This is a genomic window from Fibrobacter sp. UWB12 (assembly GCF_900142485.1).
Taxonomy (GTDB): Bacteria; Fibrobacterota; Fibrobacteria; order Fibrobacterales; family Fibrobacteraceae; genus Fibrobacter.
Map to the genome: position 1 here is coordinate 346,028 of NZ_FRAZ01000003.1, position 115,343 is coordinate 461,370.

Consider the following 115,343-nt stretch of genomic DNA (forward strand, 5'->3'; position numbering starts at 1 on the left):
GTACTGCATTCTCGCCGCCCTCTTGATTAAGAGCTTTAAGAAATACGCAAAGCGTGCTTAATCGAAAAAAGATTTTCTCTCTCCAATCAAACTGAACGCGATGCCACGGATTTCCCGTGGCTTTGCCTGTTTTATGGGGGTTGCGGAACAGTTGCTGGGGTGTCTAGGGGTGTCCATGATTCCGCTATGGACGATTTATCTAAAAAGTCGCGGAAATATATACTAAAATCCCTTGACGTGGTAGTAAAAATTTGTTAATATTGGCGCCGTCAAAAACAAGGAGTCTAAAACAATGTATTGCATTCTCGCCGCCCTCTTGATCAAAAGCTTTAAGAAGTACGCTAAGCGCGCATAACTTTTTGAAAAAAGATTAGGAATAAGAATTGGTCTCGGGTTTCCGAGCCTTTTTTTATTTGCAAATAATTTGAAAGATTCTTTTAAAAATTTGGAGTTATATTTGAAGCATGCGATATGGTGATTTAACTTCTTTCCAAACCGGCGTAGCCGTTCCTCTTTTCAGTCTTCACAGCAAACACAGCATTGGCGTTGGCGAATTTTTGGATTTGATTCCTTTTGCCCAATGGTCCAAATTTTGCGGATTTAATATCATTCAACTTTTGCCTGTAAACGATACGGGTTCTGAACCGAGTCCTTATAGCGCTCGCAGTGCGTTTGCGTTGAACCCGGTATTCATCAATGTGCAGTCTGTCGAAGGTGCTTCTGCTTTTGAACACGAAATCGAAAAGGCCCGCGCCCAGTTTGCTGGTATTGAACGTGTAGACTACTACCGCATTACCACTTGGAAGCGCTCCATTCTCCGCAAAATTTATGATTCCCGTTACGATGTCCTCAAGTCTTCGAAGAAACTGCTTGCTTGGATTGATCAAAATTCCTGGGTTAAATCGTATTGCGTTTACTGCACGCTCAAGGCGCAGAACAACGAAGCCAGTTGGAAGGATTGGAAAAAGTTCCAGAATCCCTCTGCTGCCGATGTCGACAAACTTTGGATGAAAAATTACAGGGACGTGCTGTTCCAGGCCTGGATGCAGTACACCGCCGAAGGCCAGTTTACCGCTGCCGTGAACGAAGTTTCCAAGCTCGGGCTCCGCTTGAAGGGCGATGTTCCTATCCTCATCAACGAAGACAGTGCCGATGTCTGGTTTGACCGTAAGTATTTCTCGCTTGCGGACCGCGCCGGTGCACCTCCTGACATGTTCAGCTACGGTGGCCAGAACTGGGGCTTCCCGACATACCGCTGGGACGTTCTCGAAGCCGATGACTTCGGCTGGTGGCGTCGCCGTTTAGCACAGGCAAGCAAGTTCTATCACGCCTACCGCATTGACCACGTGCTCGGATTCTTCCGCATTTGGGCCATTCCTGAATCTGAATCGACGGGTATCTTGGGCCGTTTCCAGCCGTCTATCCCGCTCACGTGGGATGTGTTGCGCAATGCGGGATTCTGCCGTGAAACGCTTGAATATTTGCGCCGTCCGAATTTCGGTGTGGACCAGTTGCGCGAATTCCTCGGCAATGAAACGGACAGGCTTATATCTCTGTATTTTGAAAATTTGCCGGGCAAGTTCGACCGCTTTGTCGTCAAGCCGGAATACTTGTCGGAACGCGCAATTCTTTCGCTTGACGAACCGCAAGAAGTCAAGGATTCCATGCTCCGCGTTTACTGGGACCGCGTGTTCATCCCGACAGGTGACGAAAATACGTACTATCCGTATTGGTACTGGTACAACCAGCCGGTGCTCTTTACACTTCCGCAGAACGAACAAGATAAGCTTCGTGAATTGATTGGGCAGAATGAACAGGCTCAGAATGCACTCTGGGAACAGAATGCAATGAAACTTTTGTCTGTACTTGCTGGCGAAACGGATATGCTTGTTTGTGCCGAAGACCTTGGTGCTGTGCCGCCTTGCGTGCCGACTGTATTGAAAAAACTCGATATCATGTCGCTCCGCATTGAACGCTGGGCACGCGATTGGAACGTGCCGTATTCTCCGTATTACAGCATGGAAGATTATCCGCGTCTCTCCGTTTGCACAACGAGCTGCCACGATACTTCGACGCTCCGCGGCTTGTGGGAAGAACCTGATTTTGACAAGGGTTTCTACTGGTCTCACGCCGGCTTGCCGGGTGTTGCTCCTGAAAAGCTCACGCCGCCTGTGGTGCACGACATTCTTTCGCATGTGTTTACTGCAAATAGTTTGTTCTGCATTCCGCCTATCCAGGACTACTTTGCGCTTTCGGCTTCGCTTTCTGATTGCGACCCGAAGGAAGAGCGTGTCAACATTCCGGGAACGGTCGGTGGCAAGAACTGGACGTATCGTACGCCGTGCAGTGTCGAGGACCTGCTCGCCAATGCGGGCTTGATTTCGGAGATTAGCAAACTTGTCGAAGAACGTAAGTCCCGTGCCCTCTGGAAGATTTAGCGCTCCCGCCTGGGTCAAGGACGCTGTTTTCTATCAGATTTTTCCGGACCGCTTTTGCCGTAGTGCAAAGTACAAGGCGGTCGGGAAGTTTGTGGATTGGGATACGCTCCCGACCCGTGAAAACATGTTCGGCGGAAACCTCGCAGGCATTTGCGAAAAGCTGAAGTACATTGCGTCTCTTGGCGTAAATGCAATTTACCTTTGCCCGATATTCAAGAGCAATTCCAACCATCGCTACCATACGGTCGATTACTTTGAAATAGACCCTGTTTTGGGGACGCTCAAGGATTTCGATAAATTGGTCAAAAGCGCGCACAAGCTTGGGCTTCGTGTGATTCTGGACGGCGTGTTCAACCATTGCTCGCGTGGTTTTTTCCAGTTCAACAGCTTGATGGAACTCGGCAAGAATTCCCCGTACGTGGATTGGTTCCATGTGCACGGCTGGCCGCTCCACGCGTATTCGGGCAAGCCCAATTACGATTGCTGGTGGGGTTACCCCGCGCTCCCGAAGTTTAATACTGATAATCCCGACGTCCGCGATTACCTATTCTCGGTGGGCGAGTACTGGATGAAGCGCGGCATTGACGGCTGGCGCCTCGATGTTCCGAACGAAATTGACGATGATAGCTTCTGGCAGGAATTCCGTCGCCGCATCAAGGCGATTAACCCGGATGCGTATATTGTCGGTGAAATTTGGGATGAGCCTTCGCGCTGGCTGCAGGGCGACCAGTTCGATGGCGTGATGAATTATCCGTTGCGCAGGGCGGTTTTGGCTTATCTTTTCGAGGAAAAGGCTATAGAACTTGACGAGTTTGCGAAACGCTTGCAAGAGGCGTTCCCTAAGAATCGTTTTGGCGTACCGATGAACTTGCTCGGAAGCCACGATACGATTCGACTTGCTTCGCTTCCATGCTCAAATTTGCAGCGGGTAAAACTTGCGCTTGCACTTTTGTTCTTTTTGCCGGGGGCTCCCTGTATATATTATGGTGACGAAATCGGTATGGTCGGAGGGAAGGATCCCGATAATCGCAGGACGTTCCCGTGGAATGCTTTTGCTGAAGGGTGCCGTAAGCCTATTTATAGTTATATAAGGGAATTGATAGAACTCCGTAACGGTTCGCCGGTTTTGCGCGATGGAACGCTCGAAATCACGTATGCTTCCGGGTGTATGAATGTTGTTCGTACCCTAGGCAAGAAGAAGATGACGCTTTCGATTTCGGCCGCCAAGCCCGATCCCATGTTTGAAATGAAGTAAACCGCGCGTTACGGGCATACAAAAACACCCGACTCTATTTTAAAGCGTAGATTGCTTCGTCATTTCATTCCTCGCAATGACGTTTTTCGGGACTTTCCAATCGTTTTTATCACTATTTTCCCTTGCAGCTTCCATCTTCCTACTTCTTACTTTTCTATCTTTGTCCCGCAACTAGTATGTTTAATGCCTTTTAAGGGATTACAAATGAATAAACATAAATTCGGTCTTCGAGAACTTGTAATTCTCGCAGTCATCATTATTTCAGCCATTTCTGTATGGCCTTCTATCCAGGTTCACACCAAGAAGGGTGAAGAACAAAAGACGTTCCTCAAGGAAAATCCGAAGATGGGCGCAAAGTCCATCAACTTCGGTTTGGATCTTGCCGGTGGTACAAGCATTACTCTTCAGATTGACCAGTCTGGCCTCAAGGATGGCGAAGATATCAAGGATATTCAGGCTCAGTCTCTCGAAATCATCCGTAACCGTGTTGACCAGTACGGTCTTTCTGAACCGCAGATTTCTCCGACCGGCGACGACCGTATTGTCGTTGAACTGGCTGGTGTGGATGACTCTACGGCAAAGTCGCTCGTGGGTTCTACGGCAAAACTTGAATTCAAGATTCTTGCTGAATCCGAAAAGTTTACGCAGGTTGTTGGCCTTATCGACCAGTACCTCACCCGTCAGACGACCGACATTATCGCTGATTCTACGGTAAGCGATTCCGCGAAGGTTGATTCTGCCAAGAAGGCTCCGGAAGCTAAGGAACAGGCTTTGTCTGACGAAGAACTTCTTGCTGGTGGCGTTGCCGCCAAGACCGAAGAAAAGAAGGATTCTGCTGCTGCTGAAGAAGCCGCTCCGGCAGACGTGGTCGGACAGTCCCTTTCTTCCTTCTTCCTCTCTTTCGGCAATGGCGGTTTCATTGCTGAAGAAAGCATCGAAAAGGTTAAGAAGCTCCTCGCCACTGAAGGTGTCCAGAAGCTCATTCCGCGCGATGTCGCATTCGCTTTCGGTAGCGGTCTCGAAAAGCTCCGCCGTGATTCCAACATCAAGGCCAAGCGTCTTTACCTCCTCAAGCGCCGTGCAGAAATGGGCGGTGACGATATCACGGATGCTCGTCCGTACCGCGTAAGCGATGGTATGAGTGCCGGTGAAGTTGCCGTGAACCTCAAGTTCGGTGGCATTGGTCCTAAGAAGTTCTCCGCTGTAACGGCCGCCAACGTTGGCAAGCAGATGGCTATCGTTCTTGATAACCAGGTCATTAGCGCTCCGGTTATCCGTGACCGTATCCCGAACGGCGAAGCTCAGATTACAGGTCTCGAAGACATGGCTGAAGCAAACCGTCTCGCTGTTGTGTTGAAGGCTGGTGCTCTCAAGGCTCCGATGCAGATCATCGAAAGCCGCAGCGTCGGTGCTACCCTCGGTGAAGAAAACATCGTCCAGGGCTTCGGTTCCGGTGCAATCGGCCTCTTGCTCTGCTTGGTGTTCATGGTTGCTTACTACCGCCTCGGTGGTTTCATCGCAAGTATCGGCGTGATGGTCAACGCTCTCGTGACTGCCGCTGTGATGTCCGTGTTCAACGCAACGCTTACTCTCCCGGGTATTGCTGGTTTCATCCTCGTTGTCGGTATGTCTCTCGACGCGAACGTGATTATTTTCGAACGTATCCGTGAAGAACTCAAGAACGGCCTCACCGCTCGTGCCGCTGTTGCTAAGGGTTACGAACGTGCATTCAGCGCCATCTTGGACTCCAACTTGACGACTGTTTTGACGGGTCTTATTTTGTACAAAATCGGTACGGGCTCGGTCAAGGGTTTCGGTCTTACGCTTACGATCGGTATCCTCACTTCTCTCTTCTGCGCTATCACGATTTCCCGTGCAATTCTCGACTGGAGACTTGCTAAGCGCGACAGAACGACGCTCTCTATTGGTTCTGGCTTCAAGGCTTTGAACAATGCTAACCTTCAGATTATGAAGAACCGTGGCAAGTTCAAGGTTCTTTCCTGGATTCTCATTATTGCAAGTATCGCATGCATCGCTGTGAAGGGCTTTGACTTTAGCATTGACTTCACGGGTGGTCAGGTCTATACAATCCAGTATCAGGATGATGCCAAGCACGAAACCGACTTGAACAAGGCTTTGAGCAAGGCTGGCATCCAGGGTGCTCGCGTTCGTTCTCTCGGTGGTACTTCTGCTAACTCTTACCAGATTAGCGTTCGCGGTGATGACACTAGCTTCGAACTTGCTATGGCTAAGGCTTTCGAAGCCGCTAACCAGAAGTGTGAAATCGTGGCTAAGGACACTGTGGGTCCGACCATCGGCAAGGAACTCCGCTTCAACGCTATCTTGTCTGTGATTCTCGCATGGCTCGGCATCGCTCTCTACGTGTGGTTCCGATTTGGTAAGCTCGGCCTTGGCTTCGGTGTTGCTGCAGTGCTCGGCCTTATTCACGATACCATCATTACGCTTGGCTTTATCTCCGCATTCAGCCTTTCCTTCGATGGTGCTTTGATCGCTTCGCTCCTCACGATGATTGGTTACTCTGTCAACGATACCATCGTGAACTTCGACCGTATCCGTGAAAATACCGCTCTCTTCGGTTCTGCTAAGTATGAACAGACCGTCAATAGCTCTTTGAACCAGTGCTTCAGCCGTACGGTGATTACCTCTCTCACGACTCTCTTCGTTTGCGTGGTCCTCGCTGTTAAGGGTGGTTCCTCCATCCGCGACTTCGGTCTCGTTCAGTGCTTCGGTATCCTTATCGGTACTTACTCTTCTGTGTGCGTCTGCTCTCCGATCGTTCTTTGGTGGAGCAAGAAGTTCAAGAAGGGTGTGTAATTTACACATGTGATATTCTGAGCCCCGGCTTAGTGCCGGGGCTTTTCTATTAATTCTTTAGGATGAAGACGATGCGAAGCATCGTCTTTAACAACCACCCGCATGCGGGTGAGATTGATGCTTCAGCACTAACGAATGGATGAAAAAGGATGTCCCCAAAATTGATAATGTTTAGTTGTTCAAGCCTACACTATCAACAGGAGACATCCCAAAATGGCAGAAAGCCTGGCGCACACGAAATACGTGTGCAAATATCATATAGTATTTACTCCTAAATATCGTCGCAAGATAATCTATCATCAATTGCGGGCCGATATACGCGAAATTATAAAAGATTTGTGCAAATGGAAAGGAGTAACTATCATAGAAGGTCATTTAATGAGTGACCACGTCCATCTTCTTCTTTCGATACCGCCTAAATATGCCGTATCAAACATTATGGGCTACTTAAAAGGCCGGTCATCGATGATGATTTTTGAACGGCATGCAAATCTGAAGTACAAGTTCGGTAACAAACACTTTTGGGCCACGGGGTACTATGTCAGTACGGTCGGATTAAATTCAGCGACTGTAGAAAAGTATATCCGTGATCAGGAGAAAGCTGACCAGATTGAAGATCGTTTAACAACCAAGGAATACGCTGACCCTTTTAAGGGTGGCCGGTAATCAGTCCACATGGCTTGAACGAAGTGAAAGCAAGCGTCCTTTAGGCGCTCGGTAGTAATAAAGCCTTCTAGGCGCAGAGCAAACCACCCCTTTTAGGGGTGGTTTGTGATTGCTATTATCTGCTTTTTTTAATGGAATTTTTTCATCTTTAGTCTTTCGTCTATCGTCTAATTTTCTATATTGCCCATGTTCGATAAAGGGGGCGGTATGCTCAAGTATTACAAAATCGAATCCGGTCGTCTCTCAGTAGCTCCGAACGAAGAAGCTGCTGACATCGTTATGATGGGTTCTTTAAGCCAGGAACAGCGCAGCATCCTTGTTAAGGAATATGAGATAACGGAACATACGATTGCCTCCGCATTTGACTCGGACGAACTTTCCCGTATCGAATACGACGATGATTTTACGACCATCGTGTTTAAAAAGCCCAAGAATTATTCTGCTGAAGATAATTTCCAATTCCGTGTGGAATCTTTTGGCATATTCATTTTCAAGGACTGGGTGCTGCTCCTTACGGACAGCGATATTCCGGTGATGGATGAACGCAAGTTCTCTAAAATCGATAGCCTGAATACATTTGTGCTCCGCGTGTTGAGCTATGCGATTGCACACTTCAACGAACACTTGAAGATTATCAACCGCATCAATGATGACTTGGAACAGCGCCTGAACACCTCGATGGAAAACAAGTACCTTCTCTCGATGTTCAGCTTGAACAAGGGCTTGATTTACTACGTGAGCGCTTTGAACAGTAACGATACGCTGTTGCGCAAGCTTCAGCTGGGCCGTAGCCTCAACTGGACCGAAGCAGAACGAGAACTTCTCGAAGATATCCAGATTGAAAACGGACAGAGCTTGCAACAGGCTAACATCTACGCCAACATTTTGACATCCATGATGGATGCCCGCGCAAGCGTGATCAACAACAACGTGAACCAGTTGATGAAAAACCTCACTATCGTGACGATTTCTATATCGCTCCCGACGTTCTTCGCCAGCTTGTTCGGTATGAACGTGAAACTCCCGTTCGGCATGAATGGCGATGCGACCGTAGGCTCCCCGGTGGCGTTTTGGATCATCATCGCAATCTGCTTCCTCTCTGTGTTTGTTTTCCTTGCTGTTTGGATGCGCAAGAAGTAGTTTTGCGCTTTGCGCATGCCCCCGAATTACTTGTAACAAGAAAACGCGACCGTTGTGGCCGCGCTTTTCGTTTGGAAGGTAATTAGTCTGTCGCTGATGAACAGCAGACTTTTTTTGTTACTTCAAAATCGGCGTTCTGGCGATGCTTCTCTTGACGAATGCCAAGACGCACTTTTCCCAGTCAGAACGGGTCATGGCGTAGGTGAAGGAACTGCGGATTTCTTCGTGACCGAAGGCTACGCGTTCGCCAGACTGGTTATAAATAGCGTAGTCTGCGTAAATCCAGAGGCCTTTCTGAACGATGGTTTCGCCTGCGAATGCCATGCTGTTTTGCCCAGGATTGACGTTTGCACCAAATGCGGCACCTGAAGAATAATAGGCTTGATTGGCGTGAGCATCTTCTCTGCGGCTAAAGAGTACATTGGAGATTGCCAAATAGTATCCATTGCCCTGTTCCATGGAGGCCGGCTTCGGGGTCTTGAATTCCGTAGTATCTACGTGGTCCGTTTCGATAATCATGCCCGTAGAGTCAACTTTCTGGTAATCCATGGCGATGGAATTCTTGATGTAGGTCTCGTAGTCTTTCTTGAGTTCGAGCTTGAACCATTCGCCAAAGTTGTCTGCATATTCTTCAATGTCATCTTTGAGGTCATCCTGATTTTCAACGACCGGCTCCGTGAAGACAACGGTAAGCTTGGTGGGCTTGTCTGTCCAGGTGGAGGCTACTGAAAATGTGGGGGCTTTCTTGGCACAGCCTGCGAAAATCATAGCGAGGGCTGCAAGCAAAAGAATTCTGAGTTTCATTCCATTTCTCCTTTTTAAAGTTTTGTTATTGCTCGAAATATAGCATAAAATAAAAAGAAAAAGCCTGCGAATCTCGCAGGCTTAACTAATTATACTTTCTGCTGTAAAGCTAATTCCCTCTATCGGACATGCTCGAGAACATGGCGAAAATTTCTTCGGTGAAATTGCTCTTGGGGAATTTGTCAGCGATGGCGAGCGCTTGTTCCAAGTGTTCCTGAGCTTCGGCTTTAGCCTTTGCAAAACTCTTTTTAGCCATCAGACGGTCTTGGATTTTTTCCGGGACGCCTTCTTCGGAAGCCTTTGCGATGAAGCCTTCCATTTCGATGCGTTCTTCAGCGGAGCAATCTTCGAAGTAGTAAAGCAACGGAAGCGTGATAAGCCCGTTCGAAAGATCGGTGAACTTGGCTTTATCCATATTCACGGAACCATAGCCATAATCGAGCAGGTCATCGATAATTTGGAAGGCGATTCCAAAATGCGTTCCCATCTTGGCACATTCATCAACCATAGGCTGGTCAAAGCCTGCCATGATGCCACCGATGCGAGCTGCTGCGTCAATGAGGGCTGCTGTTTTTCCGTCGATGATTTCGTTATAGGCTTTGCGCGAAAGGCTCATGTCTCCGCAATGGTCGAGTTCCTGAATTTCACCGATAATCAGTTTGTCGGCGGCATCCGAAATAATCAGCGGTACGTTACGAACTTTTTCGTTGATGACACAACGCATGGACTGCGAAAGCACATAGTCGCCAATGAGCACGGCTACTTGCGTGCCCCATTCGCGGTGGGCTGTTTTTTGTCCGCGGCGAACGTCTGTACCATCGATGATATCATCGTGGACGAGGCTTGCGAGGTGCAGCAGTTCTACTGCTGCACAGGCGTGAGCGACGCGGTCAATGTCTGGCTTTTGTGATCCGCAGTTGGCGAGCAGGCAAAGGAGTGTTGAACGGATGCGTTTACCCTTGCGGCTAAACAATGTCATAAGGCGGTCAGAAATCCCGGCGGGGGCATTCTTGGCCACCTGCATAATGACTTGTTCCATCTGATTCAGTTCCGTCTTTACCAAGTCACGTGCTTGGGATAAGACGGCTTTGAAGTCGGCTTTCGTCGGACTCATTTAAATATCCAAATCGTTCAAGACTTTATATGCGTTTGTTTCGATGAACTTGCGGCGCGGTTCCACGTCTTCGCCCATGAGCATGCTGAATATCTGGTCGGCAAGAACGCTATCTTCCACATGGCACTGCTTGAGGAAACGTGTTTTCGGATCCATGGTCGTTTCGTTCAACTGTTCCGGCGACATTTCGCCCAAACCTTTGAATCGAGTAATCGTGACATTCTTCTTGTCTTCGACTTCGGCCATGACTTTGTCCTTTTCGTTTTCGTCGAACAAGTAGCGTTCCTTCTGCCCAATCTTGAGTTTGTACAGAGGAGGCATGGCGAGGAAGATATGTCCTGCATCAATCAACGGACGCATGTAGCGGAAGAAGAACGTCAAGAGAAGTGTCTGGATGTGAGATCCGTCCACATCAGCATCGGTCATGATGATGATTTTGTCGTAGCGGAGCTTTTCAATCTTGAATTCCGTGCCGATGCCAGTACCGATAGCGTTCACCAGGTTCTGGATTTCTTCGGTGTCGAGCACGCGATGGAGGCTTGCCTTTTCGACGTTCAAAATCTTACCGCGGATCGGGAGGATTGCCTGGAATTCACGGCTACGGCCCATCTTTGCGGAACCACCTGCAGAGTCCCCTTCCACGATGAACATTTCGCATTCCTTCGGGTCGCGGCTGGAGCAGTCGGCGAGCTTGCCCGGAAGGCCGCCGCTTTCGAGAACGTTCTTGCGGCGGGCGAGTGTACGTGCGCGGTGGGCTGCTTCACGAGCCACGGCGGCGTTGTAAACTTTGTCCAAGATAATCTTGACGGCTGCCGGATTTTCTTGGAAGTATTCTTCGAGCTTAGCGCCGAATGCAGAAGCGACATAGCCTGCAATTTCGGAGTTGCCGAGCTTACGCTTTGTCTGGCCTTCGAACTGCGGTTGCGAAACCTTGATGGCGATAACGGCGGTAAGGCCTTCGCGAATATCGTCCGAGGTAATCTGCGCTTCTTTCTTGCCCTTCGGCATGTCTTGAGCAAACTTGCTGATAACGCGGGTGAGGGCTGTCTTGAAACCCGTCACGTGCGTACCGCCATCGTAAGTATTTACGTTGTTGACGAAGCTGAAGAAGTTTTCCTGATATCCGTCGTTGTACCACATGGCAACTTCCAAGGGGTACTGGCCGTCGGGGAGAACCAAGTGGATGGGTTCTGCAAAAAGCGGTGTGCGGTGTTCGTCAACGTAGCGGACAAATTCAGAAACACCACCGGGGAAGCAGAACGTGTCGGTCTGCTTGTGTTCCGGATCGCGTTCGTCCGTAAGCGTCAAGCGAAGGCCGCTCATGAGGAATGCGAGTTCGCGGAAACGCGTGGCGAGCGTGTCGTACACGTAAACAGTTTCCGAGAAAATCGTATCGTCTGGATAGAACTCAACGGATGTACCTGTCGTTCCGTCAGATTCTCCGATATCGACTTGCGGGCCGGTCGGAATGCCACGAGCAAATTCCTGACGAACAACTCTGCCGTTGCGGCGAACAGTAACGATAAGCTTGTTAGAAAGTGCGTTCACGCAGCTCACGCCCACGCCGTGGAGACCGGCGGAAACCTTGTATGAACTGTTGTTGAACTTACCACCGGCGTGGAGCTTTGTCATCACGACCTGGATGGTGCCCACCTTTTCCTTCGGGTGGATATCCGTCGGAATGCCACGACCGTTGTCGGTCACGCGGATGCCGTTACCCGGCAAAATGGAAATTTCGATATGGTTGCAGAAGCCAGCTAAAGCTTCGTCTACGGAGTTATCGACCACTTCCCAAACGAGGTGGTGCAAACCGCGGATATCGGTGGAACCAATGTACATTGCAGGGCGGACACGAACTGCTTCTAGACCTTCAAGAACGGTAATACTCGAACCGCTATAATCTGCTTCCGCCTTCTTAACTTCTTCTGTTTCTTCTGCCATAATTCCTCTATTAGATCCCTTATTTGGCGAATCGTATTCCTTGAATAAACGGCTTTCCCAAAAGGGAATTACACTTGTCAATAATAGCTTTTTTTTGGATGTTCAATTCGAATTTGAGCGCCGAATTAGGGACATCTAGCACCAATGTGTTTTTGTCGATTTCTGTGGGTTTGACGTGGCTTACAAGTAGGGGCCCGACCACTTCTGAGAACCGCTCGGATATCGTTTTGAAATGGATATCTTCGGAGATATGGTTCTTTGTAAGTACGCGCTCCAAAAGGACACTGATGTCCTGAAGTTTGTTCCCCGTATATCCTTCTTTGCTTGTGCGTTTTGTTAAAGACATTTGCAAGTTTTATCGTGTTAAACAAGCAGTAGTTTGGAAAGAGTGAACCCGCCAATCAAGATGCTTGTCATGCCGGCAACCACAGTTGCCTTGGTGCTCTTGCCCACGCCTTCTGCACCGCTGTGGGTAAAGAAACCGAAGAAGCAAGCGTAACTCGAAATGAAAAATCCGTAAAGTGTCGCTTTGATTAAGCCAACGACCAAATCCCAGTTCTGGTAGAACATGCGCACACCGTAGAAGAACACAGAGAACGATACTTCTTTGTAAAGGTGTGCCACTTCGTAACCGCCGACAATACCGATGAAAATGCTCAAAATGGTAAGGACCGGAAGCATGATGACCGTTGCGATAAGTCTTGGAGCAAGTAAGTATTTGTAAGGGTTAAGACCCAATACTTTGTACGCATCGAGCTGCTCTGTAACAGCCATGGTGCCCAGTTCCGAACACATCGATGCGCCGATACGGCCTGCAAGAACCATTGCCGTAAGAATTGGGCAGAGTTCTACCATCACGGATTTACCGACTGCCATTCCCACGAACATCATGGGAATCATGTCGCCAAACTGGTATGCGAGTTGCCATGACATGATGGCGCCTGTTGCAAGCGACGCTGCAAACACCACGGGAATACTTGTAATCCCGACGTGGTGCATTTGTTCAACAGTCGTGTGAAAATTGGTAAAGGCTCCGGGAATGTTCTTGAACAATTCCCAGATGAACACGAGGTAACCCACAACCTTGTTCAGGAAGCGTCGGACCGCACGTCCAAGGCCTTCGGCCATTTTGTTCAATAACGAAATCAAGTTGGACCGTTACTTCTTTGCTTTTGCGGTGTTCTTCTTAGCCTTTGGCGGTGCGCTGATAGACTTCTTGAAGAGCTGCATGTCGCTTAAGTACTTGATGGCTTCGTTCAACTGCTTGTCGCGCTTGAGCGAGAATGCTGTGCTGACGGAGTCGTTCACGAAAGCGGTGAGAAGTTCACGCTTGATGCCGTCCTTGATGTAGTCCTTATTGGCTTCGAACTGGGCATCGCGGTTATCTTCAAGAGCCTTGCGCATTTCGCTGATACGCTTCACGAGCGTAGAATCAGAAATGGTCTTTGCGCTGTCGCCCATGTAGTTCTGTTCGCGGATGATGCTCTTTTCAAGCTGATCCACGCCCACAAGCGCGTTGCTCTTGACCTTCATGAAGTTCGTGTCTTTCTTGCAGAAAGCCTTGAACTGTGTGAAGAGTGAGTCCGGTACAACCCATTCGGAGTTCATCTTGACGCCTGCTTTTTCGAGGCTCGGACGAATCTTGACTGCAAACTTGAAGTACATGGCCATACGTTCCTGCACTTGGACAACCCAAGGCATCGGATCGAGTTCCACGTCAACGTCCGGCGTAATGCCGCCGCCGCCAAACATCATACGGCCATTGTTCGTGTAGAATGTGTCACGCTTTGCGGTGTCGGCCTTTACAGAATCAGTCTTTGCAGTTTCTGATTCTTCATCAATGTCTTCTTCTTCCTGGAGCTTGAGTCCCTTGATGCCGTTTTCAGGCTTGTTGATGCAACGGCCGAAGGGGAGGTAATAGAATGCGGTGGTAAGCTTGAGCGCGTTGCCCTGATTGTCGAGCGGGAAGATTGTCTGCACGGAACCCTTACCGAAAGAAGTCTTACCGACGATGAGGGCTCGGTCCCAATCCTGAAGTGCACCGGAGACAATTTCTGCGGCACTAGCAGAACCCTGGTTCACGAGAACGACCATCGGCACGTCCGACTTGAGCATCGGATTTCTGCGGGAGGCGCTTTCTGTTTTCTGGGTGCGTCCGCGAGTACTTACAATGACATTACCCGGCTTCAAGAAAAGTTCACTGATTTCGATAGCTTGGTTCAAAAGTCCACCCGGATTGTAGCGCATATCGAGGATGAGCTTTTTCATGCCTTGCTTCTGGAGGCCACGGATAGCGTTTTCTACATCGCTTGTGGTCTTGTCGCTAAAGGTGGCAAGCTTGATATAGCCGATATCCGGAGTTACCATGCCGTAGTACGGAACAGCGTGCACGATAATTTCTGCTCTGGTGATGGTAAAGTCCATGAGGTCGGGAACGCCTTCGCGTTCAATGGCGACGGTTACGTCCGTACCGATTTTACCACGGAGCTTGTTGACGGCGTCGTCAAGTGACATGCCTTTTGTTTCTTTACCGTCGATTTTGCGGATACGGTCACCAGCGCGGATGCCGAGCTTGAATGCCGGCGTGCCGGAAAGCGGTGAAATAACCGTAAGGATGTTGTCTCGCAGGCTGATGGTAATGCCGACGCCACCGAACTTGCCTTCCATCGAAACGCGGAGGCTTTCGTAGTCCTTGGGGGCGAAAACTGTCGTGTGCGGGTCCAGAATGTTTCTGATGCCATTGATGGCAGCATCCGTAAGTTCAGTCGGATTTACGTTTTCAACGTACTTGCGGTTGACTTCGGAAAGGACCTTGTTCAATCGTGAAACTTCGTCGTAAAAATCTCCAGGAGGAGTTTTCTTGTCGGTAGCTGCGTTCGCGATGCAAAGCGCGGACAGCGTAGCTATACATACAGTGCGGAAACTAAAAAATTTGAACATCATGCGATAAAAATACAATTTCCTATAAAAAATCACCACCTTAACGGAAAAAACCGGCCATAAATAGCCGGTTTTTTTACGAAAGGAGAGAGTATGAAGTTGTTAGGAGCAATAAATCTTGATATTAGGCAGCTTCGCAGAGGAGGCGTTCGACTTCGGCATCGCGGAGCTTGTTCAGAGCGTTTTCCTTGAGCTGGCGGACGCGTTCCTTGGAGAGACCCACCATCGGAGCAATTTCCTTCAAGTTCAAGTCGGAATCCATCTTGAATCCGTAATAGAGCTTGATGATTTCCTTTTCTTGGCTGGAGAGGTTCTTGTCCATTACCTTGTTAAACACTTCTGCGCGGTTGTTTTCATTGGCGAGCTCATCGGTGCGGCTCTGAGAATCAGAAATGGTATCGCCGAGCGTTGCGTCGCCATCTTCGTTGACCGGGGCATCGAGGGAAGAAGCGGTAGAACCCATCATCAAAATCTTTTCAATTTCGTTTGCCTTGTACTTAGAAAGGCCTTCGAGATTTTGTGTGTTGATGGTGAAAGTTCCGCCAATCACTTGGTGCATATCCTTTGCATGGCGGGCAAAACGGCGCAACATCAATTCCTTTTCTGCACTGATGCGGATCATGCGACCCTTTTCAGCGAGTGCGCGGGTGATGTTCTGACGAATCCACCATACAGCGTAGCTGATAAACTTAATATTCTGGGAGCGGTCAAAGCGGCGTGCGGCTTCAATGAGACCCATGTTCCCTTCATTGATCAGTTCCATGATGTCGAGACCGCGGCCTTTGTAAAGATTTGCGATATTCACGACGAAACGGAGATTGGAGTTGACTAACATATCCAAGGCCGCTTTGTTGCCTTGTGCAGACTTCTGGAGCAATATCGTTTCCTGTTCTCTTGTCAGTAACGGGTAACGGGAAATGTCGTTAAGATATTGCATGTAGATGTCTTTTTGATCTCGATTGTTAAGGGTTTTCATGGTGACCTCCTCATTTTTACATCATCAAATTTACCTCCAGTTTGAATTCCTTGTGTCATTACTTAGAATGCTGCGTGCAAAAGTTAAATTGAGTTTTTGTTAAAAAAGTTCGTGATTTTTGTCACAGAATTGTCATGATGAGCCAAAATAGTGGTTTTTGACTAAATTTTTTAGTATGAATGACAATTCTTCTACAAATCGTACAGACAACCGCTTGGGATTTTTCCAAAGAACTCGTAACAAATTTGCCGTTTTGCAAGAAATTGGTTTTGAACGCAATGAAAATAAGCTACGGGAGCTGCTGAAAGACGAACGCGACCTAGTCCAGTTCCCGATTCCGCTCTTTTTGCCAGCGTTTTTAGTTTGGCTGTTCATGCTTTTGTTCCCATTGGTGCTTATTCTAGACCCGACAAATGCGTTTAAAATGAGCGTAAACATTAAAGGGCTTGTGGGCTTTTATTTGCCCATGCTCAGTACGGTTTTCATTTTTATTTTGAACCAAAGGTTTTTGGTGCCGCAACTTGTATTTAAAAAACGTTATGCACTTTACTTCGTGTGTAACTCGATATTGGTGGTGGCAACACTATTTTTTAGAGAAGTGGCGTTCTTTGTGATGGAACGTTCTCCCAACGAAGGCGTTGGAGACTTCTTTAGTTCCTATTGTTTCTCGTTTGTTAAAGGACATTTTGGCGTTTGGCCCGTTATATCGTTTACTATCCTAGTTGTGTTTGTTTGCGTTCTTTGCGTGTTATATCATGTGATGTTCCGCCAGATTGTGCGTGCGTTTATTTTGCGCGAACAGAAACGCTCGGAGTTGCAGTATGAACTGGATTTTTTGAAGAACCAGTTGAGTCCGCATTTTCTCTTTAATACGTTGAATAACATTTCTGCTTTAATCCAGATTGATCCGAAACGTGCTGAAAGTTCCATGAATAAACTTTCGCAACTTTTGAGAATGATGCTGTACCAAGTCAAGGACAAGTATATCACGTTACAAGAAGATGTGGATATTTTGCAAAAGTATGCGGACTTGGAAAAACTCCGTCTTGATGAAGGTTTTGACTTTGTCTTTAAAGTAGAACTTGAAAATCCGAAATTGATGATAGAACCTTTGCTGATGATGCCTTTGATGGAAAATGCGATGAAGCATTGCGTGAATCCAAATGGCAAGAGCTTTGCGCATATCACCATTACGCAGAAGAGCGATGAACTTCATTTCCATTCTGAAAATTCCAATTTCCCGAGAAAGTCGAGCCGCAAGGGAAGTGGGCTAGGACTTTCTACTTTTGAAAAGCGATTGGACTTGATATATCTGGATTCTTATGAGTATTCTGTGAATATTGTCGATGGTGCGTATATCAGTGATTTGACAATTCACTTGAAAAAAGAAAATTCATAAAAATTTAATTAACCCCTTTACACATTCAAAAAATTATTGTAGTTTAATAACCGCCTCGATGTTAGTCGTGGCGGTTTCTTTTATCTTTACTTACATTTTTTCCTACATCGTTCCTTTTATGGTTATGGCTGAATAAGCCTATTTATCTTAAAATCAATATAAAGGAAATCCTATGGTTATTAATAGGATGTTTAAGGGCGTTGCCTTGTGTGGTGCCTTGTGGGCACTCAATGGCTTTGCCGAGGAATGTAAGGGCGTCGTACTGTATTCTGACGGTAACGACAATGGTCAAATGATTGAAACGGGGAGAACTTTCCCGGAACAGCCTGAATGGAAGGCGAATTGGGGAAACTTTGGTAACATGGTTTCTCCGTATATTCGCTTGTCTGGCATCAAGAATGTGCAAGGCGATTGGAAGGGATTGCTTTCGTTTCCATCGCTTCCGTTACACGTTGATGGGGGAGTGCTCCGCTTAAAAGTTCGGTCTACACAAAACGTAAGGTTTGGTGTTTGGTTAAAGAACGCAACATCGGAAAGTGGAATTTATTACGCAGAATTGACTGCGGATAAAACTCATTCACTTGAAATCCCTCTTGCAAACCTTGGTGTGACGGGATCGTTTGATGTTGCGAATGTGGGCGTGGGGCTTTTCCAAGTTCCGCAATATCAATATACGACTCTCTTTATTGACGATGTTGGGTTTAGCTGTGTGAAAAACAACGTTGAACCATCGTCATCTGTGTCGCTTGGAAATGCAAATGATGTTCCGTGGGAATATGAATTTTCCAATGCGGAAGCATGGTCTTCGTCACGTGAAGAACGGCTATTGCCTGCATTAGAATCGGAGTTTAGTGCTGCGTATTCTCTGCAAAAGAAAAATTTGCTTATGTCAAAGACTGATGCGGATTTTCTTGTGAGCGAACTAGAACACTTGAAAATTGTGAATAGTATTCGTGCTACCGAAATGACCGCTAAAAAATCGCGATTGACGTGGTACGATAACATGTACACGATTGTCCGAAACCGTCTTCGAGAAAATGTTGTTGCTAACCCCAAACAGCTTTACTTTGAAGCAGAAGCGGTTGCTGCAAATTCTGATTATACGGTGATACCTCTGCTTGTTGCTGATTTGGATTATGCATACAATGCGTGTGCGGATTCGGCATGCAACACGAATAACGTTATTAAAGCGCATCTGCTGACGGCTGGACTTCCGACTTCGTTTGTGCGGGGGTCAAAAGTAAGCCTGATACTAGATCCGTATTTTGTTGTGACAAAACAAAGGGAACTGCCGTCTATTTCAGTTTGTGTTTCCGGCTCGTGTAAGACAATTGTACCTAGGGAGCGATTGGAACTGGAGTTCCCGTCAACAGGATTGCAGACGATTGTCGTAAAAATGAAAAGCGGAGACCGAAATGTTGAACAGAAACTCTTTGTGGAGGTAAAATGATGAAGCGTTGTTTATGGCTTGCTTTTGTAACGATTTTCGCTACAAGTGTTATGGCGAAAAATATGGACTATACATTCTTTCTGGATCGTAAAGGCAATCTTTGCGTAGAAAAGGGTAAGGCTCTTTTTAATCTAAAAGGTCTTGATCGTGCAGGAAATATGTGTGTAGGTACGGCCCCGTCTGTGCGTATTCGCATTATGGATGCTCCTGCAGATGAAAATTCCTCGACTGGAATTTATTTGGAACGCCCATTCATGATTGTTGACGGGATTGACTTGAATCCTGATGAAAAGAAAACTCTGACGGACTTGGAAGGGGATGTGCAGCAGGTTGGCTTGCCGCTGACTCTGAAAAGTCTTGGATATACGCCTGTTCTTGTCCAGTTTACGGAGACTGTGCGCACATCTCTTCAAGAAAACTCTAAAACGCTAAGCAAACTGTTTTCTTTTTTGAGTGATAATGAGCATATCCCGTTCCCAGGAGCTGTGCAAGACGGCTTTGTCGTTATGGGGATAAGTCAAGGTGGCGTTATTGGGCGTTATGGTGCGTACCTTTATGACACGCACCGTAGCGAATCCGATGCTCCGATCCGGCTTTTTGCTTCGCTTGATTCTCCTCATCAGGGGGCCGTTATGCCGATGGGCCTTTTTAACACGGTTGCATTTTGGAGTGAAAAGGGCGGTTCCTCGGCTGCGGAAATGTTTAAGGATATGTTGCTTGCAAAAGGTGCCGCAGATCTTTTAGTCTATGAAAACTCATGCGAAGGTTCCTGTAAGTCTACAGCGAAAACAAAGGGAAGGTTCCTCTATGAAGATTATCGTTATGCGGCTGAATACAAAAAGTTTCCGACAGTGCTTGTGGCGCAGGGACAGTTGAAGGGCCGTGATCCTGTTCATAGCAATGATTATTACCTTTTGGAACGTCATGCGGAGAAAGGCCCTGCTACGCTTGGCTCTGCAGTAAGTCATATGCATTATTCGGACAATAATGGAACTGTTGCTCGCAACCGTATAAAAGAAACGACGGATGATGCGGTATTGGACGATTTCAAGGGTACTTCTCGCTATGATTTTATTCAGGGATCGACGTATCCTTTTGCGGCTACGATTTATAACTCTTTGCGTCAGGGCTTTTTAGATGCAATGCCTAATGATATGAAAAAAGGAATTCTATTTTGGGATGTTGATGTCAATACGTCGTGGGGTAGGGATGAATTGGTGCAGGATCGCAGTACATTCATTCCGACGGCGAGCGCAATGGACATGAAATGCAATGGCGAATTGGCAATTCGTTCGAATTGTGGCTTTACTCAGTCTTATAATGGTTTCCCGTTTGAAAATCCTGGGGCTAGGAGTACGGCAACAGCTGCGTTTGCCGTGGATCCGACACATCCGCGTTATGCAGAAGCGATTAGCGGTCGCCATATCGAAATGCCTTTCGATAATGATACTTTGAATGCTGTTGTCTTGAATGGCATGCAGGTAGATTTTTGGCGCATTTTGTGCGAAGTCGCGAAGTACGATTATGACTATAGTGTGGGGCAGTTCAGAAATCCGAAGTTGATTGGTTATTTTTCTCCCAATACGAAGTGCATGGATTTAGAGAAAATGCCTGATATCATTCGCAATGCAGGTGTTGTTCAAACAATTCCGTTTGCTTATGCGCGCTATGATTATAATGCAAATGCAACGGAAAAAAAATCAGAAGTAAAATTTAAGGTGCCTGCGGGCTGGAAAAAGGTTGCTGCGTGGAACTATGGTAGCGATGTCCAGGCAAATACCACTTTCGAGGTGAATATCAAAGTCGAAAATCCGAAGGGAAATTGGATGAAGGCGGAACTTCTCGTTTGCCGTACAAAGTTCTGTTCGGGTAGCCTGCAATTGAATGAAATGTCGGTTCCGGTAGATGGAAGTTCGCATACATTGCGTTGGCAGATGCCTGCGAACGGAGGTGCACTCAATGGAATGCGTTGGTTCCGCTTGGTGCTTAATTCGGATGGCGGGGACGTGACAGTGTCGAATGCTCAACTCGTTTTGAATACGCGCGGTGATGCGGTTGTTCCGCCCAAGATAAGTTCTGCAAGTATTTATCCGAGCCGTTATGAGTATTTCCCGTGGGACAATGGAACTCAAGTTAAAACGTATACAGATGAACTTGGCGTAGGACTTGAACTCAAGTTCGATAGGGCTCTGCGCGGTATGCATATCGAAATGGGGCAAATGGTTTCTATGGAAGGTTACAGTAATTTGATTGTGGAACATTGGCCGGGAACTTGCCAAAATACGCTTGTCTATTTTGATTCAAAAAAGCTGACAAACGCAAATCTTGCAAATGGCTTGTCTCAAAATGGCTTCATTCGAAAAGTTTTACCTTTGCATGAAATAATTGATTTGAACACGACTCCGCAAGGATCTAAATCCGCTCATCGTCTGAATCTGCAGTCTGTAGGTTCTTCGGATCGTTGCATCATAAAGTCCATCATGCTGGAATAACGACCTCTTGTTGTGTTTCTAGAATTAAAATATATTGGTTGTACATTACAAATAAGTAGGAGTTTTCTATGAAAAAGTCGATTCTTTGGGGCCTTTTATCTGTTGCAGCGTTTTCTTTGTGCGGTTGCCTCAATCCGCATTTGAGCTCGATGGGAGCATCTACAATGGTTGTCGCTCATCAGCCGCGTCTAGCTGTTAACGGGGATTCGTCTGCAATAACGCTATCTGCTGATGTTTTTGGCGGTGCGAAAATGAACGGCCGGAATATCAAAGATGGTTTTTCTGCGGGCGCATCGGCTGCTTTGAATTACAGACCTTTTGGAATCTCCTCACCTTTGTATGTGCAGGCTGCTTTTGGCGGCAAAGGCGGAAATGCTTCACTTGAATGTTCGGAAAGTGGAAAGTGCAATGATGGTTATAATGCGTGGCTTGAAACTTCGAAAGGACGGAAAAAATATTCGTTCTGGAATTTGCAGGAACGTATGACTGTCGGGGCTGATTTTGACATTGGTCCCATGGTATTGGGCCTTGGTGCTGGAGTTCAACTTTTCGAAGGTGGTGGCGATTTTGATGATATTCGCGACTATCTCGGGAAGAGTCTTGCAGAAAACGATGACGAAGGGTATGGCGTAAAGCTTTATTCTACGGCTCGCGTTGGTGCTAGGCTTGGGCGATATGGCGTTGTAGCTGTGGATGCGGACTTCATGTGGCTAAAAACGATGAATGTCGGTCTTATGCTGAATTATTTCCACCCGTCGGGTTTCCATGGAGGCGTCTTTGCTGCGGAAAAAGTTGGCTATGGTGTGAATTTTGGTAAAACGTTCAGCTTTTAGCGATTCGTTTGCCGACCGTTATTGCGTTTAGTTTGTTTTAGATTGATTTTTGTTCATATAAATCCTTATTAAATAAGGGCTTCAAGTTTATTCTTGGAGCCCTTTCTGCGTTTAATATTTGTGTTTGAATGTAAAAAGGGCTTCGAGCAAAGCTCGAAGTCCTTTTTAAAGCCTTGGGCTTGGGCGAAGTCTTTAGACTTTCGCGGAAGCTTACTTGCTGAGGGTCTGAACTTGGACGTCCCAGCTCTGGTTGCCAAGAGCGATGCGGTAGGTGCTTGCAGCGCCAGCCTTCATGTTCTTGGTGTCGACAGCCGGAGCGGCGTTCGGGTCCTTCTTTGGCACGCCAATGTGGCGGTTGCCCTTGAGGAATTCGATACCCTTGTTGCCAGCCTTCGTCTGGAGGCAGCCCGTGATGAAGATGGTTTCGTCGTTGACCGGGAGACCATTTTCTTCGAGGAGTTTCTTGGCTGCTGGAATGCCCGGCGGAAGAATTTCTTCTGCGCACTGGACGCCCGGATAGGCTTCCTTGAACGGCTTCATGTTGAACTGGTCGGCTGCGATCTTCACGAGTTCCGGATCCGGTTCGCACGGAGTCTTACCCTGGTAGCCGAGGAGCATCTTGCCGTAGCCTTCGGTCATCTTGAACCACGTACCGCGACCGGCAGCCTGGTTCAAGGTGTTCATGTAAGCCTGCTGGAAGTAGAACTGAGAAACCGGCGTCACAGAGGAGGCGAAACCACCGCGGCGTACGCATTCACTCATGTTTTCGATAACCTTCGGGAAGAGGTGGAAGGTCTTGGTTTCGCGCATCATGAGGGTGTTTGCAGTGAGAGCGCCACCCGGCATCGGGCTGAAGATAACGTCGGTCGTGATCTGACGTGCTTCAGGCGGGAAGTTGTAGTCCTTGAGGCATTCAACAGCGACGTTGTTAGCTTCCATGAGTTCCGGAATGTGATCGTCGACGATGCTGTCTTCACCGAGGGCGAGCTTGTATTCCGTACCCTTGAGGGCGTGGAACATGGAGAAGAGGTCCGGCTGAGCCGTACCGCCAGAAAGCGGCTTGCGGCCGAGGTCGACGCCATCTGCGCCACCTTCGATAGCAGCCTTGTACTGGGCCACACCGGTACCGCAGGTGTCATGGCTGTGGATGCGGAGTTCGACCTTGTCACCGAGGAGCTTACGAGCGCGCTTGAACGTTTCGTAGACCTTGGTCGGGTTCGTCGTACCGGAAGCGTCCTTGAAGCAGACGGAAGCGAACGGAACACCTGCGTCCAAGATGTTGCGGAGGATGCGTTCGTAGAATTCCGGATTGTGAGCGGCGTTGAGGTCGCATCCCGGAGGAAGTTCCATCATGGTAACGACGACTTCGTGTTCGAGACCGGCTTCAGTGATGCACTTACCGGAGTAGATGAGGTTGTTGACGTCGTTCAAAGCATCGAAGTTACGGATGCGGGTCATGCCGTGCTTCTTGAACATGTCGGCATGGAGCTTGATCATATCGCGCGGCTGCGGAGCGAGAGCCACCACGTTGATACCACGAGCGAGAGTCTGGAGGCGGATCTTCGGACCAACAACGCGACGGAATTCATCCATCATGTCGAATGCGTCTTCACCGCAGTTCTGATAGAGAGCCTGGAAACGGGCGCCGCCACCTGCTTCGAAGTGGGTGATGCCAGCCTTGACGGCTGCTTCAACTGCAGGCATGAAGTCTTTCATGAACACGCGTGCGCCGAAGATGGACTGGAAGCCATCACGGAACGAGGTGTCTTGGAACAGAATCTTTTTCATAATGTTTTCCTGTGGGATAGAATCCCTGTGTTTTACTGTACAATAAAATACGGGGTCAAAGATAGCAATTAGAACTTGGAACTAAGAACTTAGAACTTAGAAATGCGGGATAATTTAGAACTCGGAGGTTTGTTGAATGCTGGCTGTGGAGCTGTAGACCGCAATTGTCATGGCAAGCCGTATGAATTGCGGTAAGTTAATGCTAAAAAAAGACACTTTTGTAAATGGAAGTTTTCAAAAGAAAAATGTGGTGAATAAGAAACGCTTTGATTGGCTAGTTCATCTAAAGAGGTGATGTTTGAAATTTGTATCTTTGGTCTAATCATTATAATGTAAACACGTTTATTGTGTTGGAATACGGAGTCACTATGAATAAAAAGTATGCTCTTGCTATAGCTACTTCACTTTTGGCTGCTGAATCGGTATTTGCCGATCCGTCTGGCGACAAAACTGTGGTTGCTTGTGGCTTTGATGATATGTTCGGTAATTCGTGCTATTGGCGTTGTCCGGATATGGAGGATACGTTTAGAACGGAAAAGAAGGACGATCGATGCGCCAATGTGCTTTTCAGATGCGCCAATTATCCGCGTTCTTTTATGCGTTCTTCTGTAGGTAGCAGCGAAATCTGGATTACTCCTGATAAATACAACTATTATTTTGGCAAGCTTCCGCAGGAATATGACTGCAGTATTTCTGAAGAAGAACGTGCTGCGATGTCTTCGCGCCCGACTCAGCCGCCTCCGGCAAATCCGTATGCTGCGAACAAGTATCAGAATACTTCGACGTATGACGAATCGAAGAATCTCTTGATTGATAACCGCGATGGCGAACGCTATATGACGGTGAAGATTGGTGGCCGTGTTTGGATGGCCGAAAACTTGAAGTTCCGTTTGCCGGAAAGCTATTGCTATGATGGCGTTACTCAAAATTGCGAGACGTACGGAAGACTTTATACGTGGAATGCAGCAAAGCAGGCTTGCCCTGATGGATGGAGCTTGCCGATGGGTGACGATCTCAACTATCAGGACTTTAACTTGAATAGCTTTAGAGTGCTTGATGGTGGTTATTATGTCGATGGCGAACGTTACATTGACTTGGGCAATCGTGCTTTCTTCTGGCTTGGCGATGACAAGGGCGGTGATCGTGCCGATGCGATGAGCTTTAGAGGTACGAACCTCGAAACATTTGCTTTCCAGGGACGCAAGGCGAACGGTTACTCTGTCCGTTGCATCCAGAATTGGGAAGCTGCCTGTAAGGAGCGTCTCGGTGGCGTGATGGACAATGCCGGAAAGACCTATAGAACACTTAAGATTGGTGACCAGACATGGATGGCCGAAGATGTGATTCTCGACCGTTTGGATGAAATGGAAGCCCGCAATCTTAATCGCGCTTGCCCGCGTGGTTGGCATGTTCCGGAACAATACGAGTATGAACAGCTTTTCTCGAAGGCTTCTGAATTTGAAATTCGTGCAAACGACAAGCGCATGAAAAGCAACCGTGATACGAAGGAAAATCCGTGCAGCTTGAATTTTGATTTCAAGCGTGGCTATTGGACTGCTTCGAAGAATGGTAACGAAATGACTTATGTCGATTGGAAGTACAATGCAATCCGCGAAAAGGGTAGCCCGTACTTTAAACATGGTGACGCTTATACGAATAAGCTTCGCTGTGTGAAAAACGCTCCTTCTTATGCTGCTCCGAAGCCGACTGTTACCAATACGCAGGCTGCTCCGGCTCCGTCTGCTCCCGCAAATTCTGCAAACAAGACTGTCTTGGAAAAGTTCATTTTGCAGGGTGTGACGTTCGGTGTGGGACAGTCTCGCTTTACGAAGGAATCTTCGGAAGGTTTGAGAAGACTTGCGGACCACTTGAGAAACTATCAGGGAAAGACGATTGAAATCGTTTCTCATACGGATAACCTTGATCGCCCGGAAAGAAGCCGTGTTCTTGCCTTGAAGCGCGCTGAAGAAGTGAAGAGCTACTTGGTGAATGCAGGCCTTCAGGCTAAAGACGTTATTGCAACGGGCAAGGGCGGTGACGAACCTCTCGTCCCGAATACGACTCCGGATAACCGCATGAAGAATAACCGCATTGAAGTGTTCGTGTATTCTTATGATCAGCCGGGTAAGGCTGCGTCTGCTGCTCCGAAGCAGAATCAGAACAACGTGCAGAAATCTGAACCGGCTCCGAAGAAGTGCAAGGAACGTGACATGGCTAACGCAAAGCTTGGCGAATGCTATTCCTACACGGATGGTACTAAGGACCACAGACGTTGCATGGCTGCATACAAGAACTTGCTGAACCTTGCAAATACGAAGTGCAAATAAAGTAGATTTTTGCTTAATGCAAAAAAAGCGCAGCTCATTGAGCTGCGCTTTTTGTCTAAGTTCTACCAACGAAGTTCTAAGAGGGCTGAAAGCCCAGTCTTTCCTTAGATGAACATCATCGTGTTGAGCTTTGCGCGGTACTTCCAGGTGAGTTCATGCTTGGGGCCTAGAACGCCAAAGAGCGTGAGCATTGCCTTCTTGGCAGCTCCATCGTTCCATTCGGGTGCTTCGACGTAGAGGTTCAGGAATGCCTGGAGTGCGCTTTCGAAATCTTCTTCGCAGGCGAGCTTGCAAGCTTCGTGATAGACGATGGCTTCTTTGCCTTGAACGTCCTTTTTTGCAATTTCGGCATGGAAATCAAGAAGTTCCAGGAGCGATTTTGCTTCACGGTACTGGTCGTCACTTTCGACAAACTTGGAGAGAATTTCTTTAGCCTTTGCGGTATCGCCAATGCCTAGACTTGCCTTGGCCCATAGAAGCTGGAGCTTCTTGTCGTTCGGATTCTTGGAAAGTGCTTCGTCGAGCATCGGGAGTGCCTGATCGAAGTTCTTTTGTGCGATGGCGTCTTCGAGAGCGGTTTGGAAACGGGCTTCTTCGGAGACATAGAACTTTTCAAGACGCTTCTTGATGTCGGCTTCGGGGAGAACGCCTTGGATGACGTCTGCGATTTGGCCTTTTTCGACGACGTGAATTTCGGGGACGGACTGCACGCGGAACATCTGGATGAGGCGCATGTTTTCGCGGTCATCGCAGCTTACGACACCGAGCGTAAAGTCCATGCTTGTAGAGAGTTGCCCGAGCAATTGGGAATATGGCGCGCAATCTGGGTATTCTGCGGAAGAGAAAAGTATCGCGACTGCGCGGGTTTCGGAGGCCTTGATGACCTCTTCTTCAAAATTTTCTGCTGTAATTTGAACTACTTTAGCCATGCGGGTAAATATAGAATTAACTATATTCAAAGTATGTGTAAATGTTCTTTTTGCGGTTCAGAAGTCGAGTCCCTCAGAATTGTCAATCTTGATCTGAGGATTTGCCCGAAGTGTTATTCCATTTATTTCCCGTGCGACCAGACGTTTGCTTTTTACGGCGGACTTTCTGACAAGACGCGGGAATTGTGGCTTGAAGATTTGAAGAAGAAAAATGTGCAGGATCCACCTTGCGAAAATCCGGTGTGCATCGATCATGGCAAACCGCTTGTGAAGGGAAAGCTTCCGCATTACGGTTTTGATGGTTACGTGACGACTTGCTGCGAAACGTTCCATATGCCGCCTTCGACGGTGAAACAGCTTTTGCAGTGGTCCTTGGATATTAAGGCTGCTCCGCAGGCAAAGGAAGGCAAACATCATTTCTTCTTTATCCATTGGATTGATTCTCTTGTGTCTAAGCTGTTTGGCGAAAAGCCTGTTGAAGAAGACCCGCTGGATTTAATCCAGTACAATAGAACTTTAAGGAAGTTTTTTGAGTAAATGAAAAAATCATATACGATTTTAGCAATCATTGCGGTTATTGTTGTTGCCATCTATGTAATGCTTCCAAAAGAGCGGTTTGCTGAAAGTGTATTTCCACTAGGGGATGGTGCAAAAGCTTCTGCTTACGATGATAATGCAGATGGGGGAACGTCGGCGGTCCAGTTTAAATCGTCGGATTCGCTTGTTTCGTTCCAATGTGCGCTTGGTGCAGAAGAAAAGAAATCGGCATGGTGCGGTTTGGTGTTTGACTTTGACCCGAAGGGTGAAAAGAATTACCATAACTGGAAAAATGTTGATACACTTTATTTGGACATCGATGTTTCGGGAACGACTGAAATCAATGTCAAGACGTGGACTTACGATCCTGATGTGACTGATTTGTCAAATCCGAGCTCGTTCAGAATGCTTTTGAAGGAAGTTCCTGTTAAACCGGGTCGCAATAAGATTGCGCTTCCTTTTGAACAACTTTATATTCCCGATTTTTGGTACGATAATTTGGGCGTAAAACGTTCGCGCAACCGCCCGCATCATGAAAGTGTCGCTCGTGTAGAAATTTCGGCAGGGTGGAATCAGCCGCGCGGAAAGAACTTTGGCGTAAATGTCAGGGAAATTTCTGTGAGCGGAACAAGCAATAGGGCTTATGGAATATTTTTGTTCATAATACTTGGCCTTATGATAGTTGCGATTGGGCGTAGCCACCCTGTGAAGGAGTACGATGAAAAGAATGGATAGGATAGGCAAATGGTTGGGGGTGCTTGTCTTTTCCGCCTTGCTACTTGCTTGGTGGATTGAATATTCCAAAAGCGGCGATGCGGATATCGAATTGTTTCCGCAGAAGACGTTTGAAATATTCCCGTTGAACGATAGCGCTGTCGGAGGATTTTCGACAAGTGAAGTTCAGATGACGGATACGCTCCTCATCGCTTCGGTCAATATCCATTCCGGTAAGGCTTTTACGTATGCCGGTGTAGGCTTTAAGCTGAAATCTTTGGATAAACGTCTTGACCCCTTCGACTTGACGAAGTTCGATTCCATTGAAGTGCGAGTTGCATCGAAACGGATGAACTCCATGAAACTCCGCATCTTGACGGAAGACCCGGTTTATACGCGCAAGGGGGATTATGCAACTCTCCGCGTTTTGGAAAAGGAAATCCCGTCGGCACCGTATATGCTGATGGGAGGCTCGAAGGAACGCTTTGCCGTGAGCCGGTTCTCGCTGAGCGAATTCAGGGTTCCTGAATGGTGGCTTTCTTCGGTGGGGCTTGAAAAAGATGATGGCAAGACTCATTTGAACCAAGCCAAATTTTTTGAAATTGTGAGCGGCGGCTCAACGCTTCGCGGTATCCCGGATGAAATTGAAATCCGCTATGTACGCCTTTGGAGCGATAATGAGGCTCAAAAGAAAACATTGTATTTACGCTTGGGTTCCATTTTGTTTGGACTTGTTGTATTTTTAATATATGTGTTAAAAACAAGTAGGGGAAAACATGCAGAGAAATTGGACGCTTGATAGGGTGATGCGCTACGTGCTGATTGCCGTAGCGGTAGCGGTGTCGCTTGTCGTATTGAATTATTTGAGCGGAGTCTTGTTTCCGTTTTTTGCTGCGTTCCTGATTGCCTATATCATGGACCCGCTAGTTTGCAGATTGCAGATAAAATTCAGATACCGTGTGATTGCGGTGGTGCTCGTGCTTTTGGGAGGCGCTGTCGTGATTGGTGGGTGTATGTATTTTTTTGTTCCGAAAGTCGTACACGAAGTCCAATATTTGGGAACGCTTATTTCGAGAATTTTTACGGACTCGACTTGGAGCGATCGAATTATGACGTTCTTGCCTGCGGATATGTGGGCTTCCGTGAAGACGATGATTTCTTGGAATAGCATTGCTGAAGCTATGGAATCGCTTGATGTATGGAGCGTCATTCAGACTGTTTCGGACCGCATTCTTCCTGGCGCTTGGGATATTCTTTCGAAGACGTCTACAATCTTGGTGGGCATTTCGAGTGCGGCGATTGTGTTTATGTACCTTGTCTTCATTATGCTTGATATGCATAAAATAAGGAAGGGTATTCGTCGTTTGATTCCTCGCCGTTACCGCCGCGAAGCGGGTGAATTTGCAAGCGCTACAGATAAATTTATGGGCACGTACTTCCGTGCTCAATCTATGGTTGCCTTTACTGTTGGCGTTTTGTATGCAATCGGTTTTAGCGTGATGGGACTCCCGATGGGAATTGCCTTTGGACTTTTTTCTGGGGCTCTCAACATGATCCCTTATATGCAGTTGACGACGATTCCTTTGGCCCTACTACTAGCGGTGGTTTACGCTCTAGACAAGGGAATGCCGTTCTGGGAAGTGGCCGTTATCATCCTTGCAATTTATCTTGTCGTGCAGATTATCCAGGACTTCTTCTTGGTGCCGCACATTGTCGGTAAGTCAATGAACCTCCCGCCGGTGGGGATCCTTCTCTCGCTCTCGATTTGGGGCAAGCTGCTTGGATTCTTGGGGCTCTTGGTCGCGATTCCATTCACCTGTCTCTGTCTTGTTTATATTGAGAAACTTAGGACTAAGGCAGACCAGTATGTTGAAGAATCGGGCAGACTGGCTCCCAAGGCTTGATTTTATAGGGTTTTAAAAACTTTTTTCAATTAAAATCATTCTTATCTAAGAAAAAAAAAGTATAATATTACCAAACATTTCACAAATCTGACTCAAGGAGTTAAAAAATGAACAAACAAGATCTCATTGAAGCTGTGCTTGCTAACAAGGAAGCTGGCATTGAATCCAAGGCTGCTGCTGCTCGCGCAATCGACGCAGTTCTCGACGGTATCGCTGCTGGCATCAAGAAGGACGGCAACGTCCAGCTCATCGGCTTCGGTACTTTCTCTGTGAAGTCCCGTGCTGCACGTACTGGCCGCAACCCGCAGACTGGTGCTACCATCAAGATCAAGGCTTCCAAGACTGTCGGCTTCAAGGCTGGTGCAGCTCTCAAGGAAACCGCTGCTAAGAACAAGCCGGCTAAGAAGTAATTTCTCTGAGCTAGATTTGCTTTTCGCAAAGGGAATGGGTCGCTTTAGGGCGGCCCTTTTTGTTTTTCCAAATAATAAATGTTGAATAGTTTATTATATTGATAGTCAATAACTTAGAGGTTTTATATGAAACGAGTTTTTTTGGGAATGTTCCTCGCTGTATCGCTTTGTAGCTTTGTGGGCTGTGCAGCTCCCGACGATAGCGATTATGAAACTCTTCGCGAAAAGTGCCGGGATAATCCTTCGCTTCCTGAATGTCAGGATGACGTGGAAGAAGATACATCTAATGAAACTTTTTAGTTTTCGCTAGAATAAAGAAATCGTTTTTTTTATACGGACGGTTGAAAGGTACGTTCACATATTCTATATTTGCGCAAGTTTAAGTCTTTGCGAAATAGGAAAGTGATGAACGGAATTTCGATGAATATGAAGTGCGCTTGTGGCGCCCAACATGTTGCGGAAACCGCTATTGTTTCTATTTCCATTTTTGATTTTAATGCTGGACCGTTTGGTTCAGCGTTTTTTTTAGAGTTTAATAATTAGTCAACGGAGATAAACAAAATGAAGATTGAAGGCATCGACAAAGTCCTTATCATCGGTTCTGGCCCGATCGTGATCGGTCAGGCTTGCGAATTCGACTATTCCGGCACCCAGGCTTGCAAGGCCCTGCGCGAACAGGGTTACAAGATCGTGCTCGTGAACTCCAACCCGGCAACCATCATGACCGACCCGGTCATGGCCGATGCCACCTACATTGAACCGCTGAACGTCGCCCGCCTCACCCAGATTATCGAAAAGGAACGCCCGCAGGCCCTCCTCCCGAACTTGGGCGGTCAGACCGGCCTGAACCTCGCCTCTGCTCTGAGCAAGGCCGGCGTGCTGGACAAGTACGGCGTGAAGGTCATCGGTGTGAACCTCGACGCTATCGAACGCGGCGAAGACCGTGAAATCTTCAAGGAAACCATGCAGAAGCTCGGCATCGACACTCCGCGCTCCGGCATTTGCCACTCTGTGGAAGAAGCCGAAAAGATCGTGGCTGAAATCGGCTACCCGGTGGTGGTTCGCCCGGCATACACCATGGGCGGTGCAGGCGGCGGTTTCTGCTACAACGTGGAAGAACTCCGCACCATTTGCTCTAACGGTCTTGAACTCTCCATGACGCACCAGTGCCTCATCGAAGAATCCATCCTCGGCTGGGAAGAACTCGAAGTCGAAGTCGTGCGCGATTCCAAGAACCAGATGATTGCCATCTGCTTCATCGAAAACATCGACCCGGTGGGCGTGCATACTGGCGACTCCTTCTGCGCTGCCCCGTTCCTCACCATCGACAAGAAGCTCGAAGAAGAACTGAAGGAAAAGGCCTTCAAGATTGTGGAATCCATCGGCGTGATTGGCGGTACCAACGTGCAGTTCGCTCACGACCCGAAGACCGGCCGCGTGGTGATTATCGAAATCAACCCGCGTACCTCTCGTTCTTCTGCCCTTGCTTCCAAGGCTACCGGCTTCCCGATTGCCCTCATTTCTGCAAAGCTCGCTGCAGGCCTTACCCTCGACCAGATTCCGTACTGGCGCGATGGAAGCCTCGAAAAGTACACCCCGAGCGGTGACTACGTGGTGCTCAAGTTCGCTCGCTGGGCATTCGAAAAGTTCCGCGGCGTCGATGACTGCCTCGGCACCCAGATGAAGGCCGTGGGCGAAGTCATGGCTATCGGCAAGACCTACAAGGAAACCCTCCAGAAGGCTATCCGCGGCCTCGAAAACGGTCGCTCCGGCCTCGGCTTTGCGAAGGACTTCAACAAGAAGAGCAAGGAAGAGCTCCTCGAAATGATGAAGACCGCTTCTTCTGAACGTCACTTCCAGATGTACGAAGCCCTCCGTAAGGGTGCAACCGACGAAGAAATCTTCGCCGCCACCTACGAAAAGGCTTACTTCGTGCAGCAGATGCGCGAACTCGTGGAACTCGAAGAAGAAATGCTCAAGACTCCGGGTCGCCTGCCTGCTGACGAACTCCTCATCAAGGCCAAGAAGGACGGCTTCAGCGACAAGTACATCGCTAAGATTCTCGGCATCCGCGAAAAGGACGTGCGCAAGAAGCGCACCGAACTCGGCGTGGTCGAAGGCTGGTGCGCCGTGCCGGTGAGCGGTGTGGAAAACCAGTTCTACTACTACAGCACCTACAACTGCAAGGACGAATCTACCGCTTCCACCAACCCGAAGAAGATCATGATTCTCGGCGGTGGCCCGAACAGAATCGGCCAGGGCATCGAATTCGACTACTGCTGCTGCCACGCTGCAATGGCCCTCCGCGAAATGGGTTACGAAACCATCATGGTGAACTGCAACCCCGAAACGGTTTCTACCGACTACGATACTTCCGACAAGCTGTACTTCGAACCGGTCAGCCTCGAAGACGTTCTCCAGATTTACCACAAGGAAAAGCCGGCTGGCGTGATCGTGCAGTTCGGTGGTCAGACTCCGCTGAACATCGCCCGCGCCCTCTCCGACGAAGGCGTCAAGATTCTCGGTACGAGCATCGACTCTATCGATATCGCCGAAGACCGCGACTTGTTCCGCAAGATGATGGACCAGCTCGGCATTCCGATGCCGGAAAGCGGCATGGCCACGAACATCGACGAAGCCCTCGCTTGCGTCAAGCAGATCGGTGGCTATCCGGTGATGATCCGCCCGAGCTTCGTGCTTGGCGGCCGCGGCATGGAAGTCATCTACGACGAGAACATGCTCCGCGAATACGTGGCGAAGGCTGTTGGTGTGACCCCGGACCGTCCGCTCCTCATCGACCGCTTCCTCCACAACGCTCTGGAATGCGAAGCCGACGCCCTCTCTGACGGCGAACACGTTTACATCCCGTCCGTGATGGAACACGTGGAACTTGCCGGTGTCCACTCCGGTGACTCCGCTTGCATTATCCCGCCGGTGACCATCACTAAGGAAAACTTGGCAACCATCAAGGATTACACCAGGAAGATTGCTGAAGCCCTCCACGTTTGCGGCCTCATGAACATGCAGTACGCCATCGAAGACGGCAAGGTGTTCGTGCTCGAAGCGAACCCGCGTGCAAGCCGTACGGTGCCGCTGGTCTCCAAGGTTTGCAACACCCAGATGGCCCGCCTCGCGACCCGCCTGATGCTCGGCGCGAAGCTCGAAGACTTGAAGCTCAAGGACAAGAAGTTCAACCACCACGGCGCCAAGGAAGCAGTGTTCCCGTTCGACAAGTTCCCGAAGGTGGACCCGGTTCTCGGCCCCGAAATGCGCTCCACTGGCGAAGTGCTCGGCCTCTCCGACGACTACGCCCTCGCTTACTACAAGAGCCAGGAAGCCGCAGGTTCCTTCCTCCCGAACGAAGGTGCCGTGCTGATTAGCCTCTCCGACAAGGTTAACTTGTCTGAACAGGCTATCGAAATCGGTAAGGAATTCCAGAAGCTCGGCTTCAAGATTTACGCTACCGAAGGTACCGCCAAGTTCTACGAAGCTGCCGGTGTCAAGTGCGAAGTGGTGAACAAGATTGCCGAAGGCCGTCCGAACGTCCTCGACATCATCCTGAACAAGCAGGTGAACCTCATCATCAACACGCCGTGGGCAAAGCGCGACGCCATCAAGGACGAAAGCGCCATCCGCAAGGCCGCCATCAAGTACAAGGTGCCTTACATCACGACGCTCGCCGGTGCCTACAACACCGTCAAGGGCATCGCCGCCGCAAGGAACGGACATGGCGCAGTTAAATCTCTTCAGGAATATCACGCAAGCATTGAAGAGGTGTAATGCCTAAAGTCATCCTCGACCAAGTGTAGCGCGGGAGGGGATTCAAAAACATTAAAGACCGTAGCAATAAAATGCTGCGGCCCTTTTTTGTATGGTGGGTACGCCCACCCCTTGTTCGTTATTTACCGTTTTTTCTTATTGATAAATTCGTCGTACTCTACTGAACCGCATTTTATGGTTTCTTTGTACGTGGATGTTCTATTGATTTCAGGGCTTTCGGAAAACTCACCGCAGTATTCGAATAGGAATCCGACGTGCAAATAGTACGGAAGCCGCTCGTAATCGCATTTGTCATGAAAGTCAGCGATGGTAATCGTGTCTTTTGTGATGCTGGAGAGCACGTGTACCGCTGGCGATGTTTCCTCGATGTTTAATATGTAAAGTTGGCAACCTTCCATTTGGAATGAAATGGTGCCGTCTTTTTCGTAGAACTTGCCGCCCATGAACGTGGTTGTTTTCTTGAAAAGGTAAACTAAGCCAATTTGGTTTTCTTTAGTGATTTTGTGTAGCCCGAGTGTTCTGAGTTCAGCGACGGTCGCGTTATCGGCGGTATCTTGAGTGGAAACGAAAGTTTTGTTGTATGCAAGTACGTTTGTATCGAAAGCAACTCTCGTTATGCCGTACATATTGAGATAGTCATTAAGAGAACGCGATGAAGTCTCGGTGTCGCCGCATTGTCGTTTTTGGCCATCAGATGTGTAGCATCCTTCGCTATGACCGAAGTTCCCGGGGTTGCCAATCGGATCTACAGATGATGATGTTGACGGATTTGGGACTGGGGTGGTATCGCTGCTGGTGATTATGCCACTCGAGTATTCGATATTGGAAGAAGATGAATTTACGCGTACATCAGGATTTTCATTTATAAATTCACTGCTGGAGCTAGTCCCGTAAGCGACCTGGTTTGGTTCTTCGGCTGTCCCTGCGATTTTGTCGGAGCAGGCTAATGCGCAAAAAAAAGCGGTGGTGGTTATGCCCACGGATGAAATTTTTTTGAACAGATTAATCATTGCCATTCTCCTTGATTTTTCGCGTGAGAGGGAATAACTGTAAATTTAATCTATAAACTTGGTTGATGTTTTTGTCGCCGGCGGCAATGCTTACGATTTTACGGCGACATTCGTCCAGCTCTTTTACGATTTGTTCGTAAGAGTCCTTGGATATGCCCATGGTGATGCCGCTGAAGTTTCTTTCTGTTTTGGCAAGGTCGAGTGAATTTGCTGCAATTTTCGCCATTTCGCGGTGCATTTCGCGGATGGCGAGCTTTGTTGCCTCGGGGGAACCTTTGATGGATGTCTCGGTTTGGACGAATGTGTTCTCGCCGGTCTTTTTGATAAATCCCGCTTTGACCAAAAAATCGAGTGTCTGCTTGATGTCTGTGGCGGTGACGTCTGTATAGCACATTTTCGCGAGTTCGCTCGGCGTGGCGCCCGGCATGAGCGGGGCCAGTTCCCTCAAGACGGGGTTTCTCCAGCTCTCGTAAAATTCAAACAAATCGCCTTCAATGACTCGGACTTTATGAATTTTGGCAATGGAAAGCATTTCTTCGTAGGCGGCTTTCTTTTTTGTTTCGTCGGTTTCTTGCCCGAAGTTGACCATTGCCCTGAAGTAGTCCATTTCGAAGCCGACAAGTCCCATGGCTTGTCCGGTGCGTTCGACTCCGATTCGGCTCAAATTGCTTTTCCCGTCGCAGACGACTTTCATGTACGATGACGATGTAAAACCGGCTGCTTTGGAAAATTCACGCCATGAGAAAACATGGCGGAGCTTACGCTCTTCGTAGAAGTCGCGCATGTACTTGCGGAAGTCGGAGTATTCAATAATGGCTTTCATTTGATAATAAATATAAATAGATCTTTACGAAAAAACAATATTTTCATGCAACGATAATTGCGTAAAATGTGTTAAAATTACGATTTTTGAGTGTGTTTGATGATAAAAAGTTTTGTATATGCAACATTTGGGGCAGGATTGCTAGTGTTGTGATGAAAACTATGTTTTATAGAATAAACAGGGAAATTTTTAACACTTTTTAGGAAAAAGAGTATTTTTCTTAATATGAGCGTGTTTGGATTCTATACTGCAGTTAATCTTGGGTGCGTCTGTATACTGATGCTTTTGCTATACAGTATCCAGAAACTCCCTACACCTTTGCTGAAATACCCTCTTTTCCAAAAATTGGTGTTATGGCATATCTTCTATTTTGTTAATGATTCGTTGTGGGCTCTTGTTAACGATAGTGTAATTCCCAAAAATACGTTTAGTGTGTTGACGGTAAATTTCCTAAATGCAGCCATTATGCCGATGGTAATATATAGCTGTTTTGTTTTTGCCGAAATTAGCACTCGGCCAGATATGACTCGCAAGCAGATAGATCACCTTCAGATGAAATTGCGAATCCCAATTTTTGTACAGACTTTTGCTTTGCTTGTATCGTTTATTGTTGCTCCGGGTTTTTGGCTAGACGAAAATCTTGAACCTCGCGATTTGTATTACTTTATCCTTTCGTTTTTACCCTTCGTCTACTTGATTATAGCGACGATTCGTGGGCTTATTCGTGCTAGTCAGTTGCAAAGCCGTCCAAATTTACGAACATACTTGATTGTGGCTAGCTATACACCTGGCGTGATGATTGCAGGTGGCGCACAAATTTTATTTTCGCTAACGACCCCGATTTTCTGCTTCTGGTGTACTTTTATTATTTTGTTTGTCTATTTGCATTTGCAGAACCAATTGATATCGACCGATTCGTTGACGATGCTTAACAATCGCAATCGTTTGCATCATTTTTTGCTCCAGCAGCGCGAAGAAAAAGATTCTTTTGTAATTATGGTGGATGTGGACCACTTTAAGCAAATCAACGATACTTATGGACACGCCGAAGGAGACCGCGCGCTTGTGCTTGTTTCGCAGGCGTTAAAGAAAGCGTGCGAACGTTTGAGCTATTCGATGTTCCTTTGCCGCTATGGGGGTGACGAGTTCTTGTTGATTGCGCAGACGGATGTGCCTGACGAAGTGGTGAAACAGATTAAGAACTGTTTGCAAGAAGAAATATCGAAGCAGGATGATTCGCGCTCTTATACGATTGAGGCCAGCATGGGATTTGCCCATTGGGATGGTCGTCCAGAAAGCTTTAAAGAAAGCATGGTCAACGCCGACAAAAAAATGTACGAAGACAAAAGACTTGCGTAGATAATTAGGAATTCGGAATTATTTAATTGGGCGGTTTCGCCGCGTTTTTTCCATTCCTAATTCCTACTTCCTAATTCAGAATTGAAAATCACCCTTCCAATTTATTCTTCAAATAATGCTTTGCTGTGTATGCAAGGTACATGATATCTGCAATAACGAGGGCGATTGCACATGCAAAGAATACTTGCTGGTGCATGCCGAAGTGGTTTGCCATAGCGCCACCGACAAGAATTCCTGCACCGATACCGATATCCCATCCGCTGAGGTATGTACTATTTGCTGTACCTCGTTGGTCGTGACGGGCGAGGTTCACGCACATGGTCTGGTAACCGGGGAAGATTAGTCCTAGGCTTGTACCGATGAGGAATGCGGACAAGAAAAATGTAATGGGACCATGGCAAAAGGCGAGGATAAAGTAAGCGATAACGTTCAAAGTCATGCCGGTGCCGACGAGGTGAATCAGGTAGCCGCGGTCGATGAGCCTCCCGGTCATAATGCGGTTCATGATAAGCCCTGTTGCAATAAGCGCGTAAAACCAGCCTGTGCCGCTGATTCCGAGCTCATTTGCATAAATGGCGATATAGTTCGTGACTGGACCATAGGCAAAACCGACGAAGATGAAATTTGCAAATTGCGGGATAGCGCGTGTGAGGAAGAATCGGTCTAACGAAAGCGGAGTGTGTTTTTTCTTTTCGCGGGGCTTGACCTTGAGCGTTTGCACGAGCACAAGTCCAATGACGCAAAGTGCGGTGGAAATGGCGAAAACGATTCCGTCGCCGAATGCTTCGTAAAGAAACATACCGGTCATGGGACCGGTGGCGAAGGCCAAGTTCACGCTGATCCCGAAGTAACCGATGCCTTCGCCTCGGCGACTCGCGGGCAGTGCATCGATGGCCACCGTATTACTTGCTGTACTCGAAATACCAAAGAAGAGTCCGTGTGCAAAGCGAACGACCGCTAGAATCGGCAATAACCCTACAGTCTTGTAGCCTAAAAAACAAAGCGTGAATGCGAAGAACGTCCAAAAATAAAGCGGCTTACGGCTGAAAGTATCGACGAGAAATCCGGCGAACGGTCTGCAGGCGAGGGCGCCGATCGTGTATAGCGATATGATAAAACCTGCGGTGGCGTTGTCTGTCTGGAACTTGTCGATGATATATAACGGTAGAATCGGCAATAGCTGGTAAAAGCTAAAGAAAAGCAAAAAGTTCGCCGCGGCGACCGTGATAAACGTGCGGCTCCAAAGTGTATTATTCGAAGATTCGATATTTGATTCCATGTAAGTAAAAAATAGTATATTGTGGATATGGAGAAAATAAATCAAGTTTTATTGCTGTTTTTTTTGACAGCATTGGGAGCTATTTCTTGTTCTGACGAACATTCCGGCGGGGACAATTCTGTCATGCCTGTTATGGGGGAGGGCCGGTTTGAGGGGATGCTCTTTGTCAATGCGGCTGGTAAAAAGACGTCGCTTGGTACAAATGATATTTCTGCAAAAACACTAGAACGCCCAAAGATGAATGTAGAGTTTTCCTATGACTTTTACATGGACCGTCATGAAGTTATTTGCAAAAGTTTCAACGATGTCATGCGTAAGGTTTCGGGGGTGAAGGTTACTTGTAAAGAAGATTCCTTGCCTGCCGCAAATGTGACCTTTTATGATGCTGTTTTGTATGCTAATGCCTTAAGCAAGGAAAATGAACTTGACACTTCTTATGAATACACTTCTGCCGAATTCGATAAAGGGAAGCACTGTGTCAATATGAAAAGCTTTAAGTTCAAACCGCAGGCGAATGGCTTTAGATTGCCGACGGAAGCGGAATGGACTTTTGTGGCTTCTAAAAATTGGAATCCGGAGTTGAGCTGGAACGGATTGTACTCTGGAAATGAGGTCCATAAAGTTTGTTCGTTGAACGAATCGGCAAATGCTTTTTGTGACATGGCCGGGAATATGCTTGAGTTCGTGAACGACAGGTATGCTTCTTTCAGGGATACCGTTGTCATGAATTTTGTGGGTTCGATTGACGGTGATGCTATTGGTTCTTGCGTTGTAAAGGGCGGAAGCTATTTTAGTTCTCCGGCTTCCATGCATTTGTACAATAGGGGCGATACGTACCCAATTTTGAGTTCGACAAAAGGCGATTATCTTGGGTTCCGCTTAGTGAGCGGTTCGATTCCCGATGCGACATGGTTTACGGATAACGGAAGTTCTGTGTCTGCTCCGATTACTCCGCTGATTGACGCTTCTGAATTGAGGCAATTGACGAATTCCTATAACGCCAAACTTGCTTTCCGAAATGATGCGAGCGGTAATCTCGTATATGTTGATTTTGCCAAAACTGCAAAGATTGTAGAAATTGAGGATAAAATAGATGTCTATCATCCGGATATTTCACCGGACGGTAAGCGAGTGGCTTTTTGCACGTCAATGGAAGGCGTGCTGAAGGAATCTGCAGTCTATGTCCGCGACTTGAACGAATCGGGGAGCAACTTGGTGAAATTGTCGGTAGAAAATGCGGCGATTCCCCGCTGGCGCGTGAATCCGAATGGCGATACGGTCATTGTGTACGTGTCTTCGGCGGCAAATAATAAAAGTGAATCGTTTATGAATGAAAGTACATGGCAGGTCAAGTTCTCAAAAGGAAAATTTGGAACGCCGGAAAAGCTGTTTGATGGTGCTTATCATGGCGGAGTCGAAAAGGATAATAGTTTTGGTATTTCAGGCTCTACATTGCTGCGCGCGCATTTGACGGATGTGTTGACGGGAACGGATGTGATTTGGTACAACGGAGAACAAGCTTGTAATGTGTCTTTGACAAAAGATGGAACGAAGCGTACGTTGTTCCTTGATTTTGGTGGAACGCGCGGACGTGATTTTGTGGGCGTAAATTACGGTGTTCATGAAAGAATTCTTGTGGCGGATAGCACGGGGCATTTGGTGCGTACGGTGGCGTCTCCAACGAAATACACGTTTGACCATACGGAATGGGCTGTGGGTATGTTGAAGGATGAGGCTAGCAACTTGATTGTTGCGAGTCTCACGGATTACAATGGTGTACACCGCCAAGTGGCGCTTGTGAATTTGGATAATGGCGATGTCGTGCCGCTTGTCGAAGGGGAAGAATTGTGGCACCCCTGCTTGTGGGTTTGGCAAGATGGTGAAAATTATCCGAAGCCGACTGTAGATGTGGATAGCGCTGGCGCCTATTATGATAGCAAGGCCCCTAGCCCTTACCCGTTTGCTGTGGTAGAACTTGGGATGAGATTACAGTCATTCTGGAATCAAAACGATAAAATTGAAGTCGCAACTTTTGGAAGTTCGATGCTCTTGAATGCTGTTATCGAAGATTCAATCAAGTCTTTCAAGACTATTAATATGGGTGTGACGTTGTCCGATATTCATCTGTTTGATTATCTGATTCGTCATTATGTTGTTCCGTATGGTTCGAAGCTGAAGTACGTTGTGGTGGAACTTTCGCCAGGGTTCATGTATAGAAGTTATGAGGAGATGACTGGGCCTGTTCTTGAAAATTCTCCGGGCATCCGCTATGATGAAAATCATTTGTCAAAGTCGACGCAAAATGAAATTGCTGCACTAAGTCAAGATCAGCAATTCCCGCAGGTGTTGCTCGGTCAGCAGTATTTAGAGGGGACGTTCCTTTTGCCGGTGGGTGAATGGGGCGTGCCGATTGTGAATGCCGATATTTCTGCAATGCCATACGATTCGCCGTACTTGCAAGAAAACTTGAAAAAGATTAAGGCTCTAAAAGTATTTACAGATTCGAAGGGTATCAAGCTGATTGCTGCCATTCCGCCACGTAACCCGGGATATAAGGATACGGAGGCGTTTGATCCGTATGGCCCGAGTTGGGATGTCGCGCACAAGATAATCAATGCCGTGGAAGATATGGGCGTTGTGATTTTCGATGAATATAAAGATGGCCATCACGACTATACAGACGAGATGGCCAATAATCCCAACCATGTGAGCTATCTAGGGGCAGCTCAGTTCAGCGTAAGACTTGATGCTTTCTTGAAAAAGCTGAAGTAGGTACTAGTTGTTAGTCAGTAGTCAATGGTCTAAAGTATGGCGACGAAGTCGCGAATATGAAGCTAATAACTAATGACTATTGACCAATTACTTCTTTTCTAGTGCGACGAGCGTTTCGAGGTGCGGCGTGCCCGGGAAAAGGTCCATCGGCAACACTTCCTTGACGCGGTAGCCGAAACGTTCCCATTCGGCGAGGGCAGCCGGGATTTCGTCGGTGCCGCAGAAAATGTGCAACACGCGCACGGGCTTGCGCATCGCGAGAGCCCGGATGACGCCCGGTTCGGTTCCCTTGCGCGGCGGGTCCAACAAAATGCGTTCCGGTTCGCCAGGGATCGGCCGCGGAAGTCTCATTTGCACAAACGTTTCGTCAATCTTCCCTGCGATGAACTTGTAGTTCTTCTTCAAGAATCTTGCGGAAGCCTTGGCGCAATCGATGGACGGGCCTTCCCATTCCACGCCGAGTACGGACTTGGCGGCTTCACCGAGAGCAAAACTGAAGAGGCCGTAACCGCAGTAGAGGTCCAAGAAATGGTCGCCCTTTTCGAGACCGAGGAGGCGGCTTGCGGACTTGATGAGGTTGTGAATTTGGCTTTCGTTGATCTGGCTGAATCCCGTCACCGGATATTTGAGCCTAAAGTGGCCGAGGTCGAGTGAAAGTTCACGCGGACCATAAAGCTGTTTGAAGTTCAAAACGTCTGTCGGGCGCTTGGCTTCGAGGTAGTAGTTCGATTCCGTTGTATCCACGTAGGTGTGAGCTGCGGTCACGTGGTACGGGCTCTGTTGCAAAATTTCGGAAATTTGCTTGAGCTTGCGGACGATGCTTGCATCGAGCTTTTTCACGTTGAAAATCACGACGCGGTATTTGTATGTGCCGCGGATAATAATCCAGTTGAGCGCGTAGGCGAGCGGCTTGTATGCCGGCGTGATGAGTTTGTCGAACAGCAGACGGTAAATTGCGTTGTGTTCTTCAGGTTCGAGAATGCTATCGTATTCGTTAAAACGCAAATCGCCCGGTTTCATTTCGACTTGGCGCTTGGACGTGGTGCGGTAATTGCGTGGCATGGGGCTAGCCACAATCGGCTGCGGGCCGCGGGCAAGGCGGTTGACTTCCCAAAATTCGCGGATGGCGGCATTCTTGACTTTGAGTTCGTCTTTATAATCGAGCGGAGCTAGAGTCTCACCGTAAGCGGAATCGGATTCCTTCGTGTAATTCGGGAGGTTATGTGCGATGGCTTGTTCAAAAAACATATTAACCCTTTTTTATACAATTCCAAATTTAAAAAGTTCACAGAAACTTTAAAGTCTTTTTTTATATTATCTACGAATAGTTAATAATTGAGTTGGAGAATCTTATGAAACCATCCGCTTTTTTGAAAGCCGCTGGGCTTTTTCTTGTCTCGATACTTGTTGCTTGCGCGCCTAAGGCTGTTCCCGTGTCTACGGAAACGTCTACGCCTGTAGAAGCGAATGTTGCCAGTGAAAATGAACGATTGGATCCATCCGAAGAAAAGGGTGTTGTTGCAGAATTCTTGAAATGCGTGCGTCCGGTTTATGAAAAATATCGCCAAAATGGTGCGAGTATTGTCGGTGATATGAAGATACAGGTATTTTTCCGTAAAAGTGGTGACGTGGATAGTGTTCAAATTGTCGAATCTACAGTCAAATATCCTGAGTTTGAAAAGTCAATTCAGGAGAGCTTGATGCTGTTGAAACATGATCATGGGGGCTTTGGTTCTCCCACATTTACAACGTCTATTACTTTTTCTGACGAGGGCGTTTTTGGTTTTAAAAATGAACGCTCTCCTCAAGAAGTCATGGCTGCGATTAGCGGTTTTATGAAAACCCGGTTGCCGCCGATTTATGCGGAGTATGTGAAAAAGCATACGTTTTTCAATAGCAAGATGGTTGTGAATATATCGATTGCCGGTAGTGGTGCGGTAGATTCTGTTGAAATTTTGGAATCGAATATCGGTAATCCTGAGTTTGAAAAGGCTGTTGCAGATGACATTAAACAGTGGAAATTCGAAAGTGGTAAATATGACGTGTTTAATCTTGGCTGGCCTTTGCGCTTTAGAAATGGTGGCCCTAAAGGTCCCCGTGATGGAAAGAAAGTCTTTGAGATTGTAGAAAAGAATAAGAAAGAACGTCTATATCCGATTTATTATAGTTTCTTGAAAAAACATTCTCGTTTTTCTGGGAAAATCACTTTGCATGCTACGGTTAATCCCGATGGCTCCGTGCAAAAAGTCGATATAATTCATGCGTCTACCAATTATCCTGAGTTTGAAAAGGCCATTGCCGATGATATTATGCAGTGGAGTTTTGGTCGTGGGACGTTCTCCAATAGCGTCGTGGAAATTCAGCCAGTTTTCTCTGACGATAGATTGAATGATAATAGTTTATACCAACCCAGTTCGGGATTGTAATTTTTGGAGGTTGTTATGAAATTTAAAGTGGTTGCGTTTTTTATCGCTGCTGCAATGCTGGTGGCTTGTGCGCCCAAGGCTACAACTACCGTGCCGAATTCAGAGGTCCCGGCCAAAGAAAGCAGTGCTCAGGATAAAGTCGCGAGTGATTCTACTACAGCTGCAAAAAAACGTTCCTCTGCAAAGATTATGGAGGTTGTCAAGGTTAATACCCCGAACCGTTTAAAACCTTTGTACAATGATTTCTTGCGAACAAATCCGAACATTGAAGGCAAGGTTACGGTGAAGTTTAAAATACTCCCGGATGGCAAAGTGGAAACGGGCGAAATAGTCAGTGCAACCACAAACTTCCCTGAATTTGAAAAGGCTGTGCTGAATGATATTTTGCAGTGGGAATTTGATGCTGGGGATTATACAAATTGCACTGTTACGATTCCGTTCACGTTTGTCGATGATGGCAAGCCTGCTAAAAAAAGCACGACCAATCAGGGACCTGCCGAAGATGCGTGGTATGGCGCTAGCCAGGGATGGTATTAATCAAAGGGAATGGTATGAATTATTCTAGTTTAATTAAGTTGTTTGTTGCATCCTCGGCGATGTTGTTTTTTGCTTGCGATGATAGTTCGTCTTCGCCAAGTGCGGGTATTGACCGCACGAATGTGAAAACCTGCGACGAAATGGTCAAGGAAGATGTGAATACGTGGCACTTTATTCGCAAAGATGCATTCGGTGACGATGCGGAATACATCTACAAGGCCGAAGGACGTGACTTGATTGTGACTATTAGGGATGCGCATGGCTCAAGTGATACCAAGTCTTATTCTATGTACAATATGGAATCTGAAGTTGGTGTGGAATTGGCTTATCGTGCCGCCAAGGCGACTTGCGAAGGAAACTAGAAATAGAATCAAGGGGTGAAAATGCTCAGGATAACTCAATTTGTAATTGCGATTCTTGGGGCTTGCTTTACTTTTTGCTGGGCCGACTGCCATACCCTTGATCTTTCTGTAATGATTGCAAAAGATTTTATGGTCGTTGGCGCTAGGGGCGGCTTTTCGCCTAATATTTTCTATACAACATTGTCGGACCAATATGGAATGCGCTATGTGACGCTCCATCGCGAAAGCGCTGATGACCCAGGCCGCATCATGTGGGCTTTGTATACTGAAAAGAATGGCGCGCTCGATAGCGTAATCGTCGATAAGAACCATGAAATGTATAAGGCTGTAGGGCTTGGCGAAGGGGGAATAATACCGCCACCGTTGAGGGATAAGTTAAAACGCCGCGGTAATGTTGTTGTTGCTCCTTTGTCGGCTCTTGATGAAGTTGCCTGGAATTTGGTTGAGTTCCGCAAGAAGGCTGAAGACCGTCCAGATACGAATGATATTCTTTTTGCGTTGGAACCGAATGGAAACCGCGCGGATTTTCTCCAGTGGCTTCGTTCTTATAAGCCATTAGTGCAAGCGGCTAAAAATGCTGGCTTTTCGTTTTTCTCGTTTGGGTTGATGAACGACGCTGATTCTAGTTATGGCGATTGGGCGAATCTGTCCAAGGATATGTACGAAACCTTTGGCCTGGAAATGCCTTCTCAAGACGAACTTAAAAAGCATAAGAGGTGCTCCTGCACTCCAGGGGATGCGCTAGAGGCTGCTCCTGCAACGCCATATTCAAGAGGGGTGTATGGACTTTTGAAAAGTATCGGCAACCCTCAAAAAAAGTGATTCGATAAAGATTTTGTTGAAAAATAAAAAAAGACCTCTCGAAAGAGAGGTCTAAGAGCGGCGGACCGGGATCGAACCGGCAACCATTAGCTTGGAAGGCTAAGGCTCTACCATTGAGCTACCGCCGCGAGCGTGAACAATTATACAAAAATATTGCGTTTTTTAAAGGGGTTATGAAAAAAGTTGTTGGAAAAATATGAAAAAAATTCTAAATTTACGCTCGCATAAACAAAACAATCATATCAGAGGTAGCATACTTGTTCCCTAATCCGCGCGATCGTCGCATGCCCAACCGTCCCAGCGATGGGACCCGTACCAACGAAGATATCCATATCTCTCCGATTCGTCTCGTGAAAGAAGATGGCGAAGCTATCATCATCGAGACGAGCAAGGCATTGCAGATGGCGAAAGACGCCGGACTGGACCTTGTGGAAGTCTCCCCGAACGCTAAGCCGCCTGTTTGCCGCATCATCAACTACGGCAAGTACAAGTTCGAACAACTGAAGAAGGCTAAGGCTGCTAAGGCTAAGCAGCACGTGGTGAAGCTCAAGGAAATCAAGATGCACCCGAAGACTGCCGAGAACGACTACCAGTACCGCATCAAGCAGGCGGGCGAGTTCTTGCAGGACGGTATGAAGGTGAAGCTTATCATGCAGTTCCGTGGACGCGAAATGGCGCACATGGACTACGGCAAGCGCCTTATGGAACGTGCCAAGGAAGACTTGGCTCCGTTTGGCGATTTGGAAATGGATTCGCGGGTGGAAGGCAACACAATGCTTTCTATCTACGGTCCGAAACGTGGTGCCGGTAAGAAACAAGACCAGGCACCGAAGCCCGTAACCGAGCCAAAGGCAGCAGGTGAGGCTTAACTTTAAACCTACGAGGTAAAAATGCCTAAAATGAAAACTCACAGCGGTGCTAAGAAGCGCTTCCGCGTGACTGGTTCCGGCCATGTCAAGTTCAAGCGCGCTGGTATGCGCCACATTCAAGCTAAGATGAACACTAAGCGTAAGCGTAACCTTCGTAAGGGCGCTCTCGTTAAGAAAGTCGATACCTATCACGTCAAGCGTCTGCTTGTAGTAGCATAAGGAGAGTAAGAATGCCACGCGCAAAAACTAGAGTTCCTTCCCGCGAACGCCGCAAAAAAATCCTCAAGGCCGCCAAGGGTTTCTATGGCCGCCGCAAGTCGAACCTTCGCCTTGCTATCGAAGCCGTTGCCCACGCTGGTCAGTATGCCTATGCACACCGCCGCGACAAGAAGGGTGATTTCCGCTCTCTGTGGATCACTCGCTTGAACGCTGCTGTTCGTGAATTCGGCATCAGCTATAGCCAGTTCATTTACAAGCTTTCCAAGGCTAACATCAACATGAACCGCAAGGTTCTTGCTGACTTGGCCGTCGCCGATCCGGCAGCATTTGCTAAGGTCGTCGAAATCGTGAAGGCTGCTTAAGTTCTGACTTAGCGAAAACGCGAGAAATTCGCCCTGCTCCTTGCGAGTGGGGCGTTTTTTTTGTGAAATGCGTTGAATTTCTCAAAATGTCATCTTTTGACAATGCTGTGAGTGTATATTTATATAAGTCTCTCATCATGGTGAATCAGTATTATGCTTATTGACAAAGAATATCCTGCAACTCATTCTATGTCCACCGCATGGTTCATTGCGGACAAGGATGGAAATGTCGCCATTTTTGATTTTGACGAAAATGGCCCTGTTCCGTGCGATATTCCTGAATGTAGTGCAGATAGCATTTTAGAAGATGATTTCCTTTTGCCAAATGAGCTGGGAATTCGTAATTTCAATTTTGATGATAATCAATCTGATTTGTTAATTGCTTATCTAAAAGATGCCCAAAAGTTTGATGAATATAGCCGAGGATATATTGTTCAGATAGATGTTTCTCAAACGAATGAATTTGTCCGATTTGCTTCAAAATACAACTATTTGTTAGCGTGTTATTCTAGGTCAAAAGGATTATATCTCATTGATCCTTGCGAAGCATTGGAACATGTAAACAAGATGGTTGAAAAGGGAGTTGTTTTAAAAGCTGCAGGAATTGATGCGTGGGATCTTAGCGATAATTATGATGAAGAAAATAAAACGATAAAGTATGTCCATGACGCTTTTTTTGAATATTTTCCTTTCTATCTATACCAGCAACCTTATTGGACAGCTCATTTAACAGAGCGGACATTTACGCCCAAATATAAATTCAAATTGCAACAGTTGAATCCAAGAGATCAAAAACGAGTTTTACGTTTGCCAATAAGCTTTGATGATTTTCCAAAACTTCAAGTCGCGGAATTTTTACCATCTAGTTGCACTGGAAGTGAATACGCTTCTATTGAGTGCGGTGATTTTGCGCTGTTGCCTTTGTCTGATGGAAAATTCCAATACGTTCGTATCTATTTTCCTTCGGTTGCAGGTTTTTGTAGGTGCTATACAGATAAACCGACAATCCTATTTATTGGAAAAGAACCAGATTATGACAAACTGTTTGCCCAGGATTCTATTCTTGGTATGAAAAGTAATGCCGTGTTTCCTTATAAAAAAACAGGAATTGACAAACATGATTCTATAAGGAAATCTTCGGGGAGGCTTGATGAAACTTTTATCGCCCAAATAAAAAAAATGCGAGAGGATTGGTGGGAATACTTTTCGGGATTTAAAGATTATTGGGATCAGGTTTTTGACATCGTTAATCCTTATGTTGTGGTTATTGAAGATGAAATTTATGAAAAAGTTGCTCAAGATTTAAATGTTAAAGGCGAAAAAATATCCATTCTAGGAATGGAATATCCGTATTATTTATTAAGCGTGTTAAATGAACGAAAAACTGAAATTGAATCATTGGCTGAACAACCTTATCGTGGTAAGAAGTTCTTGCTGACTATTGATAAAGAAGATATGGAGAAATGGGTGAAAGAAAATGAAAGAGATTCTCTCGGTTGATTTATCCAATTATTGCTCCAAAAGATGCCCTTTTTGTTATAATCAGAGCAATCCTGAAGGTGCAACCGCTTGGCAGCCAAGCGAAGTGATCTCCTTTTGCAAAGACTGTGTGAATCATGGAATCAAGGCTGTTTCGTTAGGTGGTGGAGAACCTTTTGAATACGATGGAATTTTTGATGTTGTCGATGCGCTATATCCGATAACTTATACGAGCGTAACGACCAATGGCTTGCCTCTTCTGAAACAATCTGTATTTGGACAGCTACTCAAGCATTGCCCAGATAAAGTCCATATAACAATACATAATCCAAATATCCAAAGTGAAGTGTTGCGAGTTATCGAACAAGTAAAGGAACTGTCCAGAACGAAAATAAAACCAGGTGTCAATTTGCTTGTTTCCGACAATTCTATTGATGCGTGTCGAGAAACCTATGCAAAATTATTAGAATTTTTGCAACCGGACCAGATAATTCTTATTCCTAGACGATTCGGAAATACGCCTACTGCAAAACAACTTGCCTCCGTCGCCGGAAACGCCCCCTTTCAAAGCCCATCTTGTTTGCTCAAATGTGAAATTCCAGAAAAATTTGTTTCGGTATCATGGGATAAAAAGGTGAACCATTGCAGCTATGCGGGTGAAAAAGAGCCTTTGCAAACTCTTGATTATGCAGGGCTTGTAAATGCGTTGGGTAAGGTGAAGTTTAAAAGTTGCATGCATTCTCCCTAAAAGTTAAAAAAACTTGACAAAATACTTTTATGAATCTATATTGAGTAGTGAACAAATGTTCATTTTACAATAAAAAACTAAAGCCCCGCCGTTTTACGCATGTCCGCGGGAAGGAGTAAAAGATGAAGAATTCGCTGATTAGCGGTTGTGTTGATATTTGGTTGGACGAAATTGTCCCTTGCCTCAAGGATACCGAAACTGGAGAAATCAAGGAAACTGTGGTTTTCAAAATCGAAAGCCGTTCGTTTCTGAGAAAATTCAAGGAAAAAGATGGATGGGGAATTAATTGGATTGAGGTTCCTTGCAATGTTGAAATATATGCTTTAGCTTTGAAGGAAAATAACGAAATTCAGGGGCTTGTGGGTGTGAAAAACGATGTTGATGTAGAAGCTGCCTATCTACATTGGGCTTGCTCTGCCCCGCAAAACAACAAACATTCATTTGGAAGTCAAAAATATAGTGGTGTAGGCGGTCATCTTTTTGCAATTGCCGTTGACAAGGCTATGCAATGGGGGTATAGGGGTGTTGTTCATGGTTTTGCCCTTAACAAAGAATTGCTAAATCACTATATTGAAGTTCTAGGAGCTTCCTATTTGGGTGCTCAGCATCCTTACCAGTTTATTCTTGAAGGGGATGCGTCACGAAAACTTTTGGAGGTCTATACCTATGAATGGAATTAGAAAGCCTGCGGTTATTCTGGCGGATTCTATGGAAGAATACATGGCTACGCCAGATCCGTATAAAGAACCTCCTAAAAGTAAATTGCATATCCAAAAGCTTGTGCAATATGCACAGCGTGTTGGAAAGAAAATCGAAGATTTGACTGCTGAAGAAATTTTGCAGTTTAAGGTATAACCTATCTCCTAAAACCTAGCACCTAAAAGAAATCTACGTCGAGGACTGTCTTCTTTTTGCTTTTGGGCTCGACGACGGCGATGGAATATTTTGCTGTGTTGAACAAACGATTGATTGTTTCGAGAACTTCGTCTTCGGTGATGGCGCGGATTTTCTTTTCGACGTCTTCCATTGTATGGAATTCACCGAGGTGGAGCGTTTGCTCTGCCATGCGGATGAGACGTTTTTCGGGGCTGTCGGCGCCGAGGTGCATGCTTCCGAGAATGTTTGTCTTGGTGCGTGCAAGCTCATCTTTGATGAATCCATGGCGCAGAAATTTCTTGACTTCGGCGATGGAAAGCGCAAGTGCGGTCTTGAGCTGGTGCGGTTCAGTCGCGAGGGCAACGCCCCAGTCCACGCAGTCTTTGTAAAGGTCGGCTGTGGAATAGACGGAGTAGGCAAGGCCTTTGTCTTCACGGATTTTTTGGAAGAGTCTGCTTGCCATGCCGGCGCCCATCGCCACGTTGAAAATCGAAAATGCACAGCGATCTCGATCGCTCATGAGGGAACGGTCAAAACTGAGTCCCCAGAAAAGGTTCGATTGTGTGATGTCGCTTTTCTGAACAATCTTTACGCAGCTTTTGGATGTGTAAATGTCATCGGGTGTGAAACCGTTAATCTTTTTTTGTTCAAATTTTTGTGCACAAAGTTCTACTAGCTCATTATGATTTACTTTGCCTGATGCAAAAACGTATAATGGAATTTCGTCAGTGACTTGGTGCCCGTACTTAAGCATCTGCTTGCGCGTGAGGGCCTCGACTTGCTTGACGTTTCCGGTGATGGAGTGTGCAATGCCACAGCCCTTGAAATGAATGGCGTTGAAAATGTCACCCACAAGTTCTTCGGGAATGTCGTCGTAGCTATGGACTTCTTCGATGATGACGTGGCGCTCTTTTTCCATTTCTTTTTTGTCGAAGCGAGGATGCATGAGCATGTCCGAAATGACATCGATAGCAAGCGGCATGTCGCTGCTTTCGACTTGCGCGTAAAAGCCTGTCTCTTGGCGGGTGGTGTACGCTTCGAGATTTCCGCCGCGGTCTTCGATGGCGTGCGCGATTTCGAGTGCGGTGCGGTTCTCGGTTCCCTTGAAAACGAGATGTTCGTAAAAGTGGCTGAGCCCGAATTCGTCCGGTGCTTCATGGCGGCTTCCGCGTGGAATCCAGACGCCTACGGCGGCGGAGTATGCGTGCGGCATGTAATCAGTTAAAATGGAGATTCCGTTTTCGAGTACAGTCTGTTTAATGGTTTGTTTCATTTTCTGTAATATGCGCGTCGTATGGGAGCTAAAAGTCTCGTTTGCGGCTTAACAATAGCAAATTTGGGTTAAAATGTAACAAAAAACACATTTTTGGCACCCTTTTATTGTTGTGTAAATTTTTCTAAATTCGCGTTCTTGAGAACGCGTTTTAGTTCGGCTCGGCAATGCCAATACAAGTATTGGCGCAGCTCTCGCCTTGGGCTAAAATTTGCCGCGAAAATAATGTTATGACTCACAGGAGAACGAAATGGGAAAAGACTTAAAGGAAATGGCTCTCCAATACCATTCCATGGGCAAGCCAGGCAAGATCGAAATCGTGCCTACCAAGCCGCACAGCACGCAGACGGACTTGGGCCTTGCATACACGCCGGGCGTGGCTTCACCGTGTCTTGAAATCGAAAAGGATCACAACCTCGCTTATGAATACACGGGCAAGGGAAACCTCGTCGCTGTGATTAGTAATGGTACGGCTGTGCTTGGTCTCGGCGATATTGGCGCTTTGGCCGGTAAACCGGTGATGGAAGGCAAGGCTTTGCTTTTCAAGATTTATGCGGGCATTGACGTGTTCGACATTGAAATCAACGAAAAGGATCCGAAGAAGTTTATCGAAATCGTGAAGGGCATTGCTCCGACGTTCGGCGGCATCAACCTCGAAGATATCAAGGCTCCGGAATGCTTCGAAATTGAAGACACGCTTAAGGCTGAGCTCGATATTCCGGTGATGCACGATGACCAGCACGGTACGGCTATCATTTCTTCTGCAGGCCTCTTGAACGCTATCGAAGTTGCTGGCAAGAGCATTCGCAACGTGAAGATGGTCGTGAACGGCGCTGGTGCTGCTGCTTGCGCTTGCACACGTCTCTACTTGTCTCTCGGTCTCAAAAAAGAAAATCTTGTGATGTGCGATAGCAAGGGCGTTATCCGCAAGGACCGCAAGGGCCTCACCGAAGCAAAGGCTTTCTTTGCAACGGACCGCACCGACATCGAAACTCTCGAAGATGCCATGAAGGGCGCTGACGTGTTTGTCGGCCTTTCTAAGGGTAACATCCTCACTCGCGAAATGGTCCGCAGCATGGCCGACCAGCCGATTGTTTTTGCTCTTGCAAACCCGACTCCGGAAATCAGCTACGAAGAAGCCATGGCAAGTCGTGGCGACCTCATCTTTGCAACGGGCCGTAGCGACTATCCGAACCAGGTGAACAACGTTATCGGTTTCCCGTACATTTTCCGTGGCGCTCTCGACGTTCGTGCAACGACAATCAACGAACACATGAAGCACGCTGCAGTTCGCGCAATTGCAGCACTCGCTCACAAGCCGGTTCCGGATGTGGTGAACATTGCTTACAACGCGCAGCGCTTCACGTTCGGTAAGGAATACTTAATTCCGAAGCCGCTTGACCCGCGCCTCCTCACGGAAGTTTCTATCGCTGTTGCTAAGGCTGCTATTGAAAGTGGCGTGGCCCGCAAGCCGATTACGGATTGGGACGCTTACTACGATCGTCTCCGCGACATGATGGGTTATGACAACAAGCTCATCCGTCAGTTCAGCGATACCGCCCGCAGCAACCCGAAGCGCGTCGTGTTTGCCGAAAGCAACCTCAACATGCTCAAGGCTGCTGTCCAGGCTCAGGCCGAAGGCGTTGCACACCCGATTTTGCTTGGCAACCCGGAACGCATCCAGATGATTGCTCAGCGCGAACAGCTCGACCTCACGGGTATCAAGATTGTGAACCCGCGTTCTCCGGAGGAATTCGAACGCCGTCGCAACTACGCTGCAATTTATGCCGAAGAAAACGGCCGTAACGGCGTGACCTTCGAAGAAGCACGCGACGACATGTTCGAACCGAACCACTTCGGTATGATGATGGTGAAGGTCGGCGATGCTGATGCGCTCATTTCCGGTGGCTATTCCAAGTATTCCGAAACGATTGAACTTGCTAAGGAAATTATCGGTATCCGTCCGGAATACAAGCACTTCGGTGCCATGCATATCCTCAGCACCAAGAAGGGTACGTTCTTCCTCGCCGATACGCTCGTGAACCGCGACCCGGATGCCGAAACGCTCGTCGATATCGTAAAGCTTACGCACGACGCTGTCCGTTTCTTCGCTCACGAACCGGTGATGGCAATGCTTAGCTATGCAAACTTCGGTAGTGACAAGGAAGCTGCTCGCGGCACAGTGAACAAGGTCCGCGAAGCCGTGAAGACGATTCACGAACAGTATCCGGATTACGTCCTCGATGGCGAAATGCAGGTGAACGTGGCTCTCGACAAGGATCTTCGCGATACGAAGTACCCGTTCAACAAGATCAAGGGCCAGACTGTGAATACGCTTATCTTCCCGTGCCTCTCTTCTGCAAATACCACTTGCAAGATGCTCTTGGAAATGGGCGTTGGCGAATCTATCGGTCCTGTGCAGATGGGCTTGAACAAGCCGGTTCACTTCACCGACTCCGACGCTTCTGTCCACGATATCTTTAACCTCACGGTGGCTGCTGTTATCGACGCCATCGTTCAGGAAAAGAAGGACGAAGAAAAGAACCGCCAGAAGTTCGACAAGATGTGGTAATCGGCGCATTGCGCGCCCGCGATTCTAGTCGCTTTTTAAAAGTCGTCGCAGGTAAAAACTGCGGCGATTTTTTACTAATGATACATTTGTATCATTTATGACTTGTAAAACGTTTTTATTTTAATAAAAAATGATGTATTTTGCTAAAATTAATGATTTTTGTATCATTTCATATTGACATTTGGTTTTGCAGAATGTATATATGTCAATATGAAACCGATTGTAGAATATAAAGATTACCGAGCCTACATGGCGGATTATTACGAAGAACGTAAAAGAACTTCGGCTTTTACATGGCGTGAGTTTGCGAAGATTGCGGGGTTCACGTCGCCTTCGTACTTGAAACTTGTTTGTGATGGCAAGAGCAGCTTGAGCCGCGTGACGATGAATCGTGTGGCTGTTGCGATGGGTCTTGCCGGCTATGAAATTGAATATTTCGAAGCGATGGTAAACTTTGTCAATGCTCAGAAAGACGATGTCAAGAAAGTTTACTTCGATAAGATGATGGCAATTTCTGCAGCGAACCAAGTGCGCGTTGTTGACAAGGATGCGTTCGAATATTACGACAGTTGGAAAAATTCGGTCGTGCGCGAACTTGCTCCGATGATGCCAGGCGCGATGCCGGGCGACATGGCGAAGATGTGTTGCCAAGAAATCTCTGCGCTTGAAGTCCGCAAGTCTTTAGCCTTTTTGGAAAAGGCTGGTTTTTTAAAAAAGACCGGCGAGAATGTTTATGAGCAGACCGATAAAGCGGTTGTGGGTTCCAAGGAAGGCCTCACGCTTGCAATCCGCATGATGCATCGTGAAATGGGGCGCCTTGGCATAGAATCTATTGACCAGTTTGGTCCCGAAGATCGTGACGTCACAGGTGTTACTTTAGGTGTAAATCGTGAGGGCTACGAAGAAATTGTGAAGGAACTCGAAGCATGCCGTAAGAAGATAATTTCGATAGCGGCGAAGTGCGGTAAACTGGATCAGGTTTGCAGGTTGAATTTGCATTTTTTCCCTTTGACTCAAAGAGTCGTTTGTGTAACGGAGGAATAGTATGAATAAAAAACTACATATGGTATGCGCCGGATTTTCGCTTGCAGCTCTTGGTTGTTCGGGCGTTGACGTATCGGGTTCGTCAGAAGAACCCAATGTGTTGATGGCGCAAAATTCTTCGTCGAGTTCTGTTCCCGGGGCTTCATCGAGCTCGGTGGTGGAATCTTCATCGGGGAATTATGAGTTCAATGATGGCGACTTGTGGAATCCGAGTGCGGGCGATTTTACCGTTAATGTTGCTCGCTATGCGGCGTCGTTGCCGGCGGGCGCAAAAACCGATGGCCATTGGGTTTTGACAACGGATGCCGAAAATGGGGGCTCATCGTCAGTCGTTTGGCCGATGGATTATGTGAGCTCGAAAGACGAACGGGCTATTGTTGAAGCGTGCAATGGCATTTGTGGAACGGTCGTTTTGAAAGAAAGTTCTTCTTGGGATGTAGATGAAAATCCTTTTGCGTATGTTGGCTTTACGCTTGCGAAGGATAGTAGTGGCAATCCTATTCCAGTCGATGTTTCTGATTGGGGTGGTATTTGCGTAACTCTTACATCGGATCAATCGTTTAGCTTGCAATTGGCTATCCGCGACTCGTTGGATTTGCTTGATGAAAGAACTTGGCCCACTTTCGCTTATCCGGCTGTTTCTTTGCCTAGGACAAAGGATGGTGTACCTAAGACGGTATGCCGTAAATGGAGTGACTTCCGAATACCTACGTGGAAGCGAGATGTACCGGAATATTGGAAAACCGATGTGGGAGCAAAAGCAGCGAAACAGCTAGTTGCGTTTAGAATCGAATTTGCGGGGCGGCCTGGAGAATATAAATTCAATATCATGTCGTTAGGAACTTATTCCGAACCATCGTCAAGCTCTTCTTCGGGAACCGAATCGTCTGGGAATTTGTATGCAGGTGACGATTATCCCCGTGATTTGTGGGATGGTCAGGCTCGCGAGACTAATGTCAAAACGACTCTTTATGCGGATTCTTCGTGGAACCATTTGCAAAATGGTCGATGGTTCGAGTATACGGATCGAAATGAAGGCGGAAATTCGATTTTTGACTGGTATTGGAGCGATCAGTACGATGGGCATGTTGCACCTTTTGATGTGATTATCGATGCGTGCGGTAGCCTGTGCTGCTATAATGTCATATTGGACCAGGGTGAACTTTCCAGAAAGCCGTATGCGTTGTTTGGGTTCCAGTTGGCTCAAAATGATTCTAACCAGGGCGTGCCGGTCGATATCTCCAACTGGGGCGGAATCTGTGTTACCTATAAGTCGGATCATCCTATAAGGATGGATTTGGATCCGGTGTCGTTGGAAATGAGCACGGATACCTTGACTTCGGGAAGCGCTATCGAAGATGCCGATTTGGATATTTATAAATGGCCTTCTGTTGTTTTACCCAAAACGTCTTCTTTAGAAATCGTTAAGTGCTATAAATGGAATGAATTTACCCAGCCTTATTTGGACAAGTTGCCGAATCCCGAAAAGTACAGGATATCGGGCGAAGATGTTGCCAAAAGGGCTGTAGCGGTCAGGTTCATTATCGAAGGCGAAAATGGCAACGTGGGAGCTTTCAATATAAAGGCCCTTGGAACGAATCGCGATTAGAAAATTATAGTAAGGAGGAAAAGAAGGACCCGGCGAAAGCCGGGCCCTTTTCGTATGACGGAGGGAATGTGTTGAAACTGTGCGTGCGAATCCGGTAGTTTGATAGGCTTCTCAGCCTTGGCGCATGATGGAATGGGCTTATACAGTACAGGGTGTACTATATATAATTAAATTGCGTTTTATACATGAACAAAAATGCTAAAAACTGATAAATTTTAAAGAAAATGTACTATAAAATATTGACGGCTGGGTGGACGGAATGGTATATTTATTAGTATGAAACCAATAGTTGAATATCAAGATTATCACGCTTTTTTGAACGACTACTATGAAGAACGCAAGAGGACTTCTGCGTTTTCATGGCGCGAGTTTGCCAAAATTGCGGGGTTTGTTTCGCCGTCGTACCTCAAGATGGTTTGCGAGGGCAAGACGAATTTGAGTAAGGTGACTATGGACCGTGTAGCTAAGGCTATAGGTCTTGTTGGACGCGAGGTCACTTATTTTGAGGCGATGGTCCAATTTGATAACGCCAAAACGGACGATGCTAAGAAGAGTTTCTTAGAACAGATGCAATCGATTGCGCTCGATCATAAAGTTCGCATTATCGATAAGGATGCTTTCGAGTATTACGATACTTGGAAAAATCCGGTGGTGCGCGAGTTGGCGCCGTTGATGCCGGGAGCCATGCCGGGTGATATTGCAAAAGCCTGCGCGCAAGATGTTTCTGCGTTGGATGTCCGCAAGTCGCTTGCGTTTTTGGAACGCGCGGGATTCTTAAAACAAGTGCGCGAAAATGTTTACGAACAAACTGAAAAGTCTGTGGAAGGCTCCAAGGAGGGCTTGCCGCTTGCAATCCGTTCGATGCAACGAGCCATGGGCAATTTGGCGGTGGATTCTCTGAATCGTTTTACTCCGGACGTGCGAAACGTTACGGGGGTTACGATGGGCGTGAATCGTGAAGCGTACGAAAAAATTGTCGCAGTGCTTGACGAGTGCCGCAAAAAGATTACTGATATTGCAAACGAGTGTAGCGATATCACTCAAGTTTACAGGTTGAATTTACAGCTGTTTCCGCTATCAAAGGAAATTGTGAAAAAAGAGGAGGTTTGATATGAACAAAAAACTTTATACGGCTTGCGGTGCTATGGTGCTGAGTCTTGCAGCATGTACTGGAGATAACGGAAACATCAGCGGCACTTCAACGGAGCCGAATACGGTGGCGTTTGGATCGTCAAGTTCCGTGGGGGAATCTTCTTCGGGGAGTTTTGGACTGAATGGATATGATTTGTGGAATCCTCAGGCGGGAGATTACCATGTTAATACTGCAATTTACGCGTCGAGGCTGCCTGCGAATGTAGAGGCTGATGGTCATTGGTTCTGGGAGGCTCGTGGCGCGGATGAAAACGAAGGTGGGCAGTCTTCCATAATCTGGCCTGTAGAACTCGGTAGTGATGCGGATTCCCTGTCTACTGTTATTGAGTCGTGTCAGGGCATTTGCGGTGTAGCCAACTTGAAGAAGGGAACAATGACCATGCAACCTTTTGCTGGCGTTGGCTTTGTAATGGCTAGAGATGCGGCTGATAATCCGACTCCGATTGATGTTTCTGATTGGAATGGCGTTTGCATTTCGTATACATCTGATGTGGCTGCTTCGCTAGTGCTTGATTTGGGAGATTCGCTAGGTGCATTGTTTGACGATGGCTTTGGATTCCCGGCTGTGGCTTTGCCGAAAGCGCTTAGTCAGGTTACCAAGTGCTTTAATTGGAGCCAGTTTAAATTCCCATCTTGGAAAAAAGAATTTCCGGATGGCTGGAGTCGAGAAGCCGGGGAGAAGTCTGCTAAACAGTTGATAGGTCTGATGTTTAGAATTCAGAATGAACCTGGGCAATATAAGTTCAATATCAAGTATTTTGGAACGAAAGCAGACGGTGTGCCGGAAGTAGAAAACCCGGAATCTATAGGTGATGCTGGAGTGGTCGATTCGTCAGGTGAATTTGTTCTGTACGGCTATGACGGCGTTTTGTGGACTCCAACTAAAAATCCGGACCGAGTTAAAACATCATATTATGCTGAAAACGTTTGGCCGGAAAATGCCGTGGAAGATGGCCGTTGGTATTGGGCTACGGACGAAGATGTGGGCGGAATGTCGTCTGTAAAATGGCCGGTGGTAGTAGGTGCGGAAAATTCGTTGACTCCGGTTGTCGAATCGTGCAAGGGCGTTTGTGGCGTTGCGTCCCTGAAGAAGGGGGCTAGCCAGACGGATCCGTATGTGTCGCTCGGCTTTGGAATCGCTAAGGATGCTTCTGGAGAACCGTTGCCTGTTGATATATCGAATTGGAATGCGGTCTGTTTTGAATATTATTCAGAAATACCCATAAGGGTTGAACTGGTTGTAAGCGATACGTCGGATGGCTTGCCGTGGGCGAAATTGCCTAGCTCTCGAAAGACTGTAAAACGATGCGTAGATTGGGGCCATTTCAAACTACCTAAGGACAGTATTGCTCCTTATGAAGGTGAAATAAATGACATGAGTGACGTGACCAAGATGATGATGCATGGAAGTTACGAAGCGTCTCGTATTGAAGAAAAAGTGGAAAATGCTGCTAAGCAAACGATTTCTGTAAGGCTGAAGATTCAAGATGAAGTGGACGGTGATTATAGGTTTGGCATTGGCGCCATCCACATGATGTTTATTGATGAAAATGGTGCGTTCATACGCGATTGGCAAACTGAATGGTAATTTGTTAGGAGGAAAAGAAAAAAGGGCTCGGCAATTGCCGGGCCCTTTTCCCTAAACAACAGGAGATTTTTCTCTCTGTTATTCCCTTGCTGTAAACACTCCAACATGCAAGGGGTTTAAAGTTAGCGGAGGCGGACTTGCTGTACGCTCTTCTGGCTGCCCATCTTGACTATGAGGACTGCAGCGCCGCGAGCGCTTGTGCTCAACTGGACTTCGTTTGCACCGACGTGGGCATTGAAGTTCTTCTGGGCGATGACTTGGCCCATGGAGTTCATGAGCATAGCCGTACCGCGAGTAGCTCTGTTGGCGTTGAACATTGCCGTGACGGAGCCCTGAGCGACGTTCAGGCGGAGACCCGTTGCCTTGGCGGCGACTGCCTTAATGGCGGAGGAGCCGGAACCGGAGACGGCGACAATCTTGCCAGATGCGGTGCCTTCGGTAGAGGGCTTCTTGTCGAAGTCATCGATGATTTCGGTAGAACCGTCAGCCTTGATGCCCTTGATGTAGTCAATCGTGATAGTGCCAGAAACCTGCGTGCCGTAAAGGTTGAGGCCGATTGCGTTGGCGGAACTGAGGCCTGTGGGTTCGGTGCGGAAGTCGGTCCACATAATCTTGAAGGTCTGGAACGTGGTAGCGTCGAGCTGCTGGTCGGCCTGTTCCAAAACGCTTGCGTCAAACCAATCCCAGCTGCTGCCGGTCATCATGAAGAGGTCCATGGAGGTCCAGCCGTATTCGCCGCAATCCTTTGCTGCGTTGGTGCAGGGGCCTGCTGTAGCGACTTCACCCTTCATGCGGATTTCGAGACCAACGTACTTGGAGAGGTCCTTGTTTGCGCCGGAGAGGTTGATGCGGAGCGTGCCTGTTTCGCTGGAGTCGGCGGTCTTGCTTGTGTAGGTGACGAGAACGCCCTTGCCGTCTGCAGTTTCAGGAACTTCGTTTTCGTTGACGAGGCTGTCGAGGTTGCTCTTGTTGTTGCCTTCCATGCCGTATGCCTTCTGCAATGCGTTCAAGACATCCGGGTCGAGAATGGAGTAGGTGCCCTTCTGGCGGGTGATGATGGTCATGTTGCCGTCGTCTTCTGCACCGGTGTCCCAAACGTAAGGAACAATGCCGTTTGCCTTCGCATTCTTGGCGACTTCACCGTAGAAGAGGGCGCGGCCCTGCAAATGGAGCTTGAGGTTTGCGGCGTCGGTAATCTGACCGGTGCGCTTGATGGCGCCGAGTTCACCGATAATTACAGGAATGCCCTTGTCGCAGAACATCGTCTTGAGTTCGCCGAATGCCTTTGCAATCTGGTTCGGAGTGCCGAGAGCGGAGTTGTCGATACTCTTGCTGTAAACGTTCCAGCCCATGTTGTGTTCCTTGTCATTCGTGCTGGAAAGTCCGGTGTAGTAATAATACTGCTTGCCCCAATCTTCGTCAGCGGTCATGAGGGAGTACTGATACGGATAATAGTGGACTTCGGCCATCATGTAGCCTTCGCCAGCCGGGTCGGTCGGCCAGCTCGTGCTGAGCATCGGAGCGTTATCCATTTCGGTACGCGGAGCCTGCACAATCAAGGTGCGGGTGTCGTTGTTGCCACCTGCGCTACGCACGGAAGTGATGAATGCGTCGTAGTAGCCCTTCAAAATCTGCATACGGGAGTTGTCGAATGCCCACTGGCCGCTGGAACCCCACGGGTCGTTCACGCCCGGTTCGTTGGCGCCTGCGAAGAGAAGGTGTTCGTCGTAGTCTTTAAAATAAGATGCAATCTGAGCCCAGAATGCGGCCTGGCGGGCCTTGACGGTTGCAGAGGAGTTAGCGATGTCGCCGGAACCGCTACGCGGATTGGCCGTGCCTTCATAAACGCGGTCTTCGAGCCAGCCTTCGTCCCAGTGGGAGTTCAAGACGACGTACATGCCTTCGGCGATGACCATGTCCACCACGTCCTTCACCTGCTTGAGCCAAGCAGCATCAATTGTCGGGTTGGTGAATGTGGCGTCCTTGCCTACGTGGGTGTATGCACCGTTGTCGGCGGTACCGCCGTTTGCTGCGATATCTTTAGCGAGAGCATCAGAATGGGAATACCAAGCGCAAGGAATACGCACGGTGTTGAAACCGGCTGCCTTGATGGCCTTGATATAGCCGGCGGTCGGAAGCGGGTTGCCCCAAGCTGTGGGGTTTTCCGGAACTTCCATGGTATTACCGATATTGTAACCCATGCCCATGGGTTCAACGAGTGCGGTTGCCTTGGGAAGTGCAAATGCCGATGCTGCTGCCATGAGGAGGGAGCTAGCGGCGATGCCGAAGGTATTAAATCTCATTGCTAAGACTCCTTATTAAAACTTGCGTTTGGGGTGCCTTTGTGCTGAAATTTTGATGATTTTTAGAATTTTTTGAGAACATTTGGCGCGAAATTTACAGCGCTTTTATACTCACAAACATCCCTTTTTTCATCCTTTTCGAGGATACACCCGTTCTTTGCTTAGTAATATATATGAAAATGCTTGAGTGCGCAACAAGAAAATTGATATTTTACAAAAAATATCAACTTTGTAAGTTATTGTGTGATGAAAGTCTCAAAAATTTTGAGAACTTTTTTTGAGAACATTTAGGGCTGCGCAGGGAATGCGCGAACTTTAATGCGCCTCGAGCCAGTTTTTGCCGAATCCGACGCTCGCAACGAGTGGAACTTTAAGTTCCATGGCCCCTTCCATTTCGGACTTGACCATGGCAGAAAGTTCTTCGACTTGGTCCTTCGGGCACTCGAACACGAGTTCGTCATGCACCTGGAGCATCATGCGGAGCGGGAGGTTCTCGTCATTGATGCGTTTTTGGATGCGGATCATGGCAATCTTGATGAGGTCGGCGGCGCTGCCCTGCACGGGGGTGTTCACGGCCATGCGTTCGGCCATTTGCGATTCCATGCGGTCGGAACTGTCGATGCCTGCGATGTAGCGGCGGCGGCCGGAAAGCGTTTCCACATAGCCGTCGCGGTGGGCGGCTGCCTTGGTGTCGTCGATGAACTTTTGCACGCCCTGGTACATTTCGAAGTAGCCGTCGATAAAGCTCTTGGCCTGTGCCATCGGGATTTTCAAATCGCGGGAGAGGCGGAAGGCGGTCATGCCGTAGAGCACGCCGAAATTCACGACCTTTGCGTCACGGCGCATGTCGGCGGTCACGTCTTCGAGGCTTACGCGGTTGATGGCGGCTGCAGTGCGGGCGTGAATGTCGATACCTTCCTTGTAGCTTTCGATGAGCGCTTCGTCTCCGCTCAGGTGGGCTAGCATGCGGAGTTCAATTTGCGAGTAATCCACCGCGAGAATCACGTTGTTCGGGTTCTGCGGTACGAATGCGGCGCGGATTTGCTTGCCGAGTTCGCTACGGACGGGGATGTTTTGCAAGTTCGGGTCGCGGCTCGAAAGGCGGCCTGTCGCGGTGCCCCACTGGATAAAGCTCGTGTGGATGCGTTTGGTGTCTGGATTCACGAGCGTCGGGAGCACGGAGACATAGGTGCTCTGCATTTTCTTGAGTTCGCGGTATTCGATGACCGCAAAGACGATGGGGTGGGCCGCGCGGAAGCTGAGTTCTTCGAGGACGGCTGCATCAGTGCTGCGTTTTTTGATTTCGGGGAGTCCGAGCGTGTCAAAGAGCACTTCGCCGAGCTGCTTGGGTGAACCGATATTGAATTCGCAACCGGCCATGTCGCAGATTTCTTTTTCGAGCTTTTCGATGCGGTGCTGCAAATCGGCTTGCAGGTCCTTTAGAATCTTGGTGTCGACGAATGCACCGACGCCTTCCATCTGGTAAAGTACCTTGAGAAGAGGCATTTCCTGACTGAAGAAATACTTTTCGTAGTCGTACTTCTGGAGCTTGGCGCGGAGCGGAGCCCAGAGGCGGAGCGTGTAGACCGCATCTTCGGCGCCGTATTCGGTGGCGTCCTTGATGGGTGTGCGGTTGAACGTAATTTGGTTCTTGCCGCGTCCGATAAGGTTTTCAATCGGAATCATCTCGTGCTGCAAAAGTTGCATCACCTGATTGTCGAGGCCGAGCCCGGTTTGGCCGGGCGAGAGCATCCAAGCGGCAATGAGCGTATCGACAATGTTTGCAGAATCGATTTGCTTTTGTGTGAGACCGAACGTGCGGGCGAGAACGTGTAAGTCGAATTTCGCGTTGTGGAAAACGAGGGAACGCTTGGGGTTGCCGGACTGCTTGGATTCGCTGTTGGAAATGTCGCCGGAGAGTGTGCAAGAATCGTTCCAGAAATCAACGAACCACTTCTTTGTTACGTTAAAGTCGAAGTTGCCGCCCTTGCCGGCGGGGTACGGGAATCCGATATCGTCGGTATGCCCGAGCGGGATGTAGTAGCCCTTGGGAACGCTACCGTCTTTTGCGGTGGCCGCAAGGCAAAGCCCGACAATGTTGCATTGCATCGGATCAAGTCCGTCGGTTTCTGTGTCGATGCCGATTTCGGTCGCTTCGTCGAATTCCTTTTTCATCTGTTCGAAGGTTTCTTCGTTGTCGATGCAGATGTAGGTGGGCGGGAGGTCGACCGGAAAACTTGCTTTTACGATTTTGCTGGATTCGCTAGAATCGCCGGCCGCGTCGTCGGAAGAGTCGCTAGATTCGCCGCTATCGTCTTTGCGTACAAAGCCGGTTTTGCTCGGAACGTTTTCTAGCAATCGAATGAGACTGTTGATTTCGTGCTCTTTGAAAATGCCTTCGAGCGTGTCGCTGTGGATGCCGCAGAATTCAAGGGCATCGAGGTTGCCGTTGTAGGCACGCTTTGTCTGTAGCGTCACGAGTTCGCGGCTGAGGAATGCCTGTTCCTTGTTGTTTGCGAGATTGTCGTGCAAACCTTTTTTCTTGATGTTGTCGAGGTTTGCGTAAATGTTGTCCATGTCTCCGTATTCGGTCAACAGCTGGATGGCGGTCTTCGGGCCGACTTTGGGAACGCCTGGAACGTTATCGCTCGAGTCGCCCATGAGTGCTAGGTAGTCGCGGATTTTTTCAGGCGGAATGCCGTATTTTTCGAGGACTTGCTGCGGTCCGAAATCGATGCCGTCGGCGCCTTTTTCCAAGTGGAAAAGGTGAATTTTGTCGGTCACGATTTGCGACATGTCCTTGTCTTTGCTGATGATCACAACGTGGTCGAAGCCTGCGTTGACTGCGGCCTCGGCGGCGCTTGCCATCACGTCATCGGCTTCGTAGCCGGGTTCTGACAAAAGTGGAATGCCGCTTGCTTCCAAGGATTCGCAAAGGAGTGGCATTTGGGCGGCCATTTCGTCGGGCATCGGGCCGCGATTGGCCTTATAGTCCGGGTAAAGTTCGTGGCGGAAAGTCTTGGTGTGCGCGACATCGCGGGCGATTGCAAAATGCGTGGGTTTGTGCTTTGCTAAAATGCGGAGCACTGCGCCCCAATAGCCGTGCATCATGGAAACTTCTTCGCCCTTGCTGTTGACGAGCGGGTTCTGGTTGTAAGCGTAGAACATGCGGAACGCGAGTGCGAATGAATCAAGAAGTAGTAAAGTCTTTTCTGCCATACTGGGGAATGTAGTAATTTGCCAAAAAGAGCCGAGTCGAATATCGCGCCAAAGTTGGCTTTGGCATAGCCGAGGCAGGTTGCTGAGCGCGGAGCTCGTTAAAATGCTTTGTGCAGATTCTTAATCACATCGCTCGGGAGCATGCTGAATGCACCGAGTTCTTCACGTGTGATGCGTCCTGCTTTCTGGTGCAAAAGAGCTCCGAGTACGGCTGCTTCTGTTACGGCGAGCCCCTGCGAAATTAAGGCTACGATAATGCCTGTAAGAACGTCTCCGCTGCCGCCCTTTGCCATGCCGGAGTTTGCAACAGGAATAATGTAGACGTTTCCATCGGGCGCAGCAATAAAGGTGGGGGCTCCTTTTAAAAGAATTACTTTATTTATGCTTGTGGCGATTTCTCTTAATCGGCTCGGAATTTCGCAACTGTTTTCGGGGAGTTTGCCGAAAAGCCTTGCAAATTCTCGAATGTGCGGAGTTAAAATCGCTGGCGCCTTCATCTCACGCAAATACTGTACTGCCGCGCTATCGCTAATGGCCGCGCAGTTATTTGTTGCAGCGCAATCCTGTGAAGCGGTGTTGATTGCGCCTTCGTTTAAAGTCGCGATGGCGTTTAATGCGTCGGCATCGATGACGGTCGGTGCGCTCAACTGCGGGAGTAAATCAAAAACGGCTTGGACTGCGCCTGCGTTTGTCGAAAGCCCTGGTCCAATGGCGATGGCGCTTGCGTGTTTCGCGCGCTTTAATAAAGTCGGGATGTGTTCAGGTTGCAGAACTCCGCGATTCTCGCTGTGAGCTTCGTCGCGGCGATTTTCGCCTGCTTTATCTTCGAGTCTACAAAAAACAGGTTCCGAGAGCTTAGTTTGCAAAACTTGTGCGATGCTTTGCGGCACGGCCAATGTTACAAGGCCTGCTCCACTGCGGAGGGCTGCTTCTGTGCAAAGCGCGGCTGCTCCCGGCATATCCTTGGAGCCGGCAATAATTAATGGACTGCCTTGAATGCGCTTGTCTCCCCATTCGTCACGTTTGGGCGTGAGTTGCGGAATGGCGCTTTCTGTGATGAGATAAACTCTTTCGTCAAATTGCTGAACGAGTTCTGCAGGGTAGTTCAGCGGAGCGATAACTACTTTGCCAAATGATGGTCCGCCTTCTTTTGTGTAGGCGTCGAGCCTCGGAAATCCGAACAACATTGTTTCATCTGCATGAATGCAAATGTCGTTGCAAATGTGTGCTTTTGAATCATAACCCGTGGGGGCATCTGCTGCGATTACTGGAAGACCGCTATTGTTTATTGCTTGTACGGTGCTTGCAAATTCTTGGCGGAGTTCGCCTTTGGCGCCGTTCCCGAGCATGCAATCGACAATGAGTTTAAAACCATCGTGCAAAAGGAGTGAGGCTTGCTTGGGGTCTTCTATAATTTTTTTGAAATCAAAAAGGGAGCCGCCCGCTTGCTGAAAATCATCAAGGGCTAATTTGGCTTCGTTCTTGAATTTGATTTCGTTGGCGAGGCTGAATACGGTGCTTTTAATCCCGGCTTGCAAAAGGTGTTTTGCAAGTACGAGTCCGTCTCCGCCATTGTTGCCGCCACCGATAAAAATAGCGATGGGCTCAAGCGCTTTTTCTTGAACAAATTTGAAAAGCGCAAGCCCTGCTTCTTGCATTAACGTGTATCCGCTTTGGATAACGTCTTTTTCGGAAGGTTCGCTCGTATTCTCGTTTGCTAAGAAATTCTTTGACGCAGTATCAAGACCGCGTATGCCATCAGTTGAAAGGATGGGTTGCAAATTCAAAGACTGGAGCGAATACATTTTTACACCGTATTAGATGAACCAGTAGGTGACACCGAGTTTGAACATCATCGTGTGTGCGCCCTTCAGGTTAGAGAACGAGCATTTGACACTGCTCTTGATTTTGGATCCTTCGTAGTCGTCTGCAGTGAGTTCGTCGAGGTACTTCGTGTCAGGGAATACGTCGTTGAAGCCCATGTACCAACGAAAACCGACTGTTAAATTGTCCAAAATGTGGTAGCCGAGACCGATATTGATGCCGAGTTCGACAGCGCTTTGTTCGATGTTTTCAAAATCATCGTAAGCGCCGCTTTCGTTTTCTATAGTGTAATCACCGCTTGTGTTGATAGAAATCTGCGGACCGACTTCAAGATAGAATGTTTTTGTAATTTCGCCTCGTACATAAAATGCGAAATCAAGGAAGGTCATGTCGAAGTTTCTGGTGTAATCGTCGTCTCCGTGTTCAAGATAAAGGAGGCGGAAGGCGATTTCTGGAGTGAACAAAAGTCCTTTCGTGATGGTGAAGCGTGCTGCAACACCGAAATCAGCACCGAAACCTGTAGGCGCGTCCAAGTCGTCGAGGTCCTTGAAGCCCCAGAAGTTACCATAGATGAATGATGCGCGTGCGCCGAATCCGATTGCTTGTTTTTTGGGATTGTAGGCGGGCTGTTCATCGATAGGCATGGAATCGTTGCTTTCGGCTGGGGCGGCTTCGGCCTGTGTTGTTGTTGCAGGCTGTGCAGTCGCTTGTGTGGCTTGCGGTTCGTTGTATGCCGGAGCAGGAACTTCAACGGCAGCCGGGGTTGTTGTTACGGGTTGTGCGTTATCCCATTCAGAAGATTGTGAATAGTCTTGAGCGGTTGCGATTGCGGTAGCGCAGAGAACGGTCAAAAGACTGGCTGCGATTTTTTTCATAAAAACTCCTTTTTAATACAATCCTTTTAAAGGATTTCCTGGCTTGTAATGATAATATAATAAACAGATTAATCTGTTTTGATGTGTTTTGCTCCAAAATGACTGAAATATGAGGCGTTCGTCTTGACATAATGAATGAAAATATGTATATATGAATTGTTGTTCATGTATTTAAACAATTAAAAAAAGAGAACGAGTATGTGCAAAGCATCGAATATGCAAAATATTTCTATCGATACTCTGTTTGAACTTTCGGAGTTTTTCAAGTTCTTTGGCGATACGACACGTATCCGTGTGATTCATCTTTTGCTTTCGGGCGAGATGTCGGTAAGTGCCATTGCCGAAAAGCTGAACCTCGAACAATCCGTGGTAAGTCACCAGTTGCGTATTTTGCGCACGGCGAACTTGGTCAAGCCGACTCGTGACGGGCGTAAAATTTATTACGCGCTCGACGACGAGCATATTGGCGAAATTTTCAATACGGGTCTTGCTCATATTTTGCATAAGAAAAAGGCATAGTCATGGAATACATTACAACTTTTATTCTTGAATTTATTACGCTGTTTTCGGAAATGGCTCCGTTCCTGCTTTTGGGCTTTTTGCTTGCAGGAATTTTGCATGTGTGGGTGCCGAATCAAGTGTATGTGCCTAAAATTTCGAAGCCGAATTTTGCATCTGTGCTTTGGGCCTCTTTATTTGGAGTGCCGCTTCCGATTTGCAGTTGTGGCGTGATTCCGACATCGATTGCGCTCAGGCGTGAAGGCGCTAGCAAGGGCGCAAGCGTGAGTTTTTTGATTTCGACTCCTGCGACGGGCGTAGATTCTATTTTGGCAACATACTCCTTGCTTGGACTTCCGTTTGCCATTCTGCGTCCGATCGCTGCTTTTGCGACTGCTATGTTTGGCGGTGTGCTGACAAATTTTGCAACGCGCAATGAATCTGCGGAAGTTGCTGGTGCGGAACACAAGGATTCTCACGAACATCACCATCATGAACATGATCACGAACATCATCACCACGAACACCATCATGAGCATTGTGGTTGTGGCGATCATGAACATTGTGAGTGTGACATCTCGAAAAACTCAGCGACCGCGAAAAAAACTTTTGTTCAAAAACTCGGTGAAACCATCGAATATGGACTCGTCAATATGGTGGGCGATGTGAGCAAGTGGCTTATGATTGGTCTTTTGCTTGGTGCGTTGATTTCTGCATTTGTCCCGAACGAACTGTTCCTTGCATTGCGTGAATACCCGATTCTTTGCATGGTCTGTGTGTTGCTTTTGGCGATGCCGATGTACACGTGTGCGACGGGCTCCATTCCGCTTGCGCTTGCGCTTGTAGCAAAGGGTATTACTCCTGGTGCAGCTCTTGTGCTTTTGATGGCTGGCCCTGCAACGAGTATCGCTTCGATGCTTGTGGTTGGCAAGGCTTTTGGTAAGCGCACTCTCGTTGCATACTTGTTCTCGATTGCTTTTGGTGCGATGTTCTTTGGCTTCATTGTCGATACGTTCTTCATGGATACGTTCCTTTCGGCAATGCTTCCGCAGGGCGCTGCTGAATGTCATGGTCATGGAGCGCTAGGCGTATTCGATTACATTTGTGCCGGTCTCCTTGCTTTGTTTATGATTTATGCAAAGTTCGCACATAAAGGTTGCGATGGACATTGCGGATGTGGTTGCTGTGATTCTCATTGTGGCTGCGAAGACCATGATGACGATGATGAAGAACATGAACATTGCTGCTGCCACGATCATGATGAAGACCATGACGAGGAACATGACGAACACGAATCGGAACCGAAAACGAAAACATACAAAGTCTTTGGAATGACTTGCAGTCACTGCAAAGCGTGTGTCGAAAAAGCTGCGTTTGCGCTCGAAGGCGTTGTCTTTGCTGCGGCAAATGTCGCAAAAAAAGAACTCGTTATCGAAGGTTCTGTGGACGAAGCGGCTTTAAAGAAAACTATCGAAGAAGCTGGCTTTGAATTCGGTGGCGAAGCCTAGAAAGATCGTTCCCAGCTGAACGCAATGCTGTCAAAATACCATTCGCGTCCAGACTGAATAAGGTGAGGTTCTTCCTCGCCTTTTTTGTGGTCTGTGGTAAAGCTTCTACGGCTTGCTATTATAGCATCAATAGTAAGGGAGTTTGTTTTGTTTAAAGCAAGTCTTGCAAGAAAGTTTAATTTGACGGTCATGAATTTGCCAAAAGTATCGGCATAGTCTCCAAAATCTTTTTTGCTGTAGTTCCCGTACATATCGGCCATGATTCCAACGAAGTTGACAACTTTGGGCATCTGGTAGCCGAGCAATGCAATGAATTCATAACCGAGTCCGTTTGCGTAGCCTTCGGTTGTTTGCCATGCCCACAATTGTCCTTTTTCGAGGCCCGTGATTCCTTTGTAAATCATCTGGTAATTAGCGACCATGACGACGTGAGTCCAGTCGCCTTCAAAAATTTCACCTGTGTCGAATTGGAATGTTGCGCCGACCCAATGGTCGTGATAGTAATGAGCAAAGAGTGTTAGGTTTTTATAGGTGCTACCGTTGTATTTGCAGAAACCTTCGAAGCCGAGTGCGTTCCAGCCCGAGCCAATACTAGAACCAACGTCAAAAACAAGGAATGGAAGTGGCGTGAATGAAACTTTTGCTATGGGACGTATGCTCAAAGGTGAAAATTCTAGAGATCCGTTGAGCTCTACATTCGCTCCCGAAAGGAGTTCTCCTTCGCCGAGTGGCGTGGGAATTGTGTATGTTGATTTCCACGTTGCCTTGGCGAGAATTCCGTCAAAGGGGCCCGTTATTTTAGCGAAGTGATCACCACCTTTTTGATAGTCGCTTTGGGGATAGTATGCGAAATCGACCTTTAGCGCGTGCGAAATTTTTTTTGATTCTTCGGCGTGAGCGGAACATGCAAAAGTCGTACTTGTAACAGCGCAAATTGTTGCAGAGTATATAACCCCTTCGAAGATTGAAATAAAAAGAGTATTTTTCATACCAACACCCTCTTTTTATAATATACTCTAAACTTCGCCAATACGTGCTAATTTTATTAATGGCATTCCGGCTTCTCGGCTTTCGTCGAGATTGACCGTGAAATCAATGCTCCAATCGTTAAATTCTTCCTCGTCTTGCAGCATCTGCTGGATTTGCATAATGTTGCCTTCGTAGGTGACGATAGTGTGGGTAAGGGAACGGCCTTCCACGTCCATACGGAATCTGTGGTGTTCGGCAGTGTAAGCGGCCATCGTTTCGATGAGGCGCTTCTCGGTCCATGGCGTGCCATCGGCATCTGCCAAAAGTTCGCCTTCGGCGAGGTCGTCGGCAAGGCTGTCCAGCACATCGTTGAAGTCTTGCTTTTGCAAGCTCATCATAATCTGGAAAATGCGTTGGCGCACCAAGCTGAGGAAACGCTTCTTGTCGTAAGTGATGTCGGCGGCGGCCTTGTCTGCACCGAATGCTTTCTCGGCTTCGTCTTCGGCGGTACCTTCGTCCAAGCGTTTCTGGTAATCTTCCGGATGCGCCATCTTTTCCCATTCTTCCAAGAGGCTCGAGTCTACGCGGCGGATCATTTCACCGAGATAGTCCTGCATTTCAAGGAGTTCTTCGTTCTTGTAGCCGTCGGGAACTGTCTGCGATAGCACCTTGTAAACGCCATTCAAGTGGCGCAGCAAAATGGCTTCCATGCGCTGCAGGTTGTACTGCTTTACATAGCCGCTAAATGTGCTGAAATTCTCGAACATCTCGCGCACAATGGACTTAGGCTCAATGTTTTCATCTACCCACGGGTGAATGTCTGCAAATGCATCGAATGTGTCGTAAATAAAATCGCGTAATGGCTTCGGGTATTCGACTTTCTCCAATTCTTCGAGGCGCTGGTTGTATTCCATGCCCTGCGCTTTGAGTTCGTTCATGCGGGCGTCGCGGGCCTTGCTCTGCTGGATGCGCAAAATGGCATCAGGATTTTCAAGAATGCTTTCGCACAAGGTAATGACATCGAGCGCGTATTCTGGCGAGTCTTTGTCGAGCTTCGGCAGTGTGTCGAGCAGGTACAGCGAAAGCGGTTGGTTCATCGAAAAGTCATCTTGCAGGTCCATGTTGACGCGCAAGTGGCTGTAACCTTTGGCTACCGCTGGAACAAATTCGATAATCTTCTTTTCGACGAGACTGCGGAACAAGAGAAAGGCGCGGTGCTGCAACTGCTTTTTGCTTGCTGCACTTTCGTGGCAATCCTTAAGGAGTGCTCGCATGGCACGGCAGCCGTCCGTCGGGCGGCTTAAAATGTTTAAAAGCATCCCGTGGTTGACTTGGAAACTTGACGTGAGTGGTTCCGGTGCAGAGTCAATCAAACGCTTGAACGTGTTTTCGTCAAACGGAATGTAGCCGTGTTCAGGCGGTTTGCGCTTTTGGAACTTTTTACCGGTCGTGCGGGACTTTGCTTCAAGTTTCAAGTTTTCGATGACATGTTCAGGTGCTTGAGCGACAACGTAACCAACATTGTCAAAACCTTTACGACCTGCGCGTCCTGCAATTTGGTGAAAATCTCGCGCGGTCAAAATGGCGGTCTTGTCGCCGCTGTACTTGCATAGCTGCGTGAAAAGGACCGTGCGGATAGGAACGTTCACGCCAACGCCGAGCGTGTCTGTTCCGCAAATGACTTTGAGCAAACCTTGTTGCGCCAACTTTTCGCAAAGAATGCGGTACTTGGGCAAGAGCCCTGCATGATGAATGCCAATGCCTTGCTTGAGCCAGCGCTTGACATCCGGGCCGTATGGGCTAGAAAAGCGAACCTCTTTAATTGCTTCGTTAATCTTGACTTTTTCTTCTTTGGTGCAGAGGTCCAGACTCATAAAGTTTTGGGCGTTGCTTGCAGCCGCAGCCTGCGTAAAGTGAACAACGTAAACAGGAGCTTTGCCTTCGTTCACGAGCTTTTGCACTTCGGTCGAAATTTCTGTAGTGCTGTAGCTAAAGTCCAGAGGCACCGGGCGCTGTGAAGAACGGACCGTTACCGATTCGCGACCTGTATGCTTTGTCATGTCGCGTTCGAAAAATTCTGTTGCGCCGACCGTTGCACTCATCAAAAGGAATCGCGACTGCGGGAGCGTCAAAAGCGGAACTTGCCAGGCGACACCGCGTTCGCGGTCGGAATAGTAATGGAATTCATCCATCACGATGTCTGTGATGGTGAGCGTTTCGCCTTCACAGAGCGCCATGTTCGAAAGAATTTCTGCCGTGCAGCAGATGATGGGCGCATCACGGTTGACGGTTGCGTCACCGGTCGAAAGTCCGACGTTCTCGGCGCCAAATTCCTTGCAGAGCGCCATCCATTTTTCGTTCACCAATGCTTTGATGGGGCACGTGTAAACGCTACGGCGGTTGTGCACAAGGCTGTCGAAATGCAGAGCAAGCGCAACCATGGATTTTCCACTTCCGGTCGGCGTGTTGAGAATGACATTTTTGCCGTCTAAAATTTCCAAAATTGCTTCTTCTTGAGCGGGGTATAACGTTGTCCCGCGGGCCTCAGCCCATGCCATAAATTGTTCTAAAACGTCTTCGGACGATATATCGGAACGGTGTCCGTTGACTTTTTCGAGAAGTTCATTCAAAAAATCTTTGAGAATACGCTTGTTTTGCTCTGCCATAATGCCTCAAAGATAACTTTTTGAAAATATTTCGTAGGAAGTTTTCTATTTTCGAAATCAAGGAGATTTGTTATGAAAGGTATCGTACTCGCTGGGGGTTCCGGCACGCGTCTGTATCCGCTTACGATGGTCACGTCGAAGCAACTTTTGCCGGTCTATGATAAGCCGATGATTTATTATCCGTTGTCTACGCTTATGCTGGCGGGTATCCGTGATATTCTTATTATCTCGACTCCGACGGATTTACCGAATTTTGAACGCTTGCTTGGCGATGGTTCTGCCATGGGTCTCAACTTGAGTTACAAGGTACAACCGAGCCCGGACGGACTTGCTCAGGCATTCATCCTTGGCGAAGAATTTATTGGCGATGATTGCTGTGCAATGGTCCTTGGCGATAACATCTTCTATGGAAACGGTTTTAGCCCGCTTTTGAAGGCCGCTGTGAAAAACGCCGAAGAAAACGGACGTGCAAGTGTGTTCGGTTATTATGTCGAGGACCCGGAACGCTTTGGCGTCGTGGAATTCGATAAGGATGGCAAGGTGATTTCGGTGGAAGAAAAGCCGAAGGAACCGAAGAGCAATTATGCCATTACAGGCCTTTATTTCTACGACAATCGCGTTTCGAAATTTGCAAAGGTGCAAAAGCCGAGTGCTCGTGGCGAACTTGAAATTACCGACCTTAACAAGACCTATCTCGACAAGGGCGAACTTGACGTGAAACTCTTGGGCCGTGGTTTTGCATGGCTTGATACCGGCACGATGGATAGCCTCATCGAAGCGGGCGAGTTCGTGAAAATGGTCGAAAACCGCCAGGGCATCCAGATTTCTGCAATCGAAGAAATTGCCTATATCAACGGTTGGATCAACAAAGAAAAACTTTTGGAATCAGCCGCCAAGTATGGCAAGTCTCCTTACGGCCAGCACTTGAAAAAAGTTGCTGAAGGAAAAATTCATTATTAAGCTCAGACGCAACGCTCTGTTATAAAATCATTCTTTTGAAAATGAAATCCGGCTCTTGTAGCTGGATTTTTTTCTTTTTGGATTTAGTACGCTTGTATGATGAAAATAAATTAATATGAGTTTTATTATAAATTAGTTTGTTGATTGTTGATAAAGAGTTATTAGTTTGTAGTATGTATGGAGTTTTAATAGATAAATTATTTTTATGTTATAATTGAAAATGTTGTATTGAAATCTAAATTAAAATAAAATATATTGTGGCCCAACTTTTTTTAAAAGGAGATAATTATGAAAAAAGTTACTTTGGGGGCCGTTGTTTGGGCTTTGGCGATGATGGGCTGCTCTGAATCGGGCATGGATAATTCTGTTGCGTCTTCAATAGGTGCTGCTCAGCAAGGGCCTGTTATAGAATTTGCTGAAATACCTAATTTGCAGGCTGTTGTAGATGATTGCTCTCTAGATGATTGCGGCGATGGTATTTATTTTAGAACTTTTAAAGACCCTTATGGTCATAAATACACGTATTCACATCAGGCTCGTGTGGAAAACAATGCTTTTAATCGAGGCTATGGGAGAGTATGGGTGAATAAAGATGAAGCGAATGTTACAAAGGTTGATTTTCTTTACATTAGAACGGTGTGTGTAGAAGATTGTGATGATTTTGGAAATTGCCGAGAAAGCAGACTTGCAAAGAGGCATGAATATGGCTATTATTTTACGACATCGAATGTCCAATATTATAAAAACGACTGCGATAAAATATCTGATGAAAAAAATATTGGTGTTGTTTCGACTTTTGCCGCGGTCTTTAATCCTGGACAACATGATGAAGTTGTCCTACAATCGACTACATATAAAAATTTAGGCCGAGAACAGGCTATGTGGGTTTATCGAAATTATTTGTATCCTGTATTGCTTCAAGACGCAGGACTTTAGTTTTAAACGTCTCATTATCTCAACGAACTCGGCTTTCTTTGCCGGGTTCTTTTTTTATGTCAAATACTGTTATTGTAGGGCGCTTTAAATGGGATCTGTTTTTACAATTTCTATATTTCCCTTGTAAATTGGAGAAAAGCATGAAACGTTCAATAGTGATTACAGGTGGTGCAGGCTTCATCGGAAGTCATGTAGTACGCCTGTTTGTGAACAAGTACCCCGAATATAAAATCATCAACCTTGATAAGCTTACCTATGCGGGTAATCTTGCGAACTTGAAGGATGTCGAAGACAAGCCGAACTACAAGTTCGTGAAAATGGATATTTGCGATTTTGACGCATTCTACAAGCTTATGCAGGACGAACAGGTCGATGGCATCATCCACCTTGCTGCCGAAAGCCATGTGGACCGTTCCATCAAGGACCCGTTCACGTTTGCCAAGACTAACGTCATGGGAACTTTGAGCCTCCTCCAGGCCGCCAAGCTTTACTGGGAAAGCCTCCCCGAAAAGTACGAAGGCAAGCGTTTCTACCACATCTCGACCGACGAAGTTTACGGCGCCCTCAAGATGAACCATCCGGAAGGCATCACGCCTCCGTTCACGACGACGGCTTCTAGCTCGGAACATCACTTGGCTTACGGTGACGACTTCTTTTACGAAACGACGAAGTACACGCCGCATAGCCCGTATTCCGCATCCAAGGCTGGCTCCGACCACTTTGTGCGTGCGTTCCACGATACCTACGGCATGCCGACCATCGTGACGAACTGCTCCAACAACTACGGTCCGTACCAGTTCCCCGAAAAGCTTATCCCGCTCTTCATCAACAACATCCGCCACAAGAAGCCGCTCCCGGTTTATGGCAAGGGTGAAAACGTCCGCGACTGGCTCTTTGTCGAAGACCACGCCCGCGCGATTGACGTGATTTTCCACAACGGTAAGATTGCTGAAACCTATAACATCGGCGGCTTCAACGAATGGAAGAACATCGATATCATCAAGGTCGTCATCAAGACCGTCGATAAGCTCCTTGGCCGTGCCGAAGGCGAAGACTTGAACCTCATCACTTACGTGACGGACCGCTTGGGCCACGATGCCCGCTACGCTATCGATTCCACCAAGCTCCAGAAGGAACTTGGCTGGGAACCGTCGTTGCAGTTCGAAGAAGGTATCGAAAAGACCGTGCGCTGGTACTTGGACAACCAGGAATGGCTGGACAACATCACGAGCGGCGACTACGAAAAGTATTACGAAACGATGTACAAGAACAGGTAATTGCTAAAATGGGAAAGTTTAACTTTATAGATACAGAAATCGAAGGTGTGAAAATCATTGAACCGACCGTGTTCGGCGATGCCCGCGGTTATTTTATGGAAACCTACAGCCGCCGCGACTTTGCCGAAGGTGGCATTGATGTCGATTTCGTGCAAGATAATGAATCTCGCAGCAAGAAGGGCGTGCTTCGCGGTCTCCATTTCCAAAAGCAGAATCCGCAGGGCAAGCTCGTCCGCGTCATCGAAGGTGAAGTCTTTGATGTGGCCGTCGACCTCCGCAAGAACAGCAATACGTTCGGCAAATGGGTGGGCGTTACGCTCTCTGCCGAAAACAAGAAGCAATTCTACATTCCCGAAGGCTTTGCTCACGGCTTTGTAGTGCTTTCCGAAACGGCATCGTTTGTTTACAAGTGCACGCGTTTCTACGCCCCGGGCGACGAAGGTGGCCTGATGTGGAACGATCCGGAAATTGGCATCAAGTGGCCGGTGGGAGACGGTTTTGAACCGCTCCTCTCCGAAAAGGATACCAAGAACCCGTGCCTCAAGGATCTCGGCTTCGCTTTTGATTTATAGTTTTAGACGTTTGTCATTAGTTATGACTGATGCCTATTGATTGTAAACTTAAACTTATTTTTCTATTATTACGCTATCATGAAAAACATTCTTGTCGTTTGTACAGGGAATATCTGCCGCAGCCCAACAGGGGAGTACCTTTTAAAAAAAGAACTCGGACCGGACTTCAATGTAATGAGTGCGGGCCTTGGTGCTTTGGTGGATAATCCTGCTCACGAAATTTCCCAGAAGATAGCCTTGCAGCATGGCATTGACATGAGCGCTCACAAGGCACGTCAAATCAATTTGGACATTCTTAAATGGGCCGATTTGATTTTGGTAATGGAAAATGGGCATAAAAGGGAACTTTTGCACAAATACCCGTGGCTCGAAGGTAAGGTGTTTCGCTATGGTGAATCCCGCCAGGTCGATATTCCTGACCCGTACAGAAGACCGGAAAATGCGTATGTCATGGCCTGGAATTTTATTTCCAAACTGACTCCGTATTGGGTTGAAAAAATTAGGCAGAGTGAAGCCGCAAAATAATTCTAAAAAGGAAACGTATGAATAAAATTGGTATTGCTCTTTGTGGTGTAGCCGGAGTTATCTTGAGCGGTTGCTTTGCTGCTCCTCAGATGCGAATGGACATTCCCACAGACTCCACGACCTATAATGGAATTACGTTCAAACTACATTCCATTGACGAAGGTGACATGGGTGAACCGGTGCAGGTCGCCCCGAATCCGTACGAAGGCAAATTGGAAGATTTGCTGGTGGATTCCCTTCCTGACTTGGAATACAGGATTGGACCTTTGGATATGGTTCAGGTGGTTGTCTGGGAACATCCGGAACTGACTTCCCCGATGGGTCAATACCAGCCGGCCGGCCAAAAGGTGACGACCGATGGCAAGCTTTTCTACCCGTATGCCGGTGAAATTCAGGTTGCTGGTCTTACCGCTCAGGAACTTCGCGCCGAAATTACAAAACGCCTTTCGGACAAGATTCTTAACGATCCTCAGGTGGATGTTCGCGTGACTGGTTACCACAGCCGTAAGGCTTTTGTTTCTGGTGCCGTCAATAGACCGGGTGTTGTAAGGTTTGATGAAAACCCGATGACGATTTCTGATATGATTGCAAATGTGGGCGGCTTTAGTGAATTGGCCGATCCTTCGTTTGTTCAGCTTCGTCGTGGCGAAAAAATCTATAACATCGACTATGTCCGTGCATTCAAGGATAATATTGCCATTGACCGTATTCTTGTGAAGCCGGGTGACCAACTCTTTGTCCCGTTAAGAAGCCAAATGGAACGTGACAGAAAGGTGTACGTCCTTGGTGAAGTGAACAGAACCGGCATTGTCCGCATGGATAGCTATTTGTCCTTGGCTGAAGCTCTTGCTTCTGCCGGTGGTGTGAATGCCATCAATGCTTCGCCGAAAGATGTTTATGTTATAAGAAACACGTCCCAAGAAAAGATTGATATCTATCAGTTGGATGCAAAGAATGCTTTGGCTTTAGCAATGGCCGACCGCTTCGAATTGAATCCGCGTGATATCGTTTATGTCGATGCTTCTGGTATTGCAACTTGGAACCGTCTTCTTAGCTTGATCTTGCCGACGATGAATGCTGTTTACACTGGTACGAATATCGTTCAGAATATCCAGGAAATTAATAACGCTGGTTGGAAGACTCCTTCTCAAAAGAAAGCCAGCTCTAAATAACAGTTATCAGGGCTATTAAAATGATTAACTTGATTTTGTGTGGTGGTAGCGGAACGCGTCTTTGGCCGATCAGCCGCTCCCTTATGCCGAAACAGTTTGCACGTCTTTTTGACGGTGCATCCTTGTTCCAGCGTACTGTAAAAACCAATTCTCGCATTTGTGAAGCTCAATACATTGTTAGCAATGCGGATCAGTATTTCTTGGCTAAGGACCAGCTCGAGGAAGTCGGCGCTGACAAGGCACGCTTCCTCCTGGAACCGGTGGGCCGCAATACGGCTCCGGCAATTGCTCTTGCCTGCCTCGGCTTGAATCCGGACGATATCGTTCTCGTGTCTCCTTCGGATCACGTGATTCGCAAGGCTGACGCCTACGAAGATTGTTTGCGCAAGGCCGAAGAATTTGCTAAGAAAGGTTTCTTGGTGACGTTTGGCATTACGCCGACGGGCCCGGAAACTGGCTACGGCTACATCGAAGCGAATGGCGAAGATGTCAAGCGCTTTGTTGAAAAGCCGGATTTGGAAACTGCAAAGAAGTATGTCGCTTCTGGAAGATTCTTCTGGAACAGCGGTATCTTCTGTTTCAAGGCTTCTACGTTCTTGAGCGAACTTGAAGTTTATTCTCCGGATATCTTGAGCGCCGCTAAGGTAGCCTTTGCAAATGCCAAGAAAGAAAATAAGGACTCGCTTATTCGTGTCGATCATGAAGACATGATGAACATTCCTTCGAATTCGATTGACTACGCTGTGATGGAAAAATCTTCGAAGGTGAAGGTCGTGCCGAGCGATATCGGTTGGTCTGATCTTGGTGCTTTCGATTCTCTCTATGGTGAATTCGATCACGATGAAAACGGCAACAACATAAACGCAAAGCACTTGGGCATTGGTTCCAAGAACTCGCTCGTGCTTGGCGGTCAGCGTCAGATTTGCACAATCGATTTGGATAACATGTTGATTGTCGATACGCCGGATGCTCTCTTGGTCGCTCCGCTTGCAAGCAGCCAGAAGGTAAAGAAAGTTGTTGACGAACTCAAGGCTCGCGGCTCTGACTTGCCGACGGTGCCGCAGACGGTCAATCGCCCGTGGGGTACTTACTCCGTGCTCGAATCGACAGACCGCTACAAGATGAAGCGCATTGTCGTGCGTCCGGGCGAACGCCTCTCGTTGCAGAAGCATTTGCACCGTTCTGAACATTGGGTCGTTGTGAGCGGTACCGCTACAGTGACTGTTGGCGACAAGGTGTTCTATGTGCGTCCGAATGAATCGACATACATCCCGTCGGGAACGGTTCATCGTTTGCAGAACGAAGGCAAGCTTCCGCTCGTGATTGTTGAAGTCCAGGTCGGCGAATACACCGGCGAAGACGACATCATCCGCGTGCAGGACGACTACAAGCGCTCTTAAACATGGGCGGGCTTCGCCCGCTTCTGTCATCCTGAGCGTAGTCGAAGGATCTAATGAAAAATGGCGGGCTATGGCCCGCCTTTTCACTTTTTAATTCCTAATTTCGAAATCCTGATTCCGAATTAACTTAGAACTGGCTCAGGAATCTCTGATCGTTGGCTGTCAAAAGTCCGATTTCCGGAATCTCGTGGCGGAGCATGGCGATACGGTCAAGACCGAAACCGAATGCAAAGCCTGTGAACTTTTCAGAGTCGATGCCGCAGTTCTTGAACACGTTCGGGTCCACAGAGCCGCAACCACCGATTTCCATCCAGCCTGTGCCCTTGCAACGACGGCAACCCTTGCCACCGCAGAACACGCAGCTCACGTCCATTTCTGCGGACGGTTCCGTGAACGGGAAGAAGCTCGGACGGAAGCGAGTCTTGACGCCTGCGCCAAAGAGTTTGTTCATGAACACCTGGAGCACGCCTTTGAGGTCGGCGAAGCTAATGTTTTCGTCAACGACAAGACCTTCGCACTGCTGGAACATCGGGGCGTGGGTGGCGTCGTTATCAACGCGGAACACATGGCCCGGAGCAATCATGCGGAAAGGCGGCTTGTGCGTTTCCATGTAGTGAATCTGGGTGCCCGACGTGTGCGTGCGGAGCATGACCTTGTTGTCCACATAGAACGTGTCCTGCATGTCGCGGCTCGGATGGTCAGGCGGAGTGTTGAGAGCTTCAAAGTTGTACCAATCCGTTTCGATATCGCGGCCGAAGTCCACATCAAAACCCATTTGCGCAAAGAAGTCGATGATTTCTTCGCGGACGTCGTACAGCGGGTGCGTAGAACCGGCGGCGATACCTGCGCCCGGGAGCGTGATATCGACAGCGCCGCTGGCGAGTTTCTTCTGGAGAGCGGCTTCGTTTGCCGTTTCGATAGCCTTGTCGATTGCTTCGGAAACAGCAACCTTCAGTTCGTTCACGAGCTTGCCGTAAGCAGGGCGTTCTTCGGCGCTGAGCGAACCCATCTGCTTCATGAGGTCGGTGACGGCGCCCTTCTTGCCGAGGTACTTTACGCGGAGATTGTTGACCGCTTCTTGATTGGTGAGGTCCGTTTGTGCAAGTTCTGCATCAAAGGCCTGCTTGACATTGTTAATAGCTTCACTCATAGTACGGCGAAATTTAGAAAAATAGCGCCTTTCTTGCACGTGTTTTGCTGAAAAATTCGCATTATATGTGGCTGTCTCCAGCGGCTTCCGTACTTTAGTCTTTCTTGCAACCTGTGCAGCCTGTGTAGAATATGGTCAAGCGAGCATACAAAAAAAGCTCCCCGGTGGGGGAGCTTTGAAAATTTTATTGCAATGTTTTATCCGGTATGCTACCAACCACAATAGTTGATACTGTATTCAGAAACATTGTTTGGTATGTGTACTGTTATTGGATATGTTACAAACACTTCTCCATTACAATATGAATCACTGTTGTTCCAATAATTTTTACTTGTTCCAGTAATCGGGTCCAAGCAGTTTTTCATCGTTGCTTTACCTATTTGAATGCGGGTGCCACCAGTATTTCCATCACTTGCTATACACCCTGTAAATGTGTAGGTCTTACCAGCTTCTAATACAAAACCAGATGTTAATACAGTGTCAATTTTTGAAGGATTTGCCTTAGAACTGCTGCTGGGTTTTTCTTCTTCTGAACTAGAACTGGACTCTTCACTGCTGGCTACGTAGGTCACATCAAAGGTGCAGTTATCTGTTTTTGTTCCTTTGGTTATAGTTAGTGTGTGTGTGACTGTACCTGAACCATTGTTATAGGAGAAGTATAAGGGATCGTTATCATGGTAGTCTCCGTATCCTGCGACGGACGGTTCTATATTATAAGTGCATTCGTTTGCACCGGCGCATCCTGTTACGGCGGTGCTGATGGAGACTGAAGAACCTTCAACTGATTCTACTGAACAAGAATTTATATGTGGTGCACCAGGCTCCGCTGCTGCTCCCTTGACCGAAAATTCTTTTTCACATTCTATAAATTTGTCTTCTTCGCTATAGAGTCTGAATTTATAGGAACTTCCCACAGTCAAAGATGCTAGGTCTTCGTTTGGTATCGTTATGTTGCAAATGTTAAACATGGTGGCTGTCGTACAGTCTCCTCGTTTTTTTTCAGTGCCATCAAGTGTGACTACATAACTGCAACCATAGCAATTTGATAATGTTGCTCGGAATTCGACCCTGTTTTGTGCTACTTCTGGATCTTCTCCAGGACCGGGTTGATGAATTTTGCATTGTGGTGTGAATCCTGTGACTGTGTTACATGGCTTTTGATCACTATAGTTTCCGTCTTCAGCTTTCGCACTAACGTTGAATACCCATTCGTTAATAGCACCATCAATATTTTCTGCATCCATGGGAAGTGTGAGAATTGCGTTTGATGTGCCTGTTACCGAAATATCGTTTTTGTTTAATACGTAGGTCTTTTGTTTTGCTGGGCCTTTTTTGGCTATAATCTGGTATTCTTCAGCAGCATCTCGATTGTTTATGTTTGCTGTGATTTCAACATGTCTCGTTGTTGTATAGTTCCACCATAAACCAGTTCCTTTTAGTCTTTCTTCCGCTTTGCATGATTTTACATTAACGGCGGTTTCACAAATTGTGATAACCTTTTTGATTGTTACCTCATTATTGCTGTTGTTTTCAAAGTATACGCTTTTTACTTTTCCTGGGTCAAATCCGCTTGTTTCTGTTATGAAATCTTTTATATCGAAAGTCTTTGTTGCTGTGTTCATGGATACGCGCTCACTTGGGTAGAGTGTTTCTCCTTCGCCCTCGCTGTATAACTGTATCCAAATTTCACTACCGTTTTCAATATTTGTTTCGAATCTAATTTGGGCAGAACGCATATTTACTGTTTTTGTAAATGCGGCTGATTGGTGACCGGTTAAAGCGTCAACCCTGATTTCTTCATCTATCTTTTCTACAGAAGTGCATGCGCTTTGCGCTCCAGTCCAAAATACGCCACAATGGGCACTATCACTTGCCCACATCATTTCGTCAGCGCTGATGAGGCTGCTTTCACAGTCAAGACCGACTTTGGCTGTTTTTATGTCATTTCCGTTCTTGGTGTAACCGTGCTTTCCACTACTTGTAGCATCAAAATAATAGCCATTGTTGCTACATTCTGTATATCCATAATTACTTCCACCGCATGCATCGTCTCCTATGTAATAGTATTTTTCGGTGCAGGCATCAGTGTTCCAACCTTCCCAACCAGAATAGCCCACCCAGGGCTTTACATATTGTTCTCTTGGTACAACGCCGTATCTAGCTACGGCTGCAAAAGAGCACTTGATTGTGGGGTAAGTATTGAAACATTCATAGTTTGTACTCTTCCAACCAATACCGTAAATCTTGAATTTTGGGTTTGCGATGCGGAAGCCTACAAAAGAGCCTTCGTAGCTGCCACTCCAATAGTTCAAATCAAATTTGACTAATATTAAGGATCGTTCGTTACCTTTTGAAGCCATAATCGCAATATTTTCTGCTGTGATTTCCGCTTCAATCATTACCATGTCATTTTCAGTTACTTGAATTGTGAAGACGCCTTCTTTGCATTTTTGCAAAGTTTCGTCACATAATTTTGTTCTTACATAGCCGTTGTTGTCGATGTATGCGAAAAGCATTAAGTGGCTGGATGCATCTGAGCTTGAACCTAGTAAAAAGCCTGAAGTTGCATCGTTCTTTGGTAAGCGAACCATAGCTTTAAGGGAACCATGTGTTCCGGCATCGGCATTGATTGTGCTCATCACTGTAATATCTCCGCCAGTAACGACGGAAATATTTCCGTTTTCATAATCAATGTTGTTCATGTTTCCTTTGATTAAATGCCATTTGGCGTCAGGGTAACTTCCTGTTGATATGGCTGATGCGCAGTGGCTTGCTGGGGCGCAATAATCAATACAGTATTCCTTTCTTTCGTTTAAATCAAGGTCTTTGCAGGCTGCAGCTTTGTTTTTAAATTTGTCAAAGAAGCAATGCTTGTCCACTTCGTTGTACATTAAGTTTACTACGGTTTCGTTGTCTTCCACATAAAATGGAGGGTACGTTTCCGCACTTAGCTTATTAATGTTGGGCGGACAACTTGGTCCTTCACATTCCCAATATTTAAAGTCTTTATTATCGTCATTGTTAGATTCGAGTTGCATCGAAACCGGACCAGCGCTATATACGTTTACGATACATTCGTGTTCTGGGGTGTCATTGTAGGAACATCTCTTGATGTCGGCGCCTCTTTCTACTGTAAAGGAAGGGTTTTTGCCTGTTTCGACATTTTTAAATTTGAATTTAATTTTGTTGACTTTTTCTTTGGCGGAGGCATGCAAGGTACATGTTTTTCTTTCATCCGTAAAAGTGCAAGAGTTGTCTTCTTCAGGAATGATGACAACACAGTCTGATTGTTCTTTTAAAACGTCAGTGAGTTTTACGGTGGTGTTTATGGCAGAGGAAATTAGCCAAGAATTGTTTAGCTCTTCTGTTTGGAATCCAGTTACATCTGGTTCGACCCATTTTTCAGTTGCTTCTGTTGGACAATCTGGCCAACTGTACCGTTCGTCAGAAGATGGGCATATATTTTCATGATCTTCGCAGTATTTATCAATTTCGCTAAAGAGGGCTGAGCCGCGGGTAAGCGACGCTGTAGAAGATATATAGATGCCGGTGGTAGATGGTTTTGCTGCTATGTAGCTATTTTCACTATTCTCGTTAGGGAGAATTTGGAAACTCATGGTTCCACTTGTGGCTCCTGTTGTTCGGACTGTAAATAAAGTTATCTCTTTTTCGGTGTTGTTGAGATTGGATACTTTAAATATGCAATTTTCACCTGTAGTAACACCATTAAGAACATACGCGTAATCCCAGCCGTTTGGTGCGTTCGGACAGGATACTTTTAAATCAATTGATGGAATGTTTGGCTGTAAACGTACTTTAACTTCTCTAGTTCCGCTTGATTGAATTTCCTGGCTCGCTTCGGTGAATGAAACTTGGTGCAAATTGCGCAATTCTTTGTTGTCTATGGATACCCAAACAGGAACTGTACCTTGGTAACCGTCTGCGGATATGTTGCATTTGTAGGTTCCCTTAGGCAGTTTGCTTCCAGTAGGTGAGAATAATTTTGAATTTAAGGTTATATCCAAAGAAGAGGATCCTTTTACATTGTCGCATGCGTTTAGATCTAGATCTGTTTTGGCTAAAGGTGCGGAACCTTGTGGCTTGTTCAATGTTATTACATTGAGATAGTCTCCGAGTGTGCCATAGGGGTCGTTCGGTAATGATATTACACGAGGAAGAATAATGAACGATGGTGCGAGTTTTTCGCTTTTATCATCGTCTACCTTTTCGAAGCTCTTGCTTTGTGATTCAAGAGAAATTCCTAATTGTGGAGCCATGGATATATAGTAACGGTCTGTATTTTCGTCATCACTCGATCCACTTGCACTCGAATTAATGGTTGCCGTATTAGAGCATTCTTTTGTGCCGTCGTTGTCGCAAATAATGGCTGCTTCGGCAAGGGCGTCCGTCAATTCTTGGTCAAAACGAGCCTTTAAAGTGTTGTTTCCGCCTTCTTTTTGATTGAATTCAGAACAGTTTGCCGCGACAACAGACCCGCTCATGGGACTTTCAAGGTCTTTCATGTCAAATCTTCGAACGTTACCTTCGCTAAAAATAAAGTAACGATGTGCAGCGCTATTGTTTGCAAATTCAAAATAACCTGTTGGCCAACCATCTGGTAAATACAACAAAACTTTGGACGAACCGCTTGTTGGGGGGAGGTATACTTGGCTCGCTGTACCTTCATTAAATTTAAATATAAAGTTTCCGTTCAGTGCTCCGTTCATGTTGCTAAGCATCCAACCCCTATCCTTAGGAAATTCTAGAATAAGCCAATCGTTATTGTATAGATTGTTGTTGGCTTTTGCTATTTGATAGCAGGCGTTTAACAGCTCTGTTGTATTATTCCAATCTGACCAAATATTTACATCACACCCTTTTCTATCATCAATTCCTTTATCTCCATCATATATATGGGTGTATGCCTCTGTGAAAATTTTGGTGTTTACTTGAATTGGTGTTTTGGCTCTTTTACATGACTCGTCCCTTTCTTCCAATCTTTCTTTGTATTTATCTAGTTTATTGGCGTTCCAATCAGCCATGTTTTCGGCAGAAGGTTCTGTAACAAGGAATTGTCCTTTATAGCCTATCCATTTTTTAAAACCTTCTGATCTAGCACAGGTAAAACCATCTACTTGACAATTGTTGTTAAGATTGTCGGTGCAAACGGAAAAACCTGCTGGTGTTGCTCCGCTTTTGTAATGGACGAATCCTTTTAACCATACTTTGTCCCCATCTCCAGATCCAAATGTTGTTCGGGGTATTGCATCACGCCCATCATTTTTTCCGCAAATGGTTTTGTCTCCCATTTTCCCAGGGGAATCGTCTTTAACATAGACGTTATGTTCTATTTTTATCTTGTCATTTACGTGAGATCCAATAGCGGTAGTTGGAAATTTTAATGAGCTGTTTAATACCATACTACTTTTTGCAGTAAAAACGCTAGATCCACCATCTGTCCCATTTGCATCATAATAAATAAAGGGGCCGTTTGATGTGATATTGCCGTTTATTTCAACATTTCCAACTGTTACGCTGGCGCATCCCCCGGTACTATTTTTGATATGGTAGGCTTCTTTAAGATCTATTCCGCCTTCTGTGTAAAGAGTCCCTTCTATTGTTGATTTTACGTTGCCAGGATAAAATATCCCTCCGACATATAGGTTGCCTGTCACGTTAATTCCTGAACAGGTTCCTACATCTCCTGTCGCATAAAGGTCCTTTATTGAATTAGTATTGTTGGCGTAAAAAGAGCCGTCTAAGATAAGATAGTCCGTAACTGTAATGTCGTTTGCAGCTTGTCCACCTGCATTTAAAACGTCAGGAGTTGCTGTAATAATGGCTTTATCAATGTTGAGCTTGTCAATGGTTTTTAATGCTCCATGAAAGGCTTCTGAAAAATTATATGACGATTGTGTAATGGGTAATTTGACACGATACAATCCGTCCACGTTAAATATGGCCACTTCGGTATGGCTCGTTTCGTTACGGGATTCACCTGCAGAAAGGACTTTGATTTTGTATGTCGAATTAGTCGTGTTTACACCGGTCACCCACACGTGATAGTTTTGCCCTGCCTTTTGCAAGGGACGCAATTGGTCATCTATATTGATTGCTTTCCCGTGATCTTGGAATTGCTTGATGAGTGCGCCTACGTCGTTGGCGTGGAACGTCATCCAACTGCGGGCATTTTCGATACCGGCTTGTGCGCTCTGGTAGGCTTCGCGCTTGAGCATACGGCTTGCGCTAGAAAAACCTTCACTTGAGATAAATTTCCAAGTTGCTGTCGCAGCGATAGTGGCGACGAGCATGAACATAAGTACGGTGATAAGAGAAACACCGGCTCTGTTTTTTAAATAATTCTTTCTCATATCAAAACCTCACACTTCACTCAATGATTAGTCTCCCGTTCCGTTGCTAGGAACAGGGATTATCAGGTCTACGTCTCCTGTTTCGCCCTTGCCGCCGTTTTTGGCGCCACGGCTCACTTGCAATTTAAGCTTTAACGCTTTAACCTTCTTTTTCTCTTTTATGTTGCTGCTTGCTTCTGAATTGAATCCGCTAAATTTATAGTTGGCTGTTGCCACTTGTGAAACTTTCAAATCTTTTATGGTTACTAGCCCTGAAGAGACTAAAGGCGAATAGAAAGCGAATGTGAATGCTAGACATACTTTTTCGATGTGTTCAGGAACCGTAAACCTCATGACACGTTTCCCTGCACCTTCTGCTGTATTGGGCGGATAAAAGAAGAAGTCTGGTAAGATAATACGGGTCTCATCGGTTTTCGACACTGCGTAGCCACCAGTACTTTTTCTAAACCCGACTGACATGTGGTCTTTGCCAGGAACAAAATTAGTACTTCTATCCTTGGTTTCTTGTGATGTAACTTCAAATGAAATTTCGTAGACTGTGTCGGGGCCAAAGTTCATTGCACCATGTGCTAGACAAACTGATTCCCATTCTGTTCCTAGATCACTTAGGGCGCTAGCGTTTAAGGCTATTGCCTGGTTTATTTTTTGGATTCCCTCTGCAAGAATAGCGTTTTCAAGATTGTCTTCTTGATTTTGGTAGTTTGTTGTAAAACCGGAAAGCGTAATTATTGAGCCAGGGTGAAGTTCTTCGTTAGCTTCGTTTGCGGAGTTGAACGTAACGATTTTTCTGTTATACTCACTAGTTTCCCCCATACGTGGAAACAGGATGAACTCACTTGACGCGCTTGCCGGGAATATTTGTGTTGCTCCTTCCAGTGCGCCTGGTTTTGCGGCTTCTATAGTAAATTCAGAAATGTTGGAGATCATTTCTATGGGGTTGGGTTCTGCTCCCACGGTGACGCACGGATCGTCGGTAGGCAAGGTAAAGCCCGTTGTCGGTTCTAGAACAAAGCAACTACGCTTGAGTACATTGTTTTCCACATACCAGCGGACAGAGTCGATTGCCAGGTATTGGCCATTGTCGTTGTATCGTGTGCGTTTGAAGGTAAGCACACTGTTGCCCGCACTTGTTTCTATCTTGAACGAAGAAGAATCCTTCTTGTTGTTGTCCGCGTTATCGGGGTCCATGTAGATTCTTTTGCCCGCGTAAACGAAGGTGTTGCCTGCGCCCTTAGCACTTTTTGTGCCTAACTGTTCTACATCTTCTTTGAAAATTGTGGCGATATTTTCGGCATCTTGGTTCGCCCTAATCATGTTGTCGGTACGCACGCGGACCTTGGTAGAATTGCTAAATGCTTCGCCAGCGATAACTACAATAATGCCAACAATGCCCATGTAGACCATGAGCTCCATGAGGGTAAAACCGGCTTTAGAATTCTTGGGTTTCATCATCTGACAACCCCCGATACAGTTATGGACTGCGTGGAGTTCTTGAATTTCCAGCTGACCGTAACGTCTAGCCTTTTGGCAAACACGTGCTCGATGCTGTCTGAGCCAAGGAGCATGGACGAGGCTTTTGTTTTGTACTCATCATCGCGCGAAACGGTAATTTCGGCCCTGTAGTTCACGGTCATAGTATTGGTGACAGCTCCAGGCTGTCCTTGCCAGGTGCGCACGATAGGGTCGATAATTATAGGTTTTATGTTGCCGGCATCGTCTTTGGCGAGATTTTCGTCGTAAAGGCTGGCAAGTCCAAGTGCCCCAAGGGAATCGATAAGGTTCTGGGCGACTTCGGTTGCTCCGTCACGGCCTCGAATGCGTAGCAGGGAATCGTGGTTTCCGCCATGCATGTTCATTATGGCCATATACATAAAACCAAGTACAGCCGCCGCTACCAAAGCTTCGACTATTCCAAAACCGCCTTTGCTCTTTTTGAGGTTGGTCATAAAGATTTCCTCATTACCACGTCTTTTTTACTATTAAAGATACGTTTTTTGATAGTAAAATGAAAAAATATTTTTGCAACGTGGTGAGTATCACCCCAAAAATGGGCTATATGCAAAAAAAGGAACCCCGAAGGGTTCCTTTTTTGAATTCTTGTGGATTGCTTCGCCCTTGCAGGGCTCGCAATGACGTTTTTACTTGATAATGAGCATGGAATCGTCCCAAGCTTCGTGCTTTTCGAGGCCGAGAAGGTTTGCTGTCGTTGCAGCGATGTTGGAAAGACCCCAGTCGCCTTCCTTGAGGCCGAGCTTGCCGCCAGTGACGTTATCGTAAAGGATGCACGGCACCTTGTTGAGCGTGTGGCTTGTCTTGGCCTTGAAGGAACCATCCTTATTGACCTTCGGCATGCCGGTCTTCTTGTCGATTTCGTACATTTCGTCGGCGTTACCGTGGTCAGCCGTGATGATGGCAACACCACCGAGGGCGTCGATCACCGGGAGCAAACGGGCGAGGCCGATATCCACAGCTTCGATAGCCATCGTAGCAGCGCGGAAGGAACCGGTATGGCCCACCATGTCGCCGTTCGGGAAGTTGCAGCGGAGAGTCTGGTACTTGCCGCTCTTCAAAGCTTCGATCATGGCGTCGGTGATTTCGGCAGCCTTCATCCACGGGCGCTGTTCGAACGGAACAACGTCAGATTCGATTTCGAGGTAGGTTTCGCCGTCGAACTTGCTGGAACGGTTACCATTCCAGAAGTAAGTCACGTGGCCGTACTTCTGCGTTTCGGAGCAAGCGAACTGCTTGACGCCGGTTTCGGCAAGCCATTCGCCGCTGGTTTCCTTGATTGCCGGAGGCGGAACGAGGAAGCGGTTCGGGAGCTTGAGGTCGCCGTCGTACTGGAGCATGCCAGCGTAGCAGACGTGCGGGAAGCGCTTGCGGTCAAATTCGTTGAAGGATTCTTCTTCGAAGGCGCGGGTGATTTCGATGGCGCGGTCGCCACGGAAGTTGAAGAACACCACGGAGTCGCCGTCATTGATGGTGCCGACCGGCTGGCCGTCCTTTGCAATCACAAACGGCGGGAGGTCCTGGTCAATAGCCTTGGTTTCGCCACGGAGCGTTTCGATAGCCTGCGTAGCGTTGTCGAAGTAGCGGCCTTCGCCGAGCACGTGGGTCTTCCAGCCGAGTTCCACCATCTTCCAGTTAGCGTTGTAACGGTCCATGGTAATCTGCATACGGCCACCGCCGCTAGCAATGCAGACGTCGAATTCCGGGCTGCGGAGTTCGTCGAGGAACTTTTCGAACGGGCCAACGTAATCGAGAGCGGAGGTTTCCGGCACGTCACGACCGTCGAGCAAGATGTGCACGCGGACCTTCTTGAGGCCTTCCTTCTTGGCCTGGGCAACCATGGCCTTCAGGTGAGAAATGTTGGAGTGAACGTTACCGTCGCTGAAAAGACCGATGAAGTGGAGGACGGTGTTCTTTTCGCGGGCGTTGCCGGCGATTTCCTTCCAGGCGTCGCGGCCGAAGATGTCGCCGGAGACGATGGCGTCCTGCACGAGGGCGGCACCCTGGTTGTACACCTGGCCAGCACCGATGGCGTTGTGGCCCACTTCGGAGTTACCCATGTCTTCGTTGGTCGGCATACCCACGGCGCGACCGTGAGCCTTCAAAAGCACGTTCGGGTACATCTTGAAGAGGTTGTCGAGAGTCGGGGTGCGGGCGGCCTTGATGGCGTTGCCTTCGACCTTATCGGTGATACCAAAACCGTCCATCACGATGGTGACGACCGGGCCCTTGATGCCAGGGAAATTGGAAAGTTTCTTGAGCATGATTTACTCCATTTTAATGTTTACGGCGCAAAGATAGAAAAATGAAAAGACAATCCCGGCACGGAGGCCGGAATGACATATAAAAAAGGACCCTCGTGACGAGGGTCCTGAAAAAGCATAGAAGCTTTAATTACTGAGCGGCCTTGTAGATAATAAGCGTCATTGTGACGTTGCCGTTTGCATCAGGCGGAATGGATTCCTTTACGCCGAATGCTACGAAACCTGCTGCAGAACCAGTGAGCGGAGCGTATGTCGGGGCTACGCCAACGACGAACTGTTCACCGATTTCACTGATGAAGTTTCCAATGGTTTCTTGCAAGGAGCTAGAAAGGTAGGTGAAGCTAGTTGTTTGCGGAACATCCGGCAGCCAGTTCGGTGTCCAGTCGTTCCAGTCATCACCATCGTTTCTGTTGTTGTAGATTGCAAACTTAAATCCGGTCGTGCTGTACAAACCAATAGCCGTTGAACTTGTAGCCTTGAAGCAAACATCGCCGGTTTCGTCTGCAGAGATTGCTCCGGTTGCAGCGCTAAAGCATCTGTTGATTTTGGTATTGAACTGGAGTTCGACAGACGTGAGCGGAATGCCCGGTGCTTCCGGTTCTGCAGAAGAAGAGCTTTCCGGAACCTTGCACTTTTCTTCGCTACGAGTAAACGGAATTCTTGCAACAGAGGTCGAGGGCACGTAGCCATCGTCTGCGTATGCCGTGATGATGAGTTCGAACTCACCGCAATCGGTATAGCCGACATCGAGGTCCGTGGTGACACCCATTTCAGACAAGCTGACGGTAGAGACCAAGGTGTTTACGTAGTCCCTAGGCTGAGCTATTTTTACGGTACCCTGCGGTACTTGGGTTTCTTTTTTGACAATCATGAAGTCGACACCAGTGAAGCGGACTGCATTAATGTCCATGACCGTGTTCGAGTCGCTGAGGTCAAGTGTCAAAGTACCATCGAAAACAATCTTTGTAAGGCTCGGAGGTGCGCTGAGAGCCGAGAATACAATAGCTGTGGTCGGTGTTGGCTCTGGCGGAACGTAAACGCTGGAAGAGCTATTACCGGTAGACTGGCCACCGGGAAAACCGGGGTTACTATCTTCACCACAAGCAACAAAGCTTAACGCTCCCAATGTGAGAGCCGAACTAAAAATAAGAGGTGTGACAAATTTTGAATTCATTGTAATACCCTTTCTATGTAATCTTTAGGTTAAAATAAACAAATTATGGAAAAAAAGCACCAAGATTTTTTCTTTTTATAATAATACAAAAAATAGTTTACGAAATGGTAGTGTAATTACAGGACTGTGATGGACATTATAATAAATTTGTAAACAATTTTATACACTAAACGTTCATGGAGCGTATAATATCGCGGATTCGGGCGGCTTCTTCGAAGTCGAGGCGGGCTGCCGCTTCTTTCATTTGACGTTCCAGGTCGGCGAGCTTGGACTCGGATGCTTTGGACGGTGCTCCAGAATGTGCGCCGGGGGCTGCTGCTTTCTTTGTGGAGCTCTTCCTAAAGCGCGAGGGCTGCAGTGGTTCCATCGGGCGGATGCCGGGTTTGTCTTCCCATTCCTCTTCGCTGTCGGTGGTGTCGTCGCCAATGTCGCCGAGCGGGTCGATGATTCGCAGGTCTTCTTCGATTTTGCGGGTCACGGATTTCGGCGTGATGTGGTGCTCGGCGTTGAATTCCTCTTGCAAGGTGCGGCGGCGGTTCGTCTCGTCAATGGCCTTTTGCAGACTTTCGGTCATATTGTCTGCGAACAAAAGGACGGTGCCGTTCACGTTGCGGCTTGCGCGGCCCATCGTCTGGATGAGGCTGCGGTAGTTGCGGAGGAAGCCTTCCTTGTCGGCATCGAGAATCGCGACCATGCTCACTTCGGGGAGGTCTAGGCCTTCGCGCAAGAGGTTGATACCCACGAGCACGTCAAATTCGCCGCTGCGCAGTCCGCGGATGAGTTCGTGGCGTTCGAGTGTCTTGATGTCGCTGTGGAGGTACTTGGCACGGATGCCCGCTTCGATGAAAAATTCCGTGAGGTCCTGCGCCATCTTCTTGGTAAGCGTCGTGACGAGTACGCGGTCGCCGTTCTTGACGACTTCTTCGATGCGGTACAGGAGCACATCCATTTGCCCTTGGATCGGGAACAGCTCAATCTTCGGGTCCAAAAGTCCGGTCGGTCGGTTGATCTGTTCCGTGACCACACCGCTGGTCTTTTTGAGTTCGTAATCGCCGGGGGTGGCGCTCACGAAAAGCACCTGCTTCGGGTACATGTACTCGAATTCGGCGAAGTTCATCGGGCGGTTGTCGAGAGCGCAGGGGAGGCGGAACCCGTATTGCACGAGTGTGGTCTTGCGGGACTTGTCGCCTTCGGCCATGCCGCCCACTTGCGGGATGCTCACGTGCGATTCGTCAATCATCAAAAGCCAATCGTCGCCAAAGTAGTCGATGAGCGTGAAGGGGCGAGTACCCGGAGCGCGGTCTTCGATGATGCGCGAGTAGTTTTCGATGCCGTTGCACATGCCGGTTTCGCGGAGCATTTCCATGTCGTAGCGGGTGCGGCTCGAAAGGCGTGCCGATTCGAGAACCTTGCCTTCCTTGTCGAGTTCGGCAAGGCGTTCGGTCAGTTCCATCTGGATGCGTTGCAGCATACCCGCGCGGTTTTCTTCTTTGGTGACAAAGTGCTTGGCGGGGGCGATGGTAAGTTCTTCGACTTCCTTGATGACTTCACCGGTGACGATGTTGAATCGGTAAAGGCGGTCGACTTCGTCGCCAAAAAGTTCAATGCGGAGGCCGTCTTCGTCGTAACTCGGGTGGACTTCGATCACATCACCGCGGACGCGGAATGTGCCGCGGTCGAGGCTAAAATCGTTGCGGGAATATTGGATGTGGACAAGGTCACGCAGAATCTTGTCGCGGTCGTAAACGTCGCCCTTCTTGATGCGGACCATCAAGTCGAAGTATTCGCTCGGGCTACCCAAACCGTAAATGCAGCTCACGGAAGCGACGATGATGACATCGCGGCGGGTGAGAAGGTTTGCAGTGGCGCGCAGGCGGAGCTTGTCGATTTCATCGTTGATGCTCGCGTCTTTCTCGATGAACGTGTCCGTGTGCGGAATGTACGCTTCGGGCTGGAAGTAGTCGTAATAGCTGACGAAGTATTCCACCGCGTTGTTCGGGAAGAACGACTTGAATTCTTGATAGAGCTGGGCGGCCAGCGTCTTGTTGTGCGTGAGGATGAGCGTTGGCTTCCCGACATTCTTGATGACGTTTGCCATGGTGAACGTCTTGCCGGAACCGGTTACGCCGAGAAGCGTCTGGAACTGTTCGCCGTTTTTGAATCCTTCGGTCAATTCTTCAATGGCTTTGGGCTGGTCGCCAGCAGCACCGTAAGGGCTCACGAGGTCAAAATCCGCACGGGTGGGTGCCTGGAACTGCTTGAGTTTTCCGGGCAAACTCTTGGAAGGCGGTAGCGGTTTCGCTATCGGTTTTGCATACGGATCAGGAGTAATAGTCTTACGTGCGCGAGCCATGGTTAGGTGATAAGATAGCAATATTTCTATATTGCATTCCATGATTTGCAATCGAATTCTTGGTACGACTCATCACGGCACTTACAAGAAGGTCGTTGACGTTCCTCTTTTGCGCGAGGAACTGACGGCGCGTTCAATCCGCTGCATCGCACGCGATGGCGTCGAAATTGAAATCGATGTTTACGAAGACTTGCAGGAAGGTGATATTTTGGCGGAGACGGACTTTAACGTGTACGCCGTAAAAATCTACGTGCCCAAGAAAAAGCCTGCCGAAGCACCAACGCCCAAGTTCAAGAGCTATTTGTAATTGCACGTTGCGCAGTCGTTTTCGAGATGCTCAGCGATTATTATCTTGTCATTCCCGCGAATGCGGGAATCTCCATCGAGCTAAATTTTGCTCAATTTTCTTTTTGCGTTTTAAAAGGGTGATGCCCTCCCCATTCGCGGATCATGCTCACATAAGTGCTAAAGCACTAAGTGATCAAAGAGCTCGGTGGCGGGCATGACATGTTAAATGATTTTCGAAATAATTAGCTATTTATGTTCAGGCTTTCTTTTACGCTGATTTTCTCTTTACCGAGTAGGCGATTGAGTTTGCAGCGGAAAAGCGGGATGCCGGCGATGGTGCCGAGGGCTACAATCGGGATGGCGATGTAGGCTAATCCCGGCTGGTTGATTTGCTGCCTGAAAAAGAGTCTTAAAATCAGGACAATCCACCAGTGAACAGCGAGAATCACGAGTGCGTTACGGGAAATATTGCGGAAAATTCCTTTGAAAATGCGGATGGGTGCAAAGTCAGGAATTTTGCTTGCAAGCAGGAACGTGGCGATAAGGCCGATAATGCCTGTAATGGAACTTGCGACAAATTGGGGGAGGTTCTTGCCCAAGTCATTGTTCATGATGCTGAAATTCGGACTTGGCGATTCTAAAAATGCGTAGGCGATAAAGCTTACGATTCCGATGGCGGCAACGATAGCTGTGTTTTTCGTGGCGTGAACTGCGCCCGTAGAAATGGCGTTGTGGATTTTTTTGATGGGTTCTTTGCAAAGATAGCCGCAACCAAAGAAGAATAGAATGGTAAGGTCGCGTTCAATACCAAGTGGCAAGTGAATATGATTTTCGTTCAGAAGCCAACCGCAAAGGAGCCCTTCTATGGATATGACGGCGAAAAACAGCTTGGGGTTGACTTGCTTTTTCGACATCTCGTGAAGCAGGTAAAAAAGCAAACTGACGGAATATAAAGTAAATACAAACCACAGTGGCCCTGCGCCCACGGAAGATTTCCCGGCGATAAAAATTTTAGCGATGTTCCAATAGGTGTATTGCCAAGTGTTATTGATGTCGGGAATGGTGTTTACGACCATCATCGTGGGCGATTTCGGGTAGAGCGCGAAGTTGTAAACGACCGGGTCAATTACAAAAAAGAGGAACGAAAGATAAAGGTAGGGAATTAACAGAACGCGCGTTTTATGGGTAAAGTACCCCTTAAAATTTGTGAACCGTTTTGTGCTGAAAAGAAATCCCGAAATAAAGAAAAATGCGGACATGCGAAGTGCGCTCAAATGCCACATTCCCAAGTGTGCGTTCGGGAAATTTTGCTCGATATGGAATAGGCAGACGAGCAAAAGAACGAATCCCTTGAATTCGTCAATCCAACCGATTCTCGCTTGCCCGTTGTTCATTTATTGCTTCACTGTCATTCCCGATTTAGTCGGGAATCTCCTTCTGGCTTAAATTAGTACCATCCCTTTTCGTTGCCAATGGTAGTGCTTGGCCCGTGGCCGGGGAACACTACTGTCTCTGCCGGGAGCGTAAGGAGCTTTGATTTGATGCCGCTTACGAGGGAAAATTCGTCACCGCCGTAGAGGTCGCTGCGACCGCGGCTGCCTGCAAAAATGATATCGCCTGGAAAAAGGAGCGGCGGTACGTTATCTTGTCCGTTGACTTTGCCTGGATTCTCGCAGAAGAAGGCGAGACCGCCCGGGGAGTGCCCTGCGACGTGAATCACTTGTAGGCGAATTTCTGCAATTTCGATGATGTCGCCGTCGTTCAGGTAATTACCCAATGCTGGCGCTAAATCGTTACACGGGAGTCCGAACAATTGACTTTGTTCTTTTTGCACTTCGAGAAGGAACGTGTCATCTTTGTGCGCTTCGGCTTTGATGCCATATGTGCGTTCTACGAATGCGTTTCCGAGCACGTGATCGAGATGCAAATGCGTGTTCAGGTTGCGGCAGACTTTGAGGTTTTCCGACTTGATGTAATCAGCGAGAGCCGCTTGTTCGCGGGCGTTGCTCACGCTCGGGTCTATCAAAATGGCTTCGCCCTTGCTGTTGCTCAGGATGTAGCAGTTCACTCCGAATGGATTGAATACAAATTGCTTTATCTCCATAATAAACCCTTAATGTTTTCTATGACGATTGCGTAAACGGCGTTGTATGCGGCGCTCCCGTTTGAGCGTTTCCATCGAGACCGTGTGGAGGATATCAATGACACGTTCGCGGGCGTAAGATTTGTTCAGTTTCTTGTGCGTTACGTAGTCCAGCAGACACACGCATAAAAGTAATAATCCGACAAAAATCGAAAGCGAGATAGGCCAAAGATGGACTGTGAATTTGGTTGCAACGAGACCGAATGCAGGCGGCATCAAAATGGAACCCACGTAAGAACCGGCGAGCTGGATGCTGATGGCTTGGCTGGAGAGCGATTCGCCGAAACGCGCAGGGGTGGCGTGAATTAGTGATGGATAAACAGGGGCGCAACCGAGGCCGAGCAGGCAAATGCAAACGGGCTGCATCCATAGCGGAAGCGGGAGTGAAAGTACAAGGCAGCCTGCGGCGACGATGAAAATCCCGGCATAAATCAGGCGATGGTCGGTGAATTTAATCGCAAAAAATCCACTTGCGATGCGGCCGATCATCACGGATGCAAACATGAGCGACACGATGAATGCTCCGATTTCGGGCTTGAATCCGCAAGCGATGAGGTAGGTGCCGCACCAAAGGCTTGTGGAAATTTCCAATGCCGAATAAAAGAAGAACGTGAGGAACGAAAGCTTCATTCCCGGGACCCGAAGTGCTTCGCAAATGCTGATTTGCGGTGCTTTTACGGGTGATTTTGCCTGGATAGTGACGTTTTCCGAAAGCCCTCCGCGGGCTTCCGTTTTTTTCCAAAGCGGGAGTGAAATAAGAATCAGTACGAAAATTGCAGCGAGAGCAGCGGCGACATATTCGTAAGCCCCGCGCCAACCGCCACCGGTCAAAATCGATAACGAAAGGAGCGATGGTCCGAGTGTAGCTCCGATGCCCCAACTTGCATGCAGCCAGTTTGTGTGTTTGGATTCTAGATAAACTGCGGCGAAGTTGTTCATCGCCACATCGACGGCTCCTGCGCCAATGCCCATGGGGATTGCCCAAAGGCAAAGAACGTTGAACGAGTCCGCCAAACCGTAACCGATGGAGGCGATTGCGGTAAGCGCGATGCTGTAGGCAACGAGTTTTCCTGTGCCAAAAATGCGGAGAACTTTCGGCGTGCAAAGGCTAGAGACTATTGTTCCAAGGGAGGCAATAATGGAAAGTACGCCTGCCGCAGAAATCGGCGTTTTAAGGTCTAGATGCATTAAGGGCCAAGCCGCTCCAAGAATGGTGTCGGGGAGGCCTAGCCCAATAAATGCAACGTATATGACAACGAGGAGGAAAATGGCTTATTCCTTTATGCTCCAGGTCGTGCCTTCCTTGGAGTCCTTGATGACAACATTCATCGCGGCGAGTTCGTCGCGGATGCGGTCACTTTCGGCCCAGTTCTTGTTGGCACGGGCTTCCTTACGGGCCGCAATCAGCGCTTCAATCTTTGCGACATCCACGCCGTCGTTGGCGCCCTTCTTGGCGTATTCTTCACGAGGCTGGTCGAGCTTTAAACCGAAAATCTTGTCGAAGTCGGCAACGAGGGCGGCCTTTTCGCCGTCATCGATATCGCTCTTGAGCATCGTGTTCATGATGCCGAGTGCGCGAGGCATGTTGAGGTCGTCGCCGATGGCGTCCTTGAATTCCTGCTGGAAAGCCTTGGCAGCATCGCTAGTGATTGCGGTTGCCTTGCCGATCAGCGGGTCGGTCTTTTTGTGCAAACTCTTGAATGCTTCCTTGGCGCCGGTGAGGGCTTCCCAAGTGAAGTTCAGGTAGTTGCGGTAGTGGCTGCCGATGGCAAAGAAGCGGTAGTCTAGCGGGTTGAAGCCGCGGTCCATGAGGAGCGAGACGGTCAAGAATTCGCCCGAGGACTTGCTCATTTTGCCGAACTTAGTCTCGGTGGTGCCGTCTTCGAGCTTTTCTTCGCTTGCAGTGCGGAGGAATTCGCCGTGCATCCAGAAGCGTGCGAACGGGACACCGTTGGCGCATTCGCTCTGGGCGATTTCGTTGGTGTGGTGCACGCGGATGTGGTCGGTACCGCCGCAGTGGATGTCGAGGGTCGGGCCGTTGTACTTCATGGCCATGGCGGAGCATTCAATATGCCAGCCGGGGAAGCCGACGCCCCACGGGCTGTCCCATTCCATGGCGCGCTTCTTGTCCTTCGGGCTGAACTTCCACAAGGCAAAGTCGGTGGCGTTCTTCTTTTCGCCCATGTCGATGCGGCTACCCTTGCGCAGGTTTTCCACGTCGAGGCGAGCAAAATCAGCGTAGCGCGGGAACTTGAGGCTATCGAAATAGATGCCATCGCTAGTGCGGTAGGTGTAGCCCTTTTCTTCCAAGGTCTTCACCAAGTCAATTTGTTCCTGGATATGTTGCGTTGCTGGCGTCCAGCGGGTCGGTTCCTGGATGTTTAAGCGGTGCCAGTCGGCCATGAATGCGTCGGTGTAGAACTTCGCGATGTCCCAAACGGACTTGCCTTCGCGTGCTGCGCCCTTTTCCATCTTGTCGTCGCCGGAGTCTGCATCGCTGGTGAGGTGGCCCACGTCAGTGATGTTCACGATGTGATTCACCTTGTAGCCGTAGTAGTTCAGCGTGCGGACCAGGAAGTCTTCGAAAATGTAGGTGCGGAGGTTACCGATGTGGGCGAAATGGTACACCGTCGGGCCACAACAGTACATGCGCACGGCGGGAACGCCTTCAGGAAGTGTGAAAATCTCTTTCTTACGCGATGCTGTGTTGTAGAATTGAAGTGCCATTTTAGCCTCCGGTTAATGCGGCGCAACATGCGCCGAACGAGCGGCAATTTAGAATTTTTTGGAGTGGGCGGCAAAATAAAACTTAGTTTTTACAGCAGTTTTTTCAGCCCTTCGGCGTTCTTGAGTACGATTTTCCCGCGCTGGATTTCGACAAACCCCTTGGCAGCAAAATCCTTGAGCATGCGGGCGACTACCTCACGGGCGGAATTCACGTCACGGGCGATTTCCTCTTGGGTTTTCTTGATTTCGGGCTTGCCTGTGCTTTGGTAGGCTTCAATGAAGTAAGCGGCGAGGCGCTGGTCGAACTTTTTGAAGAGCATCTGCTGGATTGCCCAGATTGTCTGCGAATAACGTTCAGTCTCCTGTTCAAAGACGAATGAACGCACGTAGATGTTCTTTTCCATGAGCCGAGCTGTAACGGATGAAGGAATGACGAGTACGGTCGTATCTTCTTCGGCTGAAACGTTCGCTTCAAATGTCAGCTGGTGAATGACGCACGAAGCAGTTGAAACGCAAAATTCACCTGCATGGGCGCGGTAGAGTGTAATTTCGCGACCTTCATCAGAAATGAGGCTGATGCGGACCCCTCCCTTGAGGATGAGGATAATCCCGAGGCATGCGGAACGGTCGCTTGTTATGATTTGGTCCTTGTTGAAACTCTTTGTCAAGGCACGTTGCGACACGAGCGCCTTCTCTTCGGAAGAAAGGTTTGCCCAAAATGGAATTTTTGAAAGAATTTGACTGATTGGCGTTGCGTTGTGTCCTGTGCTCATAAAATGCTCCCTCTTGTAATATATAAAAGTTGGCTGTTTTGGTGCGTAGAACATCTGCCTTTTGCTGTTTCTTAAAGCGAAGAGCCCCGCGCAGCTTTTGCTGGCGGGGGTTATGGGTAGAGGAGAATAGATTAAAGCATTTTCAAGATTTGGTCTTTCGGGCGGACGCCGACAGAGGAGTTGACGACTTTCCCTTCCTTGATGACTAGGAGAGTCGGAATGCTCGATACATGGAACATGCTTGCGAGTTCCTCTTCTTCGTCGACGTTCACTTTTCCGACCTTGATGCTGTCCTTGCATTCCTCCGCAATTTCTGCGATGGTCGGCGAAAGCATGCGGCACGGGCCGCACCACGGCGCCCAGAAATCAATCAGAACGGGCTTGTCGGACTTGAGGACTTCTTGTTCAAAGTTGTCTTTGGTGATGTGTAATTCTGCCATTGTTTTACCTTTCCTTTTTTTATTTTAAACTCTTTTCTTTACACCTATATTTTAGATAATCCCAAGGCTTTAATCTGTGACTAGGTTACATTAACGAAAAAATTTTTTTGAGCCGGAAATTTGCAGAAAATAGGCTAAAAACGCAAAAAAGGCCGCAATTTATTTGCGACCTGTTGAATTTTTTTTCTTGGAGAATCTCAACTCCAATAGAAACTTTCAATTTTTTTTTCTACTTGATTGCTATTCTTTTGACGATGCTTGAAAAACCGTTATTTATGCGAATGACGTAAAGTCCTTCGGCGATTGTGGAAAGGTCCGCGCGACCGTTTTTACACTTTGTGCTGAATATGGGGCGCCCCTGCATATCGAATATATCGATTTTTGCGCTAGTCGCCGCAGTTGCTCCTGTTATGAATAACGTACGACCGGTGATGTGCATTGAAATGTTGTTTGCAATTAAGCTCGGCTTGATTGCGATTGTGGAATCTCCGCAGTTCTCGTCTCCGCAATCTTTGGGCGGGTTGAGGACGGATTCTGGGTACGGTGTTTTGACTTCGGAAGCGGGGTGCGCCTTGAGACTTGCCATGACGCTATCGTATGCGGGCTTCGGCTTGTATTGCTTGTCGTAAAGAAGTCCTTCGGTCTTGCCTTGTTGTTCGTCGAGCCAGCTGTGTGCATCGGTCAATCCCCAAATCACGAATTCGCCCATGTTCGGTTCTTCGAGGAACACGTCCATGAATTGACGGTACAAGTGTCCTTGCTTGGCGTAGTCCGCTTCAGTGAGCTTGCCTGCGGAACCTTTCGGGAATCCGATGTCGAGCTCGGTAATGTTCAATGTCACGCCGAGTTCTGCAAGTGCCTTGGCGAGTGCGCGCACGTTTTGCGGAGTCGTTTCGTGTGCAATTTCGATGTGGGTCTGCGTGCCCACGCAGGTGATAGGAATGTTGTTTGCTTTCCAGCGCTTGACTTGCTCCACGACAAAGCTAGCCTTGGAGCCTTCGCGGAGGCCCCATTCGATGGAATAATCGTTGTAGCACAGTTCTGCATCCGGGTCGGCTTCGTGCGCCCAGACAAATGCAGAATCCAAAAATTCTGCACCGATGCCTTCGTACCAAACGGAATTTGTAGAACGCCAATCGGCATTGTAGTCGTCATTGACGGCTTCGTTCACTACGTCCCATTCGGCAACTTTGCCTTTCCAGTGGCCGACGACTTTTGTGATGTGGTTCTTGAGTACGGCCAGTAACTTTTCTTTTTGACCGCTGTAGTTATTCACCCAGTTTGCCACTTGGCTGTGCCAGGCGAGGGCGTGGCCGCGAACACGCAATCCATTTGCCTGTGCGTATTTGACCATCTTGTCGCCCTTTTCGAAGTTGAATTCGTCTTCCTTGGGCTCGGTGGCGTCGAACTTCATTTCGTTTTCGGCGACGACCACGTTGAATTGCGTCTTGTGAATTTCTTCAAATTCCGGTTCGATGTCGTTATTGAACCATTCGCTGTTCAAAATTGTGCCGATAAAGCGACCGCGTTCCTTAGCGAGTTGTCGAATGGTTTCGTCAGCAGCGTTGGCGTTCATAAAGCCAGCGCCAATAATTGCGGCACCTAGTGCAATACGTGACAAAGAATGATTCTTTCTCATTTTATTCCTCTTAAACCCATTTGCACCAACCCGAAAGATACATAAAACGCTTGCGAAAGTCAAATGAAAAGGGACCAGGAAAAATCCTAGTCCCTAGTTAATTAAGAGGTGAAATCTATTTTATGGAAATTCGTTTTGTTAAATTCGAGAATCCGCTTTGCACTCGTACCACGTAAAGGCCTTCGGCTATTGAGGTAAGGTCAAAGACGCCCTTGTCGTTTTCGGCGCTGAAAATCGGGCGGCCTTGCATGTCGAATACGTCAATCTTTGCAGTCTTGGACCCCGTCACGAACAGCGTGCGACCTGCAAGTTGCATAGAGATACCGCTCGGCGTGATGAACGGCTTGATGGATTCGATGCTATCTTTTTTAGTTGTATCCTTTGCTGTTGTATCTTTTTTGGTCGTGTCCGTAGCTACAGTATCCTTCTTGGTGGTGTCCTTGGGCGGTTCGAATGTCTGGAGTCTCACCATAATGCTGTCGAATGCGGGCTTCGGTTTTAAGTTGTCGTCATAGATAAGGCCTTTTTGTCTGTTCAGGCCGCCAAGCCAGCTCCATTTATCAGATACGCCCCAAATCAGGTAAGTGTCCGCATTCGGTTCTTCGAGGATGATGTCCAAGTATTGGCGGAACGTTTGTCCCTGACGTTCAAGATCGCTCTTGCTGACATTGATGCCGCTCTTGAAGCCGATATCAAGTTCGGTGATTTTCAGCTTGACATTGAGTTTTGCAAGTTCTTTAGCGAGGGAGCGGAGGCTGTCCGGTGAGCCGATAAAGTGCTTGTCGGTGGTGGTGTCTTCCACGTGAGTTTGGGAGCCCACGCAATGTATAGGAATGCCGTTTTTGACCCAACGCTTCACTTGTTCCAGCAAGAAGCCCGCTTTGGCTTTCGGATTGACGCCTTGTTCGAGGTTGTAATCGTTATAGCAGAGTTCTGCATCCGGGTCCACGGCGTGCGTCCATACGAATGCGGAGTCGATGAATTCCGGACCGATGCCCTGGTACCAGACGGATTGGGAGCGCCACATCGGTTCGTTATTGCTGATGGCTTCGTTCACTACGTCCCATTCGGCGACTTTGCCCTTCCAGTGGCCGACCACGTTTTGGATGTGGTTCTTGAGCACCTTGAGCAGTTTCTGCTTGTCGTTCCTGTAGTTGTTTACCCAGCCCGGAACTTGGCTGTGCCAGGCGAGGGCGTGACCGCGGACTCGCATTCCATTTTGCTGGGCGTACTTGACCATCTTGTCGCCGTTGCCGTAGTTGAATCGGCCTTCCTGCGGCTCGGTGGCGTCGAATTTCATTTCGTTTTCGGCGACGACGATGTTAAATTGGGATTTGTGGATTTGTTCGTAATTGCCGGGAAGGCCTCCGCCAAACCACTGTGAGTTCAGAATGGCTCCGATATAGATGTTGTTTTTATCTGCAAGGGATCTGAGGGTTTCATCTGCGGCGAAGGCGTTTGTTAGGCCGGCGCCAAGAAGGGTTGTGCTTAACACAAGACCCGCTAATGCGTGAGTCTTTCTCATCTTTGGTACTCCTTTAACCCTAATCCTAATTTATAACCCATATAGAAAATAAATAAAAAGAGACGCAAAAGATGTAAACAAAAATATGCGTGCGCGTGTGGGATAAATTAATGGAACGATAGGTGTGGAATAGTAATCGTCCATATGCTACAAATGTAGCATATGGTCTTATTTTGTGTTTTTAGTTAATAAAAATGGCTAAATTTTAATAAAAATTGATATTTTGTTGCATAAACGTATTGACTAGATTTCGTGGAGGTAGTATATTTAGGATTGTAAAAATGGTTGAGGATATGTTTATGAAACGAATGATATTGCCTTTGGGTGTGTTGCTTTTCGTTATCGCATGCGGTGATGATTCTTCTAGCGCAAATTATCAATGGGCGGAAAATTGCTCGAGCTCGAGCGAAGATGTTCAAGAGTCTTCGAGTTCTCGCAATGACGTAAGTAGTTCTTCAAGCTCTCGTAAAGACATAAGCAGTTCATCTCATAACGTCATCCTGAGCTCAAGCGAAGGATCCAGAAGCAGTTCGTCTTGTCATTCCGGACCCGATCTGGAATCTTCAAGTAGCATGGATTCTATCAGCTCTTCGAGCTTCCAGAATGACAAATCATCATCGAGTGCAATAAGTTCTTCCTCATTGATTGCTTCGAGTTCCTCGAGTTCTCGTAATGACTTGAGCAGTTCGTCGCATAACGTCATCCTGAGCTCTAGCGAAGGATCCAGTAGCAGTTCGTCTTGTCATTCCAGACCCGACCCGGAATCTTCAAGTAGCATGGATTCTATCAGCTCTTCGAGCTTCCAGAATGACAAATCATCATCGAGTGCAATAAGTTCTTCCTCATGGATTGCTTCGAGCTCATCGAGCTCTCGCAATGACGTAAGCAGCTCTTCTAGTGAAATCCCTACAGATCCTTCGAAAATTTTCGAAATGCGAGTCCCGAAACGGGATGCTTACACATGCGAGGAAAGAGGAGATTGGGGAGACGGCGTTTTTACAGAAACATATTCGCAGAATGATTTTGTATGCACATACGATTACGATGGCGAAAAAGGATTCTTGTATGTGCAGTTGTCGCCTACTTCTTGTTCTTTCGGATTTTCCTTAACGCCCAATTATGACGTTGATAAAGCGGAACTTTATGTTGATGGAAAATTTGTGGATATATCGGATGTTAAATATGAATGGGGTGGAAATCATCACGTGCAAAAGTTGTGGTTTACATATAAAGGTAAGGTATTCCGTTACGGACAATCATCGTTGGGCTGGGGAGGGCGTCCTTGTCAAGGAATGGACTGCTTAAATGTCTTTGAATCAGATAAAAAAACTTATGTTGTGAATGGTTGTGATGAACAGCGTTCTATTCCTATCGTTTGTAGAGGGGTAAATGCGGAAAATCCAGTTTTTGACTTTACTGACACGTTTAAGGTTTGCGACGGGGATTCGCGAAATTGAGAAAAAATTAAAACTTATCGTGTTTTGGTTGTTTTTAGAATGAACTGGAGCGTTTAGGCATTTACGAGGTATATTATTACTATGAAATACTGTAATTTGTTGTTCGGTTGTATTGCTGTTCTCGTTATCGCTTGCGGTGACGATTCTACGAGCGCATCTGACGCGTGGTCTGAGGTGAGTTCATCGTCGTTCGATTTCAGCTCGTCTAGCCAAGCTGGGCCTGTTCCGGAATCTTCCAGTGATTTTCCGCTCCCTATCTTTATCCAGAACGATGACCAATATACCGGTTTTTACAAACAAGATGGCTATGATGCCTTCCGCAAATTATCGTATACGTCCAAAACAGAAATGGGCGCAAGTTATTTGGTAAAAATACTTATTAGCGATTTTGGTACGGATTCTGCCGAAGTTCATTTTATGAACTCGAATAAGTTCATTTATCATTATGATTTTGCGGAAATGGTGTTGGGTGAAACTCGCTCGCTTGCTGTTTTCAATCAGGAAACTTATTTCAGTGCGGAGAAAAATACTGTCGCTGGAACGCTTGCGTATTACGCCTCTGTGGATTCCATGATTGCATTGACGTTTTTCCCGACGGATTATATTACGCCTGTGCAAGTCGCTGCGGTTTATAGGCTAGTTCAAGATCGCTTGCTTTTCCTCAATTCAAAAGGTGCAAAGAACCGGCTGTTCTATATGCCGGCGGGCTCGACCGCTGAGAGGGCTGCTGCAGAATACGCCAACGAATTTAAAAAAGCGGACATTCTCGTCTTTACGCATGCGGAACTGTTTGGCGATATTCCGTATCAGATTATGAATACGGGAACGGCTTACGGGACGCTCCGCAAGCTCTCTGCAGCAGAACTCGATACGGCAATAGTCTCTTCGCATGACATTCTGATTCTCGAAACGCTCCCGGCCGAAATTCCGCTTGTCGCGGCGACTATCAGCAAGGATGCGCAGACTCCGCTTTCGCATGTGAATCTTGCCGCTCAAGCACGCAAGACGCCAAACATAGCCTTTAACGGGAACGAACTCCCCGATAGTTTGCTTGCACTTTGCGGAAAGTTGGTGAAACTCGATGTCAAGGCGAACTCCTACACGGTGGGCGAAACTTCGCTTGAAAAAGCTCAAGCATTCTGGAATAAGAATGTGCGAAACCCGATAAAATTGACGTATGATTTGTCTGATTCGGGATTCATCAATTTTGCAAATCTCAATTTCAAGTCGTCAAAATCGGTGGGCGTGAAGGCCGCAAATCTTGCTGAACTCCACAAACTGCTGCCCGAAAATACTCCTGATGGTTTTGCCGTGCCGTTTTACCATTACAGCCATTTTATGGATTACGCTCAAGTTACGGAAGAACTGTGCGGACGCTCTTTTGAAGACTGCGGAAAAGAAGGCCGTTCGTCTGAAATTTGTACGGAAGTGAAGAATGCTTGTGTAAGTGCCCTTCGGCAAGTGCAGAGTGCTGTATCTAGGGAAACTGAGCCTGCTGTGGCGCCGCGAGCGTCTCTCCGTGGTTACATCACAAACATTATCGCTCGTGATGATTTTAAGACCGATACGCGCCTCCGCGAAGCGATGCTCGACAATGTCCGCTACATGTTCAAGCATATTCCCGTTGAAAAAACTTTTGGTGATGCTTTAGATGCGAAGGTTCGTGAACTTTACGGCGAAGCAGGTGTGCGTCTGCGTTCCAGTACAAATTCCGAGGATTTGGAAGACTTCAACGGCGCAGGGCTTTACAAGTCTGTCAAGGCGACGGCGCGCGAAAAGGATTTGCCGTCTGATGAAATCCGCAAGGTCTGGGCTTCTGTGTGGAGTTTCAAGGTGTTCGAGGAACGGACTCTTTGGAACATCGACCACATGTCCGTTCAAATGGCTGTCGCAGTTCATGAAGCCTATCCGGACGAAGTGGCGAATGGGGTCATCATTACACAGAACATCGCGGACTATTCTGTGGCGGGTATTTACGCAAACATTCAAGTTGGCGAAACGTCGATTACGAATCCCGAGGGCGGTGAACTCCCGGAAATCATTTCGATTATTCCGTCTCCGCCTCCGCAGCGTGGTGTGCAAAGTGTGCTGTTACAACATTCTTCGCTGAGCCCCGATTCGCTGATTCTGTCGGATGGTGAAATTTACACGCTCTATCAATTTGTTCAGAGAATTCAAAATCGTTTTGCGGTGCTTTACAATGTGTATTCGGACGCTCTAGCCCTTGATATTGAATTTAAGGTCATGGGGGAGGAACGCAAATTGATTTTTAAACAGGTTCGCCCGTATATTCTTTAAGAGATATAGATATGAATTTGTATAAAATATTGCCAATTTGCTCATTGCTTTTTATTGCTTGTACTGATGATAATTCCGATAGTATATTTAATGTGGAATCTGAAAATTTAATGAGTTCCTCTTCGATTGTCATTCCCGCCTCGAGCGGGAATCTCCTTTCCAGTTCTTCCCGTCATTCCGTGCCTGACCCGGAATCTTCCAGTTCCTCTTGGATTGCTTCGAGTTCTTCGAGCTCTCGCAATGACGTGAGCAGTTCGTCAAGCATTCGCAATGACGTGAATAGTTCATCAAGCGTTGCTGCCCCTTCTAGTTCTGCGATTCTTGCAGTGTCCTCGTCTTCTGCGACGGTTGCCGTGTCGTCCAGCAGCGAAACGCTCGCGGACCCGACGAAACTTTTCGATACCCGCGTTCCAAATCAGGAAGCTCTTTTCTGTATGGACAGCACTGCATATACAGTGTTTAAAAGATATGTTGAAGAAAAAGATCTCATTTGTAGCTTTAAATATGATGGCGAAGAAGGCTTTGTGTATGTGCAGAGTAATCCGACAAAATGCATCGGAAGCGAGCTAACCCCTGTATATGATGTTCATAAGGCGGAATTTTTTGTCAACGGTTCCAAACAAGAAATTACGGATGTGAAATACTACGGTGGCGGATCGCATGGAACTTATTCAATCAGGTTTACATACAAAGGCAAAGTTTTTGATTACGGTTATTCTACGATGGGCATGGGCGGTCGCCCTTGTCAAGATGTCGATTGTATGAACGTCTATGAAGCTGACGGAAAAACTCTTGTCCATAATGGATGCGTTAATAGAGAACGCTCGCTTCCGGTAGTCTGTCGGCATGCTAAAAAAGACGGAACTTTTACCAGTTTCGAAGATACTTACCACATTTGCGAATATGATATTTTGGGGGATTAACTCTCGCTCTGTTTTGCGTTGAATTTTTGCCTTTTAAAGTACAAAATTTTCGCCATTACGGCCAAAATAATAACGTATGGCAGCATCAGAACAACTCCGAGAAATCCGCCGCCCACTAGTATTATAAAAGAGCCTATGATGAAAATGGGGATGAATGGAGTCAGCAGAATATAGAATGCCTTTGTATCGCTAGATGTGAAGAATAGGTAATTGTAGCTGAGAATGCAGGTCCCTGACAAAAAGAGTATGATTATAGATAAAAAAATGAAAAATATAAGGAGGTCATCCCCGGTGGAGTGTGTTGGTTCATCGAAGAGGAATGGAATGAGCAATAATAAGGGTATGGATGAAGATATGATTGTGGCTATTTTGAAACCTTTTGCGGCTTTGCTGGCTTGAGTAAATAAGTCTTTATTTTGCGGTAGCTCGGATGCTTGCCGCTCTTTTTTTGTTATTCCCCATCCGAAAATAAATACGAACAGTGCAAAAATGAAAAATAGGACGATTATAAATTCCATGGGACTCCTTCGTTTTAAAAATAAATATCTTTTCATTGAAAAAAGTTTAATTTGGAGGTGATTATGTCCCGTTCCTTGAAATTTGTTCTCGCTATGTCGGCGGTATTTGCCGCATCGGCGATGTTCTCCGCTTGCAACAAGCAAGAAGTTGCGCAGTCCAAAACCCAGCCTGCGCCGGTTGCCGAAGTTGCTCCGCAGCAGTCCAAGTCTGTGGTGGTTTATTTCTCGCAGACGGGAGCGACCAAAAAGTTGGCACAAGTTTTCAAGGAAGCACGCAATGCAGACGAGTTTGAACTCCAATTGGTAAAACCTCTCCCCTCGACTTACGATAGTACGATTGCCGAAGTCCGTGCCGAACGCGAAAGCAAGCAGTGGCCCGCTCTCGTGAACGCAAAGCTCGATGTTGACAAGTACGATACCGTGTTCCTCGGTTATCCGATTATGTTCGGGACGTTTACGACTCCAATTTACACGTTCCTCGAAGCGAACGATTTGAGCGGAAAGGTCGTGGTGCCCTTCTGCACTTATGGTAGCGGCGGTCGCAAGGCAAGTGCAAACGAACTCAAAACGCTTGAACCGAATGCTAACGTGACACTCGCTTATGGAATTTCTAACAAGCGAATCAACGCCGAAGGCGGTGTCGAAACGGCTAAGGCCGAAGTTGCGGCGTTCTTTGCAAATCTTGAAACGGGCAAGACCGAAGAAATGCTTATGGGCGGTTTCTCGGAACAGCGTCCGCTCACTGCAGAAGATTCCGCTGCATTTGCCGAAGCGACGAAGGATTATGCATACTTGGGCTTGAAACCGCTTAGCGTGTCTTCGCAGGTGGTTGCTGGAATGAACTATCTCTTCGTTTGCGAAATGAAGGCTTTCGGTGGCCCGGCAACGCAGACGAACGTCAAAATTTTCAAGCCACTTCCAGGCCGTGGCGAAGCTCAGCTTATTGGCGTAGAAAAGTAAATTAGTCATGCCCGTCCCGGAACAAGTCCGGGATGACAGGCGGGCATCTCTCATAACGTCATTGCACGTCATTGCGAGTGAAGCGAAGCAATCTATACAATCAAAATTTCACAATGAACTATTTATCTTCTATCCTCCTTTTAGCACTTGTCGCTTCTAGCGCTTCTCTTGCCGCTCCCAAAGCAAAAAAGCAGGAACTCAAGGATCCGCGTGATAAACAAAAGTACCGCCTTGTCAAAATAGCCGACCGCACCTGGATGGCGGACAACTTAAACTACAAAATGCCCGGCAGTACATGCTATCGAGAAGACGATGACAACTGCATGGTCTACGGACGCCTTTACACATGGGATGCGGCTAAGTCTGCGTGCCCTGCAGGGTTCCGCTTGCCAACAAATGAAGACTTCGAAAGCTTGTGGAAAGCTGCTGGCGGCGATTTCAATGCGGGCTACTTGATTAAAACGAATTACGGCTGGTCAGGCGAGACGAACGGAAACGATACGCTCAAGTTTAGCGCCATGCCGTCTGGCAACATGTTCGATGACGGCACCTACGGTAACGAAAGCAAGTTCGCGTTCTTTTGGAGTGCAAACGTAGAAGGGAGCGATGCATCGGTGTGGTATCTTTCCTCAAAGTCTATGGGTTTTAGCTACATGATGAAACCGAAAGCGTTCGGATTCTCGGTGAGATGTGTGCAGTAAGCGGATACGTCCGGTTGCTGTTACGGAATTGCTTGGCTATCAAAAAAAGTCCGCTTTTAGGCGGACTTTTTGAATAACATAATTTTGACAATCTAGGCAGTCTGAACTAACTAGAACGCCTGATAAATTTTGAGTATCGCGAGAATCTTTCCGATGATGGCCGGAATGCCTGGACACAAGAAGCAGAGGATGACTCTCGTCACACGGTTCTTCCACCAGCGCTTGACCTGCCAAATGTCGTCTGTTAGCGTTTCCATTTCGGAGACGCGCGGCGGTCGTACGTAAACCTGCGTCAGTGCTGTAAAGAATCCAACCCCGATAAGCGGTGTAAGCCCTGTAAACGGAGCCATGACCAGCGCCACAAGTACGGTCAACGGATGGCCGCCAGCGATGATAGCACCGAGCATGGCGCCACCGCCAGTCAGCATGGCCCACTGCAGGCTCAACTGTCCGGCCTTCTCGATTCCTGCGAAATAGCCAACGAGCACGATGCTTGCGATAATCGCGAGCGTGATGGTCCAGCCGATGATCTTCCAAATTGCCGTTCCCTTCGGGATGACAGAAATGGATTCCTCGCTCGGCAGTTCCTTGTCTTCTTCGATGATGCTTGCGATGCCGCGCATGTGCCCTGCGCCCACAACAGCCACGACCTTGTCGCCTGGAGCGTTCTTGATTTTGCTTGCGAGGAACTGGTCGCGTTCGTCGATGAGCACTTGCTTAACTTCGGGGAACGTCTTTCCGAACTCCTGCATCATGGAGTTGAGGGCGTCCTTCTCCTTGATTCTCTGGAGTTCTTCTTCGCTAATCTCGGTTTTGTCGAAAATGCTTGCGAATAGCCCGCCGAGCAAGCTGAACTTGCGGTACCACGGAGTGCAGGCCCAGGTTCGTTTGAGCGTGATCTTGATATCGCGGTCCGCGAGCACGATGGGAATATTTTTTTCGTTTGCAACGTCGACCGCTTCCTTCAGTTCGGAACCCGGTTTGACTCCTGTCTGTGCGCCCATGCGTTTCTGGTACGAGCCAAGAACGAGGTTTGCAATGAGGGTGGCGAGTTGCTTTTTGCGGATGACGTCTCTCAGGTCTGTATTCTTCCAACGGTTCGGGTCCTGGATGGACTTGAGACGGCCTTCGTCGAGTTCCACGCAGACGGTGTCCGGGGATTCGGTTTCGATGGTCTCATGAACAAGATCTTTGGATACTTGCGAAATGTGGGCGGTCCCGACGAGGACGATTTCTCTGTTGTCCTTGGTGTGGATACGGTAAACGTCGGACTTGTCACCCGTTACAGCGTTCTTAATTTCTTCAGACTGAGAATTGACTTCATTCATACGGTAGAGGTAATGTAGAAAAAGATAGGGGGATAAATCGCAAAATGCCGAATTTGGGTACATTTTAAGTAAAAAACGGAACAACTTAAAAAAAATGTGAGAAATATGTGTATATTTTGATAGGATTTTTTTCGGAGGAGTACCCCATGAAAAAATTATTAGTTCTTTTGTCTGCAATGAGTTTGTTCCTTTTGGGTTGCGCTGGCACCCCGCAGGAAGATAATGGCGAGGCTTTGGATAATGCCCTCGTGTCGTTTACCTCTAGTGTCCAGAGCTCTCGCTGGCAAGAAGCTCTTAACTATGTGACTCCGGACGAAGCACGCCAGATTGGCACTTCGGACGGCTATGAATTTTTGCCGGAATACCAGACTGCAGCAAGCCGTCTTCCGCTTTCTACACTCCGCAAGGCCGGACTTAGCGTCGATAGCGATGGCCGTCTCGTGGGTATCAAGGCTGTGATGGACGAAACCAACGAACGCTACAAGGTTTCTGAAGATCAGGCTAAGGTCGGTACGAACCTGAAGCAGATGGAAGACGATCGCATCAAGCGCCGTCTTGAAGAAGGTCAGAAGATTCTTCAGGAAGAAGAAGCTACAGCTCACCAGGAACAGCAGGTCGAAGTTCTCACCAACCGCCTTACCGACGACGAAAAGCGTAAGTATGGCAGCACCGGTGAACTCCTCGCTCCGGAAGCAACCCGTGACGATGGCACGACCGAAGAAACCTACAATGGTTCTTACAGGTAGTCGAATCGTCTGAGTTCAAATTTTGTAGATTATAATCCCTCGACATGTTCGAGGGATTTTTTTTAGGAGTGCCCCATGAAAAGATTCTCTGCTCTTCCGTTTTTGCTGATTGCCCTTGCTCTTGTGGCTTGTGGTGGGGATTGGAGCGTTGGCCCTAATGACGGTGGCGCCTCAATCAACAGAAGTTACCGTTACTATTATGGGGTTGACTGTCGTTATGATTCCTTTGGCTCTTACGACTGTACCGATTATTACTCCTTGTCTCCGTCTGTGGGGGCGCGTTTGCAGGTGACTCGCGATGGTTATGTAACTCTTTGCGTCGATGGTGAATGCTCGTATTACGATCCGGGTGAGTACGATGTGGGTTATGATCATGGGGATCGCTATTATGATTTTGTAGGGGACGATGTAAGGATGACTGTCTATGAAGATGGCTCCGAACTCGTCTATATCGATAGTTACGAAAGAATGGCTTACTACTATTACCGCGATTACGACTACTACTATTAAAAAAGGGGCAAATAAGGGGCTTTTTCGCTTACATTTACTGTCAACTGCCTTCTGCCTACTGCCTACTTTTTCTATCTTATGCCCCACTCATGAGTAATTCGGAAAATTTTGTTATCGCCCTTGATGGTGGCTCAGGCACAGGCAAGAGTACCACTGCAAAGATTATTGCAAAGAAATTGGGCATTACCTACCTCGACACAGGTGCGATGTACCGCGCCGTGACGCTTGCCGCCCTCGAAAAGGGGTTGCCGGCTGAAGAAGGTGCTGCCATGGACGAATTGCTCGGGAACCTCACACTCGGGTTCGACTCCGAAAACCACGTGCTTATCAACGGCGTTTCTCGCGAAAGCGAAATCCGTGGCATGAAGGTCTCCAGCAACGTAAGCATCTACTGCGCCCTCCCGTCGGTCCGTGCCGCAATGACAAAACAGCAGCGTGAAATCGGCAAGAAGCAGAGCTGCATCCTGGATGGCCGCGATATCGGAACGGTCGTATTCCCCGATGCGAAGTACAAGTTTTTCATGGTGACGGACGTGAAGGTCCGCGCCGAACGCCGCTACAAGGAACTCCTTGAAAAAGGCGAAAAAGTTACCCTCGAAGAAGTCCTTAACAATTTGGTCGAACGCGACCGCCTGGACTCCTCTCGTGCGACCGCCCCGTTAAAGAAGGCGGACGATGCTATTGAAATTGACACTACACACATCTCAATCGAACAACAGGTTCAAAAGATTCTCGACTACGTAGGTGTAGTGGCGTAGCCTGAATCCTTTGTTACCACAACCCAATTAACTAATATGTCTCAAAATCTCAAATTCGGAACTCAAGAAGATCTCGAAGAAATTCTCGCCGCTCAGGGTGAATGCTCCCCGGACTTCCGCAAGGCCAACGCTGACGTCTATGCCGGCATGGGCTGCCTCGAACAGGGCAAGCTCGTCACGGGTAAGATTAGCCAGGTGAACGAACAGGAAGTTCTCGTCGACGTGAACTAC

General features: G+C 47.6%; 90 protein-coding genes, 1 tRNA gene and 1 pseudogene (1 of these 92 cut by a window edge). 54 read left to right on the forward strand and 38 right to left on the reverse strand.

Features of this window, described 5'->3' with window-relative positions; all coding sequences use genetic code 11:
- Positions 1–464 precede the first annotated feature (464 nt).
- From BUA34_RS06235 to BUA34_RS06255, 5 genes are all read left to right on the forward strand, one after another.
- On the forward strand, positions 465–2,438 hold the full coding sequence (locus BUA34_RS06235; RefSeq protein WP_072827869.1) for a 4-alpha-glucanotransferase: 1,974 nt from the start codon (positions 465–467) through the stop codon (positions 2,436–2,438).
- The gene (locus tag BUA34_RS06240; protein ID WP_072827870.1) at positions 2,419–3,693 is read left to right on the forward strand and encodes a glycoside hydrolase family 13 protein; all 1,275 of its coding nucleotides are present in this window, start codon (positions 2,419–2,421) and stop codon (positions 3,691–3,693) included. Before BUA34_RS06235 ends, BUA34_RS06240 begins: the two co-directional genes overlap by 20 nt.
- Positions 3,694–3,897: 204 nt before the next feature.
- Positions 3,898–6,528, forward strand: a complete 2,631-nt coding sequence (locus tag BUA34_RS06245) for a protein translocase subunit SecDF (protein ID WP_072827871.1) — start codon at positions 3,898–3,900, stop codon at positions 6,526–6,528.
- Between the two features lie 213 nt (positions 6,529–6,741).
- Positions 6,742–7,194: an IS200/IS605 family transposase gene (gene tnpA, locus BUA34_RS06250; RefSeq protein WP_072827872.1), complete on the forward strand. Its 453-nt coding sequence runs from the start codon at positions 6,742–6,744 to the stop codon at positions 7,192–7,194.
- Between the two features lie 207 nt (positions 7,195–7,401).
- Entirely contained in the window at positions 7,402–8,334 is a 933-nt protein-coding gene (locus BUA34_RS06255; protein ID WP_072827873.1) for a magnesium transporter CorA family protein, read from the forward strand.
- 117 nt (positions 8,335–8,451) lie between these two features.
- Here the strand turns inward: BUA34_RS06255 and BUA34_RS06260 are convergent, their stop codons facing one another.
- The 7 genes from BUA34_RS06260 to BUA34_RS06290 all read right to left on the reverse strand — a co-directional run bounded on the left by BUA34_RS06260 (position 8,452) and on the right by BUA34_RS06290 (position 16,109).
- Complete coding sequence (locus BUA34_RS06260; protein ID WP_072827874.1) at positions 8,452–9,138, reverse strand: hypothetical protein; 687 nt, start codon at positions 9,136–9,138, stop codon at positions 8,452–8,454.
- A 109-nt stretch (positions 9,139–9,247) separates the two neighbouring features.
- Entirely contained in the window at positions 9,248–10,252 is a 1,005-nt protein-coding gene (locus BUA34_RS06265; protein WP_072827875.1) for a polyprenyl synthetase family protein, read from the reverse strand.
- Entirely contained in the window at positions 10,253–12,193 is a 1,941-nt protein-coding gene (gene gyrB, locus BUA34_RS06270) for a DNA topoisomerase (ATP-hydrolyzing) subunit B (protein WP_072827876.1), read from the reverse strand.
- Between the two features lie 19 nt (positions 12,194–12,212).
- Positions 12,213–12,539 carry a DciA family protein gene (locus BUA34_RS06275; protein ID WP_072827877.1) on the reverse strand — a complete coding sequence of 109 codons (327 nt, stop codon included), beginning with the start codon at positions 12,537–12,539 and terminating at the stop codon, positions 12,213–12,215.
- A 17-nt stretch (positions 12,540–12,556) separates the two neighbouring features.
- Positions 12,557–13,342, reverse strand: coding sequence for an MlaE family ABC transporter permease (locus BUA34_RS06280; protein WP_072827878.1), 786 nt, complete (start codon positions 13,340–13,342; stop codon positions 12,557–12,559).
- A gap of 9 nt (positions 13,343–13,351) precedes the next feature.
- The gene (locus BUA34_RS06285; RefSeq protein ID WP_072827879.1) at positions 13,352–15,136 is read right to left on the reverse strand and encodes a S41 family peptidase; all 1,785 of its coding nucleotides are present in this window, start codon (positions 15,134–15,136) and stop codon (positions 13,352–13,354) included.
- 121 nt (positions 15,137–15,257) lie between these two features.
- Positions 15,258–16,109: a sigma-70 family RNA polymerase sigma factor gene (locus tag BUA34_RS06290; protein WP_072827880.1), complete on the reverse strand. Its 852-nt coding sequence runs from the start codon at positions 16,107–16,109 to the stop codon at positions 15,258–15,260.
- 175 nt (positions 16,110–16,284) lie between these two features.
- On the opposite strand from BUA34_RS06290, the gene BUA34_RS06295 reads away from it, so the two are divergent.
- From BUA34_RS06295 to BUA34_RS06310, 4 genes are all read left to right on the forward strand, one after another.
- Positions 16,285–17,508 (forward strand): sensor histidine kinase, encoded by a 1,224-nt coding sequence (locus tag BUA34_RS06295; protein ID WP_072827881.1) that lies wholly within the window; start codon positions 16,285–16,287, stop codon positions 17,506–17,508.
- Positions 17,509–17,680: 172 nt separating this feature from the next.
- Positions 17,681–18,958: a hypothetical protein gene (locus tag BUA34_RS06300; protein WP_139255887.1), complete on the forward strand. Its 1,278-nt coding sequence runs from the start codon at positions 17,681–17,683 to the stop codon at positions 18,956–18,958.
- Positions 18,955–21,450, forward strand: coding sequence for a hypothetical protein (locus BUA34_RS06305; RefSeq protein ID WP_254794354.1), 2,496 nt, complete (start codon positions 18,955–18,957; stop codon positions 21,448–21,450). The genes BUA34_RS06300 and BUA34_RS06305 overlap by 4 nt, the downstream gene beginning before the upstream one ends.
- Before the next feature lie 68 nt (positions 21,451–21,518).
- On the forward strand, positions 21,519–22,283 hold the full coding sequence (locus BUA34_RS06310; RefSeq protein WP_072827883.1) for a hypothetical protein: 765 nt from the start codon (positions 21,519–21,521) through the stop codon (positions 22,281–22,283).
- Between the two features lie 210 nt (positions 22,284–22,493).
- Here BUA34_RS06310 and BUA34_RS06315 read toward each other — a convergent pair whose 3' ends face one another.
- Entirely contained in the window at positions 22,494–24,071 is a 1,578-nt protein-coding gene (locus BUA34_RS06315) for a biotin attachment protein (RefSeq protein WP_072827884.1), read from the reverse strand.
- 368 nt (positions 24,072–24,439) lie between these two features.
- Between BUA34_RS06315 and BUA34_RS06320 the strand changes: the two genes are divergently transcribed.
- On the forward strand, positions 24,440–26,398 hold the full coding sequence (locus BUA34_RS06320) for an FISUMP domain-containing protein (RefSeq protein WP_072827885.1): 1,959 nt from the start codon (positions 24,440–24,442) through the stop codon (positions 26,396–26,398).
- Positions 26,399–26,502: 104 nt separating this feature from the next.
- Here the strand turns inward: BUA34_RS06320 and BUA34_RS06325 are convergent, their stop codons facing one another.
- Positions 26,503–27,327: a tetratricopeptide repeat protein gene (locus BUA34_RS06325; protein WP_072827886.1), complete on the reverse strand. Its 825-nt coding sequence runs from the start codon at positions 27,325–27,327 to the stop codon at positions 26,503–26,505.
- Between the two features lie 33 nt (positions 27,328–27,360).
- Between BUA34_RS06325 and BUA34_RS06330 the strand changes: the two genes are divergently transcribed.
- From BUA34_RS06330 to carB, 7 genes are all read left to right on the forward strand, one after another.
- Positions 27,361–27,864, forward strand: coding sequence for a hypothetical protein (locus tag BUA34_RS06330; protein WP_072827887.1), 504 nt, complete (start codon positions 27,361–27,363; stop codon positions 27,862–27,864).
- Positions 27,865–28,599, forward strand: a complete 735-nt coding sequence (locus tag BUA34_RS06335) for a CIA30 family protein (RefSeq protein WP_072827888.1) — start codon at positions 27,865–27,867, stop codon at positions 28,597–28,599.
- The gene (locus tag BUA34_RS06340; protein ID WP_072827889.1) at positions 28,583–29,377 is read left to right on the forward strand and encodes a hypothetical protein; all 795 of its coding nucleotides are present in this window, start codon (positions 28,583–28,585) and stop codon (positions 29,375–29,377) included. The genes BUA34_RS06335 and BUA34_RS06340 overlap by 17 nt, the downstream gene beginning before the upstream one ends.
- Positions 29,355–30,482 carry an AI-2E family transporter gene (locus BUA34_RS06345; protein ID WP_072827890.1) on the forward strand — a complete coding sequence of 376 codons (1,128 nt, stop codon included), beginning with the start codon at positions 29,355–29,357 and terminating at the stop codon, positions 30,480–30,482. Before BUA34_RS06340 ends, BUA34_RS06345 begins: the two co-directional genes overlap by 23 nt.
- A gap of 107 nt (positions 30,483–30,589) precedes the next feature.
- The gene (locus tag BUA34_RS06350; protein WP_072827891.1) at positions 30,590–30,892 is read left to right on the forward strand and encodes an HU family DNA-binding protein; all 303 of its coding nucleotides are present in this window, start codon (positions 30,590–30,592) and stop codon (positions 30,890–30,892) included.
- Positions 30,893–31,018: 126 nt separating this feature from the next.
- Positions 31,019–31,192 carry a hypothetical protein gene (locus BUA34_RS15855; protein ID WP_175545424.1) on the forward strand — a complete coding sequence of 58 codons (174 nt, stop codon included), beginning with the start codon at positions 31,019–31,021 and terminating at the stop codon, positions 31,190–31,192.
- A gap of 261 nt (positions 31,193–31,453) precedes the next feature.
- Entirely contained in the window at positions 31,454–34,672 is a 3,219-nt protein-coding gene (carB, locus tag BUA34_RS06355) for a carbamoyl-phosphate synthase large subunit (RefSeq protein ID WP_072827892.1), read from the forward strand.
- A gap of 122 nt (positions 34,673–34,794) precedes the next feature.
- Here carB and BUA34_RS06360 read toward each other — a convergent pair whose 3' ends face one another.
- The gene (locus tag BUA34_RS06360) at positions 34,795–35,688 is read right to left on the reverse strand and encodes a hypothetical protein (protein ID WP_072827893.1); all 894 of its coding nucleotides are present in this window, start codon (positions 35,686–35,688) and stop codon (positions 34,795–34,797) included.
- A complete protein-coding gene (locus tag BUA34_RS06365; RefSeq protein WP_072827894.1) occupies positions 35,675–36,505 on the reverse strand; it encodes a TIGR02147 family protein in 831 nt (276 codons plus the stop codon). The genes BUA34_RS06360 and BUA34_RS06365 overlap by 14 nt, the downstream gene beginning before the upstream one ends.
- 552 nt (positions 36,506–37,057) lie before the next feature.
- On the opposite strand from BUA34_RS06365, the gene BUA34_RS16070 reads away from it, so the two are divergent.
- Positions 37,058–37,864, forward strand: a complete 807-nt coding sequence (locus BUA34_RS16070) for a GGDEF domain-containing protein (protein ID WP_254794355.1) — start codon at positions 37,058–37,060, stop codon at positions 37,862–37,864.
- An 88-nt stretch (positions 37,865–37,952) separates the two neighbouring features.
- Here BUA34_RS16070 and BUA34_RS06375 read toward each other — a convergent pair whose 3' ends face one another.
- Positions 37,953–39,143: an MFS transporter gene (locus BUA34_RS06375; protein ID WP_072828009.1), complete on the reverse strand. Its 1,191-nt coding sequence runs from the start codon at positions 39,141–39,143 to the stop codon at positions 37,953–37,955.
- A gap of 27 nt (positions 39,144–39,170) precedes the next feature.
- Here BUA34_RS06375 and BUA34_RS06380 point away from each other — a divergent pair, with 27 nt between their 5' ends.
- A complete protein-coding gene (locus BUA34_RS06380) occupies positions 39,171–41,915 on the forward strand; it encodes a TIGR02171 family lipoprotein (protein WP_072827895.1) in 2,745 nt (914 codons plus the stop codon).
- Positions 41,916–42,002: 87 nt separating this feature from the next.
- Here BUA34_RS06380 and BUA34_RS06385 read toward each other — a convergent pair whose 3' ends face one another.
- On the reverse strand, positions 42,003–43,163 hold the full coding sequence (locus tag BUA34_RS06385; protein WP_072827896.1) for a class I SAM-dependent RNA methyltransferase: 1,161 nt from the start codon (positions 43,161–43,163) through the stop codon (positions 42,003–42,005).
- 104 nt (positions 43,164–43,267) lie between these two features.
- On the opposite strand from BUA34_RS06385, the gene BUA34_RS06390 reads away from it, so the two are divergent.
- The 4 genes from BUA34_RS06390 to BUA34_RS06405 are packed head-to-tail and all read left to right on the forward strand — an operon-like array spanning position 43,268 to position 46,062.
- Positions 43,268–44,341 carry an AgmX/PglI C-terminal domain-containing protein gene (locus BUA34_RS06390; RefSeq protein ID WP_072827897.1) on the forward strand — a complete coding sequence of 358 codons (1,074 nt, stop codon included), beginning with the start codon at positions 43,268–43,270 and terminating at the stop codon, positions 44,339–44,341.
- Positions 44,342–44,356: 15 nt separating this feature from the next.
- Positions 44,357–44,878, forward strand: coding sequence for a TonB family protein (locus BUA34_RS06395; protein WP_072827898.1), 522 nt, complete (start codon positions 44,357–44,359; stop codon positions 44,876–44,878).
- A gap of 14 nt (positions 44,879–44,892) precedes the next feature.
- A complete protein-coding gene (locus tag BUA34_RS06400) occupies positions 44,893–45,240 on the forward strand; it encodes a hypothetical protein (RefSeq protein WP_072827899.1) in 348 nt (115 codons plus the stop codon).
- Between the two features lie 21 nt (positions 45,241–45,261).
- Positions 45,262–46,062, forward strand: coding sequence for a hypothetical protein (locus tag BUA34_RS06405; RefSeq protein WP_072827900.1), 801 nt, complete (start codon positions 45,262–45,264; stop codon positions 46,060–46,062).
- Positions 46,063–46,118: 56 nt separating this feature from the next.
- Here the strand turns inward: BUA34_RS06405 and BUA34_RS06410 are convergent.
- Positions 46,119–46,190: transfer RNA gene (locus tag BUA34_RS06410), tRNA-Gly, on the reverse strand.
- A gap of 156 nt (positions 46,191–46,346) precedes the next feature.
- Here BUA34_RS06410 and infC point away from each other — a divergent pair.
- The 7 genes from infC to BUA34_RS06445 all read left to right on the forward strand — a co-directional run bounded on the left by infC (position 46,347) and on the right by BUA34_RS06445 (position 50,594).
- Positions 46,347–46,931 (forward strand): translation initiation factor IF-3, encoded by a 585-nt coding sequence (gene infC / locus BUA34_RS06415; RefSeq protein ID WP_072828010.1) that lies wholly within the window; start codon positions 46,347–46,349, stop codon positions 46,929–46,931.
- 21 nt (positions 46,932–46,952) lie between these two features.
- Entirely contained in the window at positions 46,953–47,150 is a 198-nt protein-coding gene (gene rpmI / locus BUA34_RS06420) for a 50S ribosomal protein L35 (RefSeq protein ID WP_014545553.1), read from the forward strand.
- Positions 47,151–47,161: 11 nt separating this feature from the next.
- Entirely contained in the window at positions 47,162–47,512 is a 351-nt protein-coding gene (gene rplT, locus BUA34_RS06425; protein ID WP_072827901.1) for a 50S ribosomal protein L20, read from the forward strand.
- A gap of 153 nt (positions 47,513–47,665) precedes the next feature.
- A complete protein-coding gene (locus tag BUA34_RS06430; RefSeq protein ID WP_139255889.1) occupies positions 47,666–49,012 on the forward strand; it encodes a hypothetical protein in 1,347 nt (448 codons plus the stop codon).
- On the forward strand, positions 48,990–49,739 hold the full coding sequence (locus BUA34_RS06435; RefSeq protein ID WP_072827903.1) for a radical SAM protein: 750 nt from the start codon (positions 48,990–48,992) through the stop codon (positions 49,737–49,739). The genes BUA34_RS06430 and BUA34_RS06435 overlap by 23 nt, the downstream gene beginning before the upstream one ends.
- Positions 49,740–49,861: 122 nt before the next feature.
- Complete coding sequence (locus BUA34_RS06440) at positions 49,862–50,419, forward strand: hypothetical protein (RefSeq protein ID WP_072827904.1); 558 nt, start codon at positions 49,862–49,864, stop codon at positions 50,417–50,419.
- Positions 50,406–50,594 carry a hypothetical protein gene (locus BUA34_RS06445; protein ID WP_072827905.1) on the forward strand — a complete coding sequence of 63 codons (189 nt, stop codon included), beginning with the start codon at positions 50,406–50,408 and terminating at the stop codon, positions 50,592–50,594. Before BUA34_RS06440 ends, BUA34_RS06445 begins: the two co-directional genes overlap by 14 nt.
- A 22-nt stretch (positions 50,595–50,616) precedes the next feature.
- Here the strand turns inward: BUA34_RS06445 and BUA34_RS06450 are convergent, their stop codons facing one another.
- Positions 50,617–51,888: a M16 family metallopeptidase gene (locus tag BUA34_RS06450; protein ID WP_072827906.1), complete on the reverse strand. Its 1,272-nt coding sequence runs from the start codon at positions 51,886–51,888 to the stop codon at positions 50,617–50,619.
- 250 nt (positions 51,889–52,138) lie between these two features.
- Here BUA34_RS06450 and BUA34_RS06455 point away from each other — a divergent pair, with 250 nt between their 5' ends.
- The 5 genes from BUA34_RS06455 to BUA34_RS06475 all read left to right on the forward strand — a co-directional run bounded on the left by BUA34_RS06455 (position 52,139) and on the right by BUA34_RS06475 (position 59,853).
- A complete protein-coding gene (locus tag BUA34_RS06455) occupies positions 52,139–54,460 on the forward strand; it encodes an NADP-dependent malic enzyme (RefSeq protein ID WP_072827907.1) in 2,322 nt (773 codons plus the stop codon).
- Positions 54,461–54,670: 210 nt separating this feature from the next.
- On the forward strand, positions 54,671–55,504 hold the full coding sequence (locus BUA34_RS06460) for a TIGR02147 family protein (protein ID WP_072827908.1): 834 nt from the start codon (positions 54,671–54,673) through the stop codon (positions 55,502–55,504).
- Between the two features lies 1 nt (position 55,505).
- Positions 55,506–57,113, forward strand: a complete 1,608-nt coding sequence (locus BUA34_RS06465; RefSeq protein ID WP_072827909.1) for a hypothetical protein — start codon at positions 55,506–55,508, stop codon at positions 57,111–57,113.
- Between the two features lie 276 nt (positions 57,114–57,389).
- Positions 57,390–58,223, forward strand: coding sequence for a TIGR02147 family protein (locus BUA34_RS06470; RefSeq protein WP_072827910.1), 834 nt, complete (start codon positions 57,390–57,392; stop codon positions 58,221–58,223).
- A 1-nt stretch (position 58,224) separates the two neighbouring features.
- A complete protein-coding gene (locus BUA34_RS06475; protein ID WP_072827911.1) occupies positions 58,225–59,853 on the forward strand; it encodes a hypothetical protein in 1,629 nt (542 codons plus the stop codon).
- A 122-nt stretch (positions 59,854–59,975) separates the two neighbouring features.
- Here BUA34_RS06475 and BUA34_RS06480 read toward each other — a convergent pair whose 3' ends face one another.
- The 4 genes from BUA34_RS06480 to BUA34_RS06495 form a co-directional block, all read right to left on the reverse strand.
- Positions 59,976–62,156, reverse strand: coding sequence for a glycoside hydrolase family 5 protein (locus tag BUA34_RS06480; protein WP_072827912.1), 2,181 nt, complete (start codon positions 62,154–62,156; stop codon positions 59,976–59,978).
- A 315-nt stretch (positions 62,157–62,471) separates the two neighbouring features.
- The gene (gene polA / locus BUA34_RS06485; protein ID WP_072827913.1) at positions 62,472–65,375 is read right to left on the reverse strand and encodes a DNA polymerase I; all 2,904 of its coding nucleotides are present in this window, start codon (positions 65,373–65,375) and stop codon (positions 62,472–62,474) included.
- A 98-nt stretch (positions 65,376–65,473) separates the two neighbouring features.
- The gene (locus BUA34_RS06490) at positions 65,474–67,180 is read right to left on the reverse strand and encodes a bifunctional ADP-dependent NAD(P)H-hydrate dehydratase/NAD(P)H-hydrate epimerase (protein WP_072827914.1); all 1,707 of its coding nucleotides are present in this window, start codon (positions 67,178–67,180) and stop codon (positions 65,474–65,476) included.
- A 12-nt stretch (positions 67,181–67,192) separates the two neighbouring features.
- Complete coding sequence (locus BUA34_RS06495; RefSeq protein WP_072827915.1) at positions 67,193–68,074, reverse strand: porin family protein; 882 nt, start codon at positions 68,072–68,074, stop codon at positions 67,193–67,195.
- 216 nt (positions 68,075–68,290) lie between these two features.
- Between BUA34_RS06495 and BUA34_RS06500 the strand changes: the two genes are divergently transcribed.
- Both BUA34_RS06500 and BUA34_RS06505 read left to right on the forward strand, forming a co-directional pair.
- Positions 68,291–68,593 (forward strand): ArsR/SmtB family transcription factor, encoded by a 303-nt coding sequence (locus BUA34_RS06500; RefSeq protein ID WP_254794356.1) that lies wholly within the window; start codon positions 68,291–68,293, stop codon positions 68,591–68,593.
- A 2-nt stretch (positions 68,594–68,595) separates the two neighbouring features.
- The gene (locus tag BUA34_RS06505; protein ID WP_072827917.1) at positions 68,596–70,080 is read left to right on the forward strand and encodes an SO_0444 family Cu/Zn efflux transporter; all 1,485 of its coding nucleotides are present in this window, start codon (positions 68,596–68,598) and stop codon (positions 70,078–70,080) included.
- Here BUA34_RS06505 and BUA34_RS06510 read toward each other — a convergent pair.
- Both BUA34_RS06510 and BUA34_RS06515 read right to left on the reverse strand, forming a co-directional pair.
- Complete coding sequence (locus BUA34_RS06510; RefSeq protein ID WP_072827918.1) at positions 70,077–71,069, reverse strand: hypothetical protein; 993 nt, start codon at positions 71,067–71,069, stop codon at positions 70,077–70,079. The genes BUA34_RS06505 and BUA34_RS06510 overlap by 4 nt on opposite strands.
- 27 nt (positions 71,070–71,096) lie before the next feature.
- On the reverse strand, positions 71,097–73,715 hold the full coding sequence (locus BUA34_RS06515) for a DEAD/DEAH box helicase (RefSeq protein WP_072827919.1): 2,619 nt from the start codon (positions 73,713–73,715) through the stop codon (positions 71,097–71,099).
- Positions 73,716–73,787: 72 nt separating this feature from the next.
- Between BUA34_RS06515 and rfbA the strand changes: the two genes are divergently transcribed.
- The 7 genes from rfbA (at position 73,788) to BUA34_RS06550 (ending at position 80,557) form a co-directional block, all read left to right on the forward strand.
- Positions 73,788–74,675, forward strand: a complete 888-nt coding sequence (gene rfbA / locus BUA34_RS06520) for a glucose-1-phosphate thymidylyltransferase RfbA (protein WP_072827920.1) — start codon at positions 73,788–73,790, stop codon at positions 74,673–74,675.
- Positions 74,676–74,963: 288 nt separating this feature from the next.
- Complete coding sequence (locus tag BUA34_RS06525) at positions 74,964–75,611, forward strand: hypothetical protein (protein ID WP_072827921.1); 648 nt, start codon at positions 74,964–74,966, stop codon at positions 75,609–75,611.
- A gap of 140 nt (positions 75,612–75,751) precedes the next feature.
- Positions 75,752–76,888: a dTDP-glucose 4,6-dehydratase gene (locus tag BUA34_RS06530; protein WP_072827922.1), complete on the forward strand. Its 1,137-nt coding sequence runs from the start codon at positions 75,752–75,754 to the stop codon at positions 76,886–76,888.
- Positions 76,889–76,896: 8 nt separating this feature from the next.
- Complete coding sequence (gene rfbC, locus BUA34_RS06535) at positions 76,897–77,460, forward strand: dTDP-4-dehydrorhamnose 3,5-epimerase (RefSeq protein ID WP_072827923.1); 564 nt, start codon at positions 76,897–76,899, stop codon at positions 77,458–77,460.
- A 78-nt stretch (positions 77,461–77,538) separates the two neighbouring features.
- Positions 77,539–77,985: a low molecular weight protein-tyrosine-phosphatase gene (locus BUA34_RS06540; protein ID WP_072827924.1), complete on the forward strand. Its 447-nt coding sequence runs from the start codon at positions 77,539–77,541 to the stop codon at positions 77,983–77,985.
- A gap of 17 nt (positions 77,986–78,002) precedes the next feature.
- Positions 78,003–79,157, forward strand: coding sequence for a polysaccharide biosynthesis/export family protein (locus BUA34_RS06545; RefSeq protein ID WP_072827925.1), 1,155 nt, complete (start codon positions 78,003–78,005; stop codon positions 79,155–79,157).
- A gap of 20 nt (positions 79,158–79,177) precedes the next feature.
- Positions 79,178–80,557 (forward strand): mannose-1-phosphate guanylyltransferase/mannose-6-phosphate isomerase, encoded by a 1,380-nt coding sequence (locus tag BUA34_RS06550; protein WP_072827926.1) that lies wholly within the window; start codon positions 79,178–79,180, stop codon positions 80,555–80,557.
- A gap of 127 nt (positions 80,558–80,684) precedes the next feature.
- On the opposite strand, the gene pheS is transcribed toward BUA34_RS06550, so the two are convergent.
- From pheS to uvrB, 7 genes are all read right to left on the reverse strand, one after another.
- Positions 80,685–81,707, reverse strand: a complete 1,023-nt coding sequence (gene pheS / locus BUA34_RS06555) for a phenylalanine--tRNA ligase subunit alpha (protein ID WP_072827927.1) — start codon at positions 81,705–81,707, stop codon at positions 80,685–80,687.
- Positions 81,708–81,916: 209 nt separating this feature from the next.
- Complete coding sequence (locus BUA34_RS06560; RefSeq protein WP_072827928.1) at positions 81,917–88,078, reverse strand: pilus assembly PilX family protein; 6,162 nt, start codon at positions 88,076–88,078, stop codon at positions 81,917–81,919.
- Between the two features lie 27 nt (positions 88,079–88,105).
- Complete coding sequence (locus BUA34_RS06565) at positions 88,106–89,530, reverse strand: PulJ/GspJ family protein (protein ID WP_072827929.1); 1,425 nt, start codon at positions 89,528–89,530, stop codon at positions 88,106–88,108.
- Positions 89,527–90,024: a type IV pilus modification PilV family protein gene (locus BUA34_RS06570; RefSeq protein WP_072827930.1), complete on the reverse strand. Its 498-nt coding sequence runs from the start codon at positions 90,022–90,024 to the stop codon at positions 89,527–89,529. The genes BUA34_RS06565 and BUA34_RS06570 overlap by 4 nt, the downstream gene beginning before the upstream one ends.
- 192 nt (positions 90,025–90,216) lie before the next feature.
- On the reverse strand, positions 90,217–91,851 hold the full coding sequence (gene gpmI, locus BUA34_RS06575) for a 2,3-bisphosphoglycerate-independent phosphoglycerate mutase (RefSeq protein WP_072827931.1): 1,635 nt from the start codon (positions 91,849–91,851) through the stop codon (positions 90,217–90,219).
- Between the two features lie 130 nt (positions 91,852–91,981).
- The gene (locus BUA34_RS06580) at positions 91,982–93,025 is read right to left on the reverse strand and encodes a hypothetical protein (protein ID WP_072827932.1); all 1,044 of its coding nucleotides are present in this window, start codon (positions 93,023–93,025) and stop codon (positions 91,982–91,984) included.
- Positions 93,026–93,191: 166 nt separating this feature from the next.
- Entirely contained in the window at positions 93,192–95,378 is a 2,187-nt protein-coding gene (uvrB, locus tag BUA34_RS06585; protein WP_254794357.1) for an excinuclease ABC subunit UvrB, read from the reverse strand.
- A 40-nt stretch (positions 95,379–95,418) separates the two neighbouring features.
- On the opposite strand from uvrB, the gene BUA34_RS06590 reads away from it, so the two are divergent.
- Positions 95,419–95,685: a hypothetical protein gene (locus BUA34_RS06590; RefSeq protein ID WP_072827933.1), complete on the forward strand. Its 267-nt coding sequence runs from the start codon at positions 95,419–95,421 to the stop codon at positions 95,683–95,685.
- Positions 95,686–95,908: 223 nt separating this feature from the next.
- Here the strand turns inward: BUA34_RS06590 and BUA34_RS06595 are convergent, their stop codons facing one another.
- From BUA34_RS06595 to BUA34_RS06630, 8 genes and pseudogenes are all read right to left on the reverse strand, one after another.
- Positions 95,909–97,060, reverse strand: coding sequence for an acyltransferase family protein (locus BUA34_RS06595; protein WP_072827934.1), 1,152 nt, complete (start codon positions 97,058–97,060; stop codon positions 95,909–95,911).
- A 53-nt stretch (positions 97,061–97,113) separates the two neighbouring features.
- A complete protein-coding gene (locus BUA34_RS06600; RefSeq protein WP_072827935.1) occupies positions 97,114–97,770 on the reverse strand; it encodes an MBL fold metallo-hydrolase in 657 nt (218 codons plus the stop codon).
- A gap of 9 nt (positions 97,771–97,779) precedes the next feature.
- The gene (locus tag BUA34_RS06605) at positions 97,780–99,078 is read right to left on the reverse strand and encodes an MFS transporter (RefSeq protein WP_083579746.1); all 1,299 of its coding nucleotides are present in this window, start codon (positions 99,076–99,078) and stop codon (positions 97,780–97,782) included.
- Positions 99,079–99,081: 3 nt separating this feature from the next.
- The gene (gene cysS / locus BUA34_RS06610) at positions 99,082–100,536 is read right to left on the reverse strand and encodes a cysteine--tRNA ligase (protein WP_072827937.1); all 1,455 of its coding nucleotides are present in this window, start codon (positions 100,534–100,536) and stop codon (positions 99,082–99,084) included.
- Between the two features lie 89 nt (positions 100,537–100,625).
- Complete coding sequence (locus BUA34_RS06615) at positions 100,626–101,309, reverse strand: Crp/Fnr family transcriptional regulator (protein WP_072827938.1); 684 nt, start codon at positions 101,307–101,309, stop codon at positions 100,626–100,628.
- 131 nt (positions 101,310–101,440) lie between these two features.
- A pseudogene (gene trxA / locus BUA34_RS06620) lies at positions 101,441–101,752 on the reverse strand (thioredoxin); the annotation flags it as partial.
- Between the two features lie 226 nt (positions 101,753–101,978).
- Complete coding sequence (locus BUA34_RS06625) at positions 101,979–103,388, reverse strand: endo-1,4-beta-xylanase (protein ID WP_072827940.1); 1,410 nt, start codon at positions 103,386–103,388, stop codon at positions 101,979–101,981.
- A gap of 115 nt (positions 103,389–103,503) precedes the next feature.
- Positions 103,504–104,913, reverse strand: a complete 1,410-nt coding sequence (locus tag BUA34_RS06630) for an endo-1,4-beta-xylanase (RefSeq protein ID WP_072827941.1) — start codon at positions 104,911–104,913, stop codon at positions 103,504–103,506.
- Positions 104,914–105,212: 299 nt separating this feature from the next.
- On the opposite strand from BUA34_RS06630, the gene BUA34_RS15725 reads away from it, so the two are divergent.
- From BUA34_RS15725 to BUA34_RS06645, 3 genes are all read left to right on the forward strand, one after another.
- A complete protein-coding gene (locus tag BUA34_RS15725) occupies positions 105,213–106,370 on the forward strand; it encodes a hypothetical protein (RefSeq protein WP_139255890.1) in 1,158 nt (385 codons plus the stop codon).
- An 81-nt stretch (positions 106,371–106,451) separates the two neighbouring features.
- Positions 106,452–108,668: a PEP/pyruvate-binding domain-containing protein gene (locus tag BUA34_RS06640; protein WP_072827943.1), complete on the forward strand. Its 2,217-nt coding sequence runs from the start codon at positions 106,452–106,454 to the stop codon at positions 108,666–108,668.
- Positions 108,669–108,679: 11 nt separating this feature from the next.
- The gene (locus BUA34_RS06645) at positions 108,680–109,591 is read left to right on the forward strand and encodes a hypothetical protein (RefSeq protein WP_072827944.1); all 912 of its coding nucleotides are present in this window, start codon (positions 108,680–108,682) and stop codon (positions 109,589–109,591) included.
- Here the strand turns inward: BUA34_RS06645 and BUA34_RS06650 are convergent.
- Positions 109,588–110,109, reverse strand: coding sequence for a hypothetical protein (locus BUA34_RS06650; protein WP_072827945.1), 522 nt, complete (start codon positions 110,107–110,109; stop codon positions 109,588–109,590). The genes BUA34_RS06645 and BUA34_RS06650 overlap by 4 nt on opposite strands.
- A gap of 63 nt (positions 110,110–110,172) precedes the next feature.
- Here BUA34_RS06650 and BUA34_RS06655 point away from each other — a divergent pair, with 63 nt between their 5' ends.
- Both BUA34_RS06655 and BUA34_RS06660 read left to right on the forward strand, forming a co-directional pair.
- Positions 110,173–111,069: a flavodoxin gene (locus BUA34_RS06655; RefSeq protein WP_072827946.1), complete on the forward strand. Its 897-nt coding sequence runs from the start codon at positions 110,173–110,175 to the stop codon at positions 111,067–111,069.
- Positions 111,070–111,182: 113 nt separating this feature from the next.
- Positions 111,183–111,770, forward strand: a complete 588-nt coding sequence (locus BUA34_RS06660; protein ID WP_072827947.1) for a fibrobacter succinogenes major paralogous domain-containing protein — start codon at positions 111,183–111,185, stop codon at positions 111,768–111,770.
- 110 nt (positions 111,771–111,880) lie between these two features.
- Here BUA34_RS06660 and BUA34_RS06665 read toward each other — a convergent pair whose 3' ends face one another.
- Positions 111,881–113,098 (reverse strand): TraB/GumN family protein, encoded by a 1,218-nt coding sequence (locus BUA34_RS06665; protein WP_072827948.1) that lies wholly within the window; start codon positions 113,096–113,098, stop codon positions 111,881–111,883.
- A gap of 146 nt (positions 113,099–113,244) precedes the next feature.
- Between BUA34_RS06665 and BUA34_RS06670 the strand changes: the two genes are divergently transcribed.
- The 4 genes from BUA34_RS06670 to BUA34_RS06685 form a co-directional block, all read left to right on the forward strand.
- Positions 113,245–113,844, forward strand: coding sequence for a hypothetical protein (locus BUA34_RS06670; RefSeq protein ID WP_072827949.1), 600 nt, complete (start codon positions 113,245–113,247; stop codon positions 113,842–113,844).
- Between the two features lie 75 nt (positions 113,845–113,919).
- Complete coding sequence (locus BUA34_RS06675) at positions 113,920–114,354, forward strand: hypothetical protein (RefSeq protein WP_072827950.1); 435 nt, start codon at positions 113,920–113,922, stop codon at positions 114,352–114,354.
- A gap of 89 nt (positions 114,355–114,443) precedes the next feature.
- A complete protein-coding gene (gene cmk, locus BUA34_RS06680; protein ID WP_072827951.1) occupies positions 114,444–115,112 on the forward strand; it encodes a (d)CMP kinase in 669 nt (222 codons plus the stop codon).
- 36 nt (positions 115,113–115,148) lie between these two features.
- A protein-coding gene (locus BUA34_RS06685) for a 30S ribosomal protein S1 (protein ID WP_072827952.1) crosses the window boundary here: on the forward strand, positions 115,149–115,343 show its 5' end (the start). The gene runs 1,578 nt beyond the window's last position; 195 of the gene's 1,773 nt are visible here — the first part of the coding sequence; the start codon lies at positions 115,149–115,151; its stop codon lies off the right edge, out of view.

Coding starts and splice junctions, on each gene's coding strand:
- BUA34_RS16070 (WP_254794355.1), top strand. CDS start 37,058: ATGAAATTGCGAATCCCAATTTTTGTACAGACTTTTGCTTTGCTTGTA.
- BUA34_RS06430 (WP_139255889.1), top strand. CDS start 47,666: ATGCTTATTGACAAAGAATATCCTGCAACTCATTCTATGTCCACCGCA.
- BUA34_RS06500 (WP_254794356.1), top strand. CDS start 68,291: ATGCAAAATATTTCTATCGATACTCTGTTTGAACTTTCGGAGTTTTTC.
- BUA34_RS06265 (WP_072827875.1), bottom strand. CDS start 10,252: ATGAGTCCGACGAAAGCCGACTTCAAAGCCGTCTTATCCCAAGCACGT.
- BUA34_RS06295 (WP_072827881.1), top strand. CDS start 16,285: ATGAATGACAATTCTTCTACAAATCGTACAGACAACCGCTTGGGATTT.
- BUA34_RS06310 (WP_072827883.1), top strand. CDS start 21,519: ATGAAAAAGTCGATTCTTTGGGGCCTTTTATCTGTTGCAGCGTTTTCT.
- rpmI (WP_014545553.1), top strand. CDS start 46,953: ATGCCTAAAATGAAAACTCACAGCGGTGCTAAGAAGCGCTTCCGCGTG.
- BUA34_RS06260 (WP_072827874.1), bottom strand. CDS start 9,138: ATGAAACTCAGAATTCTTTTGCTTGCAGCCCTCGCTATGATTTTCGCA.
- BUA34_RS06525 (WP_072827921.1), top strand. CDS start 74,964: ATGAAAAAAGTTACTTTGGGGGCCGTTGTTTGGGCTTTGGCGATGATG.
- BUA34_RS06445 (WP_072827905.1), top strand. CDS start 50,406: ATGAATGGAATTAGAAAGCCTGCGGTTATTCTGGCGGATTCTATGGAA.
- BUA34_RS06350 (WP_072827891.1), top strand. CDS start 30,590: ATGAACAAACAAGATCTCATTGAAGCTGTGCTTGCTAACAAGGAAGCT.
- BUA34_RS06285 (WP_072827879.1), bottom strand. CDS start 15,136: ATGATGTTCAAATTTTTTAGTTTCCGCACTGTATGTATAGCTACGCTG.
- BUA34_RS06615 (WP_072827938.1), bottom strand. CDS start 101,309: ATGAGCACAGGACACAACGCAACGCCAATCAGTCAAATTCTTTCAAAA.
- BUA34_RS06450 (WP_072827906.1), bottom strand. CDS start 51,888: ATGAAACAAACCATTAAACAGACTGTACTCGAAAACGGAATCTCCATT.
- BUA34_RS06335 (WP_072827888.1), top strand. CDS start 27,865: ATGAAAAAATCATATACGATTTTAGCAATCATTGCGGTTATTGTTGTT.
- BUA34_RS06505 (WP_072827917.1), top strand. CDS start 68,596: ATGGAATACATTACAACTTTTATTCTTGAATTTATTACGCTGTTTTCG.
- BUA34_RS06395 (WP_072827898.1), top strand. CDS start 44,357: ATGAAATTTAAAGTGGTTGCGTTTTTTATCGCTGCTGCAATGCTGGTG.
- BUA34_RS06640 (WP_072827943.1), top strand. CDS start 106,452: ATGAAATACTGTAATTTGTTGTTCGGTTGTATTGCTGTTCTCGTTATC.
- BUA34_RS06645 (WP_072827944.1), top strand. CDS start 108,680: ATGAATTTGTATAAAATATTGCCAATTTGCTCATTGCTTTTTATTGCT.
- BUA34_RS06435 (WP_072827903.1), top strand. CDS start 48,990: ATGAAAGAGATTCTCTCGGTTGATTTATCCAATTATTGCTCCAAAAGA.
- BUA34_RS06455 (WP_072827907.1), top strand. CDS start 52,139: ATGGGAAAAGACTTAAAGGAAATGGCTCTCCAATACCATTCCATGGGC.
- BUA34_RS06675 (WP_072827950.1), top strand. CDS start 113,920: ATGAAAAGATTCTCTGCTCTTCCGTTTTTGCTGATTGCCCTTGCTCTT.
- BUA34_RS06300 (WP_139255887.1), top strand. CDS start 17,681: ATGGTTATTAATAGGATGTTTAAGGGCGTTGCCTTGTGTGGTGCCTTG.
- BUA34_RS06305 (WP_254794354.1), top strand. CDS start 18,955: ATGATGAAGCGTTGTTTATGGCTTGCTTTTGTAACGATTTTCGCTACA.
- cysS (WP_072827937.1), bottom strand. CDS start 100,536: ATGGCACTTCAATTCTACAACACAGCATCGCGTAAGAAAGAGATTTTC.
- infC (WP_072828010.1), top strand. CDS start 46,347: ATGCCCAACCGTCCCAGCGATGGGACCCGTACCAACGAAGATATCCAT.
- polA (WP_072827913.1), bottom strand. CDS start 65,375: ATGGCAGAAAAGACTTTACTACTTCTTGATTCATTCGCACTCGCGTTC.
- BUA34_RS06465 (WP_072827909.1), top strand. CDS start 55,506: ATGAATAAAAAACTACATATGGTATGCGCCGGATTTTCGCTTGCAGCT.
- rfbC (WP_072827923.1), top strand. CDS start 76,897: ATGGGAAAGTTTAACTTTATAGATACAGAAATCGAAGGTGTGAAAATC.
- BUA34_RS15725 (WP_139255890.1), top strand. CDS start 105,213: ATGAAACGAATGATATTGCCTTTGGGTGTGTTGCTTTTCGTTATCGCA.
- tnpA (WP_072827872.1), top strand. CDS start 6,742: ATGGCAGAAAGCCTGGCGCACACGAAATACGTGTGCAAATATCATATA.
- BUA34_RS06385 (WP_072827896.1), bottom strand. CDS start 43,163: ATGTTTTTTGAACAAGCCATCGCACATAACCTCCCGAATTACACGAAG.
- BUA34_RS06475 (WP_072827911.1), top strand. CDS start 58,225: ATGAACAAAAAACTTTATACGGCTTGCGGTGCTATGGTGCTGAGTCTT.
- BUA34_RS06495 (WP_072827915.1), bottom strand. CDS start 68,074: ATGAAAAAAATCGCAGCCAGTCTTTTGACCGTTCTCTGCGCTACCGCA.
- BUA34_RS06390 (WP_072827897.1), top strand. CDS start 43,268: ATGAAACCATCCGCTTTTTTGAAAGCCGCTGGGCTTTTTCTTGTCTCG.
- BUA34_RS06560 (WP_072827928.1), bottom strand. CDS start 88,078: ATGAGAAAGAATTATTTAAAAAACAGAGCCGGTGTTTCTCTTATCACC.
- BUA34_RS06480 (WP_072827912.1), bottom strand. CDS start 62,156: ATGAGATTTAATACCTTCGGCATCGCCGCTAGCTCCCTCCTCATGGCA.
- BUA34_RS06530 (WP_072827922.1), top strand. CDS start 75,752: ATGAAACGTTCAATAGTGATTACAGGTGGTGCAGGCTTCATCGGAAGT.
- BUA34_RS06235 (WP_072827869.1), top strand. CDS start 465: ATGCGATATGGTGATTTAACTTCTTTCCAAACCGGCGTAGCCGTTCCT.
- BUA34_RS06290 (WP_072827880.1), bottom strand. CDS start 16,109: ATGAAAACCCTTAACAATCGAGATCAAAAAGACATCTACATGCAATAT.
- BUA34_RS06380 (WP_072827895.1), top strand. CDS start 39,171: ATGGAGAAAATAAATCAAGTTTTATTGCTGTTTTTTTTGACAGCATTG.
- BUA34_RS06325 (WP_072827886.1), bottom strand. CDS start 27,327: ATGGCTAAAGTAGTTCAAATTACAGCAGAAAATTTTGAAGAAGAGGTC.
- BUA34_RS06655 (WP_072827946.1), top strand. CDS start 110,173: ATGTCCCGTTCCTTGAAATTTGTTCTCGCTATGTCGGCGGTATTTGCC.
- BUA34_RS06565 (WP_072827929.1), bottom strand. CDS start 89,530: ATGATGAAACCCAAGAATTCTAAAGCCGGTTTTACCCTCATGGAGCTC.
- BUA34_RS06360 (WP_072827893.1), bottom strand. CDS start 35,688: ATGGCAATGATTAATCTGTTCAAAAAAATTTCATCCGTGGGCATAACC.
- BUA34_RS15855 (WP_175545424.1), top strand. CDS start 31,019: ATGAAACGAGTTTTTTTGGGAATGTTCCTCGCTGTATCGCTTTGTAGC.
- BUA34_RS06595 (WP_072827934.1), bottom strand. CDS start 97,060: ATGAACAACGGGCAAGCGAGAATCGGTTGGATTGACGAATTCAAGGGA.
- BUA34_RS06245 (WP_072827871.1), top strand. CDS start 3,898: ATGAATAAACATAAATTCGGTCTTCGAGAACTTGTAATTCTCGCAGTC.
- BUA34_RS06545 (WP_072827925.1), top strand. CDS start 78,003: ATGAATAAAATTGGTATTGCTCTTTGTGGTGTAGCCGGAGTTATCTTG.
- BUA34_RS06345 (WP_072827890.1), top strand. CDS start 29,355: ATGCAGAGAAATTGGACGCTTGATAGGGTGATGCGCTACGTGCTGATT.
- BUA34_RS06375 (WP_072828009.1), bottom strand. CDS start 39,143: ATGGAATCAAATATCGAATCTTCGAATAATACACTTTGGAGCCGCACG.
- BUA34_RS06400 (WP_072827899.1), top strand. CDS start 44,893: ATGAATTATTCTAGTTTAATTAAGTTGTTTGTTGCATCCTCGGCGATG.
- BUA34_RS06540 (WP_072827924.1), top strand. CDS start 77,539: ATGAAAAACATTCTTGTCGTTTGTACAGGGAATATCTGCCGCAGCCCA.
- BUA34_RS06670 (WP_072827949.1), top strand. CDS start 113,245: ATGAAAAAATTATTAGTTCTTTTGTCTGCAATGAGTTTGTTCCTTTTG.
- BUA34_RS06600 (WP_072827935.1), bottom strand. CDS start 97,770: ATGGAGATAAAGCAATTTGTATTCAATCCATTCGGAGTGAACTGCTAC.
- pheS (WP_072827927.1), bottom strand. CDS start 81,707: ATGAGTGAAGCTATTAACAATGTCAAGCAGGCCTTTGATGCAGAACTT.
- BUA34_RS06470 (WP_072827910.1), top strand. CDS start 57,390: ATGAAACCAATAGTTGAATATCAAGATTATCACGCTTTTTTGAACGAC.
- BUA34_RS06340 (WP_072827889.1), top strand. CDS start 28,583: ATGAAAAGAATGGATAGGATAGGCAAATGGTTGGGGGTGCTTGTCTTT.
- uvrB (WP_254794357.1), bottom strand. CDS start 95,378: ATGGCTCGCGCACGTAAGACTATTACTCCTGATCCGTATGCAAAACCG.
- BUA34_RS06275 (WP_072827877.1), bottom strand. CDS start 12,539: ATGTCTTTAACAAAACGCACAAGCAAAGAAGGATATACGGGGAACAAA.
- BUA34_RS06550 (WP_072827926.1), top strand. CDS start 79,178: ATGATTAACTTGATTTTGTGTGGTGGTAGCGGAACGCGTCTTTGGCCG.
- gpmI (WP_072827931.1), bottom strand. CDS start 91,851: ATGCTCAAGAAACTTTCCAATTTCCCTGGCATCAAGGGCCCGGTCGTC.
- BUA34_RS06460 (WP_072827908.1), top strand. CDS start 54,671: ATGAAACCGATTGTAGAATATAAAGATTACCGAGCCTACATGGCGGAT.
- BUA34_RS06570 (WP_072827930.1), bottom strand. CDS start 90,024: ATGACCAACCTCAAAAAGAGCAAAGGCGGTTTTGGAATAGTCGAAGCT.
- BUA34_RS06665 (WP_072827948.1), bottom strand. CDS start 113,098: ATGAATGAAGTCAATTCTCAGTCTGAAGAAATTAAGAACGCTGTAACG.
- BUA34_RS06315 (WP_072827884.1), bottom strand. CDS start 24,071: ATGAAAAAGATTCTGTTCCAAGACACCTCGTTCCGTGATGGCTTCCAG.
- BUA34_RS06660 (WP_072827947.1), top strand. CDS start 111,183: ATGAACTATTTATCTTCTATCCTCCTTTTAGCACTTGTCGCTTCTAGC.
- BUA34_RS06255 (WP_072827873.1), top strand. CDS start 7,402: ATGCTCAAGTATTACAAAATCGAATCCGGTCGTCTCTCAGTAGCTCCG.
- BUA34_RS06330 (WP_072827887.1), top strand. CDS start 27,361: ATGTGTAAATGTTCTTTTTGCGGTTCAGAAGTCGAGTCCCTCAGAATT.
- BUA34_RS06365 (WP_072827894.1), bottom strand. CDS start 36,505: ATGAAAGCCATTATTGAATACTCCGACTTCCGCAAGTACATGCGCGAC.
- rplT (WP_072827901.1), top strand. CDS start 47,162: ATGCCACGCGCAAAAACTAGAGTTCCTTCCCGCGAACGCCGCAAAAAA.
- BUA34_RS06440 (WP_072827904.1), top strand. CDS start 49,862: ATGAAGAATTCGCTGATTAGCGGTTGTGTTGATATTTGGTTGGACGAA.
- BUA34_RS06650 (WP_072827945.1), bottom strand. CDS start 110,109: ATGGAATTTATAATCGTCCTATTTTTCATTTTTGCACTGTTCGTATTT.
- carB (WP_072827892.1), top strand. CDS start 31,454: ATGAAGATTGAAGGCATCGACAAAGTCCTTATCATCGGTTCTGGCCCG.
- BUA34_RS06405 (WP_072827900.1), top strand. CDS start 45,262: ATGCTCAGGATAACTCAATTTGTAATTGCGATTCTTGGGGCTTGCTTT.
- BUA34_RS06515 (WP_072827919.1), bottom strand. CDS start 73,715: ATGGCAGAGCAAAACAAGCGTATTCTCAAAGATTTTTTGAATGAACTT.
- BUA34_RS06320 (WP_072827885.1), top strand. CDS start 24,440: ATGAATAAAAAGTATGCTCTTGCTATAGCTACTTCACTTTTGGCTGCT.
- cmk (WP_072827951.1), top strand. CDS start 114,444: ATGAGTAATTCGGAAAATTTTGTTATCGCCCTTGATGGTGGCTCAGGC.
- BUA34_RS06625 (WP_072827940.1), bottom strand. CDS start 103,388: ATGAGAAAGAATCATTCTTTGTCACGTATTGCACTAGGTGCCGCAATT.
- BUA34_RS06580 (WP_072827932.1), bottom strand. CDS start 93,025: ATGAATTCAAAATTTGTCACACCTCTTATTTTTAGTTCGGCTCTCACA.
- gyrB (WP_072827876.1), bottom strand. CDS start 12,193: ATGGCAGAAGAAACAGAAGAAGTTAAGAAGGCGGAAGCAGATTATAGC.
- BUA34_RS06510 (WP_072827918.1), bottom strand. CDS start 71,069: ATGAAAAATACTCTTTTTATTTCAATCTTCGAAGGGGTTATATACTCT.
- rfbA (WP_072827920.1), top strand. CDS start 73,788: ATGAAAGGTATCGTACTCGCTGGGGGTTCCGGCACGCGTCTGTATCCG.
- BUA34_RS06630 (WP_072827941.1), bottom strand. CDS start 104,913: ATGAGAAAGACTCACGCATTAGCGGGTCTTGTGTTAAGCACAACCCTT.
- BUA34_RS06590 (WP_072827933.1), top strand. CDS start 95,419: ATGATTTGCAATCGAATTCTTGGTACGACTCATCACGGCACTTACAAG.
- BUA34_RS06490 (WP_072827914.1), bottom strand. CDS start 67,180: ATGTATTCGCTCCAGTCTTTGAATTTGCAACCCATCCTTTCAACTGAT.